General features: G+C 70.1%; 97 protein-coding genes, 3 tRNA genes, 1 other RNA gene and 2 pseudogenes (1 of these 103 running past the window's edge). 49 read left to right on the plus strand and 54 right to left on the minus strand.

Annotation, left to right across the window (positions count from 1 at the left end):
- The 5 genes in view from ABZU43_RS09265 to ABZU43_RS09285 are tightly spaced (at most 55 nt apart) and all read left to right on the plus strand, a layout consistent with a single transcriptional unit that may run on beyond the window.
- Positions 1 to 474 carry the 3' end of an acyclic terpene utilization AtuA family protein gene (locus tag ABZU43_RS09265; RefSeq protein WP_355005988.1) on the plus strand. 1,203 nt of this gene lie to the left of the window's left edge, so the window shows 474 of its 1,677 coding nt (coding positions 1,204–1,677); its start codon lies beyond the left edge, outside the window; its stop codon occupies positions 472 to 474.
- 55 nt (positions 475 to 529) lie between these two features.
- A complete protein-coding gene (locus ABZU43_RS09270) occupies positions 530 to 1,726 on the plus strand; it encodes an acyl-CoA dehydrogenase family protein (RefSeq protein ID WP_355005989.1) in 1,197 nt (398 codons plus the stop codon).
- Positions 1,723 to 3,324: a carboxyl transferase domain-containing protein gene (locus tag ABZU43_RS09275; protein WP_355005990.1), complete on the plus strand. Its 1,602-nt coding sequence runs from the start codon at positions 1,723 to 1,725 to the stop codon at positions 3,322 to 3,324. The genes ABZU43_RS09270 and ABZU43_RS09275 overlap by 4 nt, the downstream gene beginning before the upstream one ends.
- An 11-nt stretch (positions 3,325 to 3,335) precedes the next feature.
- Positions 3,336 to 5,324, plus strand: coding sequence for a biotin carboxylase N-terminal domain-containing protein (locus ABZU43_RS09280; protein ID WP_355005991.1), 1,989 nt, complete (start codon positions 3,336 to 3,338; stop codon positions 5,322 to 5,324).
- Positions 5,321 to 6,484, plus strand: coding sequence for an acyl-CoA dehydrogenase (locus tag ABZU43_RS09285; protein WP_355005992.1), 1,164 nt, complete (start codon positions 5,321 to 5,323; stop codon positions 6,482 to 6,484). Before ABZU43_RS09280 ends, ABZU43_RS09285 begins: the two co-directional genes overlap by 4 nt.
- A 26-nt stretch (positions 6,485 to 6,510) precedes the next feature.
- On the opposite strand, the gene ABZU43_RS09290 is transcribed toward ABZU43_RS09285, so the two are convergent.
- Entirely contained in the window at positions 6,511 to 7,716 is a 1,206-nt protein-coding gene (locus ABZU43_RS09290; protein WP_355005993.1) for a hypothetical protein, read from the minus strand.
- The gene (locus tag ABZU43_RS09295) at positions 7,713 to 8,654 is read right to left on the minus strand and encodes a transporter substrate-binding domain-containing protein (RefSeq protein ID WP_355005994.1); all 942 of its coding nucleotides are present in this window, start codon (positions 8,652 to 8,654) and stop codon (positions 7,713 to 7,715) included. The genes ABZU43_RS09290 and ABZU43_RS09295 overlap by 4 nt, the downstream gene beginning before the upstream one ends.
- A 168-nt stretch (positions 8,655 to 8,822) precedes the next feature.
- Between ABZU43_RS09295 and ABZU43_RS09300 the strand changes: the two genes are divergently transcribed.
- Complete coding sequence (locus ABZU43_RS09300; protein WP_355005995.1) at positions 8,823 to 9,164, plus strand: hypothetical protein; 342 nt, start codon at positions 8,823 to 8,825, stop codon at positions 9,162 to 9,164.
- Here the strand turns inward: ABZU43_RS09300 and ABZU43_RS09305 are convergent.
- The 7 genes from ABZU43_RS09305 to ABZU43_RS09335 all read right to left on the minus strand — a co-directional run bounded on the left by ABZU43_RS09305 (position 9,151) and on the right by ABZU43_RS09335 (position 17,086).
- Positions 9,151 to 10,647, minus strand: a complete 1,497-nt coding sequence (locus ABZU43_RS09305; RefSeq protein ID WP_355005996.1) for a serine/threonine-protein kinase — start codon at positions 10,645 to 10,647, stop codon at positions 9,151 to 9,153. The genes ABZU43_RS09300 and ABZU43_RS09305 overlap by 14 nt on opposite strands.
- A gap of 30 nt (positions 10,648 to 10,677) precedes the next feature.
- Entirely contained in the window at positions 10,678 to 11,181 is a 504-nt protein-coding gene (locus ABZU43_RS09310; protein WP_355005997.1) for a hypothetical protein, read from the minus strand.
- 191 nt (positions 11,182 to 11,372) lie between these two features.
- Complete coding sequence (locus ABZU43_RS09315; protein ID WP_355005998.1) at positions 11,373 to 14,999, minus strand: adenylate/guanylate cyclase domain-containing protein; 3,627 nt, start codon at positions 14,997 to 14,999, stop codon at positions 11,373 to 11,375.
- On the minus strand, positions 14,996 to 15,832 hold the full coding sequence (locus tag ABZU43_RS09320; protein ID WP_355005999.1) for an MBL fold metallo-hydrolase: 837 nt from the start codon (positions 15,830 to 15,832) through the stop codon (positions 14,996 to 14,998). The genes ABZU43_RS09315 and ABZU43_RS09320 overlap by 4 nt, the downstream gene beginning before the upstream one ends.
- Before the next feature lie 113 nt (positions 15,833 to 15,945).
- Positions 15,946 to 16,407, minus strand: coding sequence for a RidA family protein (locus ABZU43_RS09325; protein ID WP_355006000.1), 462 nt, complete (start codon positions 16,405 to 16,407; stop codon positions 15,946 to 15,948).
- Positions 16,404 to 16,559 carry a DUF4177 domain-containing protein gene (locus tag ABZU43_RS09330; protein WP_007466198.1) on the minus strand — a complete coding sequence of 52 codons (156 nt, stop codon included), beginning with the start codon at positions 16,557 to 16,559 and terminating at the stop codon, positions 16,404 to 16,406. The genes ABZU43_RS09325 and ABZU43_RS09330 overlap by 4 nt, the downstream gene beginning before the upstream one ends.
- 44 nt (positions 16,560 to 16,603) lie before the next feature.
- Positions 16,604 to 17,086, minus strand: coding sequence for a hypothetical protein (locus ABZU43_RS09335; protein WP_355006001.1), 483 nt, complete (start codon positions 17,084 to 17,086; stop codon positions 16,604 to 16,606).
- Between the two features lie 737 nt (positions 17,087 to 17,823).
- On the opposite strand from ABZU43_RS09335, the pseudogene ABZU43_RS09340 reads away from it, so the two are divergent.
- The 3 genes and pseudogenes from ABZU43_RS09340 to ABZU43_RS09350 all read left to right on the plus strand — a co-directional run.
- A pseudogene (locus ABZU43_RS09340) lies at positions 17,824 to 18,312 on the plus strand (hypothetical protein); the annotation flags it as partial.
- Positions 18,313 to 18,338: 26 nt separating this feature from the next.
- Positions 18,339 to 19,316, plus strand: a complete 978-nt coding sequence (locus tag ABZU43_RS09345; protein WP_355006002.1) for an ArsA-related P-loop ATPase — start codon at positions 18,339 to 18,341, stop codon at positions 19,314 to 19,316.
- Positions 19,317 to 19,369: 53 nt separating this feature from the next.
- Positions 19,370 to 20,521: an ArsA-related P-loop ATPase gene (locus ABZU43_RS09350; RefSeq protein ID WP_355006003.1), complete on the plus strand. Its 1,152-nt coding sequence runs from the start codon at positions 19,370 to 19,372 to the stop codon at positions 20,519 to 20,521.
- A 6-nt stretch (positions 20,522 to 20,527) separates the two neighbouring features.
- On the opposite strand, the gene ABZU43_RS09355 is transcribed toward ABZU43_RS09350, so the two are convergent.
- Complete coding sequence (locus ABZU43_RS09355; protein ID WP_210780772.1) at positions 20,528 to 20,848, minus strand: WhiB family transcriptional regulator; 321 nt, start codon at positions 20,846 to 20,848, stop codon at positions 20,528 to 20,530.
- Between the two features lie 407 nt (positions 20,849 to 21,255).
- Between ABZU43_RS09355 and ABZU43_RS09360 the strand changes: the two genes are divergently transcribed.
- Positions 21,256 to 23,673, plus strand: a complete 2,418-nt coding sequence (locus ABZU43_RS09360; RefSeq protein WP_355006004.1) for a transglycosylase domain-containing protein — start codon at positions 21,256 to 21,258, stop codon at positions 23,671 to 23,673.
- A gap of 113 nt (positions 23,674 to 23,786) precedes the next feature.
- On the opposite strand, the gene ABZU43_RS09365 is transcribed toward ABZU43_RS09360, so the two are convergent.
- Entirely contained in the window at positions 23,787 to 24,242 is a 456-nt protein-coding gene (locus ABZU43_RS09365; protein ID WP_355006005.1) for a GatB/YqeY domain-containing protein, read from the minus strand.
- A gap of 25 nt (positions 24,243 to 24,267) precedes the next feature.
- On the opposite strand from ABZU43_RS09365, the gene ABZU43_RS09370 reads away from it, so the two are divergent.
- The 6 genes from ABZU43_RS09370 to ABZU43_RS09395 all read left to right on the plus strand — a co-directional run bounded on the left by ABZU43_RS09370 (position 24,268) and on the right by ABZU43_RS09395 (position 28,836).
- The gene (locus ABZU43_RS09370; protein ID WP_355006006.1) at positions 24,268 to 25,161 is read left to right on the plus strand and encodes a metallophosphoesterase; all 894 of its coding nucleotides are present in this window, start codon (positions 24,268 to 24,270) and stop codon (positions 25,159 to 25,161) included.
- 199 nt (positions 25,162 to 25,360) lie between these two features.
- A tRNA-Pro gene (locus ABZU43_RS09375) sits at positions 25,361 to 25,437 on the plus strand.
- Between the two features lie 167 nt (positions 25,438 to 25,604).
- Positions 25,605 to 25,817 carry a hypothetical protein gene (locus ABZU43_RS09380; RefSeq protein WP_355006007.1) on the plus strand — a complete coding sequence of 71 codons (213 nt, stop codon included), beginning with the start codon at positions 25,605 to 25,607 and terminating at the stop codon, positions 25,815 to 25,817.
- Between the two features lie 80 nt (positions 25,818 to 25,897).
- Positions 25,898 to 26,416, plus strand: a complete 519-nt coding sequence (locus tag ABZU43_RS09385; protein ID WP_355006008.1) for a SigE family RNA polymerase sigma factor — start codon at positions 25,898 to 25,900, stop codon at positions 26,414 to 26,416.
- On the plus strand, positions 26,413 to 27,861 hold the full coding sequence (locus ABZU43_RS09390) for a hypothetical protein (RefSeq protein ID WP_355006009.1): 1,449 nt from the start codon (positions 26,413 to 26,415) through the stop codon (positions 27,859 to 27,861). The genes ABZU43_RS09385 and ABZU43_RS09390 overlap by 4 nt, the downstream gene beginning before the upstream one ends.
- Before the next feature lie 150 nt (positions 27,862 to 28,011).
- Positions 28,012 to 28,836 (plus strand): methyltransferase domain-containing protein, encoded by an 825-nt coding sequence (locus ABZU43_RS09395; RefSeq protein ID WP_355006010.1) that lies wholly within the window; start codon positions 28,012 to 28,014, stop codon positions 28,834 to 28,836.
- A 198-nt stretch (positions 28,837 to 29,034) separates the two neighbouring features.
- On the opposite strand, the gene ABZU43_RS09400 is transcribed toward ABZU43_RS09395, so the two are convergent.
- Complete coding sequence (locus ABZU43_RS09400; RefSeq protein ID WP_355006011.1) at positions 29,035 to 29,508, minus strand: hypothetical protein; 474 nt, start codon at positions 29,506 to 29,508, stop codon at positions 29,035 to 29,037.
- Positions 29,509 to 29,658: 150 nt separating this feature from the next.
- Between ABZU43_RS09400 and ABZU43_RS09405 the strand changes: the two genes are divergently transcribed.
- Positions 29,659 to 30,942, plus strand: coding sequence for an MFS transporter (locus tag ABZU43_RS09405; RefSeq protein WP_355006012.1), 1,284 nt, complete (start codon positions 29,659 to 29,661; stop codon positions 30,940 to 30,942).
- A 393-nt stretch (positions 30,943 to 31,335) separates the two neighbouring features.
- Here the strand turns inward: ABZU43_RS09405 and ABZU43_RS09410 are convergent, their stop codons facing one another.
- Positions 31,336 to 33,042: a bifunctional metallophosphatase/5'-nucleotidase gene (locus tag ABZU43_RS09410; RefSeq protein WP_355006013.1), complete on the minus strand. Its 1,707-nt coding sequence runs from the start codon at positions 33,040 to 33,042 to the stop codon at positions 31,336 to 31,338.
- A 280-nt stretch (positions 33,043 to 33,322) separates the two neighbouring features.
- Here ABZU43_RS09410 and ABZU43_RS09415 point away from each other — a divergent pair, with 280 nt between their 5' ends.
- On the plus strand, positions 33,323 to 34,120 hold the full coding sequence (locus tag ABZU43_RS09415; protein ID WP_355006014.1) for an alpha/beta hydrolase: 798 nt from the start codon (positions 33,323 to 33,325) through the stop codon (positions 34,118 to 34,120).
- Positions 34,121 to 34,150: 30 nt separating this feature from the next.
- Here ABZU43_RS09415 and ABZU43_RS09420 read toward each other — a convergent pair whose 3' ends face one another.
- Both ABZU43_RS09420 and ABZU43_RS09425 read right to left on the minus strand, forming a co-directional pair.
- Entirely contained in the window at positions 34,151 to 34,801 is a 651-nt protein-coding gene (locus ABZU43_RS09420) for a histone deacetylase (RefSeq protein WP_355006015.1), read from the minus strand.
- 11 nt (positions 34,802 to 34,812) lie between these two features.
- Positions 34,813 to 35,592, minus strand: a complete 780-nt coding sequence (locus ABZU43_RS09425) for a phosphodiesterase (protein ID WP_355006016.1) — start codon at positions 35,590 to 35,592, stop codon at positions 34,813 to 34,815.
- A 195-nt stretch (positions 35,593 to 35,787) separates the two neighbouring features.
- On the opposite strand from ABZU43_RS09425, the gene ABZU43_RS09430 reads away from it, so the two are divergent.
- A complete protein-coding gene (locus tag ABZU43_RS09430; RefSeq protein ID WP_355006017.1) occupies positions 35,788 to 37,197 on the plus strand; it encodes a sensor domain-containing diguanylate cyclase in 1,410 nt (469 codons plus the stop codon).
- 399 nt (positions 37,198 to 37,596) lie between these two features.
- Here ABZU43_RS09430 and ABZU43_RS09435 read toward each other — a convergent pair whose 3' ends face one another.
- Together ABZU43_RS09435 and ABZU43_RS09440 are read right to left on the minus strand one after the other, a co-directional pair.
- On the minus strand, positions 37,597 to 38,658 hold the full coding sequence (locus ABZU43_RS09435; protein ID WP_355006018.1) for an aspartate-semialdehyde dehydrogenase: 1,062 nt from the start codon (positions 38,656 to 38,658) through the stop codon (positions 37,597 to 37,599).
- A 5-nt stretch (positions 38,659 to 38,663) separates the two neighbouring features.
- Positions 38,664 to 39,929 carry an aspartate kinase gene (locus ABZU43_RS09440; protein ID WP_355006019.1) on the minus strand — a complete coding sequence of 422 codons (1,266 nt, stop codon included), beginning with the start codon at positions 39,927 to 39,929 and terminating at the stop codon, positions 38,664 to 38,666.
- Between the two features lie 259 nt (positions 39,930 to 40,188).
- On the opposite strand from ABZU43_RS09440, the gene ABZU43_RS09445 reads away from it, so the two are divergent.
- Both ABZU43_RS09445 and ABZU43_RS09450 read left to right on the plus strand, forming a co-directional pair.
- Complete coding sequence (locus tag ABZU43_RS09445) at positions 40,189 to 40,977, plus strand: hypothetical protein (RefSeq protein ID WP_355006020.1); 789 nt, start codon at positions 40,189 to 40,191, stop codon at positions 40,975 to 40,977.
- Positions 40,978 to 41,061: 84 nt separating this feature from the next.
- On the plus strand, positions 41,062 to 41,592 hold the full coding sequence (locus ABZU43_RS09450) for a nitroreductase family protein (protein ID WP_355006021.1): 531 nt from the start codon (positions 41,062 to 41,064) through the stop codon (positions 41,590 to 41,592).
- A gap of 13 nt (positions 41,593 to 41,605) precedes the next feature.
- Here ABZU43_RS09450 and ABZU43_RS09455 read toward each other — a convergent pair whose 3' ends face one another.
- Entirely contained in the window at positions 41,606 to 42,592 is a 987-nt protein-coding gene (locus ABZU43_RS09455) for a DUF5937 family protein (RefSeq protein ID WP_355006022.1), read from the minus strand.
- Positions 42,593 to 42,669: 77 nt separating this feature from the next.
- Between ABZU43_RS09455 and ABZU43_RS09460 the strand changes: the two genes are divergently transcribed.
- Both ABZU43_RS09460 and leuA read left to right on the plus strand, forming a co-directional pair.
- The gene (locus tag ABZU43_RS09460; RefSeq protein WP_355006023.1) at positions 42,670 to 43,941 is read left to right on the plus strand and encodes an MFS transporter; all 1,272 of its coding nucleotides are present in this window, start codon (positions 42,670 to 42,672) and stop codon (positions 43,939 to 43,941) included.
- Positions 43,942 to 44,178: 237 nt separating this feature from the next.
- A complete protein-coding gene (gene leuA, locus ABZU43_RS09465; RefSeq protein WP_355006024.1) occupies positions 44,179 to 45,930 on the plus strand; it encodes a 2-isopropylmalate synthase in 1,752 nt (583 codons plus the stop codon).
- A gap of 31 nt (positions 45,931 to 45,961) precedes the next feature.
- Here leuA and ABZU43_RS09470 read toward each other — a convergent pair whose 3' ends face one another.
- The gene (locus ABZU43_RS09470; RefSeq protein WP_355006025.1) at positions 45,962 to 47,455 is read right to left on the minus strand and encodes an MFS transporter; all 1,494 of its coding nucleotides are present in this window, start codon (positions 47,453 to 47,455) and stop codon (positions 45,962 to 45,964) included.
- Between the two features lie 107 nt (positions 47,456 to 47,562).
- On the opposite strand from ABZU43_RS09470, the gene ABZU43_RS09475 reads away from it, so the two are divergent.
- Together ABZU43_RS09475 and ABZU43_RS09480 are read left to right on the plus strand one after the other, a co-directional pair.
- A complete protein-coding gene (locus tag ABZU43_RS09475) occupies positions 47,563 to 48,201 on the plus strand; it encodes an HNH endonuclease family protein (RefSeq protein WP_355006026.1) in 639 nt (212 codons plus the stop codon).
- Positions 48,195 to 48,584 carry a hypothetical protein gene (locus ABZU43_RS09480; RefSeq protein WP_355006092.1) on the plus strand — a complete coding sequence of 130 codons (390 nt, stop codon included), beginning with the start codon at positions 48,195 to 48,197 and terminating at the stop codon, positions 48,582 to 48,584. The genes ABZU43_RS09475 and ABZU43_RS09480 overlap by 7 nt, the downstream gene beginning before the upstream one ends.
- A gap of 24 nt (positions 48,585 to 48,608) precedes the next feature.
- Here ABZU43_RS09480 and ABZU43_RS09485 read toward each other — a convergent pair whose 3' ends face one another.
- From ABZU43_RS09485 to ABZU43_RS09515, 7 genes are all read right to left on the minus strand, one after another.
- Complete coding sequence (locus ABZU43_RS09485; protein ID WP_355006027.1) at positions 48,609 to 49,712, minus strand: oligopeptide/dipeptide ABC transporter ATP-binding protein; 1,104 nt, start codon at positions 49,710 to 49,712, stop codon at positions 48,609 to 48,611.
- Between the two features lie 76 nt (positions 49,713 to 49,788).
- On the minus strand, positions 49,789 to 50,799 hold the full coding sequence (locus ABZU43_RS09490; protein WP_355006028.1) for an ABC transporter ATP-binding protein: 1,011 nt from the start codon (positions 50,797 to 50,799) through the stop codon (positions 49,789 to 49,791).
- A gap of 7 nt (positions 50,800 to 50,806) precedes the next feature.
- Positions 50,807 to 51,769, minus strand: a complete 963-nt coding sequence (locus ABZU43_RS09495; RefSeq protein ID WP_355006029.1) for an ABC transporter permease — start codon at positions 51,767 to 51,769, stop codon at positions 50,807 to 50,809.
- Positions 51,766 to 52,770, minus strand: coding sequence for an ABC transporter permease (locus ABZU43_RS09500; RefSeq protein ID WP_355006030.1), 1,005 nt, complete (start codon positions 52,768 to 52,770; stop codon positions 51,766 to 51,768). The genes ABZU43_RS09495 and ABZU43_RS09500 overlap by 4 nt, the downstream gene beginning before the upstream one ends.
- Before the next feature lie 82 nt (positions 52,771 to 52,852).
- A complete protein-coding gene (locus ABZU43_RS09505; protein ID WP_355006031.1) occupies positions 52,853 to 54,517 on the minus strand; it encodes an ABC transporter substrate-binding protein in 1,665 nt (554 codons plus the stop codon).
- Between the two features lie 314 nt (positions 54,518 to 54,831).
- Positions 54,832 to 55,425, minus strand: a complete 594-nt coding sequence (recR, locus tag ABZU43_RS09510) for a recombination mediator RecR (RefSeq protein ID WP_124856597.1) — start codon at positions 55,423 to 55,425, stop codon at positions 54,832 to 54,834.
- 8 nt (positions 55,426 to 55,433) lie between these two features.
- On the minus strand, positions 55,434 to 55,742 hold the full coding sequence (locus ABZU43_RS09515; RefSeq protein ID WP_007466279.1) for a YbaB/EbfC family nucleoid-associated protein: 309 nt from the start codon (positions 55,740 to 55,742) through the stop codon (positions 55,434 to 55,436).
- A 201-nt stretch (positions 55,743 to 55,943) separates the two neighbouring features.
- On the opposite strand from ABZU43_RS09515, the gene ABZU43_RS09520 reads away from it, so the two are divergent.
- Positions 55,944 to 56,702: a DUF998 domain-containing protein gene (locus ABZU43_RS09520; RefSeq protein ID WP_355006032.1), complete on the plus strand. Its 759-nt coding sequence runs from the start codon at positions 55,944 to 55,946 to the stop codon at positions 56,700 to 56,702.
- Here the strand turns inward: ABZU43_RS09520 and ABZU43_RS09525 are convergent.
- Both ABZU43_RS09525 and ffs read right to left on the minus strand, forming a co-directional pair.
- Complete coding sequence (locus ABZU43_RS09525) at positions 56,680 to 60,027, minus strand: DNA polymerase III subunit gamma and tau (RefSeq protein WP_355006033.1); 3,348 nt, start codon at positions 60,025 to 60,027, stop codon at positions 56,680 to 56,682. The two genes, ABZU43_RS09520 and ABZU43_RS09525, sit on opposite strands and share 23 nt — an antisense overlap.
- Positions 60,028 to 60,230: 203 nt before the next feature.
- An RNA gene (gene ffs, locus ABZU43_RS09530) (signal recognition particle sRNA small type) lies at positions 60,231 to 60,320 on the minus strand.
- A gap of 82 nt (positions 60,321 to 60,402) precedes the next feature.
- On the opposite strand from ffs, the gene ABZU43_RS09535 reads away from it, so the two are divergent.
- Positions 60,403 to 60,490: transfer RNA gene (locus tag ABZU43_RS09535), tRNA-Ser, on the plus strand.
- A 138-nt stretch (positions 60,491 to 60,628) separates the two neighbouring features.
- Here ABZU43_RS09535 and ABZU43_RS09540 read toward each other — a convergent pair.
- The 7 genes from ABZU43_RS09540 to ABZU43_RS09570 all read right to left on the minus strand — a co-directional run bounded on the left by ABZU43_RS09540 (position 60,629) and on the right by ABZU43_RS09570 (position 66,930).
- Positions 60,629 to 61,597, minus strand: a complete 969-nt coding sequence (locus ABZU43_RS09540) for a hypothetical protein (RefSeq protein ID WP_355006034.1) — start codon at positions 61,595 to 61,597, stop codon at positions 60,629 to 60,631.
- 78 nt (positions 61,598 to 61,675) lie between these two features.
- Positions 61,676 to 62,038 (minus strand): hypothetical protein, encoded by a 363-nt coding sequence (locus ABZU43_RS09545; RefSeq protein WP_355006035.1) that lies wholly within the window; start codon positions 62,036 to 62,038, stop codon positions 61,676 to 61,678.
- A gap of 375 nt (positions 62,039 to 62,413) precedes the next feature.
- Complete coding sequence (locus ABZU43_RS09550) at positions 62,414 to 63,631, minus strand: FtsX-like permease family protein (RefSeq protein WP_355006036.1); 1,218 nt, start codon at positions 63,629 to 63,631, stop codon at positions 62,414 to 62,416.
- Complete coding sequence (locus tag ABZU43_RS09555) at positions 63,624 to 64,292, minus strand: ABC transporter ATP-binding protein (protein ID WP_355006037.1); 669 nt, start codon at positions 64,290 to 64,292, stop codon at positions 63,624 to 63,626. The genes ABZU43_RS09550 and ABZU43_RS09555 overlap by 8 nt, the downstream gene beginning before the upstream one ends.
- Positions 64,289 to 65,695 carry a peptidoglycan-binding protein gene (locus ABZU43_RS09560; protein WP_355006038.1) on the minus strand — a complete coding sequence of 469 codons (1,407 nt, stop codon included), beginning with the start codon at positions 65,693 to 65,695 and terminating at the stop codon, positions 64,289 to 64,291. Before ABZU43_RS09560 ends, ABZU43_RS09555 begins: the two co-directional genes overlap by 4 nt.
- Positions 65,696 to 65,834: 139 nt before the next feature.
- On the minus strand, positions 65,835 to 66,614 hold the full coding sequence (locus ABZU43_RS09565; RefSeq protein WP_355006039.1) for a pentapeptide repeat-containing protein: 780 nt from the start codon (positions 66,612 to 66,614) through the stop codon (positions 65,835 to 65,837).
- A gap of 76 nt (positions 66,615 to 66,690) precedes the next feature.
- Positions 66,691 to 66,930 (minus strand): flavin reductase, encoded by a 240-nt coding sequence (locus ABZU43_RS09570; protein ID WP_355006040.1) that lies wholly within the window; start codon positions 66,928 to 66,930, stop codon positions 66,691 to 66,693.
- Between the two features lie 197 nt (positions 66,931 to 67,127).
- Here ABZU43_RS09570 and ABZU43_RS09575 point away from each other — a divergent pair, with 197 nt between their 5' ends.
- A complete protein-coding gene (locus ABZU43_RS09575; protein ID WP_355006041.1) occupies positions 67,128 to 67,895 on the plus strand; it encodes a helix-turn-helix transcriptional regulator in 768 nt (255 codons plus the stop codon).
- Positions 67,886 to 68,077, plus strand: a complete 192-nt coding sequence (locus tag ABZU43_RS09580; RefSeq protein WP_355006042.1) for a DUF397 domain-containing protein — start codon at positions 67,886 to 67,888, stop codon at positions 68,075 to 68,077. Before ABZU43_RS09575 ends, ABZU43_RS09580 begins: the two co-directional genes overlap by 10 nt.
- 36 nt (positions 68,078 to 68,113) lie before the next feature.
- Here the strand turns inward: ABZU43_RS09580 and ABZU43_RS09585 are convergent, their stop codons facing one another.
- On the minus strand, positions 68,114 to 68,761 hold the full coding sequence (locus tag ABZU43_RS09585; protein ID WP_355006043.1) for a DUF1349 domain-containing protein: 648 nt from the start codon (positions 68,759 to 68,761) through the stop codon (positions 68,114 to 68,116).
- Positions 68,762 to 68,918: 157 nt separating this feature from the next.
- On the opposite strand from ABZU43_RS09585, the gene ABZU43_RS09590 reads away from it, so the two are divergent.
- From ABZU43_RS09590 to ABZU43_RS09625, 8 genes are all read left to right on the plus strand, one after another.
- Entirely contained in the window at positions 68,919 to 69,473 is a 555-nt protein-coding gene (locus tag ABZU43_RS09590; protein ID WP_355006044.1) for a hypothetical protein, read from the plus strand.
- A 56-nt stretch (positions 69,474 to 69,529) separates the two neighbouring features.
- Positions 69,530 to 70,060: a hypothetical protein gene (locus ABZU43_RS09595; protein WP_355006045.1), complete on the plus strand. Its 531-nt coding sequence runs from the start codon at positions 69,530 to 69,532 to the stop codon at positions 70,058 to 70,060.
- 246 nt (positions 70,061 to 70,306) lie between these two features.
- Positions 70,307 to 71,056, plus strand: coding sequence for an SDR family oxidoreductase (locus ABZU43_RS09600; RefSeq protein WP_355006046.1), 750 nt, complete (start codon positions 70,307 to 70,309; stop codon positions 71,054 to 71,056).
- Between the two features lie 282 nt (positions 71,057 to 71,338).
- The gene (locus ABZU43_RS09605; RefSeq protein WP_355006047.1) at positions 71,339 to 72,073 is read left to right on the plus strand and encodes a hypothetical protein; all 735 of its coding nucleotides are present in this window, start codon (positions 71,339 to 71,341) and stop codon (positions 72,071 to 72,073) included.
- Positions 72,066 to 72,470 (plus strand): HIT domain-containing protein, encoded by a 405-nt coding sequence (locus tag ABZU43_RS09610; RefSeq protein WP_355006048.1) that lies wholly within the window; start codon positions 72,066 to 72,068, stop codon positions 72,468 to 72,470. Before ABZU43_RS09605 ends, ABZU43_RS09610 begins: the two co-directional genes overlap by 8 nt.
- Before the next feature lie 23 nt (positions 72,471 to 72,493).
- Entirely contained in the window at positions 72,494 to 74,038 is a 1,545-nt protein-coding gene (locus tag ABZU43_RS09615) for a PEP-utilizing enzyme (protein WP_355006049.1), read from the plus strand.
- A complete protein-coding gene (locus ABZU43_RS09620; RefSeq protein ID WP_355006050.1) occupies positions 74,035 to 74,841 on the plus strand; it encodes a PEP/pyruvate-binding domain-containing protein in 807 nt (268 codons plus the stop codon). The genes ABZU43_RS09615 and ABZU43_RS09620 overlap by 4 nt, the downstream gene beginning before the upstream one ends.
- Before the next feature lie 66 nt (positions 74,842 to 74,907).
- Positions 74,908 to 75,426 (plus strand): histidine phosphatase family protein, encoded by a 519-nt coding sequence (locus ABZU43_RS09625; RefSeq protein ID WP_355006093.1) that lies wholly within the window; start codon positions 74,908 to 74,910, stop codon positions 75,424 to 75,426.
- Between the two features lie 213 nt (positions 75,427 to 75,639).
- On the opposite strand, the gene ABZU43_RS09630 is transcribed toward ABZU43_RS09625, so the two are convergent.
- A tRNA-Ser gene (locus tag ABZU43_RS09630) sits at positions 75,640 to 75,726 on the minus strand.
- A gap of 75 nt (positions 75,727 to 75,801) precedes the next feature.
- On the opposite strand from ABZU43_RS09630, the gene deoD reads away from it, so the two are divergent.
- Positions 75,802 to 76,509 carry a purine-nucleoside phosphorylase gene (deoD, locus tag ABZU43_RS09635; protein WP_074315244.1) on the plus strand — a complete coding sequence of 236 codons (708 nt, stop codon included), beginning with the start codon at positions 75,802 to 75,804 and terminating at the stop codon, positions 76,507 to 76,509.
- Between the two features lie 122 nt (positions 76,510 to 76,631).
- Here the strand turns inward: deoD and ABZU43_RS09640 are convergent, their stop codons facing one another.
- The 4 genes from ABZU43_RS09640 to ABZU43_RS09655 are packed head-to-tail and all read right to left on the minus strand — an operon-like array spanning position 76,632 to position 80,126.
- Complete coding sequence (locus ABZU43_RS09640; RefSeq protein ID WP_355006051.1) at positions 76,632 to 77,831, minus strand: ABC transporter permease; 1,200 nt, start codon at positions 77,829 to 77,831, stop codon at positions 76,632 to 76,634.
- Positions 77,831 to 78,514 carry an ABC transporter ATP-binding protein gene (locus ABZU43_RS09645; protein WP_355006094.1) on the minus strand — a complete coding sequence of 228 codons (684 nt, stop codon included), beginning with the start codon at positions 78,512 to 78,514 and terminating at the stop codon, positions 77,831 to 77,833. The genes ABZU43_RS09640 and ABZU43_RS09645 overlap by 1 nt, the downstream gene beginning before the upstream one ends.
- Positions 78,515 to 78,522: 8 nt before the next feature.
- Positions 78,523 to 79,617, minus strand: a complete 1,095-nt coding sequence (locus ABZU43_RS09650) for a peptidoglycan-binding domain-containing protein (RefSeq protein WP_355006052.1) — start codon at positions 79,615 to 79,617, stop codon at positions 78,523 to 78,525.
- Entirely contained in the window at positions 79,614 to 80,126 is a 513-nt protein-coding gene (locus tag ABZU43_RS09655) for a hypothetical protein (protein WP_355006053.1), read from the minus strand. Before ABZU43_RS09655 ends, ABZU43_RS09650 begins: the two co-directional genes overlap by 4 nt.
- Before the next feature lie 142 nt (positions 80,127 to 80,268).
- Here ABZU43_RS09655 and ABZU43_RS09660 point away from each other — a divergent pair, with 142 nt between their 5' ends.
- Positions 80,269 to 80,925, plus strand: a complete 657-nt coding sequence (locus ABZU43_RS09660; protein WP_355006054.1) for a response regulator transcription factor — start codon at positions 80,269 to 80,271, stop codon at positions 80,923 to 80,925.
- A complete protein-coding gene (locus tag ABZU43_RS09665) occupies positions 80,922 to 82,076 on the plus strand; it encodes a HAMP domain-containing sensor histidine kinase (protein WP_355006055.1) in 1,155 nt (384 codons plus the stop codon). The genes ABZU43_RS09660 and ABZU43_RS09665 overlap by 4 nt, the downstream gene beginning before the upstream one ends.
- A 14-nt stretch (positions 82,077 to 82,090) precedes the next feature.
- Here ABZU43_RS09665 and ABZU43_RS09670 read toward each other — a convergent pair whose 3' ends face one another.
- The 4 genes from ABZU43_RS09670 to ABZU43_RS09685 all read right to left on the minus strand — a co-directional run bounded on the left by ABZU43_RS09670 (position 82,091) and on the right by ABZU43_RS09685 (position 83,995).
- Positions 82,091 to 82,537, minus strand: a complete 447-nt coding sequence (locus ABZU43_RS09670; RefSeq protein ID WP_355006095.1) for a nucleoside deaminase — start codon at positions 82,535 to 82,537, stop codon at positions 82,091 to 82,093.
- A 145-nt stretch (positions 82,538 to 82,682) separates the two neighbouring features.
- Positions 82,683 to 83,210 carry a tRNA adenosine deaminase-associated protein gene (locus ABZU43_RS09675; RefSeq protein WP_355006056.1) on the minus strand — a complete coding sequence of 176 codons (528 nt, stop codon included), beginning with the start codon at positions 83,208 to 83,210 and terminating at the stop codon, positions 82,683 to 82,685.
- A 116-nt stretch (positions 83,211 to 83,326) separates the two neighbouring features.
- Positions 83,327 to 83,494 carry a hypothetical protein gene (locus ABZU43_RS09680; protein ID WP_167362451.1) on the minus strand — a complete coding sequence of 56 codons (168 nt, stop codon included), beginning with the start codon at positions 83,492 to 83,494 and terminating at the stop codon, positions 83,327 to 83,329.
- Positions 83,495 to 83,605: 111 nt separating this feature from the next.
- A complete protein-coding gene (locus tag ABZU43_RS09685) occupies positions 83,606 to 83,995 on the minus strand; it encodes a hypothetical protein (protein ID WP_355006057.1) in 390 nt (129 codons plus the stop codon).
- Positions 83,996 to 84,059: 64 nt separating this feature from the next.
- Here ABZU43_RS09685 and ABZU43_RS09690 point away from each other — a divergent pair, with 64 nt between their 5' ends.
- Both ABZU43_RS09690 and ABZU43_RS09695 read left to right on the plus strand, forming a co-directional pair.
- Positions 84,060 to 84,821 carry a peptidoglycan DD-metalloendopeptidase family protein gene (locus ABZU43_RS09690; RefSeq protein WP_355006058.1) on the plus strand — a complete coding sequence of 254 codons (762 nt, stop codon included), beginning with the start codon at positions 84,060 to 84,062 and terminating at the stop codon, positions 84,819 to 84,821.
- 1 nt (position 84,822) lies between these two features.
- The gene (locus ABZU43_RS09695) at positions 84,823 to 85,896 is read left to right on the plus strand and encodes a PHP domain-containing protein (protein WP_355006059.1); all 1,074 of its coding nucleotides are present in this window, start codon (positions 84,823 to 84,825) and stop codon (positions 85,894 to 85,896) included.
- Here ABZU43_RS09695 and ABZU43_RS09700 read toward each other — a convergent pair.
- Positions 85,779 to 86,906 (minus strand): annotated as a pseudogene (locus ABZU43_RS09700) (DMT family transporter); the annotation flags it as partial. The gene ABZU43_RS09695 and the pseudogene ABZU43_RS09700 sit on opposite strands and share 118 nt — an antisense overlap.
- A gap of 132 nt (positions 86,907 to 87,038) precedes the next feature.
- Between ABZU43_RS09700 and ABZU43_RS09705 the strand changes: the two are divergent.
- Positions 87,039 to 88,709 carry a DUF885 domain-containing protein gene (locus ABZU43_RS09705; protein WP_355006060.1) on the plus strand — a complete coding sequence of 557 codons (1,671 nt, stop codon included), beginning with the start codon at positions 87,039 to 87,041 and terminating at the stop codon, positions 88,707 to 88,709.
- A gap of 71 nt (positions 88,710 to 88,780) precedes the next feature.
- Here the strand turns inward: ABZU43_RS09705 and ABZU43_RS09710 are convergent, their stop codons facing one another.
- Together ABZU43_RS09710 and ABZU43_RS09715 are read right to left on the minus strand one after the other, a co-directional pair.
- Entirely contained in the window at positions 88,781 to 90,295 is a 1,515-nt protein-coding gene (locus tag ABZU43_RS09710) for a DUF6114 domain-containing protein (protein ID WP_355006061.1), read from the minus strand.
- Positions 90,296 to 90,369: 74 nt separating this feature from the next.
- Entirely contained in the window at positions 90,370 to 90,984 is a 615-nt protein-coding gene (locus ABZU43_RS09715) for a DUF6230 family protein (RefSeq protein WP_355006062.1), read from the minus strand.
- Between the two features lie 400 nt (positions 90,985 to 91,384).
- On the opposite strand from ABZU43_RS09715, the gene ABZU43_RS09720 reads away from it, so the two are divergent.
- Complete coding sequence (locus ABZU43_RS09720; RefSeq protein ID WP_355006063.1) at positions 91,385 to 92,125, plus strand: class I SAM-dependent methyltransferase; 741 nt, start codon at positions 91,385 to 91,387, stop codon at positions 92,123 to 92,125.
- Positions 92,126 to 92,201: 76 nt separating this feature from the next.
- On the opposite strand, the gene ABZU43_RS09725 is transcribed toward ABZU43_RS09720, so the two are convergent.
- Positions 92,202 to 93,407 carry a DUF3068 domain-containing protein gene (locus ABZU43_RS09725; protein ID WP_355006064.1) on the minus strand — a complete coding sequence of 402 codons (1,206 nt, stop codon included), beginning with the start codon at positions 93,405 to 93,407 and terminating at the stop codon, positions 92,202 to 92,204.
- A 111-nt stretch (positions 93,408 to 93,518) separates the two neighbouring features.
- Between ABZU43_RS09725 and ABZU43_RS09730 the strand changes: the two genes are divergently transcribed.
- Complete coding sequence (locus ABZU43_RS09730) at positions 93,519 to 94,775, plus strand: acyltransferase (RefSeq protein WP_355006065.1); 1,257 nt, start codon at positions 93,519 to 93,521, stop codon at positions 94,773 to 94,775.
- Positions 94,776 to 94,891: 116 nt separating this feature from the next.
- Positions 94,892 to 96,070: a glycosyltransferase family 4 protein gene (locus tag ABZU43_RS09735; RefSeq protein ID WP_355006096.1), complete on the plus strand. Its 1,179-nt coding sequence runs from the start codon at positions 94,892 to 94,894 to the stop codon at positions 96,068 to 96,070.
- Here ABZU43_RS09735 and ABZU43_RS09740 read toward each other — a convergent pair.
- From ABZU43_RS09740 to ABZU43_RS09750, 3 genes are read right to left on the minus strand one after another with little or no spacing between them, the layout of a single operon-like run.
- The gene (locus ABZU43_RS09740; RefSeq protein WP_124858362.1) at positions 96,055 to 96,249 is read right to left on the minus strand and encodes a hypothetical protein; all 195 of its coding nucleotides are present in this window, start codon (positions 96,247 to 96,249) and stop codon (positions 96,055 to 96,057) included. The two genes, ABZU43_RS09735 and ABZU43_RS09740, sit on opposite strands and share 16 nt — an antisense overlap.
- A 35-nt stretch (positions 96,250 to 96,284) precedes the next feature.
- Positions 96,285 to 97,994: a hypothetical protein gene (locus tag ABZU43_RS09745; protein ID WP_355006066.1), complete on the minus strand. Its 1,710-nt coding sequence runs from the start codon at positions 97,992 to 97,994 to the stop codon at positions 96,285 to 96,287.
- A complete protein-coding gene (locus ABZU43_RS09750; protein ID WP_355006067.1) occupies positions 97,995 to 99,878 on the minus strand; it encodes a hypothetical protein in 1,884 nt (627 codons plus the stop codon). It abuts the gene before it with no gap.
- Positions 99,879 to 100,039: 161 nt separating this feature from the next.
- Between ABZU43_RS09750 and ABZU43_RS09755 the strand changes: the two genes are divergently transcribed.
- The gene (locus ABZU43_RS09755) at positions 100,040 to 104,401 is read left to right on the plus strand and encodes an alpha-(1->3)-arabinofuranosyltransferase (RefSeq protein WP_355006068.1); all 4,362 of its coding nucleotides are present in this window, start codon (positions 100,040 to 100,042) and stop codon (positions 104,399 to 104,401) included.
- A 77-nt stretch (positions 104,402 to 104,478) separates the two neighbouring features.
- Positions 104,479 to 105,747: a polysaccharide biosynthesis protein gene (locus ABZU43_RS09760; RefSeq protein ID WP_355006097.1), complete on the plus strand. Its 1,269-nt coding sequence runs from the start codon at positions 104,479 to 104,481 to the stop codon at positions 105,745 to 105,747.
- Here ABZU43_RS09760 and nudC read toward each other — a convergent pair.
- Positions 105,644 to 106,561 carry an NAD(+) diphosphatase gene (gene nudC / locus ABZU43_RS09765; RefSeq protein ID WP_355006069.1) on the minus strand — a complete coding sequence of 306 codons (918 nt, stop codon included), beginning with the start codon at positions 106,559 to 106,561 and terminating at the stop codon, positions 105,644 to 105,646. The genes ABZU43_RS09760 and nudC overlap by 104 nt on opposite strands.
- A gap of 183 nt (positions 106,562 to 106,744) precedes the next feature.
- Here nudC and ABZU43_RS09770 point away from each other — a divergent pair, with 183 nt between their 5' ends.
- Positions 106,745 to 108,562, plus strand: a complete 1,818-nt coding sequence (locus ABZU43_RS09770; RefSeq protein WP_355006070.1) for a VanW family protein — start codon at positions 106,745 to 106,747, stop codon at positions 108,560 to 108,562.
- A 26-nt stretch (positions 108,563 to 108,588) separates the two neighbouring features.
- Here the strand turns inward: ABZU43_RS09770 and ABZU43_RS09775 are convergent, their stop codons facing one another.
- Complete coding sequence (locus tag ABZU43_RS09775; RefSeq protein ID WP_355006071.1) at positions 108,589 to 108,855, minus strand: hypothetical protein; 267 nt, start codon at positions 108,853 to 108,855, stop codon at positions 108,589 to 108,591.
- Positions 108,856 to 109,264: the final 409 nt, after the last annotated feature.

Consider the following 109,264-nt stretch of genomic DNA (forward strand, 5'->3'; position numbering starts at 1 on the left):
CAGGACACGGTGGCGCACGTCGCTGTGCTGCCCGGTGGCGAGCGGGTGCCGATCGCCCCACCGACCCGCACCGCCCCCACCTCGCCGGACGAATCGGCCCCGGGTGGCGAGGCGGCCATCGACGGCCCGACCCGACGCGGGGCGCTCGGCGAGGTGGTGGGCGCACGCTCCGGGGACAAGGCCGGGGACGCCAACCTCGGTGTCTGGGCGCGTTCCGACGCCGGGTACGCGTGGCTGCGGACCTGGTTGACAGTCGACCGGCTGGCCGAGCTGGTGCCGGAGACCGCCCCGCTGTCGGTGCGGCGCTACGAGTTGTCGAACCTGCGGGCTGTCAACTTCGTGATCGAGGGCCTGCTCGGCGCCGGGGTGGCCGCGTCCACGCGGTTCGACCCGCAGGCCAAGGCGCTCGGCGAGCTGCTGCGCGCCCGAATCGTCGACCTGCCGGCCGACCTTCCGACGGGGGCCTCCGGGTGAGCGCGAGGAGTGAGCCGGTCCTGCGAGCCCCGCAGTCGCGAACGAAGGAGGCGTGGTGAGCATCGTGGACACCCCGGAGCGCCGGCAACTACGCGAGCTGACCCGGGCGTTCGTGACCCGGGAGGTGTTGCCGCACCTGGACGACTGGGAGCGGGCCGGCGAGGTGCCCCGGGCGCTGCACGCGACCGCCGCGAAGCTCGGCCTGCTCGGCATCGGCTTTCCGGAGTCGGTGGGTGGCAGCGGCGGTGACCTGCTCGACTCGATCATCGTGACCGAGGAGCTGATCCGCTCCGGCGGCTCGTCGGGGCTGGTGGCGGCCCTGTTCACGCACGGGATCGCGTTGCCGCACATGGTCACGGCGGCCGGTGCCCGCACCGGTGGCTCGCTGGGCGGCCGGCTCGGCGGCACCGCGTCCCCGGCCGACGACAGTCTGATCGAGCGGTACGTGCGGCCCACTCTGTCCGGCACGATGATCGGCGCGCTGGCCATCACCGAGCCGGACGGCGGTTCGGACGTCGCCGGCATCCGCACCACCGCCCGCCGCGACGGCGACCACTACGTGGTGAACGGGTCGAAGACGTACATCACCAGCGGGCACCGGGCCGACTTCGTGACCACTGCGGTGTGTACCGACTTCCCCGGCAGCGGCTCGCTCACCCTGCTGGTCATCGACAAGGGGTCGCCCGGGTTCACAGTGGGACGCCGGTTGGAGAAGCTGGGCTGGCACTGCTCTGACACCGCCGAGCTGTCCTTCGCTGACGTGCGGGTGCCGGTCGCCAACCGGATCGGCGCGGAGGACACCGGCTTCCTGGCGATCATGCAGAACTTCGCGGCGGAACGGCTGTCGCTGGCGACCCAGGCGTACGCGACAGCGCAGCGCTGCGTCGAGTTGGCGGTGCGCTGGTGCCGGGACCGGGAGACCTTCGGGCGTCCGCTGGCCAGCCGGCAGCTGATCCGGCACCGGCTGGCCGAGATGCACACCCGGGCCGAGGCCGCCCGGTCGTACGTGCACGAGGTCGCAGGTCGGGTCGCTGCCGGCGAGCCAGTGGTGACCGAGGTGGCGATGGCGAAGAACGTGGCGGTGGCCGCCTGCGACCACGTCGTCGACCAGGCGTTGCAGCTGCACGGCGGGTTCGGCTACCTGCGCGACGCCGAGGTGGAGCGGCACTACCGCGACGCGCGGATCCTCGGCATCGGCGGCGGCACCACCGAGATCATGAACGAGATCATCGCGAAAGGCATGGGCCTATGACCACATTGGACAGCACCGTCGACCCGTCCTCGCCCTCGTACCTGGCGAACCGGGCCGCGTTGCTGGAGCGGTTGACCGAGTTGGACGCCGCGCTGGACCAGGCGCGGGCGGGTGGCGGCGAGAAGTACGTGACCCGGCACCACGCCCGCGGCAAACTGCTCCCCCGCGAGCGGATCGAGCTGCTGGTGGACGCCGACAGCCCGTTCCTGGAGCTGTCGCCGGTAGCCGCGTACGGCTCGGACTTCCCGGTCGGGGCCAGCGTGGTCACCGGCATCGGGGTCATCGAGGGCGTGGAGTGCCTGATCGTCGCCAACGACCCGACGGTACGCGGCGGCGCTGTCAACCCGTGGTCACTGGCGAAGACCCGGCGGGCCGGCGAGATCGCCCTGGCCAACCGGCTGCCCATGGTCAATCTGGTGGAGTCGGCGGGGGCGGACCTGCCCACCCAGGCGGAGATCTTCATTCCCGGCGGTCGGGTGTTCCGTGACCTCACCCGGCTCTCGGCGGCCGGCATCCCCACTGTCAGCGTGGTCTTCGGCAACGCCACGGCCGGTGGCGCGTACGTGCCGGGGATGTCCGACCACGTGATCATGATTCGGGACCGGTCACAGGTCTACCTGGCCGGTCCGCCGCTGGTGAAGATGGCGACCGGCGAGGTCACCGACGACGAGTCGCTGGGTGGCGCGGCGATGCACGCCGGCACGTCCGGGCTCGCCGACTACCTGGCCGTCGACGAGCGGGACGGCATCCGGCTGGCCCGGCAGTGCGTCCGCCGGTTGAACTGGCGAAAGCAGGGCCCGTCGCCGCGGACGGCGGTGCCACAGCCGCCGAAGTACGACCCGGAGGAACTGCTCGGCATCACCAGCGCCGACCTGAAGGTGCCGTTCGACCCCCGGGAGGTGCTGGCCCGGGTACTTGACGGCAGCGACTTCGACGAGTTCAAGCCGGCGTACGGGGACGCGCTGGTCACCGGTTGGGGCGAGCTGCACGGATATCCGGTGGGGGTGCTGGCGAACGCCCGGGGGGTGCTGTTCAGCGCGGAGGCGCAGAAGGCGGCCCAGTTCATCCAGCTCGCGAACGCCTCGGACACTCCGTTGATCTTCTTGCAGAACACCACCGGCTACATGGTCGGCACCGAGTACGAGCAGCGCGGCATCATCAAGCACGGCGCGTTGATGGTCAACGCGGTGTCGAACTCGACGGTGCCGCACCTGACGGTGAACATGGGCGCCTCCTACGGCGCCGGCAACTACGGCATGTGCGGCCGGGCGTACGAGCCGAGGTTCCTGTTCACCTGGCCGAACGCGAAGTCGGCGGTGATGGGCCCGGCGCAGCTCGCGGGGGTGCTGTCGATCGTGGCCCGGCAGGCGGCTGCCGCGCGAGGGCGCGACTACGACGAGGATTCCGACGCGGCGATGCGTTTGATGGTCGAGCAGCAGATCGAGTCGCAGTCCGGCGCGCTCTTCCTCTCCGGCCGGCTCTACGACGACGGGGTGATCGACCCCCGGGACACCCGGACCATCCTCGGGCTCTGCCTCTCGGCGATCCACAACGGACCGGTGAAGGGCGCCGACGGTTTCGGCGTCTTCCGGATGTAGAAGGGCCACCTATGATCAACAGACTGCTCGTGGCCAACCGGGGCGAGATCGCCCGTCGGGTCTTCGCCACCTGCCGCGCAGCGGGCGTGCAGACCGTTGCCGTGCACTCGGACGCGGACGCCGACGCGCCGTTCGTGGCCGAGGCCGACCAGGCCGTACGCCTGCCGGGGAGAACGCCTGCCGAGACGTACCTGCGGGTCGAGAAGATCCTGGAGGCGGCCCGGCGCAGCGGCGCGGACGCCGTCCACCCCGGTTACGGGTTCCTCGCCGAGAACGCCGAGTTCGCGGCGGCGGTGACCGACGCCGGCCTGACCTGGGTCGGCCCGCCGGCCAAGGTGATCGCCGCGATGGGCGACAAACTGGCGGCGAAGGCGCTGCTCGCCGAGGCGGGCGTGCCGATGCTGCCGAGCTGGACCGACACCGACGGGATCACCGACTTCCCGGTGTTGGTGAAGGCGTCCGCCGGCGGTGGTGGCCGGGGCATGCGGATCGTCCGGACCGCCGACGAACTGGCCGAGGCCGTGGCCTCCGCGCGCCGCGAGGCGGCTGCCGCGTTCGGCGACGGCACTGTCTTCATCGAGCGGTACGTCGAGCGCGGCCGGCACGTCGAGGTGCAGATCTTCGGTGACGCCCACGGTCGGGTGGTGGCCCTCGGCGACCGGGAGTGCTCGATCCAGCGGCGGCACCAGAAGATCGTCGAGGAGGCGCCGGCGGTTGTGCCGGACCGGTTGCGGACGGCGTTGCACGAGGCGGCGGTGGCCGCCGGGCGCGCTGTCGACTACCTGGGCGCGGGCACTGTGGAGTTCCTGCTCGCCCCGGGCGGTGAGTTCTTCTTCCTGGAGATGAACACCCGCCTTCAGGTCGAGCACCCGGTCACCGAGTTGTGCACCGGACTGGACCTGGTGGGTCTGCAACTGCTCGTCGCCGAGGGTGAGCCGTTGCCGGCGGCCCTGCCGGCGAGCACCGGGCACGCGATCGAGGTGCGCGTCTGCGCCGAGGACGCGGCGGCGGGTTGGCGGCCGGCCACCGGGACCCTGCACCGGTTCAGCGTCGGCGATGTGGCGACCGAGTTCGGTGGGCTGGCCGGGCCAGGCCTGCGGCTCGACTCGGGTGTGCTGGCCGGCTCGGTGGTCGGGGTGCACTACGACTCGATGCTCGCGAAGTTGGTCGCCTGGGGTCGTACCCGCGCGGAGGCGACCCGGCTGCTGGCCAGCGCGTTGGCCCGGGCCGAGCTGCACGGGGTGACCACCAACCGGGATCTGCTGGTCCGGGTGCTGCGCAGCCCCGCGTTCGCCGCCGTGGAGATCGACACGGGTTTCCTGGACCGGCACCCGGAGGTCTTCACTCCGCTGCTGCCCGCCGACCGGCTGCCGGTCACCGCCCTCGCCGCGGCGCTGGCCACGGCCGCCCAGCGCCGGGCGACAGCACCGGTGCTCTCCGGGCTCCCCTCCGGCTGGCGCAACGTGCCCGCCGTTCCCCAGACCACCCGCTTCGTCGGGCCGGACGGCGACGAGATCGAGATCCGCTACCGGCTGGACCGGGTCGGCCGGCTCGCCGACTGGTCCAGCACGTCGGCGACGGAGGAGTCGACCGAGCGACCGACGGTGGCGCTGGTCGAGGCCACAGCGGACCGGGCGGTGCTCGACGTCGACGGGGTCCGCCGCGCGTACCGCGTACACAGGGTGGGGGCGGATGTCTTCGTGGACGGCCCGGACGGGGCGGCGAGCCTGGCCGAGATGCCGCGTCTCCCGCTGCCCACCACGGCGGTGGCGGCCGGGTCGCTGCTCGCGCCGCTGCCCGGCGCGGTGGCCCGGGTGCACGTCGAGGTCGGCCAGCGGGTCTCGGCCGGCGATCCGCTGCTCACCCTGGAAGCGATGAAGCTGGAACATCCCGTGCTCGCCCCGATCGACGGCGTGGTCGCCGAGTTGCCGGTGCCGACCGGCGGTCAGGTGCAGACGGGCGCCGTGCTCGCCGTTATCGAAGAAGAGGACGCCCAATGACCTTCGACCTCACCCCCGAGCAGGACCAGTTGCGCGACGCCGTGCGGGCGCTGGGCCGCCGCTACGGCCACTCCTACTTCGTCGAGAAGGCGAGGACTGGCGAACACACCACCGAACTCTGGGCGGAGGCCGGACGGCTCGGCTACCTGGGGGTCAACATCCCCACCGAGTACGGCGGCGGGGGCGGCGGCATCACCGAGCTGGCCATCGTCTGCGAGGAGTTGGCGGCTGCGGGTTGCCCGCTGCTGCTGCTGGTGGTCTCCCCCGCCATCGCGGCGACGGTGCTCAGTCGGCACGGCACCGAGGAGCAGCGCAAGCGGCACCTGCCGGGCCTCGCCGACGGCTCCCAGAAGATCGTTTTTGCGATCACCGAGCCGGAGGCCGGTTCCAACTTCCACCGGCTCGGCACCGTGGCCCGGCGCGACGGCGACGACTGGGTGCTCAACGGTCGCAAGTGCTACATCTCTGGGGTCGACGAGGCCGGTCATGTGCTGGTGGTGGCGCGTACCGAGGATTCCTCCACCGGCAAGCTGAAGCCGGCGCTGTTCCTGGTGCCGACCGACGCGGCCGGGCTGACCCGCTCCAAACTGGACATGGAGATCCTGTCGCCGGAGAACCAGTTCCTGCTCTACCTGGACGACGTGCGGGTGCCCGCCGACGCGCTGCTCGGTGAGTCGCTGGACGCGGGGCTGCCGGCACTCTTCGCCGGGCTCAACCCGGAGCGGATCACGGTGGCCGCGATGGGCGCCGGCACCGGCCGGTACGCCATCGAGCGGGCCAGTGAGTACACCGCCACCCGCAAGGTCTGGGGTGGTCGGAGCATCGGCTCGCACCAGGGGGTGTCGCATCCGCTGGCCCACGCGGCTGTGCAGGTGGAGCTGGCCCGCCTCATGATCCAGAAGGCGGCCACCCTGTACGACGCCGGCCGCGACCTGGAGGCCGGGGTGTCCGGCAACATGGCCAAGTACGCGGCCGGGGAGGCCGCCGCGCTCGCCGTGGACACCGCCGTACAGGTGCTCGGCGGGGCCGGAATGACCACCGAGTACGGGGTGGCGACCCTGCTCGGCGCGGTCCGGGCCGGCCGGATCGCCCCGGTCAGCCGCGAGATGATCCTCAACTTCGTGGCCCAACACGTCCTCGGCCAGGACAAGTCCTACTGACGCGCACTGGGCGGGCGGGGCGGGGTTCAGGCCGGGGTACGGCAAGCGGCGTCGATGCGGTGGACCGGGCGGACCCGCCGACCCATGCCCTCCAACAGCGAATCCTCGACGTGGAAGTCGTGAATGCGCAGTTGGTGGCGGGGCAGCTCCTCTTCGCTCGGGCAGAGCACCTGGGCACGGACCAGACCGACCGGAACATACCGGACCCCGCCCCGTTCCTGAAGGATCACCATGTTGACGTCGTCGGTGGTGATCACGTGCCCGCGAACGTCCTCGGTGGGCCCACTCTCCGCGCCCACCGTGGTGACGGTGAGCGGCAGCACCGGTGTGGTGATCACCGGCACCGCCGCCCAGACCAGGGTGGCGAGCACCGCCACCTCGGTCACCGACGCCAGCGGCCGGATCACCAGGCCCGGCAGCGGCCCCGCGACGAAGAGCGCGAGCAGCGGGGGCACCACGATGAGCGCCAGCACCAGCCACTCGTCGCCCTGCCGCATCGCGTCGCGCATCGTGGGCAGCATCAGCCAGCCGTACCCGGCGAGCAGCGCGCCGATCAGCAGCAACCGAGGCGCGACCCGCTCGTGCAGCCGCGCCGGGCTCAGTTGGAACGCGGCCACGAACGCCGGCAGCAGCAACGGCAGATAGAGCAACGGCCAGGTGATCAGCGCGAGCAGGAAGCTGGCCAGCACCACCCAGGCCGGGGTGATGTCGGCCCAGCGGGCGAAGAGCGGACGGCGACGGGTGCCGGGCGGAAGCCGGTCCGCGCTGACGGCCAGTACCGCGCCGAGCGCGAAGACGGCGACCAGCCCGGTGGAGAGCAGCCGCGCCGCCGTGGTCAGGAAACCGGCGAGCAGGTTCACCGGCCCGACGTTGGCCACCAGCAGCAGCGTGGTCTGGAGCTCCCCGCCGGCCTCCACGCCGAGGCGGAGCACCGAGAAGATCGCCGGCACGCCCACCACCGCCGTCCAGAACGACTGGCTGGCGCGGGCACGCCGCTCCGCCGGATCCCAGCGGACCCGCCCCGGCTCAACCGCGGCGACGACCGGCTCGGCAGGTTCGGCGACCGGCACCGCGGCCGGCCAGGCAACGTCACCTTCCGCGCCGACCGGACGATCCACGGCCGGCGGCGCTGTGGCCGTACCGTCGATCGGCGACGCGTCGCCGCCGGGCACTGACGTGCGGGGCGGCGGGACCGGCCCGTCGCCGCCGGTGGCGGTCGGCGCCGCGCTCACTTCGCGGGCGCCTTGTCGTCGAAGTCGACCAGCTTCGGCACCTCCAGCGGCTGCGGCTGGCGCTTCTCAGCCTTCAGCCAGGGGCCCAGGGTCCGGTTGTACGCGGTCTGCCAGGGGCTGGCATCTCCGTCGCGGCCCTGCACGTAGCTCTTCTGCAGGAAGAACGCGACCAGGTCGCGCAGCGCGGGATCACCGATCGGCACGCCGATGCCCAGCAACTCGCTGGTGCCGAACGGCATGTCCACGATCTCGAACTCCTTGGGGAAGCTGGCCAGGAAACCGGCGAGGATCGACTCGTCGGAGCTGACCGCGTCGTACCGCCCCTTCCGGATGCCGTCGACGCAGTCGCCGACGTCCTTGACCACGAACGTCTTGACCTGGTGCTTCTCCAACTCGGCCTCGGTGGTGGAGCCGCCGCTGGTGCAGACCTTGTACGCCGGGTCGCGCAGATCCTCGATGGTGCGGATCCTGTCCTTGAGTCGGATCGGCACCATCACCTCCTGCGTGGTGACGAAGTACGGCCCGGCGAAGCTGACCAGCTGCTTACGGTCCTCCGTCATGGAGAAGCTGGACACCACCAGGTCGACGGTGCCACCTTGCAGCGACGGGATCCGGTCCTCGGTCGCGACCGAGACGAACTCCAGCCGCTGGTCCCCCTCATAGCCGAGGGAGGCCGCGATGTACCGGGCGATCTCGACGTCGAACCCGACGTGCTGGCCGTTTCGCAACTCACCCATCAGCGGCTCGTTGGTGGCGACACCGATCCGCAGCTTCGACTGACCGTAGATGTGCGTCTCGCGCATCTTCTCCTGCACGGAGGGCAGGTCTGGCTCCTTCCGGCTGTCGCAACCGGCCGCTGCGGCGAGCACGAGAGTGAGAGCGACCGCCAGCGTCGACGCGATCGGGCGGAGCCGAGACTGCGAACTGCCTGAGTTCATGGGCGACCTCGCTACCGGAAGGGCCTGCGGAACACCGAGAGTAGCGGCTCTTGTCCAATCCGTGTGCGCGCGGTGGACCCTGTCCAGTGGACGGCTCGGATCGACGTCGATCGGCGCGGAGGTCGGCTCTGCGGTTGACAGCCGGCCAGGTCGCGACATGCTTGACACGTGAGCCGATTGTCCAGACCCGATGCGCGCACGGTGGCGGTGCTCGCGGCGCTGGGAGCCCTTGCGCCGCTGGTCATGCTGGTCGTGTGGCGCCGACAGGACCTCCTCGGCGTGGTTCTCGCGCTGCTCTGCGTGCTAATGACCATGGTCGCCGGGGTCGCGGTCTCGGCCGCCCGTCAGGTCGACGATCCGGAGCCGGCGGACCGGTCGGCAGCCTTCGGGCCGCCCGAGCTGATGCCGTACGGGATCGACGCGGACACCCTCGATGCCCTCGACCCCAGGGACGCGTTGCGTGCGGTGCGTGACCGCCGACGCGGGTCGAACGGGCTCAGCGGCCGGTGAGCGTGGGTGCGGTGAGCCCGTCCACGCCGCGCCCCGCCAGACACCGGTAGGTCCGGTCGATGCTGCCGTCGATCGGCGGTAGCACCTCCAGGTGCCAGCCGGTCGCCTCGCCGATCCCGGTGGTCAACCGGAACGTCGTGGCGCTGCACACCTGCCGCACCGGCTCAGCGGCGGTCACCTCGTCGTAGTCGGCGCCGACCAGCGACACCGGCAGGATGCCCTCGGCGTACGTCTCCCAGGTGTGTCGGCCGGCGCAGGACAGCCGAGCCGCCTCGGCGCGGCTGCCGCGGATCCGCATCGGGCCGAAGCACTCCAGCTCGGGCAGACACCGGGCACCCTCTGGCAGGGCGGTGGGCGCACCGGTGCCGGTGGAGCAGCCGGGCAGCGGCCCGGTCGCCGGTGCGGCGATCTGGGTGGCCGACGGGTACGGGGTGGGTGGCGGTGCCCGGTCAGCGACCCAGGCACCGGCGGTCGCGGAGGCGGCGAGCGCGAGCACCCCGGCGCCGCCGAAGAGCCAGCGCCGCCAACGCCGACCGGTGGGGCCCGCCCGCTGGGTGTCCTCGATGGGCGATCGGGGCACCGGCTGGTTGGCCGCGTACGGGCCGGAGAGCGTCGCGGCACCGCTGACCGGAGCGCCGCTGACGGGTGCCGCCGGCGAGCCGAGTGGGAGGTTGTTGAGCAGGTCGTGCAACTCCAGGGCGGAGGGACGCTCGCCCGGATCGTTGGCCATGCCTACGCGCAGCACGTCGATCAGCTCGTCCGGCACTCCGGGCAGCGCGGGGAGCGGCTGGTTGAACATCTCCAGCACGGTGACCAGGCTCGGGTTGCGCTCGGACTGCCAGCGCGGCGGTCGGCCGTGCATCACCGCGTAGAGGGTGGCGCAGAGCGCGTACACGTCGACGGCCGGGGACGGCGGGCTGTGGCTGAACATCTCCGGCGGCGCGTACGCCGGGGTGAGCACCTCCAGGGTGACCGAGGCGTCCCGGTGCTCGGCGAGGACGGCGAGCCCGAAGTCGGCGAGCACCGCCGAGTTGAAGTGCGAGTGGAGGATGTTCGCCGGTTTCACGTCCCGGTGCAGCACCCCGGCGGCGTGCGAGTGGGCCAGCGCGTCCGCGATCTTGATGCCGAGGTCACGGGCCTCCACCGGGCCGAGCGGTGAGGTGCGCATCCGTTCGGCGTACGAGCCGTCGCAGAGCTCCATGATCAGGTAGGGGTGCTGATCGACTGTGACCCCCACGTCGAAGAGGTCCACCACGTGCGGGTGGGACGACATCCGACCGGCCGCCCGCGCCTCGCGCAGGAAGCGGGCCTGATCGCGCTCGCTGTCCAGCGTCCGGTTCTCCACTTTGACGGCGACCTCGCGACCCACGGAGATCTGAGTGGCCCGGTAGACGGTAGCGTACCCGCCCCGGGCAAAGACCCGCAAATCAGTCAGGCCGGGCACGATCGGCACTGGCACGCCGCCGGTCGGGGTGTCGGTCACCGCTCGAAAATACCCAACCCGACCGATGGCTCAGCGCACCGCGTCCGCCGGAGCCGCACCGGCGGGACCGGTACCCTCCTCGGCGACCGCAGTCGTCCCGGCACCCTCGGACGATCCGACCCCGCCGGCCGGGATGCCCCGCCGGGCGTCCAGACGCAGGCCGACGGCGGTGGCCACGGCGCCCAGCCCTTCCCACGCCGCCACCCCGAAGAACCGGTCGGGAGCTATGTCGGCCAGCACCGCGATGGTGAACACGGTGAACGTGACCAGCCGGAAGACCACAGTGAACCGGTAGAACGCCCGCCACTCGGTCACCGTGGCCAGCAGGTAGTAGACGCCCATGTTGAAGGCCGCCATCGAGGACGCCAGCAGGAACGTCCCGGTGTGATCACCGACGGCCCGCGTCGCTGGCACCTCGAACCCGAGCATGCGCAGCTGCGCCTCCGGCCAGAGCAGCCCGACCGCGCCCATCACCAGCGCCAACACGCCGAAGACCGCGATGGTCCAGCCCGCGATGGATCGCGGCAGCTTCATGAAGGGCCTCCCCAGGCACGGCGAGGGTCACCACTGTGGACCCGTACGCGGTGGTGACACGCTAGCCGCTCCCCCCGACCACCACATCCCCAGAACCGGCAGAACCCGGCACCCCCCAGGGTCGCGTTGATCGAGAGCTTCGGGTCACCGGCGGGCCGGACTCTGACCGAAACCTCTTGATCAACAGTAGGTCAGACCAGGGCGGACAGGCGGGTATGCAGGGCGTCGGCTGCGGCTCGTTCGCTGCGCTGCTCGGTGGCGTACGCCAGGCGGACCGCCTCCTGCGCGCAGGACAGCGCCTCCGCCGGACGACCGCAGGCAGCCAACGCCTCGGCCAGCACACTCGCCGCGATCACCTGGCTGCGCACGTCCTCGGCCGGCGCGGTGACCGCTCGACGAGCCCAGTCCAACGCCTGCTCCCGCTGACCGTGAGCGAGTAGCGCCGCAGCGTACTGAGCCATCGTCTGACGGCGGGAGAACAGCAGCGAGGGTGCGTTCGCGGCGGCCGTGGCCACCGGGGCGAGCAGCCCGACCGCTGTCGCCGAGTCGCCGGCGGCGAGACGGGCCGTCGCCAGCAACACCCGGGGCGCCACCTGCGCCGGGGCCTGCGGGTTGTGCGGCTCGACAGCCATCAGCACCGCGCGGGCAACCCGCTCGGCCGTCTCGCAGTCGCCCATGTCCAACGCGACGAAGCCGCGCAGCGTGCCGGCCATTCCGGTGAGCAGCGGATGCGAGGTTCGCTCCGCGTACGCCAGGGCGTCGGTGAGCAGGTCCGCCGCGTGCTCCGGCTCGCCCAGGCCGCGCGCCACCACCGCCCGGACCACCAGGGCGAACCCGCGCCCCCAGTCGTCGGACGCCGCGGCGAACTCCCGGTACGCCCGCCGCGCCTCCCGGTCCGCCTCGGCCAGGTCCCCCAGCTCGGCAGTGGCGAACGCCGCCACCGCCCGCAACGTGCCCACGGCCCACGCCTCACCGACCCGCTCGCCGAACGGCAGGAACACCTGCGCCATCCGACACGCCTCGCGCAGCCGGCCGGCGAGCAGCCGGGCGAACGCCGTGGTGCCGCGCAGCCAGGCCCGCCCGTACGGGTCCTTCAGCTCGGCGAAGAGTCGGGCGGCGCGGCCGAGCACCGCGTCGGTCCCGGCGAAGTCACCCCGGGTGGTGGTCACCCAGGCCAGGTTCTGCAGGGACCACGCCTGCCCGCGTCGGTCCTGGGCACCGAGGCTGACCTGGTACGCGGCCGCCAACCGACTGCTCGCCTGACTCAGCCGCCCCGCCACGAAGTCGGCCATGCCGAGCCGGCGCATCGCCGTGGCGCGCTGCGTGGGCAGTCGGCCTTCGGTGGCCACCTGCAACGCCTCCTGCCAGGCGGTCACCGCCCGGCCCTGATCGCCGAGGGTCTCCTGGGCCTGCCCCGCCAGCAGGAGAGCACTGACCCGGGTGACCTCGTCCCCCGCGTTCGCGGCAATCTTCTCGGCGTACGCCAACGCGTCGGAGACCCGGCCGACCTGGAGCAACGCCCGCGCGTGCACCACCCGGTCGGCTGCCGGCACCCCGTCGCGGGCCAGTTCGGTGGCGCGCTCGGCGTACTCGACGGCCATGGCCGGCTCACCGGCGGCGATCGACCGGCGGGCGGCGCGTCCGAGCGCGGCCACGCCGAGCGGAACAACCGCACGGGCCGGCGCGTCCGGGCGCAGCTTCACCGCGTCAGCGAGCGTGGCGGCCCGCTCGACGTGCATCGCCACGAAGTCGTCCCGGGCCTCGTCGGTGAACCCGCCCACAGTGCTGACGGTGGCCTCATCCGCCGGCGCCGCCCACCGGGCCAGCGCGGCGTGCCGCTCGGCCAACTCGGCCTTGCTCACCCCGGCGTACGCGGCCTCCCGCATGAGCGGCGTCGCGAACGAGTAGCCGGTACGAGAACGGTGCAGCATGCGGCGTTGCAGCAACTCCTCGACCGCTCGGTCGAGCTCGACGGCGACCACGGCCGACGGCCTGCCGTCGCGGCCACCGCGCAGCTCCCGCATCGCCTCCAGCGCGCCGGTCGGCACCGTGTCGCCGGTGACCGCCGCGTCGCGAAGCACCGACCGGGCGTCCGGCGGCAACGCGTCGATCCGGGCCGCGAGCACGGCGGCGAGGTCCCGGGAGAGCAGCCGGCTGCCCAGCGACCCCGGCACCAACCGCCAGCCGTTCGCCCCACTCTGGTCCCGATCGCCGGAGCCTGGCCGATCAGCGGCGGCACGGACAGATTCCGTGGTCAGCGCGCCCCGTTCGATAAGCAGGGTGACCAGCTCAGCCAGGTAGAACGGATTGCCCTGCGCGGTGGCGAGCAACCGGTCGGTGTCGGCCTGCGGCAGCTTGCCGCCGCTGAGGTAACTCGTCAGCAGCCGGGCCGCGTCGGCACCGCGCAGCGGCGGCAGCGAGTGCACCTCGGCGTCCGCGACCCGGGTCAGCGCCCCAGCGGTACGCACCAACTCGGGGCGGCCGAGCAGCAGCACCAGCACCGGGCCGGTGAGCTTGGACAGGGTCAACCCGAGGACCTTGATCGTCTCGGCGGTGGCATCGTGCAGGTCGTCCACCACGATCACCAGCGGCGCCTCCGAGGCGAGCCCACTGAGCAGGTCGGCGACCGCGTTCGGCACCACCTCGGCGTCTGCGGCCGGAGTGCCCGAGCCGCCCCACTCGCCGCTGTCGCCGCCGGTGTGCGCCGGGAGTTCGGCGTAGCCGAGCAGGGCCAGCAGCTGCTCCGTGGCGATCGGCGGTGTCTCCGCACCGGAGCGGGCGAGCCGCTGCCCGAGCCGGCGCAGCCGCTCCTCGACCGCCGGGCGGGTCAACGCGGTGGACGCGTCGCTGGGCAGACCGACGGCGGCCCGCACCAGATCGGCCAGGGGCGCGAGCCGTCGCCGCTCCCCGAACGCCGCACAGCGCACCGAGAGCACCCGGGCCCCGGTGTGCGCCGCGTACCGACCGGCACCGACGTCGTAGCCGGCGGCGAGGCGTTCCACCTCGGCGGCGAACCGGGACTTGCCGATGCCCGCCTCGGCGGTCATCAACAGCACCCGCGGGTCGCCCTGGTCGATCACCTCGGCGAGCCGGCCGGCGACCCGGCCGACCTCCGTCTCCCGGCCGACGTACGGCGCCTCGTCGCCGAGCCCCGAGCGGGTTCCCGGCGCGTCCAGCAGACCCAGCAGCTCGTACGCCTCGACCGGCTCACGCTTGCCCTTGAGCCGCAGCGGGCGCAGCGCCCGCCAGGAGGAGACGTGCCTGGTGGCCGCAGCGGTGCGTCCACCGGCGTAGACGGCCCCGACGGCGGCGGCGTCGGCGAGCCGGGCCGCTGTGTTCACGGTGTCGCCGATGACCGTGTATTCGATCGCGGCCTGGATTCCCGCGATGACGTCGCCGGTGTTCAACCCGACCCGCAGCCCGAGCGGCGCGCCGCCGCCCCGCTCGTCGTCGAGCACCCGGCGGACGGCCCGTTGCATGGACAGGGCGGCCCGGACGGCGCGTTCGGCGTCGTCCTCGTGCGCCACCGGGGCACCGAAGACCGCCATGATGCCGTCACCGGTCAGCTTGTCGACGTGCCCGCCGAACGTCTTCACGGCACCGGCGAGCGCGGCGAGCACCCGGTCGGTGACGGCGCCGACGCGTTCCGGGTCGAGATCCTCCGACCAGGAGGTGAACTCGGAGAGGTCGCCGAAGAGCACTGTCACCACCCGGCGCTCGGCCGCCGGCAACGTGGCGGCGGCCGGCAGCGCGGCGCCACAGTTGTGGCAGAACCGCGCGCCGGGAACGGCAACGGTTCCACACACGGGGCAGGTCACATGTGCTCCAACCCACTGACCCCGGGCGCGGATTCCCCGGCGTCGACGCCCAGATACTCCAACTGGGCCCGGACCGACCATTCGGCCGCCCACCAGAGTGAGCGGTCCACGTCCGCGTAGACCGTCGCCACCACGTCAGCGGGGGTGTGGGCGCCGGCGGCGACCGCCGCCCGGACCTGGTCGAGCCGGGCCCGGCGGTGCGCGAGGTAGAAGTCGGCGGCGGCGGCGCAGTCGGCCAGCGCCGGGCCGTGTCCCGGCAGCGCCGGGATTCCCCGGTACGCGGACAGCAGCCCCAGGCTGCTCAGATAGTCACCGAGGTGACCGTCGGGATGGGCGACCACGGTGGTGCCCCGGCCGAGGATGGTGTCACCGGTGAGCACCACCCGCTCGTCGCCGTGCTCGACCAGGAAGCAGACCGAGTCGGCGGTGTGCCCTGGCGTCTGCAACAGCCTGATGTGCAGACCGAAGCCGCCGAAGTGCTCGCCCGGCTCGGTCAGCGACTCACCACCGATGGTGTGCGCCGGGTCGGCGGCGAGCACGTGCACGCCGCCGAGCAGCTCACTCAGCCGGGCCGCGCCCTCGGTGTGGTCGGGGTGGCCGTGGGTGATCAGGATCAGCCCGACAGGGCCGTGCTCGGCGATCCGGGTCAGGTGCCCCTCGTCCGCCGGCCCCGGGTCGACAACGATGCCGGACTCGGCCGCCGGGGCGCGCAGCACCCAGGTGTTGGTGCCGTCGAGGGTCATCGGCCCCGGGTTCGGCGCACGCAGCAGTGAAACCCAGCGGGGCAACTCGTCGGCAAGCGCCGCCACCGCCCCCGTCACGTGCCCGCTCATGGCTGCGATCGTACGACCCCGCTCGCCACACCCCGCGATCTTGCACTTGCTGCTGCTGATTTATGCCTCTTCACGGCTTTCGTCACGACAGCAAGTGCAAGATCGCGGTTAGCTCAGGCGACCTCGACGATCAGCTCGATCTCCACCGGGGCGTCCAGGGGCAACTCGGCCACGCCCACCGCGCTGCGCGCGTGCCGGCCGGCCTCCCCGAAGACGGTGCCGAACAGATCCGAGGCACCGTTGATCACGGCGGGCTGACCGGTGAAGCCGGGCGCGGAGGCCACGAACCCGGTCACCTTGACCACCTTGACCACGTTCTCCAGGCCGACCAGCGAGTCGACAGCGGCCAGCGCGTTGAGCCCGCACCGCTGGGCCAGATCCTTCGCCTGCTCGGCGGAGATCCCGGCGCCGACCTTGCCGGTCGCCAGCAACTTGCCCTCGGCCATCGGCAACTGGCCGGAAACGTACACGTGCTGCCCGGACTGCACGGCCGGGACGTAACTGGCTACCGGCGGCACGACCTCGGGCAGTTCGAGACCCAGCTCGGCGAGCTTCGCGTGCGGACCGTTGCTCACGCCTTGGGCCGCTTCAGGTAGGCGACCAGCTGGTCCGGGTTCGGGCCGGGGACCACGGCGACGAGCTCCCACCCGTCCTCGCCCCAGTTGTCGAGGATCTGCTTGGTCGCGTGGACCAGCAGCGGGACCGTGGAGTATTCCCACTTCTGCATCGCTGAAGGGCTCCCTCTCGGTGCGGAATTGTTCGAGGGACAGCCTACGGTCCGCTGGCCGGACGAGGTACGGGACGCTGCTCCGGCGCGGCCGGCAGCTCCCCGCAGCACCCTTCGTGCTCGTACCCCTGGGGGCAGCGGGACCGGTCGGGCAGCAGCAGGTCGCAGAAGACCCGGTGCCGGTTGTTCTGATCGTCGGCGTTGGAGACGGTGGTCTCGCCGGCGTCCAACTCGGGCAGGAAGCCAAGGGACACCGCGACCCGGCCGGCCAGCACTGTCGCCGCCGCCAGATTCGGCACCCGGATCGGCAGGTGGATTACGAAGCCCGGCTCGTCGTCCTCGCGGGTCCGCTCGGCGGGCTGGCTCGGCACCCGGGCCGTCTCCGCCTGCTCCGGCATCCGGCGGTACGACCGTTCGTTGATCGGCTGGTTGGTGACCTGCCCGCCGGCCTCGACCACGGACCCGAGCCGGCGGGGCCGCTCGTTCGTCGGGAACTGGGTGCGAGGGATGTTGTCCGCGTCGCGCATGCACTGCCTCCGGTCGTACCTCTCGGACCATGCTTCCGGCCCGGACCCATTCGTCCGTTCCGGCCCCCGCACGGGGACGAAGGTAGGTCTGTGGCCGCGGTCCCGCCAACAGGACGCGCACAAGAGGTCATCAACAGTCACATATGCGACACACCGCAGGTCGGAGGCCCGACACCGAAACCGGCGCGGGTACCGCTCACCGGATCGCCGGCCCGCTCGACAGGCAGGGGCGACACCGATCCCGTCATCGACCGCTACCCTTCCGGTCGGACGGTCGCGCAGCGCCCGGCCGCCCGCTCGATCACGCTCGGCGCCAGGGGTGGCGGCGGGCGCCGCACCCCTGGGGGAACGACATGACCCACCCGCCCAGCGGCGACCAGGCCGGCACACCCGCTCACCCGCCGGCCCACCCGGATCCCGCCGGTCAGCCCGGCGCACCGACCATCCCCAGCCAGCCGAGCCCCGCGCCGCCGCCCGGGCAGCTCGCTCTCCCCGCCTCCCCCGCCCAGCCGGCACTCCCCGCCGCCCCCACCTCACCAGCCTTCCCCGGGCAGCCCAGCGGCACCGGGCAGCCGGCCTTCCCCGGGCAGCCGGCCTTCCCCGGACAACCCAGCGGCCCCAGCCAGCCGGCCTTCCCCGGGCAACTCGGCGGCGCCGGGCAGCCGGACGGGCCTGGCGGCCCCACCTCGGCGGCCGCACCGACGCAGCCGGGTGCCCCGAACTCCTCGTCGATCCCCCCGGCCCCGCCGGCCTATCCGCCCTACCAGGGCACGCCCGCGCCGAAGAAGAAGCGCGGTCTGCTGATCGCGGCGATCGCCCTGGTCGTGATCATGGTGCTCTGCGTCGGGGGTGGCGTGGTGGCCTTCCTGACCCTGCGCGATGCCGAGACCGGCGAGGGCGCCAAGGAGCCGGCGGTCGCCGTCGACGAGTTCCTCACCGCGGTCTACAAGGATCGCGACGCGACCAAGGCGGCCGGTCACGTCTGCGCCGCTTCCCGCGACGACGACAAGATCGCCGCCAAGGTGGCCGAGGTGGAGAAGTACGCCTCCACCTACCAGAACCCGCGCTTCCGGTGGACCACCCCGAAGGTGGACAACCAGACCGGGGAACGGGCCACCGTCTCCACCCGGCTCACCATGACCACCGCCGACGAGAAGGTGGCCGACCAGGAGTTGCGCTTCACTGTGGTGCAGAAGACGGGTTGGTGGGTCTGCGAGGTCGCCTGACCGCCCGGCCTGGATAGGCTCGACGGGTGTGTGCAGCTGAGCGTCCGATCGACCCGGCCGGTACCGGGTGGCCCGCCCGTCTCCACGTGGTGACCGGCAAGGGCGGCACCGGTAAGACCAGCGTGGCGGCGGCGCTGGCCATGGCGCTCGCCGCCGGCGGCCGGCGCACCCTGCTGGTCGAGGTCGAGGGGCGGCAGGGCATCGCCCAACTGTTCGGCATCGAGCCGCTGCCCTACGAGGAACGGCACCTCGCCGACGCGCCGGACGGCGGTGAGGTGCGCGCGCTCGCCGTGGACGCCGAGGAGGCGTTGCTCGAGTACCTGGACATGTTCTACAAACTGGGCGCGGCGGGCCGGGCACTGCGCAAGCTCGGCGCCATCGACTTCGCCACCACCATCGCGCCCGGCCTGCGGGACGTCCTCCTCACCGGCAAGGTGAAGGAGGCCACCACCCGCAAGACCGGGCAGCGGCGCGCGTACGACGCGGTGGTGCTGGACGCCCCGCCGACCGGGCGGATCGGCCGGTTCCTCAACGTGACGGCGGAGACGGCCCGGCTGGCCAAGGTGGGCCCGATCAAGACCCAGAGCGAGGGGGTCGCCGCGTTGCTGCGGTCCCCGATGACAGCGGTGCACGTGGTCACGCTGCTGGAGGAGATGCCGATCCAGGAGACGGTCGACGCGATCGCCGACCTGACCGCCCTCGGCTTCGGCGTCGGGAAGGTGCTCGTCAACGGAGTCCGACCGCCGCTGCCCGCCGGAGCGGCGGTCACCGCCGCCGAGTTGAAGCGCGGGCTGGTCGCCGCCGGGCTGCCGGCCGATCGGGACACCGTGGCCGGGTTGCACGATGAGGCGCGCGACCAGCTCATCCGGCGCGAACTGGAAGATTCGCTCCGCGCCGACCTGGTGGAGTTGGGGCTGCCGATGATCGAGCTGCCGTTGCTGCCCGACGGGGTGGATCGGGCGGGGCTCTCGACGCTGGCCCAGGCCCTCGTCCGCGCCGAATGACTCACACCTGAGCGCAGCACGGGCGCGCGGACCCACCGGCCCGATACGCTCGATTGGTGCCTTCCGAAGACGCGGCGCCGCAGCTGGACGTCGACCAGATCCTCGCCGACCCAGGCGTGCGGATCGTCGTGTGCTGCGGTGCCGGCGGAGTGGGAAAGACGACCACGGCCGCGGCGCTGGCGCTGCGGGCCGCCGAGCACCACGGCCGACGCACTGTGGTGCTCACCATCGACCCGGCCCGCCGGCTGGCCCAGTCGCTGGGCCTGACCGAGCTGGACAACACCCCTCGCCAGGTCAAGGGGATCGACGTCGAGAGCAGCGGCGGCGAGTTGCACGCCATGATGCTGGACATGAAGCGCACCTTCGACGACGTGGTGTTGCAGCACACCGACCCGACGAAGGCCGCGGAGATCTTCGCGAACCCGTTCTACCAGGCGATGAGCTCGACCTTCGCCGGCACGCAGGAATACATGGCGATGGAGAAGCTGGGTCAGTTGCACGCCCGGGGCGAGTGGGACCTGATCGTGGTGGACACTCCGCCGTCCCGCTCGGCACTGGACTTCCTGGATGCGCCGGCTCGGCTCTCCCGTTTCCTCGACGGCCGGATGCTGCGACTGCTGCTGGCCCCGGCACGCAGCGGCGGACGGAGCATGTTCAGCCTGGTCACGGCCTCGTTCGGGATGTTCTCGAAGGTGGTGCAGAAGGTGCTCGGCGCGCAGCTGCTCACCGACCTGTCCGGCTTCGTGGCGGCACTTGATTCGATGTTCGGTGGTTTCCGGCAGCGCGCCGAGCAGACGTACCGCATCCTCCAGGCTGGGGAGACGGCCTTTCTGCTGGTCGCGACGCCGGAGCCGGACGCGGTCCGGGAGGCCGCCTACTTCGCGGGCCGGCTGCGCGACGAGCGGATGCCGCTGGCCGGCCTGGTGCTCAACCGGGTGCACCGCCCGGCGGTCCCGGCGCTGGACGCCGAGCAGAGCCAGGTCGCCGCCGAGCGGCTGACCCAGCTGGGTGGGCATGAGGCCACCGCCGAGGTGTTGCGGGCGCACGCGGCGTTGGCTCGTCAGGCGGTACGCGAGCAGCAGGTCGCCGCGCGCTTCACGGAGGCCTTCCCGGCCGTGCCGGCGGTTTCGGTCACGGCGCAGCCCGCCGACGTGCACGACGTCGACGGGCTACGGACGATCGGCGCGGCGATCAGCCGGTCGTGACCGGCGTCAGTTGGCCGCGCTGACGAGAATCTTGTCCTTGCCGGTCTTGTCCTTGCTGTTCTTCTTCATCGCGGCCTCGAACATCTTGCGCCAGCTCGTCACCTGGGGGTGACGACGCAGCAGCGCCCGCCGTTCGCGTTCGGTCATGCCGCCCCACACACCGAACTCGATCCGGTTGTCCAGGGCGTCGGCCAGGCACTCGTACCGAACAGGGCAGCTCCGGCAGATCCGCTTCGCCACGTTCTGTTCGGCGCCCTGTACGAACAACGCGTCCGGGTCCCCGTTCTGACATGCCGCCAGCGACGGCCAGTCAGTGATCATGCCCATGTGTACACGTCCCCCCTTGCAGTACCTACCGACCTCGTCGATGCACGTCAGCCGGCAATTCCCCCCGATCGCCCGGCCCGCCTTCCCCAAGGCGGCGCGGACGACATCTGGCGCTGTCGCCGCCCCCATCATGCTCTGTAGTCGACTGATTACGCAACGTTGTCGACGAAATCCATCATTTCGGACAGTCCCGGCTTCCCGGGCCTTCGACCGCCGGTTACCCCGCCGAGGTCAGCGATAACGCTGCGCCGCCCCACTGAATCGGAGGAGACTCACGCCAGGTCACACGCAACCAAGTAGCGGGGGTCGTGCGTTTAGCACAACGAGGGCAGCGCGCGCAGGAAATGGGGAAAGAACGCCCCAGCGCCCCTCGTTCCCTACTCGCGTACCCTGCTGAGGTGACCTGGATGCGGAAACGTGACCACAATGTGCTGACCAACGCCGCATCGCTACTGGTGTGTGGCCTGCTGGCCGGCGTGGTGGTCGCTGCGGCGGCCTTCCCCGCGGTAGCGATGTCCGGCCTGGCCGCGAAGGCCGGCGCCGAGACATTCGGTGCCCTACCCACGGAGCTGACGGTGGCCCGCGCGCCACAGATCAGCTACCTGATGGCATCGGACGGCAAGACACCGCTCGCGACGATGTACGACGAGAACCGACGGGACGTCAAGCTCGCCGACATCTCGCCGTTCATGCAGAAGGCCATCATCGCGGCCGAGGACCATGACTTCTACAAGCACAACGGCGTCGACATCAACGGTGTCGCCCGTGCGTTCGTCAACAACCAGAGCGAAGGCTCCGGCCGACAGGGCGCCTCGACGCTGACCATGCAGTACGTCCGGCTGGCCATCGCGTACTCGGCCACCCACCCGGCGGACGTCGTCGCGGCGACCGAGGACACCAGCGCCCGCAAGCTGCGCGAGATGCGGTTGGCCCTCCAGGTCGACAAGGAATTCTCCAAGGACGAGATCCTCACCCGCTATCTCAACCTCGCCTCGTTCGGCAACGGCGCGTACGGCATCTACGCCGCCAGCCAGGTCTACTTCGGTAAGCCGCCGAGCAAGCTGAAGATCGAGGAAGCGGCGCTGCTGGCCGGCATGGTCAAGGCGCCCACGACGAACGACCCGACCACCGAGCTCGGCTACCCGCTCGCGCTGGATCGCCGCGACTACGTCATCCAGAACATGGTCGACATCAAGGCCATCACTCAGCAGGAGGCGGACGCCGCCAAGGCGACCAAGCTGGTGGTGAAGGACAAGCGCACCCCGAACGGCTGCGTCGCCGCCAACGTCAACAGCTGGGGCTTCTTCTGCGACTACTTCTACCGCTGGTGGATGGATCAGGAGACGTTCGGTTCGACCAGGTACGACCGGGAGCGCCGGCTCAAGAGCGGTGGCTACACCGTCGTGACCTCGATCGACGTCAAGGCGCAGAGCGCCGCGGACAAGGCGGTCCGTAAGGCCAAGAGCATCAACAGCAAGGAAGCCGCGATGGTCGCGGTCGTCGAGCCGGGCACCGGCCGGGTGCGGGCGCTCGCGGTCAACCGGCAGTTCAAGCTCGACGACCCGAAGAACCCGAAGAACAAGATCTCCAGCGATCCGGCGAAGAGCAAGAAGAAGATTCGGGGCAACTACCCGGCGACTGTCAACCCGCTGCTCACCGGTGGCGACGGCATCACCGGCTACCAGGCCGGGTCGACGTTCAAGATGTTCACCATCGTCGCGGCGCTGGAGAAGGGCATCCCGCTCAGCTACTCGATCAACGCACCGAAGCAGTTCAAGTCGGAATACATCATCCGCCCCGGCCCGGCAGCCTGCCCGGGGACCAGTTTCTACTGCCCCACCAACTCGACCGAGAGCATGGCCGGCCCAAACAACATGTGGACCGCGTTCGGCCGGTCGGTGAACACCTACTTCGTGCCGCTGCAACAGCAGGTCGGTGCCGAGAACGTGGTCAAGGCCGCCAAGCGACTGGGCATCAACTTCCGCTCCGAGGAAGATCTGACGCTGGAGAAGGGCGCGCACCAGTGGGGCGCGTTCACCCTGGGCGTCTCGCAGACCACCCCGCTGGACCTGGCCAACGCCTACGCCACCCTGGCCGCGGACGGCAAGTACTGCGAGCCGATCCCGGTGCAGGAGATCCGCGACCCGGAGGGCAACAAGCTGGACATCGCCAACCCGCGCTGCGAGAAGCGGTTCAGCACCGAGGTGGCCCGCGCCGCCGTGGACGCGGCCCGGTGCCCGGTCGGTGACAAGTCGTCGTCCTCCCGGTGCGCGGGGGCGACCGCCGGCAACGTGCGCGGCGACGTCGGTTACCCGGTGGCCGGCAAGTCGGGCACCACCGACTCGGAGAAGACCGCCGCGCTGGTCGCGATGACCAAGCAGTACGCGGTCGCCGGCATCATGGCCGACCCGGACTGGCCGCAGACCAACGTGCAGATGAAGCACGCGGAGAAGGACGGCATCAACCCGCCGGTCTGGGAGACGCTGCGGGACGCGATGAAGGGCAAGCCGAAGATCGACTTTGAGGCGCCGGGTCAGAAGATCTCCCTGGGTGACCAGCGCAGCATCCCCGACGTGAAGTGCGTTTCGGTGGACACCGCGAAGTCCCGGCTCAAGGGTGCCGGCTTCGAGCCGGTCGTCTCCAGCGCCAAGGTGCCGTCCTCCTGCAAGGCGGGCGAAGCGGCCGGCACCAGCCCGGACGGACGCACCATCAAGGGTGGCGTGGTCACCATCGAGGTCAGCAGCGGTGGCGGCACGCCGGGCAACACCGACGGGACTCCGGGCGGCCAGCCCGGGGGCCGACCAGGTGGTCGCCCCGGCGGCTGAACCGACGGGTAGGACACAACGGGCGGGCACCCTTCAGGGGTGCCCGCCCGTTCCATCTGTCCGGACCAGCGGGTAGCTACGACACGTCCTGCCGCGCCGCTGACCCTGTCGGGTCAGAGACCGAGCTGTCGGCGTACCTCGGCGGCCACCCGACCACCCTCGGCCTGGCCGGCCACCGCGGCCTGGGCCGCCTTCATCGCCGGGCCCATCTGGGACTTGCCGGTGAAGCCGCCCGCGGCGAGCGCCCCCGACACCAGCTCGGTCAGCTCGGCGTCCGAGAGCTGCTTGGGCAGGTAGCGGTCCAACACCTCGCCCTCGGCGCTCTCCTTAGCGGCCTGCTCGGCGCGCCCGGCGTCGGCGAAGGCGGTGGCCGCCTCCCGACGCTTCTTGGCTTCCTTGGTCAGCACCGCGAGCACCTCGTCATCGGTGAGCTCGCGCTTGGCCTTGCCGGCGACCTCGGCGGTGCCGACGGCGGCCAGGGCCATCCGCAGCGTGGAGGTGGTCAGCTCGTCGCGCGCCTTGAGCGCGGTACGCATGTCGGCAGTGAGGCGGTCCTTCAGCGTGCTCATGGACGGTCAAACTACCCTGAACGCCATGCGAAAGCGCACACTATTCCGGCTCGCCGCCGGAACCGCCACGATCGGCGCGGCAACCCTCGCGTACGCGTCGCTCGTCGAGCGCAACATGTTCACCCTGCGGCGGTACGACGTGCCGGTGCTCCCGGCCGACGCGGAGCCGCTGCGCGTGCTGCACCTGTCGGACCTGCACATGATGCCCGACCAGGCGCGCAAGCAGCGCTGGGTGGCATCGCTGGCCGCCCTCGACCCCGACCTGGTGGTGGTCACCGGCGACAACATGGCGCACCCCGGCGCGGTGCCCGGGGTGCTGCGGGCCCTGCAACCACTGCTGGACTACCCGGGCGCGTTCGTGTTCGGCTCCAACGACTACACCGGGCCGGTGCTGAAGAACCCCTTCACCTACTTCCTGCCCGACCGGGAGTACACCGAGGGCGTCGAGCTGCCGTACGAGGAGTTGCGTCAGGTCTTCACCGGCGCCGGCTGGGCGGACCTCAACAACGCCCGGACCATGCTGAAGGCCGGCGGTCGACAGCTCGACCTGGTCGGCGTCGACGATCCGCACATCGACCGGGACGACTACCCCTCCGTTGCCGGCGCGGTGTCGTCCTCGGCGGACCTCTCCATCGCGGTGACGCACTCACCCGAGCCACGGGTGCTCGACCAGATGGCGGCGGACGGCTTCGGGCTGCTGCTGGCCGGGCACACCCACGGCGGTCAGGTCTGCGTACCGGGCTACGGGGCGCTCGTGACCAACTGCGGCCTGCCCCGCTCGATGGCACGTGGCCTGCACCGGTGGCCGGGCTCGGACTCCTGGCTGCACGTCTCCGCCGGCCTCGGCACCCACCCGACTGCCCCGATCCGCTTCGCCTGCCCCCCGGAGGCCAGCATCCTGACCCTCATCCCCCGCTGACCGCCGCGCCGCGCTGCCGCCCCGCCTCTTCGCGGCTTCAAGATTCGCGCACCATCAGGGATGTTGCTGGCTCGGCGCTTCGTGAGGCAGCAACATCCCGGAAGTTGTACGGATCTTGGCCTCTCCGGGCAGGGTCAGGGCGGCGGGGGTACCGAGTTTGACCATCGGGGCGGGTGGGCTACTATTTGTCGGCACGCCTCGGGGTGTGGCGCAGCTTGGTAGCGCGCTTCGTTCGGGACGAAGAGGTCGTCGGTTCGAATCCGGCCACCCCGACCAGAGGTAAAAGGCCAGGTGAGATCTTCTCTCACCTGGCCTTTTTGTCTGCCCCGGCAAGCCCTCTCGACCGATTCCCGCGCTACGGCCGCTTGGCTAGCGTCCGCGTATGACCCACCCTCAGACGCCTGCGCCGTGGATCCAGCCCGACGGCACGGCAGGGGCACCCCGTGGTCGAAGGGCTGCTGAGCTTCATCGGACTGCTGGGTCTCGCCGCATGTGACGTGTTCGCGTTGCTGTTCACCATCACCGCTGCTTTCGAGCTGCGCGGGCGCAACTCGCCTCGCGCGGCCCTGGCGGCCGGTCTGGTCGCGGTCACCGGGGTCGTCGCGACGATCGTGTTCCTGGTCTGGGTTTCAACGACCGGGAGTACCTACCCGTAGCGACCGGTAACCGGGCTCTCGCCTTCAACCTTTCGACCCTCGTCGGAGTCGTGAGAGGTAACCAATCAAGGCGGGGGCTCATGGCAGTTGACGACGAGCATTTTCGAGAGTTCGTCGAGACGCGCTACGTGGATCTCTTGCGCGTGGCGTACCACCTCACCGGCTCGGCCCAGGATGCCGAGGACCTGGTGCAGGCTGCGCTGGTGAAGGTGATGCGTCGGTGGCGGCGGGTCGACGATCCGATGGCCTACCTGCGGCGAGTCATGATCAACCAGCACATCAGCGTCTGGCGCCGCCATCGGATGCACGAGGTGGTTACGGCCTTCTTCCCTGAGCGGCCCACCCGGGACATGACTGAGACGGTTGCCGAACGGCGCGCTCTCTACGAGGCGATGCGGGAGCTGACACCTCGTACCCGTGCGGTGATCGTGCTTCGGTACGTGGTCGACCTGCCGGAGGCGGAGGTCGCGGCCGCTCTCGGCTGCTCTGTCGGGTCGGTCAAGAGTCGCGCATCACGAGGCTTGGCTCGCCTGCGTCTGACGCTGGCAGCGGATCCAGCACCGACCGGGACGACGAAGATGACGGGGGTGGCACCATGACTGTCGACGATGAGCTGAGCCAGGCCCTGGCCGAGTTGAGCAGGACGCTGACCCCGCAGCCGGACCCGTACGGCCGAGCGAGGGCGCGATTCCGACGGAGCCGGCAGCGACGCCTCGGCGGGCTGGTTCTGGCCCTCGTGGTCTCCGTGGGGAGCACGGCCTTCGCCATCGCCAGCCCGGGTCGCACCACGCAGCCACCACCGGCGGACCCGTCCGAGTCCATCGCGCCCGTCCTGGCGTGGTCGGACCGACTTCTCCAGTCGCCGCCGCGCGGTGCCGTCGCCGGGGACGACAGCTACGTCCGTCAGCTCTCTGAACAGTTGTTGGCCGCCCAAACCCGGGGCGAATTCTCTCGCTTGAAGGTGCCGGTGAGCGGGGTGAGGGTCCTCTTCGCCGACGACGTGGACGACCACCGGGTCGCGCTCGCCGCCTTCGTCCGCAACCAACCCGATCCGGTCACCGGCTGGCCGAGCGCCGCTGTGTGGCTGGTCGCCGACAAAGGTGCCAGCGCCCGGGAACTGGCCGGCACCGCCGCCATCCGGTCGGTCAGCGATGCCCTGGAACCCTACGAGAGCCTGGCCGTGGACGGTCCGGAGGCGGCACACGTGGCGATCGCCCCGGCCGGATGTATCTTCCTCAGCTCACCGTTGCCCGACGGCGACACCTTCCGGTGGGCCCTGGAGCCGACCGGGTCCTACCTGGTCCGTACGGCGAAGACCCACCGGCCCGAGTGGTGGCGGGTCGACTGCGGCGCGGTGACCCGTCAGATGATGCCCGGACCGGGGTCGTTGGCCTCCAAGCCGATCACCGACGCCCAGCTCGCAACGGCGATGTCCCGCGTACGCGGCAGTGTCGAGCAGCAACGCGCCCGGGAGTTGACGTACCAGTGGGCCCAGTCAGAGGGTTACCGACTGACCGCCCTTCCGAGCGTGGTGTGGGGCGGGCACGTTGCTGGCCTCCCTATCGGTCCAGCCGACACGTCGCCGGCCGCTGGAGAGCCGACGGTGCAGGACGGCAAGGTGACGGTCCTGGCTGCGCCCAATGTGGGCGGCGGCTGGGTCGGCGAGGTGTCGATCGCCCCCGATCGGCCACGGGCCGACGGCGTGCTCAGCACTGGCACCTCCTTCACCGCTACGGCCGACCCGACCGATCCCGACAGCGTGCTGGCCGTGTCCATCGACGATGACGACGGCGGTGGCGAGGGTCAGCAATTCCTGCTCGTGGTGACGCCGGCAGCCGCCACCACGGTGCGCGTCCTGCGCGACGGGCAGGAGGTGGCGAGAAGCGCCGTCAGCGGCTCCGGGACGGCCATGCAGGTGCCCCGCCCCACCGCGGGCCTTGTCGTGGAGGCGCTCGACGCCTCCGGCGGGACGATTGCCAGCGGTCCGGTTTCCAAGCAGGGCGCCCAGCGGACAACTGAGACCGACACCTGGAACCAGGAGTGATCGCGTCCGAGTGGACCGCCGGCACGGTGACGCCTATCGGACACCTCGCCAACAGCCTTGAGCTGCTCGTATAGGTGTTTCTACCGATCCCCGCAGGGGCTGCCGCCCCTAACGTCAGTGGCACACCACACTGTCCGAGGGAGACCACCGATGACCATCGCACCCGATCTCATCGCCGTGAAGGCACGCCAGCAGGTGACCTGGGCCAGCGGTGACTACGGCGCGGTCGCCGCTCTCATCCACCCGATCTCCGAGCTTCTGGTGACCGCCGCCGACCTTTCCGCCGGCGCCCGCGTACTCGACGTGGCGACCGGGTCCGGCAACGCCGCCATCGCCGCAGCCCGCTGCGGCTGCGTCGTGACCGGCGTCGACTACGTACCCGAACTGCTGGAACGCGGCCAGGCCCGCGCCGCCGCGGAACGACTTCCGGTCACGTTCGTTACCGGCGACGCGGAGCGCCTGGCGTATGCCGACGGGTCCTTCGACGCGGTCCTCTCCGTCGTCGGGGTGATGTTCGCGCCGGACCAGGAGCGGGCGGCGGCGGAGTTGGCCCGGGTCTGCCGGCCCGGCGGCACGGTGGCGCTGGCGTCCTGGACACCGCAGGGCTTCATCGGCGACCTGTTCCGGACGGTGGGGCGGCATGTGCCGCCACCAGCGGGGCTGCGCCCGCCGGTCGAGTGGGGCGACGAGGGCCGGGTCCGCGAGCTGCTCGGCGCGGCAGTGAGTGAACTGCGGGCGGTACGCCGGGAGTTCGTCTTCCGCTTCGGCACACCGGAGGAGTTCGCCGACTTCTTCCGGGTCAACTACGGGCCGACGTTGAAGGCGTTCGAAGCACTGCCCGAGGAGCGCCGCCCGGACCTGCACGCCGATCTGGTGGAACTGGTCCGCACCCACAACCGTGCCACCGACGCCACTGTCCGCATCCCGGCGGAGTACCTGGAGGTCGTCGCGCGGCGGACCCCCGACCCGGCCTGATGCCCATCCGCGCCACCCCGTTCGAGGTGGCGCGGCCGGTCAGTCCTGCCGTTCGGTGCGCTCAGTCCTGCCGCTCCGGTGCGCTCAGTCCTGCCGCCCGGCGCGCTCAGTCCTGCCGCCTCCGGTGCGCTCAGTCCTGCCGCCCGGCGCGCTCAGTCCTGCCGGCGCGGTGCGCTCAGTCCTGCCGGCGCGGTGCGCTCAGTCCTGCCGTTCGGTGCGCTCGATCTCTGTGAACGCGGCGGCCAGGTAGTCGTCCAACGGCACGCTGGTCGCCGTCAACAGGTCGGCCACCAGCAGCGGGGCGTGTCGGGCCAGCGCCGGCGCGTCCGGCGGTGACTCGTCGCTGTCGGGGTCGTACACGCCCAACGCGCCGGCCAGCAGGACGAGCACCACGTGCGGGTCGACATCCGTTCGCCACCGCGTCGACTCCTGCACGCAGCGGGTCAACACCTGGCGGATGTCGTCGCCGGTCAACCCGTCCGGATGGCTCTCCTCCAGCAGCAACCGGACCACGGCGCCGAGCACCAGGCCGGAACGCTCGTCCGCGGCGAGACCACCGACCGCCTCGTCGTACGCCTGGCCGTCGCGCGCCTGGGCGGCGGCGACTGCCGTCGTCGCGGTCAACGCGATGGCGCGGGCGGTAGCGGGCAGATGTCGCCAGGTGCCGGTCATCGCGCCAGCATCGCAGACCCGACGGACACCGACCGACCGCGATCACAGCGAGTGGATCAACGTGGGATTGGTCACCGAATGGTCCCGGTGACCGCGAGTCGTGGCCAAAACGGTTCGCGCGGCGTCAGACCCACCGAACAGAATGCCGGCATGCTGCGTCGTGCCCTGCCCCGCCGTTCGGAAGCTCGCCGGATCCTCCTCGGCACACTGCTGTCGGCGATCGGGCGGGGTCTGACCCTGCCGTTCCTGTTCATCTACCTGACCGACGTGCGCGGGCTCACCGACACCCGTGCCGGGCTCGTCATCGGCTGGTACGGCGTGGTCACCCTGGCCCTGTCGCCGCTGGGCGGGACGCTGATCGACCGGATCGGCGCCCGCCGGGTGGTGGTGCCCTGCCTGCTGATCGAAGCGATCGGCACCGGCTCGTTGGCGCTGGTCCACTCGACCGGCTCGGCCCTGCTGGTGATGACCGTGGTCGCCATCGGCAGCTCGGCGATCTGGTCCGGGCAGAACACCATCCTCGCGTCGCTGACCGACGACGATGAACGGCAACGCGTCTTCGGGTTGAACTTCGCCCTGCTCAACCTCGGCATCGGCATCGGGGGCATGACCTCCGGCGCGATCGTCGACACCGCCCGGCCCGGCACCTTCCAGGCGCTCTACCTGCTTGATGCGGTGACGTACCTGATGCCGGCGCTGATCCTGCTCACGCTGCCCGGGGTGGGCCACCGACTCGGCAAACGTCGAGGCGTCGACGAACCGTCGCCCGGCGGCTACCTGACGGTGCTCCGCGACCGCCCGTTCCGACGGCTGGTGATCTTCGGGCTGATCCTCACCACCTGCGGCTACGCGCAGGTGGAGGTGGGCTTCGCCGCGTACGCGGTGCGCGTGGCGGAGGTGAACCCCCGGGTCGTGGCCTGGGCACTCGCGGCCAACACGGTGATGATCGTGCTCGCGCAACTGGTGGTCATCCGCCGGATCGAGGGGCGCAGCCGCACCCGGGCGTTGGCAGTGGTGGGAGCGGTGTTCGCCGCCGCCTGGCTGGTCCTCGGCGTGGCCGGCCTGGTCAGTGCCGAGAACGCCGTACTGGCCGCCCTGTGCGTGGTGCTCTGCTCGGCGATCTTCGGCTTCGGCGAGACGATGCTGTCCCCGGTGATGCCCGCACTGACCAACGCGCTGGCCACCGACGAGCTGCGCGGCCGGTACAACGCCATGAGTTCGATGATCTTCGGAATCAGCGGTGTGATCGGCCCAGTGACCGCCGGCCCACTCATCGGCGCCGCCAACGGCATGGTCTGGGTGGCGACGGTGGTCGGCGGCTGCCTGGTCGCCTCGCTGGTCGCGCTCTCCCTGCGCCGGCTGCTCACCACGGAGCAGGACGGTCTCGCGACGACCACCCCGGCATCCCCCACCCCCACGCCCGCCTCCGCCTGACCCCCGACGCCCCCTCCGCCCCGCCCCCGACCTCACCAAGCACGCTGCCCCGCCCCGCCCCTTGCACCAAGATCCGCACAACCTCCCGGAAGTTGGTGCCTCGGGCGCCCGGGAGACAGCAACATCGGAGAAGTTGCGCGAATCTACCTGATTGAACCCGCCAATGATCTTGTCGCGGACCAAGATCGCGCTAAATCCTGGATGCAGTGGCATCCCGCGGCACCGATGCCACTACATCCATGTTCGAGCGCGATCTTGCCCTAAAAGGGGCGCGCGCGGGCAGCACGGGAGGGCAGACAGGCGCAGGCAAGCACAAGCGCGGCCTCGCGAGGGCTGGGACGGGTCGGGCCCCGGAGCTGGTGCTCCGGGGCCCGATGTCGCGAAAGTCGGCCGTCAGGCGGCGGGGACCTCGGCGGTGGTGCGGATCCGGTCCAGCGTCGGTGCGGAGACCGGCGACTGGGCGGTCAGGTAGTCGACGAAGGCGTCCAGGTCGATCTGGCCGGTGACCAGGTTCGTGCCGCCGGTGAGGGCGCTGAAGCCGTCGCCTCCGCCGGCCAGGAAGTTGTTCACCGTCACCCGGTAGGTGGCGGCGGTGTCGACGGTGGTGCCGCCGAGGGTGAGGCTGCCCCGGACCACGCGGGTGCCGGCGCACGGGTCGGCGACCGTACCGGTGGTGCCGTTCGGGTCGACCACGTAGCCCACTGTGGCCGACGGGTACAGGGTCCGACCGGTGACGAACTGCTGCTCCAGTACGCAGTAGAGCTGCTGACCGGTGAGGTCCAGTGTCACCAGGTTGTTGGCGAACGGCTGCACAGTGAACGCCTCCTCGTAGGTGACCGGGCCGGCGTCGAGGTCGGCTCGGACCCCGCCCGGGTTCATGAAGGCGGCGACGGCGTTCTGTTCGTCGTCGGTGGCGGCGAGCTGCGCGTCGGCGATCAGGTTGCCCAGTGGCGATTCGCCTAGACTCGTACCGAAGAGGGTTTCCTGGCTCCGGGTGATCGCCTGGTTGGTCACGCCGACCTGGCGTCCGGCGACCGGGCCGAGCACTGTCTTGTACCGGTTGATCAGCGCGGTCTGCTTCGGGTCCTTGGCGACGTCGCGGGTGACCACTACGTTGTTCGCGGCGGCGGAGACCACGTCTCCGCTCCGGCGATCGATCTTCAGGTCGATGTCGGTGACCAGGCGACCGAACGAGCTGGCGCTGGTGACCAGCTTGCCGTTGATGTCGCAGTTGTACGCCTGGTGGGTGTGCCCGCTGACCACCACGTCGATCGACGGGTCCATCCGGTTGGTGATGTCCACGATGGGGCCGGTCATGCCGACGCAGTCGTTGATCCCGCCGGTCGCGGCCTGAGTGCCGCCCTCGTGCAGCAGGACGACGATCGCCTGTACGCCCTTGCGGCGCAGCTCGCGCGCGTACCGGTTGGCGGTGTCCGCCTCATCGGCGAAGCTGAGGCCGGCGACGCCCTGCTGGCTGACGATCTGCGGGGTGCCTTCCAGGGTCATGCCGATGAAGCCGACCTTGACGCCCTGCACCTTGTGGATCGCGTACGGCGCCATCAGCGGCTTCCCGGTGGCGGTCTTGAAGGCGTTCGCGGACAGGTACTGGAATCCGGCTCCCCGGTAGGGGGTGCCGTCGATGCAGCCGTCCACCGGGTGGCAGCCGCCGTTCTGGATCCGCAGGAGCTCGGCGGCTCCCTCGTCGAACTCGTGGTTGCCGACGCTGGCGTAGTCCAGCCCGGCCATGCTCAGCGCCTCGATGGTCGGCTCGTCGTGGAACGCGGCCGAGAGCAGCGGGGACGCACCGATCAGGTCGCCGGCGGCGACGGTGATGGTGTTCTTCTTCTTGGCTGCGGCGCGCAGCTCGGCAAGGTGGGTGGCCAGGAACTCGACGCCACCAGCGGTCTGCCCGGCGATGGTGCCGCTGGATCCGCTCGGCGGTTCGAGGTTGCCGTGGAAGTCGTTGAGGGCGAGCAGGGTGACGTCGACCGGCTTCGGCCGCGCGTCGGCTTGTTCAGGGCTGGTGGCGACCGCGCCGAAAGCGGCCACCGCGAGCGCGGTCAGGCCGACAGCGGCCCGACGCATCCCGGGTATGAACATGGATCTCCTCGTGAGAATCGGCGCGTACGGTGCCTGGCCTCTGGGTCGACCGGGGCCGCCGACGGACGCCGTCGAAAGGGTCGCGGATGACGGTGGTTGAGCATGGCCCCCGCCCCGACAGCCTCTCATCCGGACGCCCACCGGTCGACCCGGGCAGCGCATCGGAGCTGCGCGTACGCCGAGGCCGTTATCGATCATCGTTTAACGCGGTCTGCCGGACAACGTCAGGCCCAGGGTCTAGAAAGGACAGGGCAGCCTACGAGGATTGGGGGACGGCATCGTGAGCGGAACGACACCCGTGGCGGAGCAGGTGCGATCGGTCGACGGCACGCCCATCGCGTTCGAACGGTCCGGTGCCGGGCCGGCGGTCGTCCTCGTCGGGGGCGCGTTCAGCGATCGCAACGCGACCCGCGACCTGGGTGCCGCGTTGGCACCGGATTTCACCGTCTTCAGCTATGACCGTCGCGGTCGGGGCTACAGCGGTGACACCGCACCGTACGAGGTCGGCCGCGAGATCGACGACCTGGCCGCCCTGATCGCGGCGGCGGGTGGTTCCGCCGCCGTCTACGGCATCTCCTCCGGGGCCGTCCTGGCCGCCCTTGCCACCGCACAGGATCTACCGGTGACCAGGTTGGTCATGTTCGAGCCACCGTTCCGGGTCGGTCCGCACGTGGGCGTCGGCAAGGACATCACACCGCAGCTCATCGAGCTGATCGCCGCCGACGACCGGGACGGCGCGGTGGAGACCTTCCTCAGCTCCTCGGTGGGGCTGCCGGCCGAGCAGATCAGCGGGATGCGGTCGCAACCGATGTGGGGTGGGCTGACGGCGATCGCGCACACCCTGGTGTACGACGCGATCGTCACGGCCGGCGGGCGACTCCCCGCCGACCGGCTGGCGACCATCACCGCGCCGACCCTCGCAGTGGACAGCACCGGCAGTCCACAGTGGTTGCGGGACGCGAGTCGGGCGGCGGCCGAGGCTGTACCCGGCGGCCGGTCAGTGAGCCTCGACGGCGGCTACCACGACGTGCCCCCGACGACGCTGGCCCCCGCGCTGCGCGAGTTCCTGCTCGGTTGACCTGCGACCGCGGAGGCGCGAGCCGGCGGGTCAGCCGTCGGCCAGCGCCTTGTCGACCACTGCAGTGACGGCGTCCGCTGGCCAGGCGCCCGCCACGCCCGGCCGGGCCGCCAGGTAGGTGGCGATCCGCTCGGCGGGCCAGCCGTGCGACTCGCGCAGCCCTCGGGCGATCATGCCGAGGTAGATCGACGCGGGAGGTCGGCACGGCACGGCTGACGCCCCCTCGGGGGCGGTGAAGGTGAGCATCGGAACACCGTCGCGGCTGCCCGGGGAGATCAGCGTCTCGTACCGCCCGGGGCCGAGCGTGGCCCGTCCGTTGGCGACGGCGGCGGCGATGGCCGCGTCGGTCGCCGGGATCAGCTCGGTCGTGTCGCCCGGCGGGCGGTACATCTCCTGGGCCGCGATGTCGGTGAACTGCTCCAGGGTGACCAGGTAGGCGCGGGCCGCGGCCTCGCCCGGCAGGTGCGGGTCGTAGAAGGCCATACCGCCGGTCCAGGCACCGGACTCGCCGGCGAAGTAGATGCCGCCGGGCAGCGACACGGGCGTCGACCGGCTGGGTGGGCGCCGGTCGCGGCAGCCCGGGTACGTCCGCTTTCCGCCGGGCGGGCAGCCGCCACCGATGTACCAGGCCAGCCGGGCGGCGTGCATGTTCGAGCCGTACGAGACGTACCAGGCCAGCACGACGTAGCCCTTCAGAAGCCGCAGGTCTGCCCGGTGGAGTGGCTGACCTGCACGGTGTGGGTCACGCAGCCGCCAGACTCGACCGAGTGCAGCAGGAAGGCGGTGGGCTCGTGGACCCAACCGATCTGCTCGTCGGCGCTCATGGTGAGCGTGCTCTGCTTCCAGGTGCTGGGGGCCACGGTGAGGACCGTGCCCGCGTACGCCGTGGTGACCGGGCGGTGCAGGTGGCCGGCGGCGACCCGGACGACGTGCCGGTGCCGGCCGATGACCTCGGCGAGGGCATCACCGTCGGCGAGCCGGATGGTGTCCGCCACCGGAATGCCGACCGCGACCGGCGGGTGGTGCAGGAAGAGCACGGCGGGCACCTCGGGCCGCCCGGCCAGCACCCCGTCGAGCCAGCTGAGCTGCTCCTCGCCGAGTTGGCCGCCGTCGCTGCCGGGGACTAGCGAGTCGAGCACCACGACCGACACCGCTTCGTGGTCGACGTGGTAGTAGGCCGAGAAGCCGCCGCCGAGCCACGGCGTGCCCCCGAACGCGTCGAGCAGCGACTCCCGGTCGTCATGGTTACCGGTGGCCAGGTGCACCGGCAGCGGGAATGCGCCGATCACCTCGCGCAGCGCCGCGTACTCCTCGGGTTTCCCGTGGTCGGCCAGGTCGCCGGTGATCACCACGCATTCCGGGCGGGGTCGCAACGCCAGCACCCGACCGAGCGCCCGGTGCAACCCGGCGGCGGGTTCCGCGGCGAGCAGGCCGGTGGTCAGGTGCGGGTCACTGAGCTGGGCGATGAGCACGGGCTCGCCTCCTCGACGCCGGGGTGCTTCAGGCTATCGCCGGGCGCGGCATCCCGGGGGCAGGCGTCCACAGGCCGCGTCCACAGCCTGTGGATAGCACGTGTGTACGAAGGTCGCCGGCCCGCCACCGTGAGTACGCTTGATCGAGCGGTTCGGCGTCAGCCGGACCCCTCCCCTACCTGGAACGACGTGCGAGTGGATCATCAGCGAGTCATCCGTGACGTCACCGTCCGCCTGCCGATGGCGTCGAGCACACCGGAGGCGTGTCGGTGGACTGTCACCGCGCTGTCCCGCCACACCCCGGCGACAATCTCCGTACTCCTCGCGGTCCACGACCGTCTGCGCTGCGTCGCGGCGACCGGGGCGTGGCAGGTCTTCGCCACGGTTCCGGCGCGGATCGGCATCGTCGGCCGGGTGTACGCGACCGGCTCCCCCGCCGTCGTCCCGGACGTCACGGTCGACCCGGACTACCTGCCGGTACGCCCGGACGTGACCGCCGAGCTGTGCGTACCGGTGCTGGACCCGACGGGCCGGGCGATCGGCGTACTCGACCTGCAGTGGAGCGAGCCGACGGACCTGGAGCCGTGGCGGGAGACCGCACAGCGGCTGGCCGACGGGCTCGGTGCGCGGATCGCCGCCCTCGGTGGCCCACCGGTGGAGAGCCGCAGCGAGAAGCTGCTCCGGCACGCGTCCGCGCTCTCTTCCGCGCCGACCGAGGGGGAGGTGATGGGGGCAGCCGCCCGCGCCGCCCGGGAGGTCTCCACGCTCTCCACCGCACTGCTGTTGATCGGCGGCCAGCTCGGCCCGTCCCCGGCGACGCCGAGCGACCTGGAGACCCGGATCCGCGCCGAGTTGACCACTGCGGGTCCGGCCGCCCTGGACCGGATGGTTGAGCGGGCGCACCGGTACGGCGCCGGGTACACGCTGGGCGAGGCCGGGCATCCCCCGACCGAGGACTACCGCCCGCTGACCCAGGCGGGGGTACGCACACTGGTCGCCGTGCCGGTCGGGCCCACGGACGCCGGTGGGGTGCTGCTGGTCGCCGACGAACGCGCGCTGCGCCCGGACCCGACCACGGTCAGCCTGATGGAGTTGCTCGCCGGGCAGGCCTGGACGAGCGTGGACCGGCTGCGCACGCTGTCCCGGCTGCGGGAGCAGGCCAGCTCCGACCCGCTGACCGGGTTGCAGCACACCGGCCCGTTCGGGCAGCGGATCGCTGCGGCCACCCCCGGCCGTACGGCCCTGCTGGCGATCGACGTGGACGGCTTCAAGATTGTGAACGACACGTACGGCCACCAGGCCGGTGACCGGGTGCTGGTCGGGTTGGCCCGGGCGCTGGAGGGGGCGCTGCGGCACGGCGACGAGTTGTACCGGATCGGCGGCGACGAGTTCGTCGCAGTGATCGAGGTGAGCCGCCCGGAGGAGGCGGTCCGGATCGCCGAGCGACTCACCGAGGCGGCCCGCCGCATCGGCCGCACGATCAGCGTGGGCGTCGCACTACCCCGCCCCGGCGAAACCCCCGACCGCACCTTGAAGCGAGCCGACCAGGCCCTCTACGCGGTCAAACGCCAAGGCCGAGACGGCGTCCTCCTCTCCGCCGCCTAACCCCAAGCCCCACGCCCCACGCCCCACGCCCCAAGCCCCACGCCCCACGCCCCACGTTCCACGCCCCACGCCCCACGATCTTGCACTTTCGGTTGTCGTTTTGTCGCTCTAGTCCTTTACGCCGCCACAGAAACTGCAAGATCGCCGCAGCGGAGGGCCCCGAGCCTCAGGACCAGATCGATCATGGACTTGGGGTGGGCGCTTTAGCCCCGGAAGGGGTGAACGCCCCCCACCACAAGTCCATGATCGACGCGGGTCAGAGGGCAGGGCCGCGGCAGGGGGCAACCGCGCCGCGAGCAGGGGCGGCGCACGGCGGGGCGGGGAGGCAGCGGGGCGGGGAGGCAGCGGGGCGGGGAGGCAGCGGGGCGGGGAGGCAGCGGGGCGGGGAGGCAGCGGGGGTTAGGGAGTGCGGAGTTCTTTGGCCAGGAGTTCGGCGATCTGGGCCGTGTTGAGGGCTGCGCCCTTGCGGAGGTTGTCGCCGGTGACGAAGAAGTCGAGGGCGCGGGGGTCGTCCAGGGCGCGGCGGATCCGGCCGACCCAGGACGGATCGGTGCCGACGGCGTCGATCGGCATCGGGAACTCACCGGCTGCGGGGTCGTCGACCAGGATCACCCCGGGTGCGTTGCGCAGTGCCTCGCGGGCGCCCTCGGCGTCGACCTCGCTGGCGAAGACCGCGTGCACCGCTACCGAGTGGGCGGTGACCACCGGCACCCGGACGCAGGTGGCGGAGACCTTGAGGTCGGGGAGGCCGAGGATCTTCCGCGACTCGTTGCGGATCTTCATCTCTTCCGATGACCAGCCGCTGTCCGCCGGGGAGCCGGCCCACGGGACCACGTTGAGCGCCATGGGTGCCGGGAACGGGCCCAGGTCGTCGCCGACCGCCTGACGTACGTCGCCGGTGCGCGAGCCGAGCGCCCGATCACCGGCGACCTTGGTGAGTTGGTCGTGCAGGATGTCGACGCCGGACTGACCGGCTCCGGAGACCGCCTGGTAGGAGGCGAGCACCAGCTCTCGTAGGCCGTACTCGCGGTGCAGCGGCGCGACGGCGACGATCATCGCGAGGGTTGTGCAGTTGGCGTTGGCGATGATGCCCCGGGGCCGGTTGCGGACCTGCTCGGGGTTGATCTCCGGAACGACCAGCGGGACGTCGCGGTCCATCCGGAACGCGCCGGAGTTGTCGACAGCGATCGCGCCGCGGGCGACGGCGATCGGTGCCCACTCGGCGGAGACCTCGTCGGGCACGTCGAACATGGCCACCTGGACCCCGTCGAACGCCTCGGGGGTCAGCGCCTGGACGACGAGTTCCTCGCCCCGGCAGCGCACCCGGCGGCCGACGGAGCGCTCGGAGGCGAGCAGCCGGATCTCGCCCCAGACGTTGCGTCGCCCGGTGAGCAGCTCACACATCACCGTGCCGACGGCACCTGTCGCTCCGACCACGGCGAGGGTGGGCAGCGCCGTCATCGGCGCTACCTACCCGTCCCCGCGTAGACCACGGCTTCGGTGTCGCCGCCCAGATCGAACGCGTCGTGGATGGCGCGGACGGCGGCGTCGAGGTCGGTGTCCCGGCAGACCACGGAGACCCGGATCTCGGAGGTGGAGATCATCTCGATGTTGACCCCGGCCGCGCCGAGGGCGGCGAAGAAGCCGGCCGCCACCCCGGGGTGCGAGCGCATGCCCGCGCCGATCAGCGAGACCTTGCCGACGTGGTCGTCGTAGAGCAGGCCCTTGAACTTGACCGGCTCCTGGATCTTGCTGAGCGCGGCCATCGCGGTGGGGCCGTCGGCCTTGGGCAGGGTGAACGAGATGTCCGTCCGGCCGGTGCCCTCGGTGGAGACGTTCTGCACGATCATGTCGATGTTGATCTCGGCGCCGGCGACGGTGTCGAAGATCCGCGCGGCGGCACCCGGCTCGTCGGGCACCCCGACGATCGTGATCTTGGCCTCGCTGCGGTCGTGCGCGACCCCGGTGATCAGTGCCTGCTCCACGGAAAGGTCCTCCATCGATCCGGTGACCATCGTGCCGGTGTTGGTCGAGTATGACGAACGGACGTGGATCGGCAACCCCGCCCGCCGGGCGTACTCCACGCTACGCAGGTGCAGCACCTTCGCGCCGCACGCGGCCAGCTCCAACATCTCCTCGTAGGTGATGTGCCGGATGTGTCGGGCGTTGGGCACGATCCGCGGGTCGGCGGTGAAGATGCCGTCCACGTCGGTGTAGATCTCGCAGACGTCGGCGTGCAGGGCGGCGGCGAGCGCCACGGCGGTGGTGTCCGAACCACCGCGACCCAGCGTGGTGACGTCCTTGGTGTCCTGCGAGACGCCCTGGAAGCCGGCCACGATGACCACCGAACCCTCGTCGAGCGCTCCCTTGAGCCGCCCGGGGGTGACGTCGATGATCCGGGCGCGGCCGTGCACCGAGGTGGTGATCACGCCGGCCTGCGAACCGGTGAACGAGCGGGCTTCGTACCCCAGGTTGTGGATGGCCATGGCCAGCAGGGCCATGGAGATCCGCTCCCCGGCGGTGAGCAGCATGTCCAGCTCGCGGCCCGGCGGCAGCGGGCTGACCTGGTTGGCCAGGTCGAGCAGCTCGTCGGTGGTGTCACCCATCGCGGAGACCACCACCACCACGTCGTCGCCGGCCTTGCGGGCGGCGACGATGCGCTCGGCCACCCGCTTGATCCGCTCGGCGTTGGCGACGGAGGACCCGCCGTACTTCTGCACCACGAGTGCCACGACGGTGCACTCCCTCCCAGCGACCCTGAGCGTGCCGACGCCGCCGGAACCGGGGCCGGCGGCGCGTGTCAGACCTCATGAGGGTATCCGGCGGATAACGAAGCCGGGTCAGGTGATCCCACCATCCGGCCCGGCCGGGACCGGCCGGGGCGGTCCCACCAGGTCGGATGGGTACGCCGGGCCGCCCCGCCCGACACGCCGGGACGGGCCAGGTACGCGCCGGCACCCGCCAACCGCCCGCACCCACCAGAATGGGCCGGTGCCCGTCCTCATCCGCTCGGCCGGCCGCGTGATCGGGCCGCTCGTCCTCGCCCTGCCAGCCCTCCTGGTCGCCTGCACCAGCGAGCAGCCTCCGCCTCCGCCGCCGGCCGACCCGGGGCCGGTCGAGGTGGACGCCGCACGGGACGAGCTGGCCGCGCTGGCCGCGGCGGCTCAGGACCGCCACCTGGTGGCCCAGTACGTCTACAGCCAGACGGGTCAATCGGATCGCACCATCGTGTTCACCAGCGCGAACGACGGCAGCTGGCGGGTGGACGTGCCGGGGGGCGCCCTGGGTGGCACCGCCGACGTCTCGATGGCCAGCACGGCCGACGGGCTGTTCCAGTGCGCCCTGCCGGCGGCCGGTCGGGCCGAGTCGGCGAGTTGCGTACGCCTGGGTGATCGCGACGACGCGGTTCCACGCCGGTCGGACCCCCGGGTCCAGCACCTGCTCACCGACTGGCTGGACGTGCTCACCGACCGACGCGCGCCCCTGGCCGTCGCCCCGGCCAGGACGCCCGACGGCCTCACCGGCACCTGCTACTCGGTGGATTCCACCTCGGCGTCGCTGAACGCCCCGCTGGATGTGGGCATCTACTGCTACGACCAGGACGGCACGCCCACCGGCGTCCAGACCGGGGCCGGGATGCTGAGGCTGGCCGCCGCACCCGGCCCGGCACCGGCCACCGTGCAGCTGGCCGGCCCGGTGGTGATCGACCGGGAGCCGCTCGACACCGCCGCGCCGCCGACCCCGGACCCGTCGGAGAGCCCGGGCGCGGGAACGCCCTGATCTTCGTCCCGTTACGGGTGCTCTTGCCCACATTCAGCCACCCCACCCTAAGGGGCGAATCACCCATACAGGACGATCCGGTGTATGGCCGACCTCACCCCGCTGCTCGCCTACCGCTGGAGTCCACGAGCCTTCGACCCGGGCGCCGAGCTGACCCCGGAGGAGTCCGCCTCGCTGCTTGAGGCCGCGCGCTGGGCCCCGTCGGCGGAGAACGGGCAGCCCTGGCGGTTCGCCCTCGGCCACCGCGACGACGAGACCTGGAAACGGATCCTGATCAGCCTCCCGGTCGACGACCAGTTCTGGATCCGGCACGCCGCGACCCTGGTGGTCGGCGCCCACACCGGCCTGAACACCGAGCAGGCGGCGTACGACCTGGGGCAGGCGATCGCCCACCTGACAGTGCAGGCCACAGCGCTCGGCCTGCACGTACACCAGCTCACCCGGTTCGACCGGGCCGGCCTCGCCACCGAACTCGACCTGCCCGGCGACGTCCGCCCGTTGGTGGTCGCCGCCGTCGGACGACTCGGCAACCCGTTCGACCTCCCGGCCCACCTGCACGCCCGGGAGACCGGCCTGCGGCACCGCCACCCGGTCGCCGAGCTGCTGCTGCGTTGATCGGGCGCTGGGCTCACTCGCCCCGGCTGGCCCGGAGGAGGACCGCCGCGGCATCGGTGTTGCGGTAGCGCACGTGCCGGCCCTCGCGGGACCGGGACACCAGGCCGGCGCCGTGCAACGCGGCCAGGTGTTGGGAGACGTTTCCGGCGGACATCCCGGTGAGTCGGGCCAGGTCGCTGGTGGTCAGCGCCGTCTCGAGCAGGTACAGCAGCGTGGTCCGGCCCGGCCCGATCACCCGTGCCAGCGGGTCGCCGGGCGGCGACGCGGTCGCCTCCCAGAGCGTCCCGACGGCACGGACCGGGTACGCGCCGGCCGGCAGCGAATCCTCGAGCAGGTTCCACAGCACGTGCTGCTCGGTGAACACCGTCGGGATCAGCGCCAGCCCACGACCGCGGAGGTCGAAGTCCCGCTCGAACGTGTCGTCGCTGATCACCCGGTCGCCGTGCCAGCGCAGGCTCGGGTGGAGGTGCTCGAAGAACCGGCCGGCCCCGCTCTCGGCGAGCTGGGCGGCCCGATACGCCACATCGGCGTCGAGCAGCGCCCGCATCCGCGGCCAGTCCGGGGCGATCGCCTCGTCGTACCAGACCCGCACCGCGTCGACGACCTGCGGCAGCAGCCCGCCGGGGTCGGCGAGCAGCGCCCGCCCGAACGGGCTCAGCGGCTTCTGCCAGGTCGTCGCCAGCAGGTCCTGGACCACCACGGCCGGCGGTGTCGCGGCGATCTGGTCGAGCTGCTCGGCCATCTCCACGTTCGGTCGGGCCGCCGGGGTGAGGAAGTCGGGCAGCCAGCGACCCGGCACGACCAACCCCACCAGAGGCCGGACCCGGTCGGCCACCTCGGGACGATGCAACGTCACCCGGGCCCGGTCGATCCAGGGCAGGTGCACCGCGTAGCGGACCGGGTTGGCCAGCGCCCACATGCTCATGACCGTCTCGTTGACCGGTGACACGGCGAGCCGCACTCCCGCCACGTCGGCCAGGCTGAACCGCAACTCGGACACACGCCCCCCAGGAGCAGGATTCGGTCCAGCCTAAAAGATTCGACCGAGGTCATGGGGACCCGCTTCACTCCTCGAACATGGGGACCAGAGAAACCATCCGTACCGCCGTTCGAGATGTCGTACCGCCGGCCGGGCTGACCCGCGCCCTGGCCGTGCAGGCCATGGTCTACGCCGTCGGCAGCGGCCTGTTCCACGCCGGTAGCGCCGTCTTCTTCACCCGGGCGCTCGGGCTCAGCGCCGCCCAGGTGGGGTTGGGGCTCTCAATCGCGGCGGGGGTGACGTTGCTGGGCACGGTGTCGCTGGGTGGGCTCACCGACCGGTACGGACCGCAGCGGGTCTGGGTGGTGGGGCTGGTGCTGAACGCGGCGCTGTTCGCGACCTACCCCTTCGTGGGTGGCTTCGCGGGGTTCCTCGCCGTGGTGGTGGCGCTGGCCGCCGTGGACGCCGCCGTCGGCGTGGCCCGGCAGGTCTACTCGATCAACGCGCTCGCGCCGGCCGAACGGGTCACGGCGATGGCGTACCAGCGCTCGTCGCTGAACGTCGGCTTCGGGCTCGGCGCGGTGATCAGCGGCCTGGTGCTGGCGGTGGACACGATCGAGGCGTACCGGGGGATGGTCTGGTTCATCTCGACGGTCTTCCTGGTGACGGCCCTCTTCGTGCGCCGACTGCCTCGGCTGCCGCAGGTGCGCAGGCCGGTGGAGCCGATGAGTCGGCTCGCCGTGCTGCGGGACCGCCCGTTCATGACGGTGTCCCTGCTCTCCGGGCTGCTCACCGCACACCAGGCGCTCTACCTGACGGTCATGCCGCTCTGGATCCTCACCCACACCGACGCCCCGAAGACGGTCATCGCCGCTCTGGTGCTGCTCAACACGGTCCTGATCGTGCTGCTCCAGGTACGTGTGAGCCGGGGCGCGGACACCGCCACGGACGCGGCGCGGGCCTCCCGTCGGGGTGGACTGCTGATCGCCCTGTTCTGTCTGGTCCTGCCGATTTCCGGGTTCACCCGGGGCTGGCTCACCATCGTGGTGCTGGTGACCGCGGCGACGGTACTCATCCTGGCCGAGCTGATCGAGTCGGCCGGCACCTGGGGGCTCACCGCCACCCTGCCACCGGCCAACCAGCGCGGCGCGTACGTGGGGGCGCTCGAACTCGGCGTGCAGGTGCAGTACCTGATCGCGCCGGCCGGACTGACCGTGCTCGGCGTGACCACCGGCGGGTGGGGTTGGTTACCGACGGCAGCGATCTTCGTGCTGGTCGGGCTGGCGATCGTGCCTGCGGTGGCCTGGGCCGGACGCACGCCGCGGCTGGGTGCCGAGGCCGCGGCGCCGGCCATGACCCCGGTCCCATAGTCCGGACCTGTCTTTCCACCCACCGTTCCATCACGTAGGGTGACTTGGTCATGTGGCAGGCGCTGCTCCTCCTTAGCCGCCGCGACGAGGCCTGACCGGCCGGCACCTCGTCGCGGAGTTGCATCGCGCCGTCCAGCACATCCGATTTTCTTCTCGGCACCGCCGCGCACCGTCGCCCGGCATCTCGCCGACACCTTCCGATCTGCTGACGCCACATGTTCCAGGGAGCACTCCGAGATGGCTCAACCTGTCACCGACGCTGAAACCGATCCGATCGCCCGGCAACGCCCGAGCCGGATGCCGTACCACCGCTACCAGCCGTACGGGGAGCAGTTCCGGGTCGAACTCCCGGACCGCACCTGGCCCACCCGCACCGTCGAGGCCGCCCCCCGCTGGTGCGCCGTGGATCTCCGCGACGGCAACCAGGCACTGATCGACCCGATGTCGCCCGAGCGCAAGCGCCGGATGTTCCAGCTGCTGGTCCAGATGGGCTACAAGGAGATCGAGGTCGGTTTCCCGTCGGCCAGCCAGACCGACTTCGACTTCGTCCGGCAGCTCATCGAAGACGAGATGATCCCGGACGACGTCACCATCCAGGTGCTCACGCAGTGCCGGGAGCACCTGATCGACCGGACGTTCGAGTCGCTGCGCGGCGCGAAGCGGGCCATCGTGCACTTCTACAACTCGACCTCCACCCTCCAGCGGCGGGTGGTCTTCGGCCTGGACAGGGACGGCATCGCCGACATCGCCACCACCGGGGCGCGGCTCTGCCAGAAGTACGCCGAGATCCACACCCCGGACACGGAGATCTTCTACGAGTACTCGCCGGAGTCGTACACGGGCACCGAGCTGGAGTACGCGCTGGAGGTCTGCTCCCGGGTGATCGACGTGATCGACCCGACCCCGGACCGGCCGCTGATCATCAACCTGCCGGCCACCGTCGAGATGGCCACCCCCAACGTGTACGCCGACTCGATCGAGTGGATGCACAGGCACCTGCCGCGCCGGGACAGCGTGGTGTTGAGCCTGCACCCGCACAACGACCGGGGCACCGGTGTGGCCGCCGCCGAGCTGGGCCTGCTCGCCGGCGCGGACCGCATCGAGGGCTGCCTGTTCGGCAACGGTGAGCGCACCGGCAACGTCGACCTGGTGACCCTGGGGCTCAACATCTTCTCCCAGGGCATCGACCCGATGATCGACTTCTCGAACATCGACGAGGTCCGGCGGGCGGTTGAATACTGCAACCAACTGCCGGTGCACGAGCGCCACCCGTACGCGGGCGACCTGGTCTACACCGCCTTCTCCGGTTCCCACCAGGACGCGATCAAGAAGGGCTTCGACGCCCTCGCCGCCGACGCGAAGGCGGCCGGCGTGCCGGTGGACGAGCACACCTGGGCGGTGCCGTACCTGCCGATCGACCCGAAGGACCTGGGCCGCACCTACGAGGCGGTCATCCGGGTCAACTCGCAGTCCGGCAAGGGCGGCGTCGCGTACATCATGAAGAGCGAGCACCAACTGGACCTGCCGCGCCGGCTCCAGATCGAGTTCTCCGGGGTGGTGCAGCAGGTCACCGACCACGACGGCGGCGAGGTCGACCCGGCCGCCATGTGGGAGATCTTCGCGACGCACTACCTGCTCGACCACCAGCCCGACCCGGCGGTCCGGCTAGCCGGCTACACGATCGGCACGGTGGACGGCAAGGTCGAGATCGAGGCCCAGGTCGGTGTGGGCGGCGAGCAGCGCTCGCTCGCCGCTGTCGGCAACGGCCCGATCGACGCGTACGTCAACGCGCTCCAGTCGGTCGGGGTGGGCGTACGGGTGCTCGACTACCACGAGCACGCGCTCTCCTCCGGTGGTGACGCGCAGGCCGCCGCGTACGTGGAGTGTGAGGTGGACGGCAGGACGGTCTGGGGTGTCGGCACCGACGCCAACATCGTCACCGCGTCGATCAAGGCGGTCACCAGCGCCGTCAACCGCGCCCGCCGCTGACCTAGGCGCGCGACACCCCCGAAGTGGTTTTCTACTTCGGGGGTGTCGCGGCGGGCATTGAGTGGCAGGGCTGGGACGGCGGGGCTTTCCGGGGCGGTCGGTGGACCAGCACGAGGGCCAGCAGCGCGCCGGCCACGAGCAGCCCCGCACACCACTCCATCGCGCCCCGGAACGCGTCGGTCAGCTCGGCCTTCTGCTCGTACCCGCCGCCGGAGAGCCCGACCAGCAGCGGCAGCGCCGCCACCGCGAGCAGGCCGCCGGCGCGGGATGCGGCGTTGTTGAACCCGCTGGCCACCCCGGAGAACCGGTCCTGCACGGCGGCCAGCACCGACGCGGTGAGCGGTGCCACCACCAGGGTCAGCCCGATGCCGAAGAGCAGCACCCCGGGCAGCACGTCCCGCCAGTACGACGCGCCCGGTCCGACGCCGCGCAGCAGCAGCAGGCCGACCGCGGCGACCACCGGTCCGATGGCCAGCGGCAGTCGTGGGCCGATCCGGGCGGACAGCGCACCGGCGCGCGCGGAGCCGACCAGCAGCAGCAGGGTCATCGGCAGCAACGCGATGCCGGTGCGGAAGGCCGACCAGCCGACCACGTTCTGGAGGTAGACGGCGAAGAAGAAGGTGAAGCCGCCGAGCGCCGCGTAGACGACAACGGTGAAGATGTTCAGCACCGAGAAGAGTCGGCTGCTGAACAGGCCGGTGGGCAGCATCGCGGTGTCGCCACGCCGCCGTTCCAGCAGGACGAAGGCCACTGCGGAGAGCACCCCGACCAGGGCGGCGATCAGCACCTCGGCGGAGTCGAACCCGCGGGCCGGCGCGTCGATCAGGGCGTAGGTGACGCCGGCGAGCGCGAGCGCTCCGAGCAGGGCTCCGGCGACGTCGAACCGTCGTCGGGTCCGACCCCGTTCCTCCGTGCGGGAGGCACTCTCGTCCCGGCTCTCCGGCACCCAGCGCAGGGCGGCCAGTAGCACGAGCACGGCGATCGGCAGGTTGAGGAAGAAGATCCAGCGCCAGGAGAGCGCGTCGATCAGCCAGCCCCCGATGAACGGCCCCAGCGCGGTGGAGACCCCGGACAGTCCGGCCCAGGCACCGATCGCCCGACCCCGGTCATCGGGATGGAAGCTCGCCTGGAGCACCGACAGCGACCCGGGCGTGAGCAGCGCGCCACCGGCGCCCTGGAGGAACCGGGCGGCGATCAGCATGCCGGTGTCCTGGGCAAGCCCACAGAGCACGGAGGCGGCGGTGAACCAGACCACGCCGATGAGGAATATGCGTCGCCGGCCGAAGCGGTCGCCCAGCGCGCCGCCGAGCAGCACGAACGCCGCCAGCATCAGCAGGTAGCCGTTGATGGTCCACTGGAGATCGGCCACGTTCGCGCCGAGGTCCTGCCCAAGTTTCGGCAGCGCCACGTTGACGACGGTGCTGTCGAGGAAGACCATTCCAGAGGCGAGTACGGCGGCGAGCAGCGTGCCCCTGCCGGCGGTGGTGCCCATCCGGAGGGCGGTCGCCGGTACGGGTGCGGTCATCCCACCAATCTGCCTTGCATCATGTGGGAGACGCCACGAAACGCCGAAACCGTGCCCGGGTACTGTGCGCAATCGCCGGGAGCCCCCAAGCTGGAGAGGTGTCGTCTGTGCGTACCAGATCAGGACCGCGAGCGGCGGTGGCCGTGCTCACCGCGGCGCTGGCGCTCGGCGTGGCCGGTTGCGTCCCGCAGGATGAACCGACCACACCGCCGTCGAGCGACGGCGGCAACGCCGCTGAGCAGCTGAGTCAGCTGACCGTCGCTACCGCCGGCTCGATGAAGGGCTACAGCCGGGAGCGTTTCCCGCATTGGCGGGACACCGGCAAGAACTGCGATATCCGGGACAGCATCCTCCAGCGCGACGGCAAGGACGTGAAGCTCTCCGGCTGCAACGTGGTCGGTGGGCGCTGGGAGAGCGTGTACGACGGTCGCAGCTTCTCGGATCCCTCCGACGTGGACATCGACCACATGGTGCCGTTGGCCAACGCGTGGCGCTCGGGTGCCGACGAGTGGGACAACGCGAAGCGCGGCGATTTCGCCAACGACACCACCCGTCCGCAGCTTTTCGCGGTTTCCGCCTCGTCCAACCGGGCAAAGGGTGACCAGGACCCGTCGCAGTGGAAACCGGCAAACCGGTCTTACTGGTGCAAATACGCCCAGGACTGGGTGACGGTCAAGCACTACTGGAAGCTGACGGTGACCAGCGCCGAGAAGGCCGCCCTGACCGACATGTTGGAGGGCTGTTGAGTGGGGAGCGATTCGTGACCGCCGCCGAGGAGAGCGGCCCGTCCGCCGCCGGCATGACCGCGGACGGCGCCGCCGAGACTCCCGCCGCCGTGCCGGGTGCCGGCATGGTCGCGGATTCGAGCGGGGCGGCCGGCCCGCAGAGCCGCACCACCGACATCGTGCCCGGCCCCGGCGGCGTGATGACCGACGAGGTCGGCGTCGTCACCGGGGACCTGACGCTGCGCACCGAGTACGCGGACGGCAAGGTCACAGTGCGGGTGCAGTACAAGGACGCGGACGAGTGGTACGCGGTGACCGGCACGTCGGTCACGCTTGCCGACCCGGCTGGGCTGGACGCGGTGCACGGCGTCGCGGTGGGGCTGCTGAACCGCCCCGAGGGCTGACGAACGCCGGCACCGCGTCCAGTCTCAGACGTACGAGCCGGGCTCGGTGGGCGCGGAGACCACGCTCGGCGCGTCCCCCTCGCCCTCGGGCCTGACGATCTGCGCGCTGACCCCGTGCGGGCGCAGTTCGCCGCTGGCGATCTGCTCCGCGAAGTGGCAGGCCACCCGGCTGGCGCCGATGTCCCGCAGCACCGGTCGCTCGTCGGCGCAGCGGGTGGGCTGCGCCCACGGGCAGCGGGTGTGGAAGCGGCAGCCGGTCGGCGGGTTGGCCGGCGACGGCAGGTCACCGGCGAGCAGGATCCGCTCCCGGCGGTCCTCCACGTCCGGGTCCGGCACCGGCACCGCCGACATCAGCGCCCGGGTGTACGGGTGCAGCGGCTCGGTGTAGAGCCGGTCGCTCGGCGCCTCCTCCACCAGCGCGCCCAGATACATCACGCCGACCGTGTCGGAGATGTGCCGGACCACAGCGAGGTCGTGCGCGATCACCAGGTAGGTCAGCCCCAGGCTGTCCTGGAGCTCGTCCAGCAGGTTGACCACCTGGGCCTGGATCGACACGTCGAGCGCCGAGACCGGCTCGTCGGCGACGATCAGCTCCGGCCCGAGCACCAGCGCGCGGGCGATGCCGATGCGCTGCCGCTGCCCGCCGGAGAACTCGTGCGGGTAGCGGGAGAGCGCCCAGCGCGGCAGCCCGACCGCGTCCAGAGTCTCGCCGATGATCCGTCGACGGTCGGTGCGGTCGGTGCCGATTCCGTGGGTCTGGAGGCCCTCGGTCAGGATCGACTCGACGTTCTGCCGGGGGTCGAGACTGGACATCGGGTCCTGGAAGATCATCTGCATCCGACGACGCATGCTGCGCAGCTTGCCGGACGGCAGCGTCGTCAGCTCGACGCCGTCGAAGCTGACCTCACCGGCGGTCGGCGGGGTGAGCTGGAGCAGCGCCCTGCCCAACGTGGACTTGCCGCAGCCGGACTCACCCACCAGGCCGTACGTCTTGCCGCGCGCGATGCTCAGGTCGACCCCGTCGACGGCCTTCACCTGGCCGACCACCCGGTCGAAGAGCACCCCCCGCTTGATCGGGAAGTGCACCTTCAGGTCGCGCACCTCGACGAGGATGTCGTTCTCACTCACGCCAGCACTCCGCTTCGCTCCGCGCCGGCGTGAGACGCCACGCTGCTGTGCCTGATGGTTCGCTCGCTACGCTCGCTCACGCTTCCTCCTCGCGCGGGGCGGGCACCAGGCCCGGCAGCGGCTCCGGGTTGACGCACCGGTAGCTCCGTCCGTCGTGCGCGTGCACCAGCTCCGGCGGCTCACCCACACACTCGTCGATCCGGCGGGCGCAGCGCGGGGCGAAGGCGCATCCGTCCGGCCACGGCAGCAGGTCGCGGACCGAACCGGGAATCGGGTTGAGCTTCTCGCCCCGCCCGGCGTCCAGGCGCGGCACCGAGCCGAGCAGACCCACTGTGTACGGGTGGCGCGGCTGGCGGAACAGCGGACGACGGCGGGCCGTCTCCACCACCCGGCCGCCGTAGAGCACGTTGACGGTGTCGACCATGCCGGCCACCACACCGAGATCGTGCGTGATCATCAACAGTGCGGTGCCGGAGTCCCGGACCAGCTCCTTGAGCAGCTCCAGGATCTGTGCCTGGATGGTGACGTCCAGCGCGGTGGTCGGCTCGTCGGCGATCAGCAGCCGAGGCTGGCAGGCCACCGCCATCGCGATGAGCGCACGCTGGCGCATTCCACCGGAGAGCTGGTGCGGATACTCCTTGAGCCGCCGCTTCGGGTCGGGGATGCCGACCCGGTCCAGCAGCGCCGCCGCCTCCTTCGCCGCGGTCTCGCCCTTCATCCCCCGATGCCGGGTGAGCACCTCGGTCACCTGCAACCCGATCGGGATCACCGGGTTCAGGGAGGAGAGCGGGTCCTGGAAGATCATCGCGATGTCCCGACCCCGGATGTCCCGCCGCGACCGGTCGTCGAGCTGGAGCAGGTCCGTGCCGTCGAAGACGGCCTTGCCGCCGACCCGCAGGCCGGGCTGCTTGGGCAACAGGCCCATGATCGCGAGCGAGGTGACGCTCTTGCCGCAGCCGGACTCGCCGACCAGGCCGACCACCTCACCGGCGTCGACCGAGAAGGACACCCCGTCGACCGCGTGCACGGCCCGCTGGCCGCGCCGGGCGAACGTGACGGAGAGATCTTCAACTTCGAGCAGTGCCATTGCGGGCCTACTTCCGCAGCTTCGGGTCGAGGGCCTCGCGCATCGCCTCACCCAGCAGGGTGAAGCCGAGCGCGGTGATGATGATCGCGACGGCCGGGTAGATCGCCAGTGACGGCCGGATGCCGAGGTACTGCTGCGCGTCGGCGAGCATGACACCCCATTCCGGTACGGCGGTGTCCGGGTTGCCGAGGCCGAGGAAGGAGAGCGCCGCGGCCTCGATGATCGCGGTGGCCAGGGTCAGCGTGGCCTGCACGATCACCGGGGCGAGCGAGTTCGGCACCACGTGGGTCAGCGCGATCTTCGACTTCTTGACACCGAGCGAGGTGGCCGCCAGCACGTAGTCGCTGTTGGCCTGGGAGATCATCGAGCCGCGCAGCAGCCGGGCGAACACCGGCACCGAGACCACGCCGACCGCGATCATCACAGTGGTCAGGCTGGCCCCTAGCAGGGCGGCGATGCTCACCGCCAGCAGCAGGCTCGGCATCGCCAGCAGCATGTCGATGAACCGCATCAGGGTCGTGTCGATCCACCGCCCCCACCGGCCACCGAGGCCGGCCGCGGCACCGGAGACGCCACCGATCAGCGCGCCGATCGCCAGACCGATCAGGGTGGAGACCACACCGACCAGCAGGGTCTGGCGGGCACCCACGATCATCCGGCTGAACTCGTCACGGCCCTGGTGGTCGTAGCCGAACCAGTGGTCGCCGTTCGGGCCGGGAATGACACCCGGCTTGATCAGCCCTTCCCGGATGCCGATCGTGTCCGTCGCCGCGTACGGCACGAGGAACGGTCCGATGACCGCGACCAGCACGAAGAGCGCCAGGATGACGGCACCGACGATCGCGGCCGGGTTGCCGCGCAGCCGGCGGAACGCCTCCTGCCAGAGGCTGACGCCCCGCTCGTCGTCACGGGCGGCCAACTCGGAGAGCCGGTCGATTTTTTCGCGCTTCTTGCCCGGGCTGAGTGTCATCGCACCCTCACCCTCGGGTCGATGAAGCTGTAGGAGAGATCGACCAGGAGGTTCACCAGCACGTACACCACCGCGATGATCAGGATGAAGCCCATCAGCACCGGATAGTCGCGTTGGCCGATGGCCTCGGCGACGAACGCTCCGATGCCACTGAAGGCGAAGACGGTCTCGGTCAGCACGGCGCCGGAGAGCAGACCGCCCGCGAGCAGACCGATCGAGGTGGCCACCGGCAGCATGGCGTTGCGCAGGACGTGCCGGCGACGAACCGTCTGCTCGGTCAGGCCCTTCGCCTCGGCGGTGCGCACGAAGTCCTCGTTCAGCACCTCCAGCACGCTCGCCCGGGTGATCCGGACGATGATCGCCAACGGGATGCTGGCCAGCGCGATGGCCGGCAGCACCAGATGCCAGAGCGCGTCGGCGGCGGCGTCCCACTCGCGGGTCATCAGGCCATCGAGGACGAAGAAGTTGGTGACCCGGGTCGCCTCGAGCGTCGGGTCCTGCCGGCCGCTGGACGGGAACCAGTGCAGATTCTCCGAGAAGATCGCCTTGAGCACGTAGCCCAGGAAGAAGACCGGGATGCAGATGCCGATCAGCGAACCGCCCACTGACGCGTGGTCCAGGAAACGGCCGCGACGGCGGGCGGCCAGGTAGCCCAGCGGGATGCCGATGCCGATCGCGATGATCATCGCGGTGATGGTCAGCTCGACGGTGCCGGGGAAGCGCTCGATGAACTCCGTGGTGACCGCCCGCTTGGTGGAGGTCGAGGTGCCCAGGTCGAGCTTGATCATGCGCCGGACGAACCGGCCGTACTGGACCAGGATGGGCTCGTCGAGCCCCATGTTGCGGCGGATGGCGGCACGCATCTCGGGCGTGCCGCGCTCGCCGAGGATGGCGGTCTCGGGGCCGCCGGGGAGCCGGCGGAGCCAGATGAAGAGCAGGATGGAGAGCCCGAACAGCGTGGGTATCAGCTGAAGCAGGCGCCTGACGATGAACCGGAACACGGCGGCCTCGAAGGGGTGCGGAGGGTTGCGGGCGAGCGCTGTGCGACAGCGCCCGCCCGCGTTCCTTGCGTCAGATCAGGACTTACTTGAACTCGGCGGTGGCGAAGCGCTCGTCGGTGAGCGGGCTCGCCTTGACGCCGGTCACGTCCTTGCCGAACACGATCGCCGGCGGCGAGTGCGAGATCGGCACACCCGGCAGGAACTCCATCACGGACTTGTTCAGGGCCTTGTACTTCTCGGTCCGGGCCGCGATGTCGGCGGTGGTGTCCGCGTCCTTGAACTGGTCGAACAGGGCCTTGTTGTTGAAGCCCCACTCGTCCTTCGGCCGGTCGAAGAAGGTGCCGATGAAGTTGTAGGCGTCGCCGTAGTCGCCGGTCCAGCCCAGGAAGTGGATGTCGTGCTTGCTACCCGAGGTGGTGGCGTTCAGGTAGTCCGGGCTCCACTTCAGCGGGATCGCCTCGACGGTGATCCCAACGGCCTTCAGGTCCGCCGACAGCAACTCGAAGATGTCCTTCGGGTTCGGCATGTACGGCCGGGTGACCTCGGTCGGGTAGTGGAACTTCAGCGTCAGGTTCGACGCGCCCGCCTCGGCCAGCAGCGCCTTCGCCTTGGCCGGGTCGTAGGTGTACTTCGGAACGTCGCCGTTCCAGCCCTCGACGGTGTCCGGCATGAAGTTGTCGGCGACCTTGGCGCCCGGCGGCAGCTTGGAGGTGACCAGCTGCTGACGGTTCAGGGCGTACGCGATGGCCTGCCGGACGCGGACGTCGGCGAGCTTCGGGTTGCCCTTCTGGTTCATCGCCAGGTAGAGCACGTTGAACGCCGGGCGCGTGAGCATGTTGAAGCCCTCGCTCTTCAGCGGCTCGACGTCGGCCGGGCCGACCAGGTCGTAGCCCTGGATGTCGCCGGAGCGCAGCGCCTGCTTGCGGGCGTTCTCGTCCGAGATCGTCTTGAAGATGAGGGTCTTCAGCTTGGCCTTGGCGCCCGAGTAGTCCTCGTTGCGCTCCAGGGTCAGCGTCTTGTTGGCGACGTCCCAGGCCTTGAACTTGAACGGGCCGGTGCCGGTCGGGTGCGCCGTCGCGTACGCCGGGTACTTGATGTCCTCGGCGGTGCCCGCGACGTTGCTCGCGTCGAACTCCTGCAGCGCCTTCGGGCTGTGGATGGAGAACGAGGGGAGCATCAGCGCGGCCGGGATCTTGCTGGAGACCCGGGTGAAGGCCAGGTCCACGGTGGTGGCGTCCTTGGCGGCGCAGGACTTGAAGAGGCTCGGCGGGAGCTCCGCGTCCTCGTTCTTGGCGAAGCCACCCATGACGTCCTGCCAGTACGCGGTCACGTCCGGGCTCTGCATGAGGCCCTTGGCGTTGTACCAGCGGTTGAAGTTGACGCAGACGGCCTCGGCGTTGAAGTCGGTGCCGTCGTGGAACTTCACGCCCGAGCGGAGCTTGAAGGTCCAGGTGGTGCCGGCGGCGTCCGGGGTCCAGGACTCGGCCAGGCCGGGGGTGACCTTCGTGCCACCCTCCTCCGGTCGGACCAGGGTCTCGAAGACCTGACGCGCCACACGCAGCGACTCACCGTCGCTGGCGAAGCTCGGGTCGAGCACCTTCGGGTCTCCGGCGACGCCGAAGATGAGGGTGTCCTTCTTACTACCGCCGGATTTGTCGTCGTCGCGGTTGCTCTCGGCGCAGCCTGCTACCGCGAGGGCCGCGACCGCGATGGCCGCGATCGCGACCTTCGGCCTGGGTGCACGCATGTGTGCTTCACCTCGTCCTTGGGGGTACGGACAACGTGGTGACAGGGGTCACCGATGGCGGTGACCATAGCTCCCGATGCGTCCACCCGGAAACCGCTGAGTGGACGGTTGGTATCGGATCGTGCCTCAACCGCCGCTTGACATTCGATTCTTAGGTAAACAGCGGCAAAAACCGATCAATCAGCACCCGCGATGCCAAACTGTTACGTCGAACAGCCCCGATGAGGGCACAGGTGTCAGATCATTTCCGGGCAGAGACGCAGCGGTGGCCGGCACCCGAACGGGGTGCCGGCCACCGGCCGTACGTCAGGCGATCAGACCGCGCGGCGCCCCTCGAAGGCCCGGCCGAGGGTGATCTCGTCGGCGTACTCCAGATCGCCGCCGACTGGCAGCCCGCTGGCCAGCCGGGTCACCGAGATGCCCATCGGCTTCACCATCAACGCCAGGTAGGTGGCTGTCGCCTCGCCCTCGGTGTTCGGATCCGTGGCCAGGATCAACTCCCGCACCCCGCCGCCACCGAGCCGGATCATCAACTCCCGGATGCGCAGGTTGTCCGGGCCGATCCCCTCCAGCGGATTGATCGCGCCACCCAGCACGTGGTAGCGACCGCGGAACTCACCCGTCCGCTCGACGGCCACCACGTCCTTGGGCTCCTCCACCACGCACAGCACCTCGTCGGTGCGGCGCGGGTCGCGGCAGATCCGGCACTGCTCGGACTCGGCCACGTTGTAGCAGGTAGTGCAGAACCGCACCAGCTCCTTGACCTTGCGCAGCGCGCCGGCCAGCCGGTTGACGTCGGCCGGATCCGCCGAGAGGACGTAGAACGCGATCCGCTGAGCGCTCTTCGGACCCACGCCCGGCAGCCGACCCAGCTCGTCGATCAGATCCTGGATGGCACCTTCGTACATCTGCCGGCTCAGAAACCGGGCAGGCCGAGGCCGCCCATGCCGCCGGCGACCGGGCCCATCTTGCGCTCGGTCAGCTCCCGGGCCGCCTCGGCGGCGTTGTGCACGGCCGCGACGACCAGATCCTCCAGCGTCTCCACGTCGTCCGGGTCGACGGCCTTCGGGTCGATCTTGATGGCCTTGAGTTCACCGGAGCCGGAGACCGTCGCGGTGACCAGCCCGCCGCCGGCGGTGCCGGTCAGCTCGGCCTCGGCCAGCTCGGCCTGGGCGGCGGCGATCTGCTGCTGCATCTTCTGCGCCTGCTTCAGCATCTGCTGCATGTTCGGCTGTCCACCTGGGCGCACGGGATGGCTCCTTCTCGCACTCGTCTGCTCGACCGCCGCTCAGCCTATCCGCTGGGACCGACCTCGCCCCGCCCGGTGCGTCCGCCCACGCCGTGGCCTCGGGTACGGCTACCCCTACCCCGAACCGGCCATCTGCTGGTAGTGCGCCCATACCCGTCGCACTGGTCTGCTCAAGGCATGAACCTCAACCGCACCGGCCGGGTCGGCGCACTGTGCTGGCTCGCGGCCTCGCCCGTCTTCCTCGTCGCCAGCCTGATCACCGGTCTGCGGTGGCGCGAGCCCACCTACAGTTGGGCCACCCACAACATCAGCGACCTCGGCAACGCCCACTGCGGCGTCTGGGACACCACCCGCCCCCGCTACGTCTGCTCACCGTGGCACCCGTTGATGAACACCGCGACACTGGCCACCGCCGTCCTGCTCGCCGGCGGGCTCCTGCTGACCTGGCGGGTTCTCGGCCGCGGCCCGGTGGTGCGCACTGCCCAGACACTCCTACTGCTGGCCACCGGCGGATACGCCCTCGTGGCCCTCTACCCGGCCGACATTGACGAGAACCTGCACGTCCTCGGCGCAGTCCTGATCATGGGGATGGGCAACGTCGGCCTACTCCTCGCCGGCCTCGCACCACGCAGCACGACGCTCGGCAGGTGGCGCCGACTCACCCTCACCGCCGGGCTCATCGCGCTGGCCGGAACGACACTGTTCGCCGCCCAACAGGGCCTGGGGCTCGGGGTGGGCGGCATGGAACGAGTAGCGGTGCTCCCGTTCCCCCTCTGGGCCTGCGCCCTGGGAGTCCTCCTAGCCGAAACCCCCCAACCGCGCACCCCCGTCGGCGTCGATCATGGAGTTATGGTGCCCAAGAAGAGCACTGATGGGCGATTTGCCACCCACCACAACTCCATGATCGACGGCGTTAGCGGGCGTCGATCTCGTTGATCTTTTCGGCGCCGAAGGTCTCTCTGAGGAGGCGTACCGCCTGCTCCTCGCTGGACTCCCGGGCCGTCTTCTCGTCGATGATCTCGTCCAACGGCTCGTCGCCCGGGTCGAACCCCTCAAAGGCCGGGGTCGCCGCCGGTGCCGCGCCGCCAGGCCGGCCGCCGGCCCGCGCCGGGCCGTCGAAGTCCGGGTCGTAGGGCGGCTCGCCGGCCCATTCGGCGTCCGCGACGGGCCGGGCTGCCGCTCCGGTACGCGCACCGCGCCCCGCCGCCGCCGCGCGAGCCGCGGCGATGGCGCTGCTCACCGGCGCACCACCGGCTGCCGCCGGCTGCCGGGCCGCCGGTGTCGGGTTACCCCGCCCACCCGGCTTACCGCCGCCGGCCGCCGCCCCGGGCCCACCCGAACCACCGGGTCCGCCGCCGTTGGTGCCGCCGCCGTTCGGGCCACCGCCGTTCGGGCCACCGCCGTTCGCGCCACCGCCGTTGGTGCCGCTGCCGTTCGGGCCGCTGCCATTCCCGGCGTTCCCGTACCCGGTGCTGCCGTTCGCGCCGGTCGACGCCGGTGCGGAGTGAGGGCTCGACTCGTTTCCAGCGGACGCGCCGCCAGGTCGGGCGGCCTCCGGCCAGTCCTCGTCATCAGTAGCCTCGGCGGCGAGGCCACCGCCGCCTGGGCGCGCCGCCTCCGGCCAGTCGCCGTCGTCGTCCGCCGCCGGGGCGGACGACGCTGCGCCCCGCCCACCAGCACCGTGACCACCAGCACCGTGACCAGTGGAACCCGCACCGACACCGGCACGCGAGGCCGAGCCGGCAGCGCCGCTCGGGTTCGCGGCGGTCGGCGAGGCGTTCGTCGGACCGGCGGCGGTCGGGGCGTTGGATGGCCCACTTCCAGGCCCGGCGGAGTTCGCACCTGGCGCTGCGTTCGAGCCTGACCCAGCGGTCGAGCCAGGCGCGGCGGTCGAGCCAGGCGCAGCGTTCGAGCCAGGCGCGGCGTTCGAGCCTGACCCAGCGGTCGAGCCAGGCGCGGCGTTCGAGCCCGGCGCAGCGCTGAAGCCCGGCGCAGCGCTGAAGCCCGGCGCCGCGCTGAAGCCCGGTGCCGCGCTCGAACTTGGCGCAGCGGTCGAGCCAGATGTGTTCGACCCTGACGCGGCATTCGAGCCAGGCGCGGCATTCGAGCCAGGCGCGTCATGCGAACCATGCGCAGTGTTCGAGCCGGGCGCGGGGTTCGAGCCATACGCGGGGTTCGAACCAGGCACGGCGTTCGAACCAGGCGCGGCGTTCAAGCCACGGGCAGCAGGCGAGCCAGGCGCGGCGCTCGAACCAGGCGCGGCATTCGAGCCGGGTGCGGCGGTCGGGCCAGGCGCGGCCGGCGTCGCGCTCGTCGAGCCTGCGGCAGTCGGGTTCGCGGCGGCGGGCGCGTCGGACGGGGCTGGGGGCGCGGCGGGTCGGGGCGGTGCGGTCTGCGGTGCGCGCGACGAGCCGGACAGCGACACGCCACCGCGCTCGCCGGCCACCTCGCACCGGATCTGCCAGCGCCCGCCCAACTCCTCGTAGAGCGCGTCGGTGAGCACCGCCGCGTGGTCGGCCATCATCTTGGCCAGCACTGTGGACTTCACCGTCAGCACCAGCGTGTCGCCGTCGAGTTCGCGGACCACCGCGTCACGCATCAGGGCGGCGATCCGCTTGTTGGTCCGGTTGACCTTGCCGACCACGTCGGGCCAGACGCGGCGGACCGCTACCGCGTCCAGCGCGGCGGCCGGTGCTCCGGGTCGGGGCGGCGCGGGCGTGGCCGGGTCGGGAAGCACCGCCGACGGTGGCACCACGCGACGCGGGGCCGGAGCGGCGGGCGAGACGGGTACGGCCTGGTCAGCGGTTGCCGGACCGGTCGACGCGCCGGGCGAGGCCGGGATCGGCGAGTCGGCCGGCGAGACGTACGAGGCCGGTGCGCCGGAGGTCGGAGCGGGTGCCTCGGTGACCGGAGCAGCCGGGGCGGGAGCGCCCTGGGCCGTGGACGCCGCCGGGTCGACGTCCCACGGCGGTGCCGAGGTGGGGGCGTTCGCGGGTGCCGGGGTGGCGGCAGCCGGGACCGGGGTGGCTGGCTGTGGGCGTACCCCTGGGTGGTTGGTTGGCGCGGAGCCGGCGGCGGCCGACGGCGCGTCGCTGCCGCCCACTGTGAGCCGGCGTTCCATCCGTTCCAGGCGCTGGAGCAGGCCGCCGGTGGAGTCGTCCGCGCCGGGCAGCAGCATCCGGGCGCAGATCAGCTCCAGCAGCAGGCGGGGCGCTGTGGTGCCGCGCATCTCGACCAGGCCGTTGTGCACGATGTCGGCGCAGCGGGAGAGCGTTGCCGAGCCGAGCTGCGAGGCCTGGGCTGCCATCCGCTCGATCTGGTCGGCCGGGCCGTCGATCAGACCCTTCGCGGCGGCGTCCGGCACCTGCTGGATCACGATCAGGTCGCGCAGCCGTTCCAGCAGGTCGGAGGCGAACCGGCGCATGTCGTGCCCGGCCTCGGCGACCCGGTCGACGGTGGCGTACGCGGCCGCGCCGTCACCGGCGGCCAGCGCGTCGCACATCTCGTCGATCAGCGCCGAGTCGGTGACCCCGAGCAGCGCGACGGCCCGGGCGTAGCTGACTCCCTCCGCGCCGGCGCCGGCGATGAGCTGGTCGAGCACGGAGAGGCTGTCCCGCATGCTGCCGCCACCGGCGCGGACCACCAGCGGAAAGACCGCCGGCTCGACGGCGACGCCCTCGGCCTGGGTGAGCTGTTCCAGGTACGGGCGGACCACCTTCGGCGGAAACAGCCGGAACGGGTAGTGGTGGGTCCGCGACCGGATCGTGCCGAGGACCTTCTCCGGCTCGGTGGTGGCGAAGATGAACTTGACGTACTCCGGGGGCTCCTCGACCAGTTTGAGCAGGGCGTTGAAGCCCTGGGTCGAGACCATGTGCGCCTCGTCGATGATGTAGATCTTGAAGCGGCTGCTGGCCGGCGCGAAGAAGGCGCGCTCGCGCAGCTCGCGGGCGTCGTCGACACCGCCGTGGCTGGCCGCGTCGATCTCGATCACGTCGATCGAGCCGGCGCCGTCGGCCGCCAGCGAGCGGCAGGAGTCACACTTGCCGCACGGCTCGGGCGTGGGGCCCTGCTCACAGTTGAGCGAGCGGGCCATGATCCGGGCGCTGGTGGTCTTGCCGCAGCCACGGGGGCCGGAGAAGAGGTAGGCGTGGTTGAGCCGTCCGCTGCGCAGCGCCTGCGACAGCGGCTCGGTCACGTGCTCCTGACCGATGACCTCAGCGAAGGTACGCGGCCGGTACTTGCGGTAGAGCGCCAGCGTCACTCGTCCCGCCTCCTCTCGACCGAGCCATTCTGCGCCGGTCGGGCGCGGGTGACCACCCACCACCCCGGGCGCCTGGGCCTTGAACCTTGATCGACCGGGCCACCAGGGCTTGATCGACTCGGCTTCCTGGAAACCGCGGTGTCCGCATGGCCGGGACACCGCGACATCAGGGATGCCGAGTGGATCAACCGGCCCACAGACAAAAAGGCCTCCCGTGCACCCGGCAGAGCTCGCTTATCCTTGCTGCCTTCCGGCCCTGGGGAGGTTCACGAGATACCGCCGCACGGGAGGTGACGCCCAGCCTACCCGACCGCCCGTCGATCTTCAGGGGGTGGTGGGGTGGCCCGCCCGACACGGGCCTGTATCCTGGCTCGCGGAGGATTCGCCTAGAGGCCTAGGGCGCACGCTTGGAAAGCGTGTTGGGTTTACACCCTCACGAGTTCGAATCTCGTATCCTCCGCCAGCGCCGTCAGGCACAACGCTCGGACCGGTCCCCCAGGGGCCGGTCCGAGTCGTTTTTGGTGGGTCTCGTCTCAACGTGGGAGCCGAGCATCCGGACCGACGGCCGGCTCGGTGGTCGGGCACTGCGGCAGGGGCCTGATCACCTGGGCACCGCTTGCCCCAGTGTCTGAGCGGCGTTGCGCAACTGCACATCCAACTGATTGCGTACCGCAGTCAACTGCTGCTGATTCTGCTCGATCAGCTTCTGGGCATAAGCGCTTTCCACTGAGAACCAGACCGAGACCAGCTTGACCTTCTCCTTACATGCGACGTCGGCGACCGCCTGCTGGATCTCCTTCGCCGAGGCCGCGCCGTCGAGTGAGAAGCCCGCAGCGGCATCGACCGGGTCCTTGATGTTGTAACCCTTCTCGCTCATGCATGCCGACCACTTCGTCACGACATCCCTTACGCGCGAGTCCGCGCGCGACTGGTCGTAGGCGGAAACCGCGAGAATCTGGGGAAAGTTGATGTTGACGCTGGGGTCGACGGCGAGTTTGCGTCCCGTCTCGCCGTAACAGCCGCCGGCCGGTACTTCCTCGCCACCATAGGTTGCCTTGGTGGATTGGGTGGCGTCTGGCTGCGGCTTTGGCCCGCCTGCGCTGCCGGTGAGGACCAGCGTCTCGCTGGACGTCCTCTTCGATGAACCAGCCGATTTGGCAGGTGGAGCGAGGTTCTGGCCGGGGGTCAGGTGATAGCCGTACTCTGCGGCGTCCTTGGCGTCGCTGACCGGCCCGTAACGACGGGTCATCTGCTCGGGGCGGCCGGACTGCTGGGGCGAGTCGGATTGATTCAACGTGAAGGTGGTGAACCCGAAGCGCCGCATACATGCGGTGGTCAGTTCGTCGTGGGCGCGGCTCAGCATCAACTCCTGTGCGTTTGTGGTCTGGTATGCCTCGAGCGGCAGCACAAGCCCCTTGGGAGAACTCGCGGAAGCCGTGCCGGTGACCGGAGGAGGAGAGGCCACCAAACCGGAGTTGCCCTTGTCGGGGTCGCCTCCTGCGCTGCATCCGGCAACGATCAGCGCGGAGGCCGTCACGGCCGTGATCGCTACGGCTCGTAAATCTGTCATCTGTCGTCTCCTCCAGGGACGGTCTGGTGGTGCGAGCCATTCTCGGCTCACACCACCAGCCGGGTGGTTGTCCTTAGATCAGCAGGAGTAGTTCCGCTGAGAACGGTTGTCGTTGTTCACGACACCCAGTGTGGTGCTGCTGAAGCCGGACTGGCCGTATCTCGCCAGGTACAGTGCCGGCGTGCCGTAGTTCTGGTTGAAGTACACGGCGACGCAGTTGTACTCGTCGGCGTTGTAACCCGACCCGGCGTTGTTCCACAACCGCTGGCCCGAACCACTGCCCCCGCCTCGGAAGTAGACGGCAGGCGACGCCAGGTCGGGCACGTTGTAGTCCCAGACTCCGGTCTGGGCGCCGCTGTAGTTGGAGGCGAAGTAGTAGCACATGTCGCCCCAGGTACAGGGGGAGTGCGTGGTGGTGGCCTGGGCCGGAGCGGCGGCCACCAGGACGGCGCTCCCCCCTAACAAAACCGCCGCTAGCAGTTGCGCCGCCCGCCTTGGTAGGCTCGTTCCTGTCCTCATCCTGACTCCATTCAAGGGATACCAACGATGAGGGCATTTTGAGGGGATGGCTCGCAGCGCCGTCCCCTCACCCTCGTGTACGTCGAATCTACAAGCGTCAACACGAGAGAACAATGCATTCACCCAAGCACTGCGGGTTTCGGCAGTCGCGACCCCGAGCAAAGACTCGCACTCGATACATGCCCTGACGGCGGTGCTGGTAATTGGATAAACCATCGGAAGAATGATCTAGGAATGCCGGATGTATAATTCCCGGAAACCGGACGCAGCAGCTCGAACAAGCCTATTTCCGTCTGGTCATCTACGCAGCGCTTCGACCGGTTCGATCCACGCGGCTCGTAACGCGGGATAGACGCCAGCGGCCAGACCGACCAGCGCGCCGATCGCCGGCGCTGCGAACACGGTCCACGGGGGCAGGACCGCCGTCCACTCGTTCGTGATCGCAGTCAGCACCACGGCGGCGACACCGAGGCTCGCACCGATGAGTCCTCCGAGCAGCCCGAGTGCGGTCGATTCGGTGAGGAACTGTGTGCCGATGTGCACCGGCCGGGCACCCAGCGACCGACGCAGGCCGATCTCATTCGTGCGTTCGAGCACGGCTACCAGCGTGGTGTTGGCAATCCCGACTGCACCGATGATCAGAGAGATCGCGGCCAGCAGCAGGAACAGCGCGTTGAGGTCGGAGGTGACGTTGCCGCGCAGTCCCTGAGGGTCAGGTGGTGCGATCACCTTGAACCGACCGGGAGCGTCCGGCCGCAGCGCCAGCGCCGCCTGCGACGCGATCAACTGCGCCGCACCGATGCGCGTCTCGATGATCATTTCCGCGCGCTGGTCGACGGGTGGACCATAGGCGGCGAGCGCGGTCGTGGCTGGTAACACGACAGCGAGCAGGGCCTCTGGAGCACGGCGCACGTTCTCGATGATCCCGATCACCGTGTAGGGGTCTCCATTGATGAAGACGGCCGGGTGCCCGTCCAACCGGGTCACGCCGAGCCTTGCCGCTGCGGCCGACCCGAGCACCGCGACCCGTTCGGCTCGCGACGTGTGGAACGCGTCGTACAGACGACCCGTCCTCATCGTCGGATGCATCGCCGCCAACGCCTCCGGGGACGCCGCGACCAGGCCGAGCCCACCAGCGGCGGTGCTGTCTCCGCCAGGAGCGTTACTCAAGATCGGGTTACGCAACGGAAGCGTCCAGCGCACCCCCGCGTGCACGACGCCGTTGAGTCGCTGAACCCGGTCGGCGGCGTCGGGGGTGAAGGACAAGCTGGGGTCGTTGGTGTCGCCCGTGCCGACGTCCTGCACCATCACCTCAGTCGCGGCCAGCACTGTGAACCGCTTGTCGATCTGCCCGCCCGCGGTAGCGGTGAGGCCGAGGATCGCCACGAAGGCACCGATACCCAGGATGGTCCCCAACATCGTGAGCACCGAACGCCCGGGACGTTGCAGCAGACCGGCAAGCGCCTCGTTGGCGAGATCACGCCACGACATCCGGGAGCGGGGCAGGTCACTCATACAGGTGCCCATCACGGATGGTGACTGTGCGCTGGCCGCGGATGGCCACGTTCGGATCGTGGGTGATCACGATCAGCGTCATGCCGTCGCTATGAAGGTTGTCAAGAAGCTCGAGCACGGCGTGTGCCGTGGTCGTGTCGAGATTGCCGGTCGGCTCATCACACAGCAGCAGGCTCGGCCGGTGAACGAGGGCGCGTGCGATGGCGACGCGCTGGCGCTCGCCACCCGACATGGTGGCAGGTAGGGCATCCGCACGGTGAGCGAGTCCGACGCGCTCGAGCGCTGCACGGGCAGCCGCCAGTCGAACCGCCCGCGGGACCCCACTGTAGAGCTGGGCGAGGGCGACATTCTCTGTCGCGGTCCGGAACGCAAGCAGATGAAACGACTGGAAGACGAACCCGATCCGGGCACCACGCAACGCCGTACGCTCGCGCTCGCGCAACCCGCCAACGTCGATGTCGTCCAGCTCGAACACGCCCTCGGTCGGTCGGTCCAACAGACCCGCCACGTTGAGGAAAGTCGACTTGCCGGAGCCGGATGGCCCGACCACTGTCACATACTGCCCCTGCTCGACAGTGAGATCCACAGGATGCAGGGCTGCCACCGGGGGTGGACCGGGGTAGGTCAGCCCCACCCCGCGCATCGCGATCACCGCACTCATTGCTGGTCACTGACTACGACCTGCGCACCCTCTGCCAGGGTCCCAGAGATGGGTGTCACCTCGACGAAGCCGTCGCCGGACACCCCGGCGCGCACCTCGACACGCGTGACAGAGCCCTCGGGATCCACCACTGAGACGGTCGTCCTGCCATCCGCACCGGCCGACACTCCGGAGAGCGGGACCACGAGCACCTCGGTGTCGGTCCGCGCCGCGGTGATCGTGACCCGAACGTCGAGACCAGCCCATTCTGCCGGCAGTGTGTCGTCTGGGGTGATGCTGAGCGGCACGTATGGCGTACCGGTGGTGGCCGGATCATCGGTGCCGCTCTCCGTCTGGCCGGAGTCGGTCGTCACCTCTCCGATGCTTGCCACAGCTCCGGCCGCATTCTTACCGAGAGTCTCGGCACCCAATTGCACCGGCATGCCCGGCCTGAGGAGACCTGCCTGGTCCTGACGGAGCTTGACCTGCACCGCGAGCCGACCAGCCGACAGGGTGACGAGCGGTGCCACCACCGCGTCGCCGACCTTCGCGGAGAACGCGGTGACCCGCGCTGGCAGACTGGGCACGAAGACGAACTCCGACAGCGGCAGCATCGTGCCAGTGGATGCGACCAGATCGCTGCGCGCTTGCTTTGCGTCCGCCAGAGCTCTTTTCAGGTCCCTCAACTGTCGAGCAAGAGGTTTTTCCGCCGCTCCGACCCTTTCATTGGCGTTGATGCGCCGCTGCACGGCGTCGACCGCCTCCTGGGCAGCGGTGACCGCTTCGGCGGCTGACTTCAAGGCAGCTTTGTCTCCCTTGCCACCGGGCCCGCCGGTGTCGGCTGCGTCATAGCCGACCTTTCCGTAGAGCTTGCGCACTGCGGCTTTGGTTTTCGGTCCGAAGTAACCGGCCTTGTCGCCGCGTGTCGAATAGCCCAGTGACGCCAGCGCTGCCTGCAACTGCTTGACGTCGGTGCCCTCGCTGGCCGGCTTCAGATCGCGATATCCGGGCAGCGCACCCGGCAACACGATCAGCGGTCGAGCCGAGACCGCCACCAGCACGGCACCGCTCTCGACCTCGTCGCCGACCTTGACGCGGACTGCGGTGACCACCTGGGCACCGGCATCCTCCACGACGGGAGTCACCTCGATATTGGTGCCCGCGGCCACCATCCCGCGAGTAACCAGGGTCGACTCCAGCACGCGCTTGGTGACCTCCGCCGTTATCAGGGACGCTTGCGGCGGCCCCGACTCGGCGAGCTGCTGTTGCGGTGACTTGATGAAGAACGATGCGACCATGCCGCCGGTCGCGAGCAGGGCGCAGGCAATGGCCACGACGAGGGCGATGTGTTGACGTCTGACGAGTGGTGCCACCGACGCAGTCGACTCCTTCACCACCTCAGGCTCCTGTTGCATCGCCTGCATTCAATCCTCCTCCGTTCCGCAGCACTGTAGGCGAATCGACCGCGCCGGGCTGACCCTCAGTTCGACCTCGCGATCGACGGCGGGAGGGTTGAGGAATTTTCGGCACAGCTGAACAGCAGGAATTCTCATCACAGGGCCTTCATGGCGAAAGTCCTTCGCCTGCCGTGAGCGGACTGTCGAGATGCCATCCGTTGCGTTCAGCAAAGGCACCGAGCGAGTATAGGTTACGAGTCCCAGTGAGATTACGCATTTCACTGAGATAACCTTCTGCGGTCCTGGTGGAGATGTGAAGCTCGCGTGCTGCGATCTCGATCGTGACGCCGGAAAGCAGCAGGCGCAGCAAACTTCGTCGCGCAGCGTCAGGACGCTGCGGCTTGCCCCCGTTCATGATCCTCCAACTCCTGTACTGAGGTCCCAAACTCAGCCCTGCGTGGATCCACCGCATTGTGCATGCTTGATGCAATTGATCGAGTCCGATGGGACATTCGGCGGCATGGTCACGCGTGGTTCGGCTCACACAACTCGTCGCCCTGGACGCTCCAGCATGGAGTTCTGGCAGGCCACAAGCCGTGTCGGGTTTGGTCGGAATGGACTTTCGTGCCGATTGTGAGCAACGGAGAGTCGTGGCCGCTAGCGCTTGACGCAGGGCCGACCAGAGAGGCTCTTCAAGATCGGCGTTGGTCAGGTTGGCGTCACCGAGGTTGGCCTCCTCGAATCGGACACCGACCAGGTGAGAATTGGCGAGATTGGCGCCGGCCACGTCGAGACCGCTGAGGTCCGCGCCGCGAAAATCAAGAAGATCCCCGCAGAGGTACGCCGTGGTCGAAGCGTCGGCGAACCACTCCTCCAGCGCTCTCTGCGCGTCCGGGCTGTCCGGCCAGCGAATCACGCCGTCACTGGCCCGCCTGTACCCGCTCATCGCCGAACACCACCTCGCCGCCCCAATCCGATCTCCGGAACCTGTCGTCTTCTCGCTTCGCGGTCCGCGGGCGAGGTCAGGCGCGGGCTCGGGCCCAGGAGAGGAAGCGGTCGGTCAGCCGTGCCGGGTCGACGTCGGTGAGGTGTTCGCCGGCCTCTGCTTGAAGCGTCGCCAGGTAGACGGTCAACGCGAGCCGGTCGTTCCGGTACTCGCCCAGCAGTCGCAGCTTCGCCGCTGAGCAGGGCCAGGCGATGCCGCACGCGGCGCAGCGCCAGGTCGGTCGGGTCGGCAGGTGGTTCCGGTGGCGGCGGGGCACGGGTGGACCTCCTTCGCGGTGGACGGGGGCCGCCCCGCCTCCCCGTCGGGGCGACCCCGGACTGACGCAGACCGCCGGGCTCCTGCGCCTCCACCGGCCACGCCGTCTTCTGTGGACCACCCTTGGGTGCGTTACGAGACAGATACACCGCGTAGCGATATGGTTCCCAGATATTTAGGACATCCGATGGAGGAGCCGTGAACGACGCGCTTCGGGTGGCGCTCAGCGACACCGGGCACACCACCGAATCCCTCGCCGAGACCGTCGGCGTCGACCCGAAGACAGTGGGGCGCTGGTTGACCGAGGACCGCATCCCGCATTCACGCCATCGGCTGGCGGCAGCGGAGGCGTTGCACAAGGACGTGTCGGACATCTGGCCGGACACTTCAAGACGTCGTGATCCCATTTGGTTTCGTCCGTGGCAGGAGATCGAGCGCGAGGCGGTGTCGCTTCGCTGGTTCGAGTCGACAGTTCTGCCGGGGTTGCTCCAGACCGAGGCGTACGCCCGCGCGGTGCTGGGCGACGCGGGCCTGATCCCCCGCGGTGAGATCGAGCGGCATCTCACCGTCCGGCTCGGCCGGCAGGGCATCCTCAAGCGGGACGACCCGCCGCAGTTCACGGCCGTGGTGGACGAGGCGGTCATCCGCCGCCCGGTGGGCGGGCGGGCGACGATGCGCGAGCAACTGCTGGCCGTGGCGGCGGCGTGCGTCGAGCCGCACATCCGGGTGCACGTGGTGCCCAGCACGGTCGGCGCCTATGCCGGCCTCAACGGACCTTTCGTGATCGCGCACAGCCACGACCACCGGGTTGCCGGCTACCTCGACAACCAACTTCAGGGACAAGTGGCTAGCGACCCGGAGGACATCGCGGCCATGATGGCGGCATGGGAGAACGTGCGCGGCGAGGCGTTGTCCCACTGGCAGTCGGTCCAACTCATCCAGGAAGTGGCGGAGTCATGGAGCTGAACGGCGCCCGGTGGCGCAAGAGCAGCCGCAGCAGCGGCAACGGCGGCGCCTGCGTCGAGGTCGCCGACAACCTTCCCGACGTCATCGGCGTACGGGATTCAAAGGACCCGACCGGCCCGGCGCTCGGCTTCGCGCCCACGGCCTGGCGCGCGTTCGTCAGCCAGCTCACCCGACGCACCTGACCTGCGCCCGGTCACACGCCCACCGCGGCGGGTAGGTCAGGATCCGTCGCGCAGATCGCCCAGACGCTCTGCCCGGAACGTGATCTCGTCGAAGGTCACGCTGCACCCCTCACCGGTCGGGGACTGGCCCGCGAAGCCGATCCGGTCGCGAGACGCGTCGGGGTCGAGGAGGAAGACGCGGATCAGCTGCCAGGTCTCACCGTCGACCGAGGCGTGGTACGCGTAGACCCCGTCGACCCGGGAGACCCGCAGCCACACCGACCGGTCGGGTACGACGAAGGCGTTCGCGTCGTCGGCGACGCCTCGGCAGATGACCGACACGATCATCGGGTCGCCCGCCGGGGAGAACTCGAAGCACAGCTTGGCCCAGCGCCGCTCGTCGAGCCACAGCAGGAGCACACCGGCATCGAAGGTGGCGGCGAATTCCACGCTGACCCGGGCGCTGAACTGGAAGTCCCCCGTCGGCAGGTCCCCGAGCAGCGTCGCGGCGTTGAGCGTCGACTCGGCGCTGACCGTGGTGGTTCCGGCCGCGTCGGCGGCGCCGGTGCTGGGGTCGATGAAGATGTCCGTGAGCGGCTGCGCCTCGACCGCCACAGTGCCGGCCGCCTCGTCGACCCGCCACAGCTCGGCGGACGAGGGCACGAGCGGGAACGGCACACCGGGAACGCTCAGTTGACTGACCATGGCCAGGACCGTACAACGGTCGCCCTGCTCGCCGATGCCCACTGATCGAGCAGGGCCCGGCACGTCCACCCTCCGGCCGGTACCGTCCCAGGCACCGACGACGGGGAAACCGTCGTACACATGTTCTATCCACAGGCTGTGGACGACCGGAGGTTCCATGGCTTACCAGCTCAGCGCGGTGGTCGCGGACGTCGAGCTGCTCCGCGAGCAGACCGCCGAGCTGGATCACGCGGTCCTCGGCGGGCTGCGCCAGGACTTCGCGTTGCTGCCGGTCACCCCGCAGTTGGTGATCGAGCTGACCGGGTCGTTGCCGGATTTCGCCACTGACGACCGGAGCGCCGCGCGTCCATTCGGCCTGGTGTTGTCGACTGCGCTGGTCGAGGTGCTGACTCGCTGGTCACAGTCGGGGCCGGTGGCCTATCTGGAGGCGGAGTTCGGTGGTGGGGTCGGCTACCAGTCGGCAGCGGTGTGGTTGGGCGGGGCACTGTCCTGGGGCCCGTGCTTCGACGACGAGTTGAGCGCGCCGCGCGAGCATTGGCCGATCAACGGTGCGCTGATTCAGCTCGGCGTGGAGCCCGGCACCTGGATCGACAGGTTCGCCGAACTGGGGTTGCATCTGGAGCGGAGCACCGAGGGTTGGCTGGCTCACGGGCGGCGTCGACTCAGCGCCGACTACTGGGATGAGCTGGTCGAACAGTGGGAAAACCAGTAATCCGGCGTTCGGCAGCAACCTGAACGCTCCCGTTCCGTTGGGGACTGGGGGATTCCATGAAATTGCGACAATTTGCGTTTATCGCCGCGCTGTTGACGGCTGCCTCGATAGCGGGCAGCGGCGTACCGCCCACCAGGTCGATTCCGAACGGCCGGCCCGCCGGCAACGTGGAGATCATCGACCTGAACGGCCTCAGCAACATCGAGTTCGGTGTCACCGAGGACGAGCTGACCCGACGCGGCATCCTGCGTACCAGCCTGGACGCCTGCGGGCCGATGCTCGCTGGCCACGACACGGTCAGTCCGGTCTTCGTGGAGGACAAACTCGTGCTGCTCTGGGTCGGCGACCCGATGCGGACACCGGAGGGCATAACGGCGGGCTCGCCCGTCGACGAGGTCTGGGACCGCTACCCGGAGGTCAGCCGGTTACGGGCTCCACAGGGGACACACCGGCTCGACGGGTTGCTCGCCCGCAGCGGCGACCGCGCGTACCTGTTCCTGCACGACGGGCGCACGGTCCGAAAAACCATAGCCGGGTACGCGGACTGGGCCCGCCGCCTCTTCCACGAGGGGACGGGCCCGTGCTGAGCCGGGCTGACCTGTCGAGCCGTTCCGCTCAAGATTGGGCGAAGGCGTCCCGCGCGTAACCCATGTCCCTTTCGGCGTAGCGGGCCACGGCCTTGCGGAACACCTCCTCACGGAAAAAAACCGATCGGTACAGAAATTTGTGGACCTGGTCGACGGTTACTACGGTCGGATACGTACCGCCCGGTACAGAACTGCAGGAGGCCCGGCCGGCCGCGCACCACCAGACGCCGACAGAGGAGATCCATCGTGGGACAGCTCAACGGCAAGACCGCCCTCGTCACCGGGGGCACCACGGGCATCGGCCTGGCCGCCGCCCGCCGCTTCGCCGCCGAAGGCGCGTACGTCTTCGTCACCGGCCGCCGCAAGGGCCCGGTGGACGAGGCCGTCGCCAGCATCGGCGCGAACGTCACCGGCATCGCCAGCGATGTCAGCAAGCTCGACGACCTGGACCGGGTGATGCGGGCGATCGAGGAACGGGGCGCCGGGCTGGACGTGGTGTTCGCCAACGCCGGCGGCGGAGAGTTCCGGTCGCTCGACTCGATCACGGTCGAGCACGTCGCCAACACCTTCGACACCAACATCTACGGCACCGTCTTCACTGTGCAGAAGGCCCTGCCCCTGCTCAACGAGGGCGCGTCGATCGTGCTCACCGGCTCGACAGCCGCGAGCAACGGCACCCCGGCGTTCAGCGTCTACGCGGCGTCCAAGGCGGCCATCCGCTCGTTCGGCCGCACCTGGGCCGCCGAGCTGATCGGCCGGAAGATCCGGGTCAACACCCTGGTGCCCGGCTCGACCGAGACCCCCGGGCTCGCCGGCCTCGCGCCCAGCCCCGCCGAGGCCCCCGGGCTGCTGAAGACCATCGCCTCGGGCGTGCCCATGCAGCGCATGGCACACCCGGACGAGATCGCCAACGCCGCGCTCTTCCTCGCCTCCGACCAGAGCAGCTTCATGACCGGCGGCGAGTTGTTCGTCGACGGCGGCGAGCAGCAGCTCTGACGCGAAAACGCCCGGTCGATCCTCGCGGATCGACCGGGCGTTTCGGCACTACAGAGCGGTGGCGGAGGGATGAGCGGGAACTCCAGGAGCTCACGAATCGTGGCAACCAGGAGATTTGCCGTCGCGTCCCGGACCGTGCGATGGCGTGCTGACGACAACGAGTGCCAGATGTCCGCCCATGATCGTTCGGCCTGAATACCAGGATTCACAACCAGAAACTGTCGGGTTCTTGTCAGACTCGCGGACACGCCGCCCCGTAGCCTCAGCTATGCGGCAGCCGCCGTGGTGATTGAGCCGCGGAAGGATGGGGAATTGATTCCGCAGCGCAGCCTGTTTACGGTCTACTTCCTAGTATATGCGCTTGCAGCGGCAGCACATTATCAACTCACGCGCGGCGTTCACCTGTCGATTGCACCCTCGAAGGTCGTGGCATCCGCGAGTTTCGCAATCGGACCCGCTTTTTTGGTCGTGGTGGCATTCAATAAATGGCTCTGGCGACCAAGACTGGTCAGGAAGCTATTCGGAATCGACACCCCAGATGTATCGGGGCGCTGGACTGGCCACCTCAGATCAACCTACACAAACCATCAGTTCGACCACTATATGGTGCTTGAAATCTGGCAGACTCTGACCTCCATCGATGTTTGGTACTATGACCAAAACGCCGTCACGCACAGCCTGGTAGCTGGGTTTGTGCGGAACGGCACCGGCGGGCCGATGAGGCTATACAGCCTTTACTTGAATCAACCGATAACGACACAGTACCGAACGTTGCATACTCACAACGGTGTGATGGATCTAGTCGTCAATACCGAGGAGAACCAAATCACAGGAACCTACTTCAACAACCCACACCAGCGAAAGACCTACGGTGAGATAAGGGTTACAAAGGAGAGTAGAAAACGCCTTGGGTCGTTCGGCCCCCACGGTACGAACACCCAGGAATATCCGAAGCGGGGAAGCGTGCGCAACGCTCCCTCTACTGGTTCGAACGTAGGAGTTGCAGACGATGGGTGAGCTCAGGGACTCCTTCGAGTTGGACGACCTCCGACGTGGAGCATTCTTTATAGAAACAGACCTCGCGATCTATAGTCGACGTCTGACTAACGAGCCGATCCTCGGATCCGGCCTCATAGTTCCGAAGCGCCACGCTAGAACGTTATTTGACCTGACAGCAGATGAAGTAGCGGATATTCACAAGTTGCTGCTTGACGCCAAGGCCTACCTGGAAAGAGAATTTAACCCCGACGGATACACCGTAGGCTGGAACGTTGGAATAGTTGCTGGGCAGACAGTTCAGCATGCCCACCTACACGTAATCCCACGTTTTGCTACTGATCCACAAAGCGGCCTGGGCATCCGCTACTGGGTGCGACAACAACGAGAAGCCATTACCGCAGCTGAAGTCGACTAAGACCCCTTCTGAGGTGGTGCCCGTTGAATTTTCCCCTACCGTCCTCCGACTGGCTAGTAGGCTCTGTCAACCTGGACGAGGACCTCCACTACTCGTCATATTTCCTCAGAGCCGCCACCGGAGCCTTCGGCGACCATGCCACGCGATACGGTCGCCTCATCTCCGTCTACCATGGCACTAAGGAGATTTATTTTGTCGAAGACCACGAGGCAAGAAAACGCGCCTTTGCACTCATCGAACAATTGCGTGAGGGCGACGTTGCCTGTGAAATGATCGCCAGCCTTGCGGACAAGGTCAGCGAATTCGAGCGATATGCACGCAAGACTTCCTTGAGTCATCGTCGAGGTTTCACCAAACTTCCGACTGCCATGCGCTTCTACGAGGCACACGATCGAAAGTTACGAAAGCTGTATTCTGTAGCTCGGATACCTGAGGTGCTTGACCGGGGCCGCCCTTGGTTCACGGATCATCTCAAATCGCTTCTAGCTGATCGACTTGAGCAAGATGTTACGTCCGACGACGTATCACGGGCTTTCGTCAGTCTCACGCTCGGCGACCCAGGAAAACCGGCTCGTACGGGGGTTCTATCGGGCGCCGGATATGTGCACCTCATACGGCAGCTGTCCACCTCTGAATTGTCGGAGACAGACCTTGAAACCATGTCCGAGAACCCAGGCCTTGCTCATCAACTACTCTCGCCTGACGTCCTCTCGCGCTTAAAGCTCGAATTTGACAACAAGAGGTTCCTCTCTTACCACGGATACGTGCGCCGCAGTCCACCCGCATTCGACGATTTTCTTGCCAGGTTTGTGCGGGATGTCAACGTTGCCCGCAGCCGCCCGAGTTCTCAACTGGGTGAGGGCAATGTTGCCCCGCACAAGTTCAGCAGAGCGCTGGACATGGACAAGGAACTTGTCTCGTTGTTTCGCTTCTATAGAACGATCGGGTACCTCAAGCTGAGGCGGCGCATTGCCCAGCTCCGCCTGTTCCCCATCCTGGATGATTTCCTTCGCCTAGCTGCCGAGGTGACGGCTACAAGGGAATGGGATCTGCGCCGAATGATGCCCGAGGAGTTGGTCGAATACGTGACGAGTCGCGGACAGTCCCACCCAGGTATTGGGAACCGGTCCAACGAATGTCTGGCCCTTTGGTCCGCTGACGGCGTCTGCATCAGCACCTCGCCCAGCCTTACAGAGGATTGGCTTGGGTTTTCGAACGATGCCGCGCCTGTTCTGGCCGGCGATCTGACTGGCGAACCGGTATATCCCGGTGTTCGCCGAGGTCGCTGTATCGTGCTCGACCGCTCGATGTTTGATAGATCTGAGGCGCTTCTATCCGACGATTATGTGCTGGTTAGCGAAGCCACGGACCTGGACATGCTTGATTTGATGATTTCGGCGCAAGCGGTTGTCACATCTCGCGGGGGCATCACCTCACATGCCGCAACGATTTGCAGAGAGTTGGCCATCACGTCGGTCGTCGGGGTCAGGAATGCCTCGCAAATTCTCCGAACAGGCATGTTCATCGAGGTTGATGGCAGTCGAGGTGTCGTCAAGGTTCTCACATGACCGGTGGTGCAGGCGTCGCCATTGGACCTGGTAAAGCCTTGCCCATTGTCCAACTTTCGGAGGCCGGTGATCCTTCAGCATACGGCGGAAAAGCCGTCAAGTTGGGGAGGTTGATTCAGCTGGGATTTCCCGTGCCGGACGGTGCAGCACTATCGGCTAGCGCCGCCGCGGATATAGCCAACAATCCGAAGGCAGTACAGAATCAAACTCTTTCTCGCCTTATGGAGCACCTACCGATTCGTGATCAGTCCTATCCACTCGTCGTCAGGAGCTCGGCCGTCGGCGAGGATGGCGAGCGCACGAGCTGCGCCGGGATGTACGAGTCGGTTCTCGGGATTGATCGGGAGCATCAGGAACTAGCGACAGCGATAACCGATGTTGTCCGTTCCTATGACACCCCTCGTGCCGCACTTTATCGTCGCCTTACTGGAATCAAACCCTCCTCTTCTGGGATGGCGATTGTAGTCCAGGAATTGGTTGAAGCGCGGTGGAGTGGAGTCGCTCATTCATCTACGATTTACAGAGGCATGACGGCCATGGTGATCGAATTTGGCCGAGGTCTAGGCGGTGGCGCGTCAGACACTGCCGACAGCAACAGGTACGTCATATTCCGAAATGCCGCGCGAGCTCGCGAGTTGGTGTCTGGAAGTGAAGGAGCTCCCGTAGAACTGCTCAGATCCGTAGAAGCATGCGTCTCAGAGATCGAGAAGCTTTTCGGTACAGCGCAGGACGTTGAATGGGCTGCGGACGATAACCAGTTGTGGGTAATCCAATCTCGTAGGCTGGTCAATTCGATCTGGTAGCGGAACTGGGCCCCCAGAGGAGTCACGTTGAGTTTCATCGTAACGTTCTTCGCTCATGGCACGACGTTGGACAACGAGGCTAACATCGCCACTGGCTGGATGCCCGGAGAGCTGTCCCTGCGGGGTCGGGGGGAATGTGCCCAGCTTCGCCATCAGATTGCACCGACCACCTTTGATGGCGTGTTCACCTCAGACCTCGCGCGATCAATCATGTCAGCGCAGATCATATTCGAGCCTGCATATTCGATCGAAATCGACTCCCGATTGCGGGAGTGTGACTATGGTGCAATGACGGGCGCGGCCGCCAGTGAGGTATTCTCTTGTATCCATAATCACGTTGAGGAACCCTTTCCCGGAGGGGAGTCCCTGTTAGACGTTCAGGAACGCGTCGCAAGCTTCGTTGAGGGTCTCCGCGAGGGTGGTGCTCCTGGCTCCAACATTGCGATTGTTGGCCACCAGGGCACGCAGCTTGCGTTGGAGGTCCTTCTGAACGGGAAGTCCTGGGCGGAAGCCCTATCCGAGGATTGGCGTGGCTCAGGGCGGTGGCGACCAGGCTGGCCCTATCACGTGCAGGACGAGCCGTAGTTCCCTTAGCCTATTCGACTGTCAGGCGCTGCAGGCGTCGCGCCGTCGTCGTGGAAAGCTCCTGCCCAGGGTCGTGGTCGCCGTCGTCTTGCTGTCGAACCGGTTGGGTCTGAGCATCACGCGCTCTGCGGGTGTGAGACAGCCCGGGCTCAGCCACGAACGAAACGCCCGGTCGATCCTCGCGGATCGACCGGGCGTTTCTGCACTACAGAGCGGTGGCGGAGGGATTTGAACCCTCGGAGGGCGTTAACCCTCACACGCTTTCGAGGCGTGCTCCTTAGGCCGCTCGGACACGCCACCGCCGACGAGGGTACAGGACCGCCGGTTCCGACGCCGAACCGGTATCGCCCGGGCCGGCCTGGCAGGATCTTTGCCATGAGTACGCACATCGGCGCGAAGCCGGGCGAGATCGCCGAGCGGGTCCTGATGCCGGGCGACCCCCTGCGGGCCAAGTGGATCGCGGAGACCTACCTCGAGGGCGCTACCTGCTACTCGACGGTTCGGGGCATGCTGGGTTTCACCGGCCGCTGGAACGGCGTCGAGGTTTCCGTCCAGGGCTCCGGCATGGGCATGCCGTCGGCCTCCATCTACGCCCACGAGTTGATCAACGAGTACGGCGTGAAGACGCTGATCCGGGTCGGCTCCTGTGGTGCCCTCAGCACCGACCTGCAACTGCGGGACGTGGTGGCCGCGATCGGGTCGTCCACCGACTCGAACATGAACCGGATGCGCTTCGACGGGCTGATCGACTACGCCCCGGTGGCCGACTTCGGGCTGCTGCGTACGTCGGTCGAGGTGGCCGAGCGGCGCGGCATCACCATGCACGTGGGGCCGATCCTGGCGGCGGACGCCTTCTACACCGACCGGCCGGACCTGTACGACACCCTCGCCGACTACGGCGTGCTGGCGGTGGAGATGGAGTCGGCGGCGCTCTACACGATCGCCGCCCGGTTCAAGGCCCGCGCGCTGACCGTGTTGACCGTCAGCGACCACATCAAGACCGGCGAGAAGACCACCTCGGAGGAGCGCGAGCAGACCTTCAGCCAGATGGTCGAGATCGCCCTCGACACGATCATCGCCTGACCTGTTCGGGCGGCAATACCGCGAAGAGCGTGATGACTGTGAGGCATCAAGATGACTCCCAGTCATCACGCTCTTTCGCATCAGACCACCGGGCCGCAGCAAGTCGGACGGCGGCCAGCAAGTCAGACGGCGGCCAGCGCCTCGGTCGGCGCGAGGCGGGCGGCACGCACCGCCGGGTAGAGGCCGGCGAAGCCGCCGATGACCACTGTCGCGCCCACCCCGCCGAGCATCGCCCAGGCCGGCACCACTGCCGGCCAGCCCTGCGACAGCGCGTAGCCCGAGGTGACCAGGATGCCCAGCACCACCCCGCCGATCCCGCCGAGCGCGGAGAGCAGCAGCGACTCGGTGAGGAACTGGGCCCGTACCTGACCACGGGTGGCGCCGAGTGACCGGCGCAGGCCGATCTCGGCTCGGCGTTCCAGCACCGAGATCACCATGGTGTTCGCCACGCCGACCCCGCCGACCAGCAGGGCGACAGCTCCCAGGCCCAGCAACAGGCCGGTGAACGCGTCGTCGGTCGCCTCGGCGGCGGCCAGCGCGTCCGAGGGCCGGGACACCTCGACCTCGTTCGGAGCCTCCGGGTTGGTGGTCGCGCCGAGCACCGATCGGACCGCGTCGACCTGCGACTCCTGCGCCCGGGTGTAGACGGTGGTCGGGTGACCGTCGAAGCCCAGGTACTCGGCCGCCGCCGCCCAGCCGACCAACGCCGACGTGTCCAGCTCCGGGGCGAGCGGTGCGGCGGCGAGGGTGCCGACCACGGTGAACGGCCGCCCACCCAACCACACCTGCACCTGCGGGTCCGCTGAGGTGATCCCGAGCCGCTGCGCGGCGGTGGCGCCGAGCACGACCGCCGGGTAGCGGGCGGTCGCCTCGTTGAGCCAGGTGCCGGTGGTCACCTTGGCTCCCACGGTGCCGAGCAGGTCCAGTCGGGCCGCCCGGGTGGCGATGCCACCGGTCTCCGCCGTCGGGATCCGGTCCGAGCGGTACACCTTGGCGTCGGGCACCTGCCCGGTGGCGGACACCTCTGTCACCGGGCCGATCCGCCCGATCATCGCGATCGACTCTTCAGGCAGTTGCGCGTCCGCGCCGAACAGTGTGGTGCCCGCCTCGACGGTGAGCAGGTTGGTGCCGAGCGCGTCGAGCGCCCGCTCCAACTCGGCTCGGGACGACGAGGAGATGCCGACCACCGCGATCATCGCCGCGATGCCGATCGCGATGCCCAACGCGGAGAGGAACGCCCGCAGCGGACGGGTCCGCAGCCCCACCCCACCGACGCGCACGACGTCCATCGGCCGCAGTCGGGCCGGGGTCAGCGTCGCCATCAGTCGACCCCGCCCGGTACGAAAGCCGAGTCGTGCCGCACCGCGCCGTCGCGCATCCGCACCTGCCGGGGCAGATTTCCCGCGATCTCCCGGTCATGGGTGATCACCACGACGGTGGTGCCGGCCCGGTGCAGATCGTGCAGCAACTCCAACACCCCGGCCCCGGAGTGCGAGTCCAGGTTGCCGGTCGGCTCGTCGGCGAGCAGCACCGCAGGCTCGCCGACCACCGCGCGGGCCACTGCCACCCGCTGCCGCTCCCCACCGGACAGCTCGTGCGGCCGGTGCCCCAACCGGTTGCCCAGGCCGACCCGGACCAACGCGGCCTCCGCCCGTTCGCGACGCCGCCGCAGCGGTACGCCGGAGTAGAGCAACCCGTCGGCCACGTTGTCCACGACCGGGACGCCGGGAGCGAGGTGGAACTGCTGGAAGACGAAGCCGATCCGGGTGGCCCGCAGCGCGGACAACTCCCGGTCGGTCAGCTTCGCCGCGTCGTACCCGTCGATGAGCACGCTGCCCGACGACGGCCGGTCCAGGGTGCCGATCAGGTGCAACATGGTCGACTTGCCCGATCCGGATGGGCCGACGATCGCGACCAACTCGCCGCGACCGACCCGCAGCGACACGTCGTCCAGCGCGACGACGCCGCCGGCGTACCGCTTGCTGACCCGGTCGAGCACGATCACGTCGCTGCTCACCTCGGCACCACCACCGTCGTGCCCTCGGTGAGGCCCGCCGCCGAGACCTCCACCCGGCCGTCGGTGAACAACCCGGTGGTCACCGCGAGGACCCGGCTCGCGTCGCCATCGGCGACCTGGACGCCGTAGCCGCCCTCGGCCAGCGCCAACAGGGCAGCCACCGGCACGGTGAGCACGTCGCGGCGCTCCGAGACGGTGAACGTGACGTCCGCGCTGGCCTGGTCGAAGCCGGCGAGGGTCTTCGGGTCGGTCACCGCGACCGTCACCTCGATCTTCGTCTCGGCTTCGCCGGCCTGCCCGTTGGCACCGGCCGCGCCGGCCTGGACGACCGTCTCGACAGTGCTGACCGTGCCCGCCACCGTCCGGCCGTCCGGCAGCCGCACTGTGACCTTCGCGTCGCGCTTGGCCAACCGCTGGTCGTCCACGTCCAACTCGACGGTGACGACCCGGCTGGTGCCGGTGTACGTCAGCACCGCCTTGCCGGGGTGGGTGAGATCACCGACGTCGACCTGGTGGCTCTCCACCCGGACCTCCCGGTCGGCGTACACGATCCGCCCCGGCTCGACCCGACCGGTTTCGGTCAGGCCCAGGTCCTCCTGCCAGTCCCGGACCGCGTCGGCGGTGGCGCCGGTGTACTCGTCGTCGATGGTGAAGCCGGTGTAGCCCAACGCTCCGAGGTTCCGTTCGAACTGCGCGACATCGGCTCCCTCCACCCCCGGGGCGAGGGTCCGGTACGCGGGCAACCCGCCGTAGAGCAGCACCACCTCCTCGTTGTCGACCAGGTAGAGCGCCTTGCCCCGCCGTACCGTCGACCCGGTGGCCGGCAGCCCGGTGACGGTGCCGTTGAGCTTCGCCGTTGCGGTACGCGTCGCGCCGTACCCCAGCTCGCCGTCAGCGGTCTCGGAGTCGGCGAGGGTCTGCCGGGTGACGGTGGCGGTGGCGGGAGGCGCGCTGCCGGCCTGGGCCCGGCCCCCGTCGGTGCCGCCGCCCCCGAAACCCACCGCGGCGACCACGCCGACGGCGGCGACCAGCAGGACGACGCCGCCGGTGACGGCGGCGCGCAACCGTGAGCGTCGGATGGCGATGGTCACCGGCCACCCCCGAACTGCGGCGCGTGCTGCCGGCACTTCTCCATCGCGGCCTTCATGGCCGGGTCGCCGAGGTTGATCGCATTGCCCTGCGTCCCGATGCGGACCCGCCCGTCGGCGTCCGGGTCCGGGAAGTCCGGCACCCCGTTCTCCCGCATGCACTTGGCCAACGTCCGCATCTGCTCGGCCTGCTCGGGGTTGAGCTGCGGTCCCTGCCCACCGTTGGGCAGCTTGTCCTGGCACTTCTCCATGGCCGCCTGGACCTTCTGCTGATCCACGTCCGCACCGAACCGGAAGTTGGGACGCCCGCCCGCCTCGGGGTCGGGCATGTCCACCCCGTTCTCCCGCATGCATCGGGCGAAGGCGAGTTGTCGCTCCGAGTCACTGGCCGGCGTGCCGCTCGCGGTGGCCTCGGCCTTCGCCCCGCCGGCGGTCGCGACCCCGCCGCCGTCGTCGCCTCCCGCGCCGCACGCGGACAGTGCCAGGGCGAGCAGGACCGGGATCGCAAGCATCTGTCGTCGCATGGTGTCCGCTTCCGCTCAGGTCCGGCGCGGTTCGCCGAACGTGACACCCAGTGCACGGCAGCGGGCGTATCCCCGGCGTTACCGTCGGCGGTTATGCCGCCGTTACGGCACCCGGAGCACCATTGGGGGGGTGAGAGTGCTGGTGGTCGAGGACGAGAACGTGCTGGCGGACGCCATCGCCGAGTGGCTGCGTCGGGAGTCGTTCGCCGTCGACGTGGCGTACGACGGGGACGCCGCGTTGGAACGGCTCGGCGTCAACGAGTACGCAGTGGTGGTCCTGGACCGGGACCTGCCGGTGGTGCACGGCGACGACGTGTGCCGGGCGATCGTGGACGCGGGCGGGGAGACCCGGGTGCTGATGTTGACCGCGTCAGCGGCGGTCCGGGAACGGGTGGCGGGGTTGGCGCTCGGTGCCGACGACTACCTGACCAAGCCGTTCGCCCTGGTCGAGCTGTCGGCCCGGGTGCACGCGCTGACCCGCCGGTCCCGCCCGGCGGCGCCGCCGACGCTGCGTCGCGCCGGCATCCAACTCGACGCGGCCCGCCACGAGGTACGCCGGGACGACCGGCACGTGGCGCTGTCCCGCAAGGAGTTCGCGGTGCTGGCCGAGCTGCTACGCGCCGACGGCGCGGTGGTCTCCGCCGAGGACCTGTTGGAACGCGCGTGGGACGAGCACATCGACCCGTTCACCAACGTGGTCCGGGTGACCGTCATGAAGTTGCGCCGCAAACTCGGCGACCCACCGGTGATCGAGACGATTCCCGGGGCGGGGTACCAGATCCGATGAAGCGTCTCACGATCCGCGCCCGCCTCACCCTCATCTACGGCGGGCTCTTCCTGTTGGCCGGCGTGGTCCTACTCGCCGTCACGTACGTGCTGGTGGATCAGCGGATGGCGCAGCCGTTCGGGGTGAGCCTGCGCGACCTGCCCAAGACCTCCCCCGTGACGCCCAGCGGGCAGAACGTCGACAACCTGCGCACCCTGTTGCAGGAGGTGCAGGACGAGGCGAAGCGCAACGCGTTGGAGTCGCTGCTCACGCAGGGCGGCATCGCGTTGATCGTGGTGTCGACGGTGGCGATCGCGTTCGGCTGGCTGCTCGCCGGTCGGGCCCTGCAACCCCTGCTCCAGATCACCGGCACGGCCCGCCGGATCGCCGGCGCGGACACCGCCGGCCGTGGCCTGCACGAGCGGATCGCGCTCACCGGCCCTCCCGACGAGGTACGCGAACTCGCCGACACCTTCGACGAGATGCTGGAACGGCTGGACCGCTCATTCGACGGGCAGCGCAGGTTCGTGGCGAACGCCTCGCACGAGCTGCGTACGCCGCTGGCGCTCAACCGTGCCCTGGTGGAGCTGGCCATCACCCGCCCGGACGCCTCGGCGGAGACCCGGCGACTGGGCGAGTCGCTGCTGGCGGTCAACGAACGACACGAGCGGCTGATCGACGGTCTGCTGACCCTGGCCGACTCGGAGAACGAGCTGACCGAGCGTACGCCGGTCGACCTGGCCGAGGTCTGCACGCACACGACCGACCAGGCCGGGAAGCAGATACCCGGCGTGCCGGTCCGGCGGGCCCTGGCTCCGGCGCCCACCAGCGGCGACCCGGTGCTGTTGGAGCGGCTCACGTTCAACCTGGTGGAGAACGCGCTGCGCCACAATCTGCCCGCCGACGGCTGGGTGGAGGTGCGCACCGGGTTGGTCTCCGGCCGACCCACCCTCACCGTGACCAACACCGGCCCGGTCGTCCCCGGCTACGACGTCGAGACGATGTTCCAGCCCTTCCGGCGGCTGTCGCGTGAGCGGGTCGTCGGGGCGCGGGGCTTCGGGTTGGGGCTGTCCATCGTCCGCGCGGTGGCCCGAGCCCACGGCGGCACCGCCGAGGCGCAGCCCCGCCCGGACGGTGGTCTGATCGTCACGGTCACCCTGCCGCCGGCCTGACCGGCGACCCGGCCTCAGCGGAAGAACGCGCGCAGGACGGTGGCGGTCTCGGCCTCCAGCACCCCGCCATAGACCTCGGGACGGTGGTTGAGCCGACGGTCGCGCAGCACGTCCCAGAGCGATCCGGCAGCGCCGGTCTTGGGCTCCCAGGCACCGAACACGACTGTGGAGACCCGGGCCAGCACCAGCGCACCGGCGCACATGGTGCACGGTTCGAGGGTGACCACCAGGGTGCAGCCGTCCAGCCGCCACCGACCGGTGCGCTCGGCGCCCCGACGCAGGGCCAGCACCTCGGCGTGGGCGGTGGGGTCACCGGTCAGCTCGCGCTCGTTGCGTCCAGTGGCCAATTCGGCGCCGTCCGGCCCGTAGAGCACCGCCCCCACCGGCACGTCGTCGACGTCGGCGCTGACCGTGTCGTCGACGGATGGGCCGGCGACGGCCACCTCCAGGGCACGGCGCATCCACAGCTCGTGCCGCTGTCGTCGGCCGACCTCGCCCAGGTCGGCCAGGCCCTCGTGCGCGCCGGGCCCGGCGCGGCGCACCGCGCCGGGGGTCGGCTGGCCCGGTCGGATCGACTCCAGCGACGGATCGGTGGCGTCGGCCGGCTCAGACCTCACGCAGCTCCTCGACCTCGTCGGCGCAGCCGAGCACCTGGCAGATCTCGACTGTGACATCCGCCGGCATCATCCCCTCGTGGGTGCAGAGGGTCAGCAGCTTCTGCGCGGAGATGCCCAGGTTGGCCAGCAGGTCGGCGTCGCCGACCGGATCGGCCTCCGGGTCGACGACGGGCTGCTCGGTCTCCTCGTCGCCGGTGCTCACCGGGCGTGGCTCGTCGTCGCCGTCGAGCCCCGTGACCGAGGTCTTCAGGTCACCGACCAGCAGCGACCCGAGCTGCGACTCCTCCGCGTACGCGGAGTCCGAACCGAAGACCCGCAGGTCCTCGCCCTCGTCGAGGCGCAGGATCACCAGGTAGGCGTCGTCGGCCTCGACGAAGAGCAGCGACACGTCGGCCTCCAGGTCGACGTCACGCAGCCGGTCGGCAACCTCGTCGATGTCGGTGGCGCCACGCAGGCTGACCTCGGCGGCGGTCCAGCCACTGTCGTCGCGCACCACGGCCGCAGCGAAGTACGACACGGTCCCCCCAATAGCCTCGACACAGCGTCGACTCGTTACGCGTGCACGTTAGCCGGTCGGGTCGGCAGGCGACCCGTCAACGCCCCGAAGGGCGGGTCATTCCTGACAAAGTCGGATCAGCCGACGACTCGACGGCGGGTGGCGATGAGCTGGCGCAGACGCTCGGTGCGCTGCCGCTGCGGTCGGCTGCGCTGGCGGACCGCCCGGGCGCCCGCCAACTCGGCCAGCAACTGCAGTCGACGGCGATTGCGATCGGGATCCTGCCGGGGAGTGGTCCAGGCCATAGTTGCGAGCGTGCCGAGTCTCGGCGGCCACGTCAAGACGGCGTTCGCTACGCAGCCAACCGGGCACTCGGTGCAGTCACCGAGCACCGTTTCGGGGCCCGTCCGCGCCGGTCACCACAGCGGCCAGTCACCACTGGTGGCCCAGCGGACCGCCACCACCGCGGCGGCGATGCTCCAACCACCCGCCGTGACGATGGCGACCCCGGTGGCCACCCCTCGGTCACCGAAGCGCACCAGCACCAGGGCGGTGGCCCAGGCCAGCAGGCCGGCGAACACCGTCCACCACGCGTAGCTGGCCACGTCGGTGCCGAGCAGGCCGAACAGCAGCAGCCAACCGGCCGCCGCGCCGCCTCCGACGGCGACACCAGCGCCGGTGACCGGGTGCGGCTCGCGGTAGGTGGGCCGTGGCGGTGGCCCGGAGGGGAAGAGACCCGACGGGGTACGCGGAACCGGGCGTGCGGCGCCGAAATCGGGGCCAGGTTCGGGTCGGGCAATGGTCACCGTCGCTGCCCTCCCTCACGCGTGCCGCTCGTGCCCACGGTACCGGCTCTGCCAGGATGACCGGATGTCCTCGCCGACGATCAGCCGCCGCGCTCGTCCGGCGTACCCGATCCTGCTGTTGCTCGCCCCGGTGCTGGCCGCCGGCTGCGCGACCACCCGGCCGGGGGTGCCCGACGGCGCCGCGCCGACGCCACAGTCGGTCTGGGCGACCGCCGACCAGCCGGCGTCGCAGCCGCCCACGCCGGCGGCGACCGACCCGAGCTCCCCGGCGCCGTCGGCGGCCAGGCCGTCGACGGCGGCACCCCGCACCGGGCTGAAGCATGTCTTTCCGGTACGCGCCGACAACGTCGACTACCACCCGACGCACGGGGCGTACCCGGCGACGGACCTCTTCGCCGACTGCGGCGAGCCGTTCGTGGCGGTGACCGACGGGACGGTGCTGGAGGTGAGCCGAGTGGACCGGTACCGCAAGCGTGGGCCGCAGGGCCCCGACAACGGCGGCCTGTCGGTCGCCCTGCTCGGGGACGACGGGGTGCGCTACTACGGCTCCCACCTGAGCGTCGTGACCGGCGGAATCGACGCCGGGGTACGGGTCCGCGCCGGGCAGCAGCTCGGCAAGGTGGGCCGTACGGGCAACGCGAACAACGTGTGTCATGTGCACTTCGGCATCTCGCCGGCGTGCGCGGGCAAGGACGGCTGGTGGATCCGGCGCGGGGTGATCTGGCCGGCGCGTTACCTGGACTCCTGGCGGCGTGGCGGCAACCGGGAGCCGGCCACCGAGGTCACCGCGTGGCAACGCAAGCGCGGTTGCCCGAAGGCGCCCTGACATGGCTCGCGCGAGAGATCCCATCGCCGACCTGCGCCGGATCGCCTTCCTGTTGGAACGGGCGAACGAGGCCACCTACCGGGTACGCGCGTTCCGGTCGGCGGCGAAGGCGCTGGCTGGCATGCCTGCGGCAGAGCTGACCGAACGGGTCGGCAACGGCACACTCACCGAACTGGCCGGGGTCGGTGACGTCACGGCCCGTTGCGTGGCGGAGTCCCTCGCCGGTGAGGAACCGGTCTACCTCCGCCGTCTGGTGGCGACCGAGGGCAGCGACCTGGACGCCGAGGCCACGGCGCTCCGCGCCGCCCTGCGCGGCGACTGTCACACCCACTCGGACTGGTCCGACGGCGGCTCACCCATCGAGGAGATGGCGTTGGCCGCTGTGGAGTTGGGCCACGAGTACCTGGTGCTGACCGACCACTCGCCCCGGCTGACGGTGGCCCGGGGGCTGACCGCGGAGCGGCTGCGCCGGCAGCTCGACCATGTGGCGCAGGTGAACGCGGCGCTGCCCGAGGGTTTCCGGATCCTCACCGGGATCGAGGTGGACATCCTCGCCGACGGTTCCCTGGATCAGGACGACGACCTGTTGGCGCGGCTCGACGTGGTGGTCGGGTCGGTGCACAGCGGCCTGAAGGACGAGCGGTCGAAGATGACCCGGCGCATGCTGAAGGCGGTCGCCAATCCGCACCTGGACATCCTCGGGCACGTCACCGGCCGGATGGTGTCGTCCCGCCCGGCCGGGGTGACCGGTCCGGGCGATCGGGGGCACCGCGCGCGGACGAGGGCGGAGAGCGACTTCGACGCGGACGCCGTCTTCGCCGCCTGCGCCGAGCACGACACCGCCGTCGAGATCAACTCTCGGCCGGAGCGGCAGGACCCGCCGAAGCGCCTGATCCGTCGCGCCCTGGAGGCCGGCTGCCGGTTCGCCATCAACACCGACGCGCACGCGCCCGGCCAACTCGACTGGCAACGGTTCGGCTGTGAACGCGCCGCCCTCTGCGGCGTCCCCGCCGACCGCGTGATCAACACCTGGTCGGCAGAGCAACTGGTGGCCTGGACGCACACCCGCACCTGATCCCCGGGGCTGACCGAAACTGTGCTCGGTCAGCTGCGGGCGGGTTCGGCGGCGGGTGTGGCGGGAGCGCCGACGCCGATGACCGGGCTGCTCCGGCGACGACTGAACATCCCCTGCGAGACAGCGACCCCGAGCAGCACGATCAGCGCGCCGACCGGCTGGTGCCAGTTGAGGCGTTCGTCGAGCGCCAGCGCACCGATCAGCACCGCGAAGATCGGGACCAGGTACGTGACAGTGGACGCGGTGCTCGCGCCGGCCAGCCGGATGTTGCGCATGTTGATCACGAACGCGAGCCCGGTGCCGAGCGCGCCGAGGGTGAGCACACTTGTCACCACCCCCGCCGACAGCTCGGTGGGCAGCGGCGGCAGGCCGGCGACGAAGGGGGCGACGATGGCCAGCTGCGCGGCCGCGAGCAGCAGTTGCGCGGTGGAGAGCGACAGGCCTGAGTACGCGCTGTCGGCGACGAACCGCTTCTGGTACGGGATGGCCAGCCCGTAGCAGGCCGCCGCACCGAAGCACATGAGCTGCCCGGTGAAGTGCGCCCCGCCGATGCCCTCCCAGACCCCGAGCACCACCAGCACCCCGACGAAGCCCAACCCGAGCCCGACCGCACGGCGCGCTGTGAGCCGCTCGGTGCGGAAGACCAGCACCGCCAGCGGCAGCACGATCAACGGCGTGGTGGCGTTCCAGATGCCGGCCAGCATCGACTCGACCCGCTGCTCGCCGTAGCCGAAGAGGGTGAACGGCACGGCCACGCCGAAGGCGGCGACGACGGTCAGGTGCGCCCAGACCCGGGGCTCGTGGGGCAGCCGGTCGCGCAGCACGGCGAGGACCACCAGCAGGGTCAACGCGCCGGCGACGACCCGGTAGAGGGTGAGTTGGACCGGGTGCAGCTCGGCCACCCCGACCTTGATGAAGAGAAAGCTGGAACCCCAGATCGCGGCGAGGGCGACAAAGCCGGGCAGCCAGGCGCGGACCGGCGCTTTGTCAGGAGTGGTATCGGTGTTCACCCCTGACACTCTGCCGCAACCGTACGACAAATGTCGCGCGCCTTTCGGCAGTCACGCCACGCCCGAACCCGCAGCTCCAACACGACAAAACGTCGGCGACACGGGGGTGGGGTGGTCCCGTAGGGTCGCAGCGTGGGACGAATTGATGAACTCGCCAACCGCTACGTGGCCGAGTGGGCGCCGTTGAGCCCCACCGGCGCGACCTTCGTCGGCATCGCCGGCCATGACGACCAGCTCGACGACCTCTCGCCCGACGGCTACGGGGCGCGCGCGGACCTCACCCGCCGGACCCTGGCCGAGCTGGAGGTGACCGAGCCGGAGGACGAATCGGAACGAACCGCCAAGGAGGCCATGCAGGAGCGGCTCGGCCTGGACCTCGCCAGGTACGACGCCGGTGAGGTGACCAGCGAGGTCAGCGTGATCACCAGCGGGCTGCACGAGATCCGCATGGTGTTCGACCTGATGCCCACCGCGACCAGCGACGAGAAGGCCAACATCGCCGCCCGGCTCAACGGCTTCGGTGCCGCGCTGGAGGGCTACAAGACCACGCTGCGGGAGGCGCTCGCCGCCGGTGAGGTCAGCTCCAAGGTGCAGTTGGTCGAGGTGGCCAAGCAGTGCGACATCTGGGTCGACCCGACCGGTGACAACTTCTTCCACGGGCTGGTCGAGCGGCTCGGGGCGGAGGGCACGCTCGGGGCGGAACTGCGCCGGGGTGCGGCGGCGGCGACCGCGGCGACCGCCGAGTTCGGCCAGTTCCTACGTACCGAGATGGCCCCGCACGGGCGGGACAAGCAGGCCGCCGGCCGGGAGCGCTACGAGCTCGCCTCGCAGTACTTCCTCGGCGCCAAGGTCGACCTGGACGAGACGTACGCCTGGGGCTTCGCCGAGCTGGCCCGCCTGGAGGCGGAGATGCGGGTCGTGGCGGGGCGCATCGCCGGCTCCGGCGCCACCGTCGACGAGGCCGTGACCAAGTTGGACGCCGACCCGGCCCGGACCATCCAGGGCAAGGAGGCATTCCGGGACTGGATGCAGGCGCTGGCCGACAAGGCGATCACCGAGCTGCACGGCACCCACTTCGACATCCCCGAGCAGGTCCGCCGCATCGAGTGCTGCCTCGCCCCGACCAGCGACGGTGCCATCTACTACACCGGCCCGAGCGAGGACTTCTCCCGCCCGGGTCGGATGTGGTGGGCGGTGCCACAGGGCATCAGCGACTTCTCCACCTGGCGAGAGGTGACAACGGTCTACCACGAGGGCGTGCCGGGTCACCATCTCCAGGTGGCGCAGACCGCCGTCCGGGCCGACCTGCTCAACCGCTGGCAGCGGCTGCTCTGCTGGGTCTCCGGGCACGGTGAGGGCTGGGCGCTCTACTCCGAGCGGCTGATGGACGAGTTGGGCTACCTGGAGGATCCGGGCGACAAGCTGGGCATGCTCGACGGCCAGGCGATGCGCGCGGCACGGGTCATCGTGGACATCGGCATGCACCTGGAGCTGGAGATCCCGAAGGACAATCCGTTCGGTTTCCACCCGGGCGAGCGGTGGACGCCCGAGCTGGGCTGGGAGTTCATGCGGGCGCACTGCCGGGTTCCGGACGAGAACCTGCGCTTCGAGCTGAACCGCTACCTGGGTTGGCCGGGGCAGGCGCCGTCGTACAAGGTGGGTGAGCGGATCTGGCTCCAGGCCCGCGAGGACGCCAAGGCCCGCAAGGGCGCCGATTTCGACCTGCGGGAGTTCCACCGGCAGGCGTTGGACCTGGGCGCCCTGGGTCTCGACCCGCTGCGCCGGGCGCTGGCCCGGCTCTGAGTCGCTGATAGCTCCCGGTGCTGGCGGCTCGTCTTACCGCCAGCACCGGGAGCCATCGGAGCGGGTGCCGTTCAGCCGAGGGCCAGTGCCAACGACGGCCGGGCGGTCAGCGTGTCACTGGTGACGTACGCCAGATCCATCACCGGGTCGGTGAACGTGATCGAGATCGGCAGGGTGACCGGGATCCCGTCCGGCAACGGCAGGTCCGGGGTCAAGGTGAGCTTGATGCCGAGCAGCTTGCCGACGAACCGGGTGGAGTAGAAGGCCACGTCACCGCGGACGGTCAGCCGGTCGGTCTTGTATCGCTGGGTGCGCCCGTCGGGGCCGTCGGCGACCAGCAGGAAGTCGTCGGTCACCGCCTCCCGCATGCTGAACTTCAGCACCTTGAGGCTGCCCCTCTCGGTCCGCAGTTCGGTGGTCCCGTCGAACCGCAGCCCGGTCATGGTGACCTTGGAGCCGGTGAGCTTGGACGGCAGCTGGCCCACCATTGGCAGATTCGGGTCGGCCGCGATGCGGGGCAGCGGCTTGCCCGGCTCCGCTTTGTCTGGCTTGTCGGGTGTCGTGGCCCCGGGCTTGCCTGACCCGCCCGGGTTCGGTGACGGGCAGGCCGTGGACCCAGGATGGGCCGTCGGCCTGACTGTCGGCTTCGCCGACGGGCTGGCGGTCGGGGTAGCCGACGGCGTCGCGGTCTTCTCGCTGCGTCCACCGGTGAGCAGGTCCCCGATCTCGTCCAGGATGTCGGTGATGATGTTGCCGTCCCGCTCCGGGCTGGCGCTCGGTGTCGGGGTCGGCGTCCTGGTGATGGGAGTGGTGGCGCTGGGCGACGGCGTGCCGGACCGGGACGGGGTCGGGCAGGCGATCGCGGCGGGTCGGGTCGGTGCGGCCTGCACCGCTCTGGGCTGGGTGGCCAGGCCGGTCGCGGCGAGGCCCAGCACCAGCAGTGCGACTCTGAACACCCGAGGATCAGCAGAACGTCCCGGCCACTCGGGGGGTGCGCCCGCGTCGGTCGCGTCGCCCGCCGGGCGGTCCACCGGTTCGCCGGCCGCGTCGGCCTGCACGACTCCGATCCGCTCCGTGTCGAGCCGTTCGACTCCGCGCTGCTCGGCGTGGGGCTGATCCGCCTCCGCCTGATCCGCATCGACCTTTTCGGCGACGGGCAGTTCGGTGTCGGACAGGTCAGCAGCGGTTGGCGCGGGTCGGATCGGGGTCCAGGCGAAGGCGAGCGCGCTGCCGACGATGCCGAGCAGCAGACCGACGAAGAAGCCGCCGAGGTTGAGTCCGATCAGCGAGTAGACCGATGTGACCGCCGCGACGACCGAGTAGAACAGCCGCTGCGCCGGGCTCAACCAGAGCAGCAGGGCGCAGGTCACCAGGATGACCGGGATCAGAAGCGAGAGCAGACCGGTGGCTCCGCTGTGGAAGCTCAGGCCGTTGATCGTCATCCGGGTGGAGGCGAACATCGCCACCCCAGCCAGGGCGATGAAGAGACCACCCCAGAACGGTCGGCTCCGCTGCCAGCGGCGGAAGGTCTGCCACGCCTGGGCCGTACCGCCGGGCCGGGCGTGGGACGCGTTCGCGGTTGTCACGTACTCCTCCTGGCGGAGCGGGACGGGGACAGGGCCGGGGCCCGCGGTGGTCGGCCAGCGCGGACCCAGTCACCTCAGAAGCACTCCTTGCCCTTGGCGTCATCGCCCACGTTGACCTTCAACCGGAGGCCGACCAGGTTGAAGGTGGCCGCCGTGGTGTAGCGGGACACCTGCTGCAGGTTCGTGATGGTGACGTGGTCGGAATTCTGGCCGAACGAACCCTTCTGCGCCGTCGCGTTCAGGTCCGTCGCGTCCCGGCCAATCTTGATGTTGGTGAACGTCGCGTTGCCGTCGAGCGAGTCCATGGCGATCAGCAGGTCCTTGGCCCGGGCAGGCTCCTTGCCCTCACCGGCGTTGATGGTGAGCACCACCGGCAGGCCGGGCAGGTCGGAGCGGACGGACTGGCAGAGGTCGTAGAGCTCTGCGCTGCTGATCTCGGCGACGGCGATCGGGTGGGTCTTGCCGTTCTCACCCTTCTCGCGGACGACGCCGCCGTACTGCTTGAAGCCGTCGCCCTCGAGACGGGCCGCGCCGATCTTGAACGTCTGTCCGGACACGGTGACGTCGGACGCGATGGCGCCGGTCGACATGCCGAACAGGATGGCGCCGACGGCGGCGGTGGCGGGGACCGCCATGGCGGCGAACCGCCGCCACCGGGTACGACCCTGATCCTCAAACCGATCCTGCACGGGTTCCTCCTCAGGTGGCCGGTCCCGGACTGGCGGCCTCGCACCGGGCCCGTCATGTGTTACCGGCGGGTAACGATCGAGCCTGATCGTGCACCCGTTGCGGCGCGGCTCACAACCCCCTGACCATCCGGCGGTAACACGAGGGCGACCCAACAGCGGCTCGACGTCACGAATCGTGGAATTACCTGTGTGGATAGAAGCCTCTCCATATGACAAATACGGCAAAACCGTGCCCTCCGACAGCGGAGAGTGGCGAGGCATCGACAAATTACAATTAGATAACGGATGTAAAGTACGCAGGTCGCGGAGAGCCGTTCGGCTCGTCCTCCCGTCCGAACATCCAGGCGATCCCGGAGACAGCAGGACCCCACCGAACGGCCCGAGGTCCTAGGGTTTCGGCGTGCATCTGAACGACGTGCGACGCCACTGGACCAAGCTCGGAGCTGAAGATCCACTCTGGGCCGTACTCGTTGAGCCCGGCAAACGCGGCGGACGGTGGGACGTCGGGGAGTTCCTGGCCACCGGCCGTACCGACGTCGAGGAGACGACCGGCCAACTTCGCCAACTCGGTCTGCCCACCCGCTGGGAGCGGGTGCTCGACTTCGGCTGCGGCGTCGGGCGACTGTCGCAGGCACTCGCCCCACACGCGGACGAGGTCGTCGGTGTGGACATCGCTCCGACCATGCTGGAGGCCGCCGGGCGACTGAACCGGAGCGCCGAGAACATCCGGTTCGTCCTCAACGACGCACCGGACCTGAGCCAGTTTCCCGACGGTCACTTCGACCTCGTCTACAGCGCCCTGGTGTTGCAACATCTGCCGCGCCCCGCGATCGATCACTATCTGGCCGAGTTCCTGCGCGTGTTGCGGCCAGGCGGCACCGCCGTCGTCGGGTTGCCAACCGAGCGGGGGCATACGGCCAGGGGCATCGTCTGGCATCTGGCGCCGTCCCGCCTGATCAGCTGGGCACAGTGCCACCTGCTCAACTATCCGGCGCCGATGAAGATGACTGTCGTCCCGCACACCGACATGGTGCGACTCATGGCCGCACACGGCGGGGACATCGTCGGGCAGTGGCGCGATCTGCTGTACAGCGAGGACTGGGTCTGCACGCGGTACGCCGTGCGCCGCGCAGGGCATTAGACGCAGGTGCCGCTCCACGACTGAGGGGTGGACCGCATCGCGGCCCACCCCCCGGTCGTGCTTCCTGTCGTACCCGTCAGCGCTGCTCCACCTCGCCGTGCGCCGGGCGCTGGGTCGGCACCGTCGGGTCCTCGGACTTCCAGTTCGTCGACGCCGGCGGGATCTCGTCGGTCAGTGGACCGCCTGCGGGCTCGGTCCTGGGCTGCTCGGCGGTCTCCGCGTCGCGTACCGGTTCCTGGTCCACCCGGGTCCGAGTCGGGTCGGTGCCGGGTGCCACAGCCGGGTCGGCGCGGTGCCGGGCAGCACCGTCGTTGGTCCGCGTCACCAGCCATACGCCGACGACGAGGGCGATCAGACCAAGGACGCCGGCGGCGATCGGGCCCCAGAAACTGATCAGGCCGATCTTGAAGCGGTTGTCCTTGACCGTCTCGACACTGCGAGTGACAGTGTCGTCGTTGTAGTTGAAGTCCGCGTCCAGCAGCACCGTGGCGGTGCCGGTGTCGGGGCGCAACTCCTTGTTCTGCTGTTCCCGGACGTTCACGTAGGAGCCCGTCACCGGGTCGATCCAGAGCGTACGGGTGTTGCTGTAGACGATCTGACCGCTGGTGGCGCCGGGGGCGAACCTGCCGAGCAGCGGCTTGAGGCTCGCCTCCGGGGTGTTCAACACCTCGTTCTCGATTCGCTGCTCGAAGCGGTACGCCTCGATGCCCTTGATCTTCTCCGTGCCGACGAACTTGGCCGGGACGGCCCGCTTCAGGTCACGGTCGAAAACCTGGTAAGCCCGCTTGTCGGTGCCGAACGGGAACTTGTAGATCTGGCCGGAGTAACTCACGTTACCGACCGGAGTCTGCTCCGCGCCGCTCTCGTTGAGCCACTGCTCCTTCCACGGGGCGGCCGCGCCGGAGATCCGGTCGAGGGCCAGCTCGGTGCTGTACTGGCTGACCACATCCGAGGTGTCGGAACGCCTGACCGTCTGGTAGACGTCCCAGATCACCGCGTCGCCCTTGAGTTCCTCGGGTAGCCGGTCCCTCGTGTCGTCCGGCTGAGGAATGACCTCGACGCTGGAGACGAGGTCACCTTGCAGGACCTCGATGCTCACCGACTCGCCGACACGAGTGATCTTCAGGAACTTGGCGTTCTTCGCCTCCGCGACGGACGTCGTTGGTTCAAGATCATAAGGGAGCTTGGTCACGGAGGGGGCCACGTAGAACGGCAGCCCAGCCGCGAAGACCAGCAACAAAACACCGAGCCCGAAGAGCGCGGCGCCCACGCGAAGCTTCACTCATCCTCCTGTAGCCTGCCGCCCTACGACCTGTTGTCCGGGGCACCCGATCCTTAACATGGCGGGAGGTTACTCCCCGGTCACCTTCAAAGCGACCCCCTGGATGTCCAGATGTCCACAGCCGCCGCGCCAACAGTTCCGCAGACTTCGGTAACCGACCGACTCCCCGCCCTCGACGCGCTGCGAGCAATTGGCGCTGTGGCGGTCGTCGGCCACCACGTCGGGTTTCAGACCGCCGCCACCATGAACACCACGTGGGGCGGATGGCTGGCCCGGCTCGACGTCGGCGTTGCCATCTTCTTCGTGCTCTCCGGATTCCTGCTGTTCCGACCGTGGGCACTGAGCGCCGCAACGGGACAGGCCCGACCGCGCGCCGGGCGGTACCTCTGGCGGCGGGCCCTACGAATCCTGCCGGCCTACTGGCTGGCGGTGCTGGTCTGCCTGATCGTCCTGCCGCAGAATCAGCCGGCGTCCGCCGGTGACTGGATTCGCCACCTCACCTTCACCCAGATCTACGGGCCGGGCCAGTTGCGCTCCGGGCTCACCCAGACCTGGAGCCTCGCCACCGAGGTCGCGTTCTACCTGATCCTGCCGCTGGTAGCCGTGCTCGCTGTTGGTCGGTCATGGCGTCCCGTCCGAACCGTCGTGATCGTCTGCGGGGGTTTGTTGATTACTGCGGGATGGCTCGCCCTCCTGGGGTTCGGCTGGCTCAGCAACGGCCTGCACACCATGTGGCTCCCCTCGTACGCCGCCTGGTTCAGCGCAGGGATGGCCCTGGCGGCGGCGCACGTCGCCCTGCGCACCGGGACCGCGCCCGTCGCCTTCCGCGTACTGGACGACCTCGCCTCCGCACCGATTGCCTGCTGGGCAGCGGCGGTCGGCCTGATGGCGATCGCGACGACGCCCATCGCCGGCCCCCGCGACCTCGCCGGCCCGACAGCCGCCGAGTTCGCCGCCAAGCTGGCCCTGTACCTCGCGATCGCGACACTGATCCTGATCCCGGTGGCCTTCGGTGGGCGGACGCGGGTCAAGGAGGTCTTCGGCGCCGAGTCCGCCCGATGGCTCGGCACCGTCTCGTACGGACTGTTCCTCTGGCACCCGCTGGTCATCGAATTGATCTACCTGATCGACGACCGACCGCTCTTCACCGGCGGGCTGTTCAACACCTTCGCACTCACCATGGTCTTCGGTCTGGTGTACGCCACCGTCAGCTACTACGGCGTCGAGCGGCCCCTGCAGGTGCTCGGATCGCAGCGTCGAAAGCGACCGGCCAGGCGCGGGCAGGCGTCCGGCACACCCGCCGTCGACGTGACCGCACCGGCAGTCGCGGCGCCGACGGTCACGCCGGCACCCACGGTCAACGCGTAGCGCCAGTCGATCAGCGCTGCCCCATAGGGGCATTGCCGGCCGGCACCCCAGCCCCTAGTGTGACGCGCGTCCCTAAATTACTTGAGAGTAGGGTTCGCGTGGAGCGTCGCTTCGGCATGCCCGGACACGTGCTGTTCCTCAACTGGCGAGACACCCGTAACCCCGAGGGTGGCGGTTCCGAGGTGTACGTGGAACGGATCGCCGCCGAGTTGGTGTCGCGCGGTTTCCGCGCCACCCTCTTCTGCGCCGCCCACAGCGAGGCACCCGGCGACGAGGTCAACGAGGCAGGCGTCCGGCTGGTGCGGCGCGGCGGCAGACACACCGTCTACCTCTGGGCGGCGCTCTGCTACCTGGCCGGCGCAGTGGGCGTGGGCCCAATGTCGAGCCGCCGGGGCGGCCGGCCCGACATCCTGGTCGACGTCTGCAACGGGTTGCCGTTCCTCTCCCCGCTGTGGACACGGCGCCCGGTGGTCAAGCTGATCCACCACGTGCATCGCGAGCAGTGGCCGGTGGTCCTTCCGCAGTGGGCCGCCCGGTTCGGCTGGTGGGTCGAGTCGTCGCTCGCCGTGCGCGTCTACCGGCGGTGCCGATACGTCACCGTCTCCGAGGCCACCCGTAGAGAACTGGCCGTGCTGGGAGTACCGCCGGAGCAGGTCGCCGTGGTGCACAACGGCACCCCGGCGCTGCCCCGCACCGACGCCGAGCGGGCGCCGTTCCCGCTGCTCGTGACGCTGAATCGGCTGGTGCCACACAAGCGGGTCGAGGTGGCGTTGCGGGCGGTCGCGGCCCTCGCCGACGAGTTGCCTCAGCTGCGGCTGGTCGTCGCCGGCCAGGGCTGGTGGGAGTCGCACCTGCGCGAGCTCGCCGCAGAGCTGGACATCACCGAGCGGGTGGATTTCCGGGGCTTCGTGACGGAGGAGGAAAAAGCCGCTCTGCTCGCCTCTGCCTGGGTCGCCCTGACCCCGTCACTCAAGGAGGGCTGGGGCCTGACGATTGTCGAGGCGGGTTCCGCGGGCACGCCAACGGTCGCGTTCCGGGAAGCGGGTGGGGTCGCCGAAGCTGTCGTGGACGGGCGTACCGGCCTGCTGGCCGATGACATCGACGATTACCTGGCGAAGGTGCGCACACTTCTGCACGAGGACGAAATGCGGCGGGAGATGGGGGCGCAGGCCCGGGAGCACGCGGCGAGCTTCACCTGGCAGGCCGCGGGCGGGCACTTCGCGGACCTGCTGAACGGTGTGGAGTCGCCCCGCCCAGTGCAGCAGCGGGGCGAGCCGTCCTACCTGTCGCCGTAGACCACGGGGGCGTACGGGTCCTTCTTTCCGGCACGCTTGGCCGCTTCCGAAACACTCTTGGCCTCGTTGGCCGCCTCTTTGTCGGTGGCGGTCGCGGCGGCCGAGAGCCCGCCGAGGGCCAGGATCCCCAGCAACGCCGCCACCATGCCGGAGACGACCAGGGTCAGAGCTCTACGCATGCCAATCCTCCAATGGCGAGACGTGCGAGCGGACGTTACCACGCAGTAGGGCGCCGGTGTAGTGCCGAAATGGCGGCAGCCGTGACCACCAGAAGGGCAGCGCCGAGCGCCATCACGACTGCCCACGCACCTCGTCCAGGGGGGTTCGATTCCGGAGGAACAGCGGGATTTCGGTAGAGGGTGAGAGACGGTCCCTCGTGAACGGCTTCGAGATCACGAAGGGTCGCAGGGTCGACCTCGCTGGGCAGTTGGTGATGCACCACCACCCAGCGCACGCCGGTGGCCGAGACGGGCCGCCCTTCGGCCAACACCCGGCGCACCTCGCGGAGCCGTGGATTCTCCCCGGCCACCGCGACATCGCCGACCCGCAGTGTGTCGTCGGTCAGCACCGTCCCCGGTAGATAGCGCGGCAACGGATCCAGGACGACACGTCCCGGGTTCCACGGATAGGCCCGGTAGGCGGACAGCGGCAGCGCGAGGATCTCCCCCGGCTCGCCGGCCACCCGCTCGGCGACCACCTGCCAGTCCGCCGGATAGCTCACCGGACGAAGCCGGCCGGCACCGCCGAAGGCAAGGTCCGGCATGACGGCCACCGGCAGGAGCAGCAGGCCGACCAGAACCACCCCCGCCACCTCCCGGTCGATCCTGGCCACCAGCCGCTCGGCTCCCAACGCGGCACACACCACCAGCAGCAGGGCGTACGGGGCCAGGAACTTCTGGCCGTCTCGAAGCAGCCCCGCACCCGGCAGATGCACCACCGCCCAGCGCAACGCGGCGGCCCCGCCGGGGAGCACCCCGAGGGCAGCGAGAAGGCAGGCGATCCCAGCGAGCACCGCCAGCCGCACCGCCGCACCCGGGGGCAGCCGACGCCGCAGCAGACCGGCACCGACACCGGCCAGGATCAGCAGGAGCAGGGTCGCCAGCGGCACCAGCGGTGCCGCGCGACTGGAGGGGGTCGCCTGTGCGCTCCAGACGCCACCCGTACCCGCGAGCGCCACCAGCGGACCGGCCCAGTTCTCCGAACGCGCCGCGAACGCCGACACCCCCGCCGGATCGGATGACCCGCCGGCGCCGGTGACCAGGGCCGCGGTCACCCAGGGGGCGTTGAGTAACGCGATGCCGCCCACCACGAGCGCCGACCGGCGAAGGCGCGTCCGGTCCCACACCAGCAGGACCACCGTGCCCAACGCGATCAACCCGCCGGTCGGGGTGATCGCGGCGGGAGCGGCGGCGAGCACCACCCGAGCGAGCGCGCCATCACGACCCGCTCGCAGGTCCAGCGCCGCCCGGACCAACCAGGGCAGCGCGGCGTACGCGAGCAGCAGCCCCCACTGTCCGATCAGCAGCCGCTCGGCAAGGTAGGGCGTCCACGCGTACGCCACCGCTGCGAGCAATCGGACCGCGAGCCGTTCGGTCGGCACCAGACGGCCGGCGCCGACCGCGGCCAGGAGAACCGCCCCACCGAGCGCCACCCGCTGCACCGCCCAGCCCGGTACGAGCTGGGTGACCAGGGACATCAGTGCGTCCATCGGCACCGCCCGGGGCAGAGTCTGCGCCGGGGCGACGAGATCCCAACTCAGCGGCTGCCGGGGTACGAACACCATGTCGTACAGCAGCGCGTAGCCGGGTGCCGCGAGCGGGGCCAGCACCAGCACCGTGACAGCCGCCGCAACTGCGTAAAGCGGCAGCGCGTCCCGCACCCGCCGCACCGGTGGGGCCCCGACGCCGGTGGTCTGCTCAACCATTCACGGTGCCGGCACCGCGCGGCCGACGGTGATCAGTTGGGTGCACACCCTGACCCCCGAGGTGCTCACGGTGACCTCGACGGCGTCCCCAGCCCCCTCCAGCAGGAAGAACACGTCGTTCAGCCCGCGCTTCAGGGTGATCACCCGGACGCTGTCCCCGAGACGGAAGATTGCCGTCGAATCGCCCGAACTGACATAGCCGAAATGGATCGCGTACGGCCACTCCTCCAGGTACCCGTCCAACGGGATCCGGGCGGGCTGACCACCCTCCGCCAGGTGCCCACAGTCGGGCACCGTGCCGGGCACGACCTTCCGCCCCTGAACCACGACCGAACGAATCCGGCCGAAGTCGTCGAACATGAACGGTTTCTCGGCCTCCTCCACGAAGGTGGGCCGACGCTCGGCCGGGCGGAAGAAGTGCGACTGGAGATTGTCCGGCCAGAAATAGCCGGCGATGACGCGGTCCGGGACTGTGGTTTCCAGGAAGACGGTGCCCGGCGCCGCGGCGGCAAGCTCGATCTGCGTCGTCGCGAGGTAGTCCCGTCCGTACTTGGTGCTCCAGTTGTCCCCGAAACGGGCCGTGCTCCACAGCGTGCCCACCCCGATGGTGGCCAGGACGACGATTATCGAGACCAGGCCGACCGCGAAGGCACCCGGCTCCCGCAGAACGGTCGGCACCGGCCACGCGGACACGTCCTCCTCATCGGCGTCCTTCGTCCCCAACAGGGCCGCGCCGACACAGATCGCGGCGACCAGCACCACGTCGGCGACGTACCGGGGGATGATGCCCACGAACGAGCCGAGCGGCCCACCGAGGCGGGTCACGGCGAAGAGCGCGGCGACCAGCCCGAGGTAGCACGCGAGCAGCAGCCAGGCCCGCCGGGCCGACGGGCGCCGCCGCGCGGTGACCACGATGAGAGCCCCCAGCACCGCCCAGGACAGCCACTTGGCGATGTCGTACGGGTTCACGGCCGGAGGACCGTCACCGGCGTACGCCCACCGCCAGGGGCCACCGAGCAGACCCGGAACGACGGTTTCGCCGACCAGGTCACCGAGGAATTTGAGGACCTGACCGACGGATGTGGGCTCGTCCAACTCGCGGGCGGGACGGGTCAGATAGAACGCCAGGTACGCCCCCGAGAGCGCACCGAGCACCAGCCACGCCGGCCAGTGTCGGCGGACCGTCGTCACCAGGCTGCGCCAGGCGCCGCCCGACGTGAAGAGGAAGACGGTCAGCAGGAACAGCAGCGGCACGATCAGCAGGGACTTGGTGTCGAAGAGAAGGCCGAACACCACCCACAGGACGACCGCCACGAGGTGCCGCAGCCGGCCGGTCCGCACGTACCAGACCTGGGCCGTCGCCGCCATGACCAGGGCCAACTGCATCGGCATCACGAGCAGCCCGACCAGCCACAGCGAGGAAACCTCGAGCGTCAGCGGGCTGAACACGAACAGGCACAGCGGGATGAGCAGCCCCCAGCCCGGCCGGAGCAGATGGCGCAGCAACCGGTAGACGGCGAACCCGATCGCCGCCTGGCCGACCGCCAGCAGCACCACCCAGGGCCAGGTGACAAAGCCCGCCACCCGCACCATCGCCCACGCCACCAGCAGGCCGCCGGGCATGAGGTGGTTGTTGAAGGTACGCAGGAGGAAGTCCGCGTCCAACCGGGTGTCGAGGACCTGGGCAGCGATGACGAACTCGTCCTGCGAGAACCAGCCACGGGTGGCAAGGCCGGCGCGCCACGCGACGGACACGACGATGAGGGCGATCGCTACCGCGCGGACGCGGTCGGCACGGAACCATCGGCCGACCGGCCCCGGCCGGTCGCCATCGGACGCGACGCGTTCCGGACGCGTCTCGGCCTCAGCTTCTGGCATTGACATGGTCGGCAGCCTGCCACACGCTTACACGCCGTGGGGACGGCCGTTCTCCCGATAACGCCACCGCAGCGCCCCTGGTCGCCCGTCCGTGCCCGGTCCGGATAACGTCGCGCGACAGTCGTCGGCTGCAGGTGCGCGTCCGGCCGGTGAAGACAGGAGCCGAAATGCGTGCAGAGGTGACCAGTGACGCCGCCCCGGCGTCCAGTCGAAGCCGGCACACGGCCCGACGGTTCCGGCACCTGGTCATCTGCATCGCGCTGACCGCCCTCGCATTCCAGCAGGCCCCGGGTCAGGTCGTTCCCGACACCAAGGTCGACCTGAGCGTCAACCCGGCCGGCTGGCTGCTCCGCTCGCTGCACCTCTGGGACCCCACCGGCACGTTCGGTCAGCTACAGAACCAGGCATACGGATATCTCTGGCCGATGGGCCCGTTCTTCCTGCTCGGATCGGAACTCGGCCTCGCGCCGTGGGTGGTCCAGCGGCTGTGGTGGGCGCTGATCTTCTGTGTCGCCTACCTGGGAGTGGTACGGCTGGCGGGCAGGCTCGGCATCGGCACGCCCGCCGGACGCATGATCGCCGGTGTCGCCTTCGCGCTGTCACCCCGCATCCTCACCCAGCTCGGCTACGCCTCGGTGGAGTCCTGGCCCAGCGCCATCGCCCCCTGGGTACTCATCCCGCTGGTGGGCCTCGCCCGCGGCACCCCCCTGCGGCGCGCCGTCGCCGGGTCGGCCGTCGCCGTCGCCTGCGCCGGTGGAGTCAACGCCACAGCCGTGGCCGCGGTAGTGCCACTCGCCCTGCTCTGGCTCGCCACCCTCCAACCCGTACGCCGCCGCGTCACCGCCATCGCCGCCTGGTGTGGCGCGGTGGCGCTGGCCACGGCGTGGTGGTTGATTCCGCTGCTCGTTCTGGGGCGGTACAGCCCACCCTTCCTGGACTACATCGAGACCGCCCGGAACACGACCAGCGTCACCGACGCGGTGACGACGCTCCGCGGCGCCTCCTACTGGCTCGCCTACCTGGCCTCCCCGTTCGGGTCGATCCTTCCGGCCGGCGCACGACTCGCCAACGAGGCGCTACTGGTCGCCGCCACCCTGGTGGTCGCCGCCCTCGGTGTGCTCGGGCTGTCCCGACGGGGGATGCCGCACCGCCGGTTCCTCATCACCGGTCTGGTGCTCGGCGTCGCGCTCGTCGGTCTCGGGCACGTCGGTGACCTGCCGAACATCCTCGCCGGGCCGCAGCGGGAGTTCCTCGACGGCGTCGGCGCACCCCTGCGCAACGTGCACAAGTTCGACGTCCTGCTCCGCCTGCCCCTGGCCCTGGGCATGGCGCACCTGATCGGCCTGGCCGTCCGCGCGGCACGCACCGCGCCCGAGCAGCATCGCCCACGAACGGTCGCGCGCGCCTGGCTCACGGCCGGCGTGGCCATGGTCGCCGTCACGGCGGTTGCCACGCCCGCGCTTGCCGGCGGTCTCGCCACGCCAGCCGGCGTCAAGGCGGTGCCCGGCTACTGGAATGAGGCCACCGACTGGCTCGACGCGAACACCGGGCGCGGGCGGGTGCTCGTCGTACCCGGGGCGCGTTTCCCCTCGTACGACTGGGGCAACACCACCGATGAGATCGCCCAGCCGCTGCTGAACAGCAGGTGGGCGGTACGCAACGCCATCCCCTTCACCCCACCGACCACGATCCGGCTGCTGGACGCGATCGAGTCGACACTCGCGACCGGCTCCGGCTCGACCGGGCTGGCCGACCTGCTCGCCCGGTCCGGGATCAGCCACGTCCTGTTCCGCGCCGACCTTGACCACGGCCGCTCCGACACGGCCCGCCCGGCAGTGGTCCGGCAGGCGCTGGAGCGCTCACCCGGGTTGACCCGCGTCACCTCCTTCGGCCCCCTGCGCGGCGGGCCCTCGTCCCCGGACGAGTTCCGCGACCAGGGGCTCGACGTGCCGGTCCGGGCGTTGGAGGTCTACCGGGTCGACCGGCAGGTCGAGCCGGTCGTCGCATACGACAGTGACGCCGTGACCACCGTGGTGGGCGGCCCCGAATCGCTCCTCGACCTCGCCGCGGCAGGGCAGCTCGGCGCGGCGCCAACGGTCCTGGCGGGCGATGCGGCGACTGCCGGCGTCGCCGGGCCGGTCGCGATGACCGACGGGCTGCGCAGGCGGGACGTGTCATTCGGCCGAGCGCGCGACAACGCCTCACAGACCCTCACCGCCGACGACACCTTCGAGGTGACGGCACCCGCCCACGACTACCTGCCCGAGTGGGGAGCGCAGCAGTCCACCGTCGCTCGTTTCGAGGGCATCAGCGCGATCCGCGCGTCGACCGCCCGCTCGCAGGTGGACTCCCCCGGCGGCGCCCGCCCCGAGCACCAGCCGTACGCGGCGATGGACGGCAATCCCGAAACCTCCTGGCAGTCCGCGCCGTACTCGCCCAGCGACCGTCAGTGGGTCGAGGTGGACCTCGCCAACCCGACACGGGTCACCCGGGTCGAGGTCTGGTTCGACGTGAAAGCCGACGCCCTGCCCACGAAGGTGACCGTCACCGCCGGGTACGAGAGCCGCACCATCGAACAGTTCAGCGATCACATGGTCTTCGAACTACCCGGCGTCCACGCCACCCGCGCGGTCCAGATCACGATCGACGACGCGTACGACCTCCGCTCGCTCGGCAACAGGTCGGTCGGCATCGCCGAGATCAAGATTCCCGGCATCCAGACCAGCCGGACCCTCGTCCTTCCCGCCGCACCGGCCACCGACCGGCCGGCGACCGTCGTCGTGGCGGCGGCGCCCACCACGCCGGCCTGCTTCTCCGTCGACGGCCACCCTCGCTGCTCCACCGACGCCGTCCGCGGTTCCGAGGACGCCTCCATCATCGACCGGACCCTCACCCTGCCCGCCGCCGGCGCGTATGACGCCAAGCTGTGGGCGCGGCCGACGGCCGGCCCGGACCTGGACAACACTCTCGACAAGCTGGTGGCCGACGCACAGCCGCTGCGCCTCGCCGCGCAGGTCAGCGCCTCCTCAACGGCCGTTGCCGGCCCGACCGGTCGGGCCGGCGCCGCGCTCGACGGGGACCCGACCACCAGTTGGTCACCGGCGGTCAGCGACGAGGCACCGATCCTGCGCCTCACGTGGCTCAAGCCGCAGACCATCACCGGGCTCAGGTTCTCCGTCGACGACGGCACAGCCGCCACCCGCCTCGGCAGTGTGCGGGTGGTCGGCGACGACGGTTTCCGAAGCAGCTTGCTCGGCGACGACGGGTTCCTTCGCCTGGACCCGCCGATGCGGACCGACGAAATCACCATCCAGTTCCTCGACAAGCCGTCCGCCACGAGCACGGACCCGTACAAGCTGCGGTTGCCGGAGAAGCTGCCCGTCGCGGTCGGCGAGGTGACCGTGCTGCCCGGAGCGACAATCGTCAAACCGCGCCTCGACGCACCCCTGACGCTGGCCTGCGGGTCGGGCCCGACGCTGCAGATCGGCGCGTCCCGGGTGACCACCACGCTCCGCGGCACACTCCGCGACCTGCTGGAACTGCGCGAGATGCCGGTGACGCCGTGCGGGCGGGCCACGCCCCGACAGCTTGACCTGGGCCGCGGGGAGCATCGCCTCGTGACCACACCGAGCAAGCTCGCCTCGCCGACTCGGGTCGCCCTGGTGCCGCGGACGCCCACGCCGACCCCGGCGGCGGTCGCCGGCACCGTTGAGGTGGGCTCCTGGGGAGCCACCGAACGACGGGTACGGGTGGTCGATCACCCCGTCGACCGCGTACTCGCCGTGCGGGAGAACACCAACACCGGCTGGGAGGCGACCATCGGCGGGCGGACGCTGAAGCCGCTGGTGGTGGACGGATGGCAGCAGGGCTGGATCCTTCCCGCTGGCACCTCCGGGGAGGTGGTACTCCGCTTCGCCCCGGACACGACGTACCGGGCGGGCCTTCTGCTCGGCGGCATCCTGCTGGCGGTGGTGGTCCTCCTCGCGGTGCTGCCCGCCCGGCAGCCCACCGGGCGCACGTCGTCGACCGCCGTACCGCGGGGCCGTCGTCGGGTCACCCGATCCCTGCCGTTGTTGGCCGTCGGTGCCGCCGCGCTGGTGTTGTGGAGCGGTTTCATCGGCGGACTGCTGGTCGCGGCGGGGTTCATGCTGGCGGTACCCGGCCCACGCCGCCTGCCCTGGCCAGCCGACCCACGTCGGGCCAGGACGATCAGCCGGGCCGTCGAGACGTGGCTCCCCGGCGTGCTCGTCCTGCTCGCCGGGTGGCTCTATCTCAATTCGACGCAACGCAACACCGACGCCCTGTTGCAACTCATGATCGTCGTCGCCCTGGGCGCTCTCTGGCTCTCCACCACCGCCCGACGGCGGCCCGTACGCCGGGCCAGGCCGACCGCCGTGACCTCGGCCGTTGCGGCGACTGCGCTGGTCGGGGAGGAGCCAAACCCGGACCTGGCCAAGCCGGACCCGACCGAACCTGACCCGGCGGGGCCGACCGACGGGCAGCATCCGACCTTCTCGGAGGTCACGTGAGCCCTCGGCGACCCGTCCGTCCGGCGGAGACGGAGCGGACGGCGGAGACGGAGGATCCGGGCCGACGGAACAACGGTCTGGGCGCCGCAGGGATCAGCATCACCCTGGCCGGGGTGCTGGTCAACGGCCTGGCCTACCTGGTGCCGGTCCTGGCCGCCCGGCGGCTCGACCCGGCCGACCTCAGCGTGCTCGCCGCCGCCCTCGGTCTGGTGGCCATCGTCGGTGTGCCCGGGCTCGGCCTGCAACTGGCCGTCGCCGTGCACCGCGCCCGGCACGGCGCATCGGACACTCGGCGGCTCACCGCTGTCACCGCCGCAGTGTGCGCGGGAACCCTCGTCGCGGCGACACCACTGCTGGTCATCGCCCTGGATCTCCCGGTCGAGATGCCCGCGCTGCTGGCGGTCACCACCGCGGCGATCGTGCTCTCCTCGCGCTCCCTCGGAGAGTTGCAGGGAAGCCAACGCTTCGTACGACTCGCCATCGGGATGGCGGTGCTCGCCGCCGGCCGCTACGGCGGCGTGATCGCCGGATTGCTGCTCGGCACGGGACCGACCGGCGCGCTGGCGGTCGGCGCGTTGACCGCCGCCCTCACCCCTGCGGTGCTGGCCCGACTCGCCCGCGAGCCGCAACGGTCGTCCACCGCCCCACGGCTGACCGTCGCTCAGGTCGTTGCCGGCTGCGGTGCGACACTGGCGATGCTCGTCGTCTCCTACGCCGACCTGCTGTTGTCCCGGCAACTGCTGTCCCCGTCGGATTCCGGGGCGTACTCGGTCGGCACCGTCCTGAGCAAGGGCGCGCTCTGGGCACCGCAGGTCGCCGCCGTCCTCGCCCTACCGAGGCTGGCCCGCGGTGACCGGCGCAGCCGAACGATCGCGCTCGCGGTGACAGGCGGGTGTGGCGTGGTGCTCGTCCTCGCCTCGACGCTCGCCGGGGGGCTCGCCTTCCGCCTCGCCGGTGGGCCCGACTACGACCACCTGGGCCGGTACGCGCCCCTCTTCGCGGCGGTCGGTGCGCTCTACGCGGTGACGTTCGTGCTGCTCAACGACCGCCTCGCGGCCGGCGCGCGCTGGGCGGCGGCACCGCTGTGGCTGGGCGTGGCCGGCCTGGTGGCCGTCACCGCGACCCTCCGGCCCCACACCGTCCCCGGCCTCCTCGTCGCGGCCCTGGGCACGGCCATCGGCACCACCGCGCTGATGGCGGTGACGGCCCGTCGGCCCGCCCCGGTTCCGGCGGCCGACCCGACTAGCCCTCCGCCAGCCAGTCCGTCAGCAGTCGGTGGTCGATCGAGTCCACCCGACCGAGCGGGCGACCCGAGGCCGCCCGGTCCCGCAGCTCCGCCCGGGTGAACCAGCGCGCCTCCAGCAACTCCTCGCCGTCCACGCGTACCTCGTCGGAGGTGGCGGTGGCCCGGAAGCCCACCATCAGGCCGGCGGGGAACGGCCACGCCTGTGACCCCTGGTAGGTCACGTCGGTGACGGTCACGCCCGCCTCCTCACCCATCTCCCGACGGACCGCGTCCTCCAGGCTCTCGCCGATCTCGACGAAGCCGGCCAGCGTCGAGTACGCGTCCTCGGCCGCGCCCGCGTGCCGGGCCAGCAGACAGCGCCCCGACCGACCGGGTGCCTCGACCAACACGATGATGGCCGGCTCGATCCGGGGGAACAGCAGACGTCCGCAGTCCGTGCCGGTGCAGGTCCGCAGGTGCCCGCCACCGCCGGCGACGGCCGGCGCGCCGCACGTCCCGCAGAATCGCTGCTGCCGGTGCCAGTGCAACAAACCCCTGGCGTACGCCAGGACGGTCGCGTCGCCGGGTTCGAGCCGCCCGACCAGTGCCCGCACGTCGACGGACCGCACCGCACCGGCCATCTCGACGGCGGACTGCTCGGGTAGCGCCGAGAGGTCCGCGGCGAAAACGGCGGCCTCCCCGTCGAGCCCCAGGAAGACGGTCTCGCCGGCGGCGGACCGGACCAGTGCCGCGCGTTCCGCGCTGAGCCGGACCGGCCCGTGCCCGTCGACGAGACAACGGTCCCGCCACATCGGCAACAACACGGCGGTCGACCCGGTGAGCAGCGCGCCCAACCGCGTCGGATCGGTGCGCAACGGTCCCGCCCGGTCCAGCGATCCGCCCCCGTACGCCAACACCCGCTCGGCAGTGCCCACCCGGTCACCGTGCCACGTCGATGATCGGCCGTCGGCACCGCCCCCGGGGCCGATGCGACACACCGAACGACACGCGGTAGCAGCGCCTGCTGGGCGCAGCCGACGAGGACGGCCGCGCATTCGTTACCGTAGGTGCCTCCGGGAGGGAGGACCTCCCGCGGCACCCTGGCGATCGAGGTTGCAGTGACGCTGTACGGCGAAAACAGTCCACCCGCCGACGACCGGCCCACCGTGCAGGTCACCGCGGTCACCTGGCCGGACGGACCTGAGCCGGTCACCACAGCCGCCCCCGGCGAGCCGGACGGCGGCCCGCGCCGGCCGCGTCGGGTGCGCATGCTGCTCGCCGCGGGCATCACCGGCGGCGTCCTCGCCGCCGTGGCGGGTGCCGGCGCCTGGGCGTACGCCGGTGACGTTCCCCGTGGCACCAGCGTGCTCGGCACCGAACTGGGCGGCCGGAGCCGCGCGGACGCCGACCGGGAGTTGCGGGCGGAGCTGGACCGGCGGGCGGCAGCGCTGGCCACACCACTGAAGGTCACCGTCGACGGGCGCACCGCCGAGATCAACCCCGCCGACGTGGGGCTGACCGTCGACGTGCCGGCGACCGTCGCGGCAGCCGCCGAGGCCGACGCGCACCCGGTCAGCCGGTTGGTCGGCTCCCGCACCGTCGAACCCGTGGTGACCGTCGACGAGGGCCGGTTGGACGACGCGCTCCGTAAGGTGCTCGGCGACCAGGCCCAGGGCATGACGATGCCGGCGATCACCTATCAGGGCACCACGCCGAAGGTCGTCCAGCCCAAGCCCGGGCTGGCTCTGAACCCGGAGCGTTCCGCCGAGGTGGTCCGCACCGGCTGGTTGGCCGGCGCCCCGGTCACCGTTCCCCTGGTGGAGACCCACCCGGCGACCACCGCCGAGGAGTTGGACCGGATGGTCAGCGAGCTGGCGAAGCCGGCGGTCGCCGCACCGGTCACCCTGCGGACGAACAAGGGCCAGGTGACGATCCCGCCCGCCGCGATCGCGAAGAGCCTCCGGTTCGGTGCCGACAAGACCGGCAAGCTCACCCCCTCGGTGGACGTCAAGCGGCTGCGGGCGGCGCTCGGCGACAAGCTGACCGCCATCGAGGTGCCGCCGAAGGACGCCACGATGACGATCACCGGTGGCCGGCCGACCGCCAAGGAGGGGAAAGCCGGGCAGCAGCTGGACACGGCAGCCCTCGGTCGAGACCTGCTGGCCGTGCTGCCGAAGGCGGACGGCCGCGAGGTGACCGGCGAGTTGAAGCCGACGCCGCCGCAACTGACCGGGGAGAAGCTCGCCGGGCTGGGCATCAAGGAGCGGGTGTCGACCTTCACCACCCGGTTCACCGGCGGCATGGCCTCGTCGCGCAGCCAGAACATCGCGACCATCGCGAGGAAGGTGGACGGCACTGTCGTACTGCCAGGGAAGACGTTCTCGCTCAACGGGCACACCGGCGAACGCGGCTACGCCCAGGGCTACCGGGACGCACCCGTCATCCTCGACGGCAAGCTGGTGCCGGGCGTCGGCGGCGGCACCTCGCAGTTCACCACCACGCTGTTCAACGCCACCTACTACGCCGGCCTGGAGGACGTCGAGCACAAGCCGCACTCGTACTGGTTCGACAGGTACCCGGCGGTCATCGAGTCGACAATCTTCTGGCCGAATCTGGACTTCAAGTTCCGCAACAACACCGAGTACGGCGTGCTCATCGACACGTCGTACACGTCGAGCACGATCACCGTGTCGATCTGGAGCACGAAGATCTACGACAGCGTGAAGACCGAGTACGGGCCTCGCCGCAACATCACCACGCCGAAGCAGATCCACCTGACTCCCGGCCCCTCGTGCATCGAGACCAACGGCATCAACGGCTTCACCCAGGACGCCTTCCGGGTCATCAAGAAGGGCGGCGCGGTGGTCAAGCGGGAGAAGTTCACCTGGCGCTACGACGCGGAGCCCCGCTACGTCTGCGGGCCGAAGCCCTCCTGAAGCCCGGGTCCGGCTGGAGTCTGGGGTCAGCTCAGGTCTCGGGTCAGCTCGGCGGCATTGTCGTCGTGCTCGTTGCGCTTGCCGGCCTGTGAGGGCATCGGCACAGCGCGACTCTCCTGCACCCGGATCTCGGCCCGGAACCGGTGCGCCGCGGGGTGCCACATCTCCTCGAACGGACCCATGACCTCGCCGCCGATGCCACGGCGACGAACCCGTGACGCGAGCCACCAGAGGATGCCCAGGACCGCCGCCACGCAGCCCACGAACACCACAAATATCAGGACCTCATCCACAGGCCGAGCCTAAGAGAATTCTCGTAACTCAAGGCAGCCTGGGCGAGGCGATTCAAAGAGATCGGTGGTCGAGGGTTGCGGTGTGTTGCTGGCGTAGCCGGCAAGCCGCAGCCTCTCGATCAGCGTGGTTTTGCCGGCTCCGGGTCCCCCGGTGATGACGATGTACTGACTGCTCACGTCGTCCTCTCTGGTCGGCATTGCAATCCTCGCGACCCCTCACCTGAGCTCCACCCGCAAGATCGTGCAACATCCTGGATGTAGTGGTATCCACACGCCGTGAGGCCACTACAACCAGGATCAAGCGTGACCTTGGGCAGGGGAGACCGATGACCCACAAAAAAGGGGGCGGAGACGCAGAGAAGCCCACCCCTGATGGGGTGGGCTTCTCTGGAAGATTGTCCGGCGGCGT

The organism is Micromonospora sp. NPDC005205, from assembly GCF_040608275.1.
In the GTDB taxonomy this organism is placed as follows: Bacteria; Actinomycetota; Actinomycetes; order Mycobacteriales; family Micromonosporaceae; genus Micromonospora.

Excerpts from the sequence above, each read along its gene's own strand:
- ABZU43_RS09565 (WP_355006039.1), bottom strand. The coding sequence starts at position 66,614 with ATGAGCGGGTACAGGCGGGCCAGTGACGGCGTGATTCGCTGGCCGGAC.
- recR (WP_124856597.1), bottom strand. The coding sequence starts at position 55,425 with ATGTACGAAGGTGCCATCCAGGATCTGATCGACGAGCTGGGTCGGCTG.
- ABZU43_RS09335 (WP_355006001.1), bottom strand. The coding sequence starts at position 17,086 with ATGCGCGACGCGGACAACATCCCTCGCACCCAGTTCCCGACGAACGAG.
- ABZU43_RS09755 (WP_355006068.1), top strand. The coding sequence starts at position 100,040 with ATGCGTGCAGAGGTGACCAGTGACGCCGCCCCGGCGTCCAGTCGAAGC.
- ABZU43_RS09620 (WP_355006050.1), top strand. The coding sequence starts at position 74,035 with ATGACCGGTGGTGCAGGCGTCGCCATTGGACCTGGTAAAGCCTTGCCC.
- ABZU43_RS09735 (WP_355006096.1), top strand. The coding sequence starts at position 94,892 with ATGCCCGGACACGTGCTGTTCCTCAACTGGCGAGACACCCGTAACCCC.
- ABZU43_RS09400 (WP_355006011.1), bottom strand. The coding sequence starts at position 29,508 with ATGACCGGCACCTGGCGACATCTGCCCGCTACCGCCCGCGCCATCGCG.
- ABZU43_RS09595 (WP_355006045.1), top strand. The coding sequence starts at position 69,530 with ATGAAATTGCGACAATTTGCGTTTATCGCCGCGCTGTTGACGGCTGCC.
- deoD (WP_074315244.1), top strand. The coding sequence starts at position 75,802 with ATGAGTACGCACATCGGCGCGAAGCCGGGCGAGATCGCCGAGCGGGTC.
- ABZU43_RS09745 (WP_355006066.1), bottom strand. The coding sequence starts at position 97,994 with ATGGTTGAGCAGACCACCGGCGTCGGGGCCCCACCGGTGCGGCGGGTG.
- ABZU43_RS09610 (WP_355006048.1), top strand. The coding sequence starts at position 72,066 with ATGGGTGAGCTCAGGGACTCCTTCGAGTTGGACGACCTCCGACGTGGA.
- ABZU43_RS09520 (WP_355006032.1), top strand. The coding sequence starts at position 55,944 with ATGAACCTCAACCGCACCGGCCGGGTCGGCGCACTGTGCTGGCTCGCG.
- ABZU43_RS09360 (WP_355006004.1), top strand. The coding sequence starts at position 21,256 with ATGCGGAAACGTGACCACAATGTGCTGACCAACGCCGCATCGCTACTG.
- ABZU43_RS09515 (WP_007466279.1), bottom strand. The coding sequence starts at position 55,742 with ATGCAGCAGATGCTGAAGCAGGCGCAGAAGATGCAGCAGCAGATCGCC.
- ABZU43_RS09395 (WP_355006010.1), top strand. The coding sequence starts at position 28,012 with ATGACCATCGCACCCGATCTCATCGCCGTGAAGGCACGCCAGCAGGTG.
- ABZU43_RS09655 (WP_355006053.1), bottom strand. The coding sequence starts at position 80,126 with ATGCTTGCGATCCCGGTCCTGCTCGCCCTGGCACTGTCCGCGTGCGGC.
- ABZU43_RS09385 (WP_355006008.1), top strand. The coding sequence starts at position 25,898 with ATGGCAGTTGACGACGAGCATTTTCGAGAGTTCGTCGAGACGCGCTAC.
- ABZU43_RS09330 (WP_007466198.1), bottom strand. The coding sequence starts at position 16,559 with ATGCAGAAGTGGGAATACTCCACGGTCCCGCTGCTGGTCCACGCGACC.
- ABZU43_RS09355 (WP_210780772.1), bottom strand. The coding sequence starts at position 20,848 with ATGGGCATGATCACTGACTGGCCGTCGCTGGCGGCATGTCAGAACGGG.
- ABZU43_RS09370 (WP_355006006.1), top strand. The coding sequence starts at position 24,268 with ATGCGAAAGCGCACACTATTCCGGCTCGCCGCCGGAACCGCCACGATC.
- ABZU43_RS09320 (WP_355005999.1), bottom strand. The coding sequence starts at position 15,832 with ATGAGCGGGCACGTGACGGGGGCGGTGGCGGCGCTTGCCGACGAGTTG.
- ABZU43_RS09590 (WP_355006044.1), top strand. The coding sequence starts at position 68,919 with ATGGCTTACCAGCTCAGCGCGGTGGTCGCGGACGTCGAGCTGCTCCGC.
- ABZU43_RS09450 (WP_355006021.1), top strand. The coding sequence starts at position 41,062 with ATGGCCGACCTCACCCCGCTGCTCGCCTACCGCTGGAGTCCACGAGCC.
- ABZU43_RS09280 (WP_355005991.1), top strand. The coding sequence starts at position 3,336 with ATGATCAACAGACTGCTCGTGGCCAACCGGGGCGAGATCGCCCGTCGG.
- ABZU43_RS09410 (WP_355006013.1), bottom strand. The coding sequence starts at position 33,042 with ATGTTCATACCCGGGATGCGTCGGGCCGCTGTCGGCCTGACCGCGCTC.
- ABZU43_RS09295 (WP_355005994.1), bottom strand. The coding sequence starts at position 8,654 with ATGAACTCAGGCAGTTCGCAGTCTCGGCTCCGCCCGATCGCGTCGACG.
- ABZU43_RS09740 (WP_124858362.1), bottom strand. The coding sequence starts at position 96,249 with ATGCGTAGAGCTCTGACCCTGGTCGTCTCCGGCATGGTGGCGGCGTTG.
- ABZU43_RS09405 (WP_355006012.1), top strand. The coding sequence starts at position 29,659 with ATGCTGCGTCGTGCCCTGCCCCGCCGTTCGGAAGCTCGCCGGATCCTC.
- ABZU43_RS09560 (WP_355006038.1), bottom strand. The coding sequence starts at position 65,695 with ATGCAGGCGATGCAACAGGAGCCTGAGGTGGTGAAGGAGTCGACTGCG.
- ABZU43_RS09750 (WP_355006067.1), bottom strand. The coding sequence starts at position 99,878 with ATGTCAATGCCAGAAGCTGAGGCCGAGACGCGTCCGGAACGCGTCGCG.
- ABZU43_RS09540 (WP_355006034.1), bottom strand. The coding sequence starts at position 61,597 with ATGACAGATTTACGAGCCGTAGCGATCACGGCCGTGACGGCCTCCGCG.
- ABZU43_RS09585 (WP_355006043.1), bottom strand. The coding sequence starts at position 68,761 with ATGGTCAGTCAACTGAGCGTTCCCGGTGTGCCGTTCCCGCTCGTGCCC.
- ABZU43_RS09285 (WP_355005992.1), top strand. The coding sequence starts at position 5,321 with ATGACCTTCGACCTCACCCCCGAGCAGGACCAGTTGCGCGACGCCGTG.
- ABZU43_RS09555 (WP_355006037.1), bottom strand. The coding sequence starts at position 64,292 with ATGAGTGCGGTGATCGCGATGCGCGGGGTGGGGCTGACCTACCCCGGT.
- ABZU43_RS09490 (WP_355006028.1), bottom strand. The coding sequence starts at position 50,799 with ATGGCACTGCTCGAAGTTGAAGATCTCTCCGTCACGTTCGCCCGGCGC.
- ABZU43_RS09390 (WP_355006009.1), top strand. The coding sequence starts at position 26,413 with ATGACTGTCGACGATGAGCTGAGCCAGGCCCTGGCCGAGTTGAGCAGG.
- ABZU43_RS09470 (WP_355006025.1), bottom strand. The coding sequence starts at position 47,455 with ATGACCGCACCCGTACCGGCGACCGCCCTCCGGATGGGCACCACCGCC.
- ABZU43_RS09505 (WP_355006031.1), bottom strand. The coding sequence starts at position 54,517 with ATGCGTGCACCCAGGCCGAAGGTCGCGATCGCGGCCATCGCGGTCGCG.
- ABZU43_RS09365 (WP_355006005.1), bottom strand. The coding sequence starts at position 24,242 with ATGAGCACGCTGAAGGACCGCCTCACTGCCGACATGCGTACCGCGCTC.
- ABZU43_RS09310 (WP_355005997.1), bottom strand. The coding sequence starts at position 11,181 with ATGAAGCTGCCGCGATCCATCGCGGGCTGGACCATCGCGGTCTTCGGC.
- ABZU43_RS09670 (WP_355006095.1), bottom strand. The coding sequence starts at position 82,537 with ATGCGCCGTGCCCTGGAGGTGGCCGTCGCCGGCCCATCCGTCGACGAC.
- ABZU43_RS09665 (WP_355006055.1), top strand. The coding sequence starts at position 80,922 with ATGAAGCGTCTCACGATCCGCGCCCGCCTCACCCTCATCTACGGCGGG.
- ABZU43_RS09640 (WP_355006051.1), bottom strand. The coding sequence starts at position 77,831 with ATGGCGACGCTGACCCCGGCCCGACTGCGGCCGATGGACGTCGTGCGC.
- ABZU43_RS09460 (WP_355006023.1), top strand. The coding sequence starts at position 42,670 with ATGGGGACCAGAGAAACCATCCGTACCGCCGTTCGAGATGTCGTACCG.
- ABZU43_RS09275 (WP_355005990.1), top strand. The coding sequence starts at position 1,723 with ATGACCACATTGGACAGCACCGTCGACCCGTCCTCGCCCTCGTACCTG.
- ABZU43_RS09695 (WP_355006059.1), top strand. The coding sequence starts at position 84,823 with ATGGCTCGCGCGAGAGATCCCATCGCCGACCTGCGCCGGATCGCCTTC.
- ABZU43_RS09495 (WP_355006029.1), bottom strand. The coding sequence starts at position 51,769 with ATGACACTCAGCCCGGGCAAGAAGCGCGAAAAAATCGACCGGCTCTCC.
- ABZU43_RS09435 (WP_355006018.1), bottom strand. The coding sequence starts at position 38,658 with ATGACGGCGCTGCCCACCCTCGCCGTGGTCGGAGCGACAGGTGCCGTC.
- ABZU43_RS09580 (WP_355006042.1), top strand. The coding sequence starts at position 67,886 with ATGGAGCTGAACGGCGCCCGGTGGCGCAAGAGCAGCCGCAGCAGCGGC.
- ABZU43_RS09690 (WP_355006058.1), top strand. The coding sequence starts at position 84,060 with ATGTCCTCGCCGACGATCAGCCGCCGCGCTCGTCCGGCGTACCCGATC.
- ABZU43_RS09550 (WP_355006036.1), bottom strand. The coding sequence starts at position 63,631 with ATGAGTGACCTGCCCCGCTCCCGGATGTCGTGGCGTGATCTCGCCAAC.
- ABZU43_RS09730 (WP_355006065.1), top strand. The coding sequence starts at position 93,519 with ATGTCCACAGCCGCCGCGCCAACAGTTCCGCAGACTTCGGTAACCGAC.
- ABZU43_RS09680 (WP_167362451.1), bottom strand. The coding sequence starts at position 83,494 with ATGGCCTGGACCACTCCCCGGCAGGATCCCGATCGCAATCGCCGTCGA.
- leuA (WP_355006024.1), top strand. The coding sequence starts at position 44,179 with ATGGCTCAACCTGTCACCGACGCTGAAACCGATCCGATCGCCCGGCAA.